The following is a 115343-nucleotide window of genomic DNA, read 5'->3' as shown; positions in this document are numbered from 1 at the left end:
GCTCCTCGTCCCTCGTGGCCCTGCACCTCGCCATGCAGGCCCTGCGCACCGGCGAGTGCTCCATGGCCGTCACCGGCGGCGCCACCGTCATGGCCACCACCCGCAACTTCGTCGAGTTCAGCCGCCAGCGCGGCCTCGCCACGGACGGCCGGTGCAAGCCGTTCGCGGAGGGCGCGGACGGTACGGGCTGGGGCGAGGGCGTGGGCGTCCTGCTGCTGGAGCGGCTCTCGGACGCGCGCCGCAACGGACACCAGGTCCTCGCGGTCGTCCGCGGTTCCGCGATCAACCAGGACGGCGCCTCCAACGGACTGACCGCCCCCAACGGCCCCTCCCAGCAGCGTGTCATCCGCGCCGCCCTCGCCAACGCGGACCTCACCGCCCAGGACATCGACGCCATCGAGGCGCACGGCACGGGCACCAAGCTCGGTGACCCCATCGAGGCACAGGCCCTGCTCGCCACCTACGGCAAGGACCGGCCCGCCGACCAGCCGCTGTGGCTCGGCTCGGTGAAGTCCAACATCGGCCACACCCAGGCCGCCTCCGGCGTCGCCGCCGTGATCAAGACGGTCGAGTCCCTCCGTCGGGGAGTCCTCCCCAAGAGCCTGCACGTCGACGAGCCGACCTCGCACGTCGACTGGTCCACCCGGACCCTGAAACTCCTGACGGAATCCGTCGACTGGCCCGAGACCGGCAGGCCCCGCCGCGCCGGCGTCTCCTCCTTCGGCGGCAGCGGCACCAACGCCCACGTCCTCCTCGAACAGGCACCGCAGGACGAGGAACCGCAGGACGAGGAAGCGCAGGAAACCGCGGCCGAGCCCGCCACCACCCCCACCGCCCTTCCCTGGCTGCTGTCCGCACGCTCGGACAAAGCACTCAAGGCCCAGGCGGAGCGGCTCGTGGCCGCCGTCGAAGCCGGTGACACCGACGCCGTCGACGTCGCCCACTCCCTGGTGACCGGCCGCGCCGCACTCGAAGAGCGCGCCGTCGTCGTCGGCGCCGACCGCGACGCACTCCTGACCGCCCTGCGCGCCGTCGCACGCGGCGAACAGCCCGCCACCGTGGCCCGCGGCCTCGCCGAGAACCCCGGCGAGGACGTCGACACCGTCTTCGTGTTCCCGGGTCAGGGTGCGCAGTGGGTGGGGATGGCGGTCGAACTCCTGGATTCCTCGCCGGTGTTCGCGGCTCGCTTTGGTGAGTGTGCGGCGGCGTTGGACGGGTTCGTGGACTTCGATCTGCTGGATGTCGTCCGTGAGGGCCGGTCGTTGGACCGGGTGGATGTGGTGCAGCCGGTGTTGTGGGCGGTGATGGTGTCGCTGGCGGCGTTGTGGGAGTCGTTCGGTGTGCGTCCGGCGGCGGTGGTGGGTCATTCGCAGGGTGAGATCGCGGCTGCGGTCGTCGCGGGTGCGCTGTCGTTGCAGGACGGTGCGCGGGTGGCGGCCTTGCGCAGCCGTGCGATCACCGCACTCGCGGGCCAGGGTGGGATGGTGTCGGTCGCGTTGTCGCGTGAGCGCGCCGAGGAACTGATCGCGGGCTGGGACGGTCGTATCTCGGTCGCGGCGGTCAACGGTCCGACGTCGGTCGTGGTCTCCGGTGACGCGGACGCGCTCGATGAGTTGGTGGAGCAGGCGGGCACCGAAGACATTCGGGTGCGGCGGGTGGAGGTGGACTACGCCTCCCACTCGGCGCATGTCGAGCTGATCCGTGAGGAGCTGCTGGAGGTTCTTGCTCCGGTCGTTGCACGTGAGCCGGAGGTGCCGTTCTTCTCGACGGTGACGGGTGGGTGGCTGGAGTCGGCGGTCACGGATGCCGGCTACTGGTACACGAACCTGCGTCAGACCGTTCAACTGGAGTCTGCGGTCCGTGAGTTGGTGGGTTCGGGGCATGGTGCGTTCCTGGAGATGAGTCCGCATCCCGTGCTGACCGTTCCGGTCGCGGAGACGGTGGAGGCGGCCGGTGGTGAGGCCGTGGTCACGGGTACTCTGCGTCGCGGTCAGGGCGGCCTGGCCCGTTTCTACACCTCTCTCGGTGAGGCGTGGACGCGCGGCGTCACCGTCGACTGGAGTCCGGTGTTCGCCGGGCGGCGTCCGCGGCGGGTGGAGTTGCCGACGTATGCCTTCCAGCACCAGCGGTTCTGGCTGGAGCTGCCGAAGGCCTCGGCGGTGGTGGCGGACCCGGTGGACGAGGCGTTCTGGAAGAGTGTCGAGGACGGTGACCTGGAAGGGTTCGCGCGCACTCTCGGTATCGAGGACCAGGAGTCCCTGGGTTCGGTGGTTCCGGCCCTGTCGTCGTGGCGCAAGGGACGCCAGGCCCGTTCCACCCTCGACAGCTGGCGCTACCGCATCGTCTGGCGGCCGAAACCCGAACCGGGCACACCCGCCCCGACCCTCGACGGCACCTGGCTCGTCGTCGTCCCCGAAACCCACCAGGACGCCACGATCGTCCAGACCGTGACCCGCCTCCTCGTCGAGGCCGGAGCCGCGACCGTTCCCCTGGTGATGAACGAGACGGAACTCGACCGGACCGCCGTCGCGGAACAACTCACCGACATCGTCGCCGCCGACGCCGCCACCCCCGTACGCGGAGTGGTGTCCCTGCTCGCCCTCGACGAGCGCCCCGCCCCGGGCCACGCCGGACCCACCGTCGGCCTGACCCAGTCGGTCGCCCTCCTCCAGGGACTCCTCGACGCCGGGACCGACACCCGGCTGTGGCTGCTGACCACCGAGTCGGCCACCACCGGCATCGCCGGCGACACGGTGGCACATCCCCTCCAGGCCGCCGTCTGGGGACTCGGCCGGGTCATCGCCCTCGAACAGCCCAAGCTGTGGGGCGCCCTGCTCGACCTGCCCGCCGAACTCGACGCGCGCACCGGAGCGGCACTCGTGGAAACCCTCGCCGCCGCCGGCGACGAGGACCAGATCGCACTGCGCCCCTCCGGCACCTACATCCGCCGCCTGGTCCGCGCCCCGCTGTCCGGCCGCCGGTCCGCCCGGACCTGGACCACCAGCGGCAGCGCCCTGGTCACCGGCGGCACCGGAGGCCTCGGCGGCCACGCCGCGCGCCTCCTCGCCCGCAGCGGCGCCGAGCACCTGGTGCTCACCAGCCGGCACGGCCTCGACGCCCCCGGCGCCAGGGACCTGTGCGACGAGCTCACCGCTCTCGGCTGCCGCGTGACCATCGCGGCCTGCGACGTCGCCGACCGCGAGGCCCTGACCCGGCTCGTGGAACAGGTCGAGGCCGAAGGCCCCGCCATCCGCTCCGTCATCCACACCGCGGGCGTCGGCCTGCTGGCACCCCTCGCCGGGACGGACCTCGACTTCTTCTCCGAAGGACTGCGCGCCAAGGTCCTCGGAGCGGCCAACCTCGACGCCGTCTTCGACCACGACCGCCTCGACGCGTTCGTGCTGTACTCCTCCGTCGCGGGCACCTGGGGCAGCGGCGACCACGGCGCCTACTCCGCGGGCAACTCCTACGTCGACGCGCTCGCCGACCACCGGCGCGCCCGCGGCCTGACCGGTACGTCCATCGCGTGGGGCATCTGGAGCCCCGAGGGCGGCGGCATGGCCGTCAACATCGTCCGGGAACAGCTGCGCTGGCGCGGTATCCCCTTCATGGACGCGAAGCTGGCCGTCGAGGGACTGCAGCAGGCACTCGACCACGACGACACCTTCCTCGCCGTCGCCGACATCGACTGGGAACGGTTCGTCCCGGTCTTCACCGCCGCGCACCCGCGACCGCTCCTGCACGAGGTGCCCGAGGTCGCCGAGGCGATGAAGGCCGACGAGGCCGTCGTCGCGAGCGCGGTCAGCCGCGCCGACACCCTCCGCGCGGAACTGGCCGAGATGTCCGCCGCCGAGCGGGACCGGGTGCTGTTCGAGCTGGTCCGCACCGAGGTGGCCGGAGTCCTCGGCCACGCGGACAGCGCCGAGGTCGCCGTCACCCGCGCCTTCCGCGAGATGGGCTTCGACTCCCTCACCGCGGTCGAACTGCGCAACCGCCTCAACTCCGCCACCGGCCTCGGCCTTCCGGCGACGATCGTCTTCGACCATCCCAACGTCCGCGACCTCGTCCGCTTCCTGCGCACGAGCCTCGTCCCCGACACGCAGGCCGATGCCGCCCCGCCGGCCACCGTCACCCCCGTGGCCGCCGCCCACGACGACGAGCCCATCGCCATCGTCTCCATGAGCTGCCGCTTCCCCGGCGGCGTCACCTCGCCCGACGAACTGTGGAGCCTCGTCCTGGACGAGACCGACGCGGTGTCCACCCTGCCCACCGACCGCGGCTGGGACGTCGAGAACCTCTACGATCCCGATCCGGACCGGGCCGGTACGACCTACGCCCGCGAGGGCGGATTCCTGCACGACGCCGCCGAGTTCGACGCCGCGTTCTTCGGGATCTCGCCCCGTGAGGCGACCGCCATGGACCCGCAGCAGCGCCTCCTGCTGGAGACCGCCTGGGAGGCCCTGGAGCGGGCCGGCATCGCCCCCGACAGCCTCCACGGCAGCCCCACCGGCGTCTTCGTCGGCGCCTCCCACCAGGGATACGGGTCACGCTCCGAGGTACCGGAAGGCCTCGAGGGCCACCTCATCACCGGGACCGTCACCAGCATCGCCTCCGGCCGCATCTCCTACACCCTCGGCCTGGAGGGCCCGGCCGTCACCATGGACACCGGCTGCTCCTCCGCCCTGGTCGCCCTGCACCTCGCCCTGCAGGCGCTGCGCTCCGGAGAATGCTCCCTCGCGCTCACCGGCGGCGCCGCCGTCATGGGCGAGCCCATCGGCCTCGTCGGCTTCAGCCGGCAGCGGGGGCTCGCCGTGGACGGCCGCTGCAAGCCCTTCTCCGCCGAAGCCGACGGCATGGGCATGGCCGAAGGCGTCGGCATGGTGCTGCTGGAGCGGCTCTCGGACGCGCGCCGCAACGGACACGAGGTCCTAGCGGTCGTCCGGGGTTCGGCGATCAACCAGGACGGCGCCTCCAACGGCCTGACGGCCCCCAACGGCCTGTCCCAGCAGCGTGTCATCCGCGCCGCCCTGGCCAACGCCGGTCTGTCGGCGGTCGACGTCGACGTGGTCGAGGCGCACGGCACGGGCACCAAGCTCGGTGACCCCATCGAGGCGCAGGCTCTGCTCGCCACCTACGGCAAGGACCGGCCCGCCGACCGACCGTTGTGGCTCGGCTCGGTGAAGTCCAACATCGGCCACACCCAGGCCGCCTCCGGCATGGCCGGGGTCATCAAGATGGTGCAGGCGATGCGGCACGGTGTGCTGCCCAAGTCGCTGCACGCCGACGAGGTGTCGTCGTTCGTGGACTGGTCGGCCGGCGCGGTCGAGGTCCTCTCCGAGGCACGGCCCTGGGAGGAGAACGGCCACCCCCGACGGGCCGGTGTCTCCTCCTTCGGCGTGAGCGGCACGAACGCGCACATCATCATCGAACAGCCCGCGTCCGAGCAGTCCGCGTCCGAGCAGCAGTCCGCATCCGAGCAGTCCGGACCGGCAGCCGCCGAGCCCGCTCCCGAGACGGACGGCCCGGTCGTCCCGTGGCTCGTCACGGCCCGCTCGGAGAAGGCACTCAGGGCCCAGGCGGAGCGGCTCGTGGCCGCCGTCGCCGCCGGGGACGCCGACGCCGTCGACGTCGCCCACTCCCTGGTGACCGGCCGTGCCGCACTCGAGGAACGCGCCGTCGTCGTCGGCGCCGACCGCGACGCACTCCTGACCGCCCTCACCTCGCTCACCGACGGCGAGGCGACCCCCGCACTCGTCCGCGGAACCACCCAGCGCGTCGGCGAGGACATCGACACCGTCTTCGTGTTCCCGGGTCAGGGTGCGCAGTGGGTGGGGATGGCGGTCGAACTCCTGGATACCTCGCCGGTGTTCGCGGCTCGTTTCGGTGAGTGTGCGGCGGCGTTGGACGGGTTCGTGGAGTGGTCGTTGATGGATGTGGTGCGGGGCGTGGAGGGTGCTCCGGGGCTGGACCGGGTGGATGTGGTGCAGCCGGTGTTGTGGGCGGTGATGGTGTCGCTGGCGGCGTTGTGGGAGTCGTTCGGTGTGCGTCCGGCGGCGGTGGTGGGTCATTCGCAGGGTGAGATCGCGGCTGCGGTCGTCGCGGGTGCGCTGAGTCTTCAGGATGGTGCGCGGGTGGTGGCCTTGCGCAGCCGTGCGATCACCGCACTGGCGGGGCAGGGTGGGATGGTGTCGGTCGCGTTGTCGCGTGAGCGCGCCGAGGAACTGATCTCCGCGTGGGGCGGTCGTGTGTCGGTCGCGGCGGTGAACGGTCCGACGTCGGTCGTGGTCTCGGGTGACGCGGACGCGCTCGATGAACTCGTGGAGCAGGCGGGCACCGAAGACATTCGGGTGCGGCGGGTGGAGGTGGACTACGCCTCCCACTCCGCGCATGTCGAGCTGATCCGTGAGGAGCTGCTGGAGATACTCGCTCCGGTCGTTGCACGTGAGCCGGAGGTGCCGTTCTTCTCGACGGTGACGGGTGGGTGGCTGGAGTCGGCGGTCACGGATGCCGGTTACTGGTACACGAATCTGCGTCAGACCGTTCAACTGGAGTCTGCGGTCCGTGAGTTGGTGGGTTCGGGGCATGGTGCGTTCCTGGAGATGAGTCCGCATCCCGTGCTGACCGTTCCCGTCGCGGAGACGGTGGAGGCGGCCGGTGGTGAGGCCGTGGTCACCGGCACCCTGCGCCGCGGTCAGGGCGGCCTGGCCCGCTTCTACACGTCACTGGGTGAGGCGTGGACGCGCGGCGTCACCGTCGACTGGAGCCAGGCCTACGCCGAACAGCACCCGCGCCGGGTGGAGCTGCCCACCTACGCCTTCCAGCGGCAGCGCTACTGGCTCGACGCGCCCGAGCCGGCCGGACCCTTCACCGGCCCGGTCATGTTCGGCGGGGTCGACCTGGCCGACGACGGCTTCTGGGAGTCGGTCGAGGACGGTGACGTCGAAAGCCTCGCCCGGACCCTCGGCCTCGACGACCAGGAGTCACTGGGCGCGATCGTGCCCGCCCTGTCGTCCTGGCGCCGCAGCCGGCGCGAGCGTTCCACCCTCGACAGCTGGCGCTACCGCATCGCCTGGCGGCCCAAGCCCGAACAGGGCGCACCCGTCACCCTCGACGGCACCTGGCTCCTCGTCGTCCCCGAGGGCCAGGAGGACAGCGACTTCGTACGCGGCGTGACGTCATCGGTGGCCGAGCGGGCGGACGGCCTGCGCACCCTCGTCATCGGATCCCGGGAGGCCGAACGCGACCGGCTCGCCGACCTGCTGCGGCAGGAGGCCGCCCACGGCCCCGTGCACGGCATCGTCTCCCTGCTGGCCCTCGACGAACGGCCCTGGGCCGACGAGTGCGCCCTGCCCACCGGGCTCGTCCTGATGACCACCCTGATCCAGGCGCTCGGCGACGCGTCCTTCGACGCGCCCCTGTGGTGCGCCACCAGCGGCGCGGTCTCCGTGCACCGCAACGACACCCTGGACCACCCGCTGCAGGCCATGGCCTGGGGCCTCGGCCGGATCGCCTCCATGGAGTACCCGCAGCGCTGGGGCGGCCTGATCGACCTGCCGGAGACCGTGGACGAGCGGGCCGGCCGACGGCTCGTCGCCGCCCTGTCCGGACTCCTCGACGAGGACCACCTCGCCCTGCGCCCCTCGGGCCTCTTCGCCCGCCGCCTCGTACGCGCCGGCGACGGCCCGCGCCCGGCCGGACCGGCCTGGTCGCCCAGCGGCACCGTCCTGGTCACCGGAGGCACCGGCGGCCTCGGCCGCCACGTCTCCCACTGGCTGGCCCGCAGCGGCGCCGAACACCTGGTACTGGTCAGCAGGCACGGCCCCGACGCCCCCGGAGCCGCCGAACTCGTCGCCGAACTGGCCGCGTTGGGCACCCCGGCGAGTGTCGTCGCCTGCGACGTCGCCGACCGTGACGCCGTCCGCCGACTCGTCGACGACCTGCCCGGCGGCGGCACCCTGACAGCCGTCGTGCACACCGCCGGTGTCATCGACGACGGTGTCATCGACGCACTCACCCCGCAGCGCGCCCACGGCGTCCTGCGGCCGAAGGTGGACGCCGCGCTGGCCCTGCACGAGGCGACCCGCCACCTCGACCTCACCGCGTTCGTCCTGTTCTCCTCCATGGCCGGCACACTCGGCCGCTCCGGCCAGGGCAGCTACGCCGCCGCCAACGCCTTCCTCGACGCGTTCGCCGCCAAGCGACGCGCCGACGGCCTGCCCGCCACGTCCATGGCCTGGGGAACCTGGGCCGGCGGCGGCATGGTCAGCGAAGAGGTCGCCCAGCGACTGCGCCGCGACGGCGTGCCACCCATGGAGCCCGAACTCGCCGTGTCCGCCCTCCAGCAGGCCCTCGACCAGGACGAGGAGTTCCTCGTCGTCGCCGACGTCGACTGGAAACTGGTCACCGCCCGCGCCTTCGCCGCACTGCGCGACTTCCCCGAGGCCCGCGCCGCCACGCCCGAGGGCGAACGCACCGAGAAGGACACCGCGGCACAGGACGGCCCGCCGCTGCCCGCGCGGCTGCGCGGCCTCGCGCCCGCCGAGCGCCGCGCGGCGCTCCTCACGGAGGTCCGCCGCCAGGCCGCGGCGGTGCTCGGACACACCGACACCGACGCCGTGCCCGAGGGCAGGGCCTTCCGCGACCTCGGCTTCGACTCGCTGACCGCCGTCGAACTGCGCAACCGCCTCGCCGAGGCGACCGGGCTGCGCCTGCCCGTCACCATGGCCTTCGACCACCCCTCGGCCGCGGCGCTCGCCGCCCACCTCGACACCGAACTGTTCACCGACGACCACGGCGCCACCACGGACGCCACCACGGCGGACCGGCTCCCGCCCCGGGCACCGGCCGACGACCCGATCGTCATCGTCGGCATGGGCTGCCGCTTCCCCGGCGGCGTCACCTCGCCCGAGGAACTGTGGAGCCTCGTCGCCGACGGCACCGACGCCATCAGCCCGTTCCCCGACAACCGCGGCTGGGACGTGGACAACCTCTACGACCCCGACCCCGACAAGCCCGGCCACTCCTACGCCCGGCACGGCGGATTCCTCTACGACGCCGACCAGTTCGACCCCGCCTTCTTCGGGATCTCGCCCCGTGAGGCGGTAGCCGTCGACCCGCAGCACCGGCTCCTGCTGGAGACCTCGTGGGAAGCCCTCGAGCGGGCCGGGATCGACCCCGAACGCGTCCGGGGCACCCAGACCGGCGTCTTCATCGGCTCCAACTACAACGACTACGGCACCCGGGCCCGCCAGGCACCCGAAGGACTGGAGGGCTACCTGGCCACGGGCAGCGCGAGCAGCGTCGCCTCCGGCCGCATCGCCTACACCTTCGGCCTGGAAGGCCCGGCGGTCACCGTCGACACCGCCTGCTCCTCCTCCCTCGTCGCCCTGCACCTCGCCGTGCAGGCACTGCGGTCGGGGGAGTGCGGCCTCGCCCTCGCGGGCGGCGTCACCGTGATCTCCACACCGGACACCTTCATCGAGTTCAGCCGGCAGCGCGCCCTGTCGCCCGACGGCCGCTGCAAGGCCTTCTCCGCCGACGCCGACGGCGCGGGCTGGGCCGAGGGCGTCGGCCTGCTGCTCCTGGAACGACTCTCCGACGCCCGCAGCAACGGCCACACCGTCCTCGCGACCGTGGCCGGCACGGCCGTCAACCAGGACGGCGCCTCCAACGGGCTCACCGCCCCCAACGGTCCCGCACAGCAGCGGGTCATCCGCCAGGCCCTCGGCTCCGCCGGCCTCGCCCCGGCCGACGTCGACGTCGTCGAGGCACACGGCACCGGCACCAAGCTGGGCGACCCGATCGAGGCCCAGGCCCTGCTCGCGGCGTACGGCCAGGACCGGCCCGCCGACCGGCCGCTGTGGCTCGGCGCGCTGAAGTCCAACATCGGCCACACCCAGGCCGCTTCGGGCGTCGCCGGCATCATCAAGATGGTGATGGCGATGCGGCACGGCGTGCTGCCCCGCACGCTGCACGCCGAGAACCCCTCCCCGCACATCGACTGGTCCTCGGGCGCGGTACGCCTGCTCGACCAGGAACGCGACTGGGCCCGGGGCGACGCCCCGCGCCGTGCCGGTGTCTCCTCCTTCGGCGTCAGCGGAACCAACGCCCACGTCATCCTCCAGGAACCCGAGCCCACCGACGACGCCCTCCCCGAGACCGCCCAGCCGCCCGCCGGCCACCCCACCGACACCACCGACCGCACCGACACCACCGGCGGCACCGAACACGTTGACGGCACTGACGGCACCGGCAACGCGACGGACACCACCGCAACGGCAACGGATCCGGCACCGATCGTGCCGTGGCTGCTGTCGGCCCGCGGCACGGCCGCCCTGCGCGAACAGGCCCGCCGCCTGCTCGACCACCTCGCCCCGCCCCACGACGCACGCCCGGCCGACATCGCCCTGTCCCTGGCCCGCGGACGGACCGCCTTCGAGGACCGGGCCGCGGTCGTCGCCGGCGACCCGGCCTCCTTCACCGAGGCCCTGACCGCACTCGCCGAGGGCCGCGAACACCCGCTCCTCAGCGTGGACCGGGCACGCACCGGCAAGGTCGCGTTCCTCTTCTCCGGACAGGGCGCGCAGCAGCCCGGCACCGGACGCGCCCTCTACGCCGAGTACGACGTCTTCGCCGACGCCCTGGACGCGGTCTGCGCACACATGGACCGCCACCTCGAACACCCCCTGCGCGACATCCTGTTCGCACCGGCCGGGACACCCGAGGCCGCACTCCTCGACCAGACCGCCTACACCCAGGCAGGCCTGTTCGCCGTGGAGGTCGCCCTGTACCGGCTCGTGGAGAGCACCGGTCTCAAGCCCGACGCCGTCCTCGGTCACTCCGTCGGCGAGATCGCCGCCGCGCACGTCGCCGGAGTACTCGCCCTGGAGGACGCCTGCCTGCTGGTCGCCACCCGCGGCCGGCTCATGCAGGCCCTGCCGCAGGGCGGCGCCATGATCTCCGTACAGGCGTCCGAACAGGAGGTACTGCCGCTGCTCGCCGGCCACGAGGGCAGGGCCGCCATCGCCGCCCTCAACAGCCCCCTGGCCACCGTCGTCTCCGGAGACGAGGACGCGGTGACCGCCGTCGCCGACGCACTCGCCGCCCAGGGCCGCAAGACCCGGCGCCTGAACGTCAGCCACGCCTTCCACTCGCCCCGCATGGACGCCATGCTCGACGAGTTCGCCGCCCTCACCGCCCACCTCCCGCACCACACCCCCGCCCTGCCCGTGGTCTCCGCCGTCACCGGCGCCCCCTACGGAGCACAGGAGATCGCCGACCCCGCCCACTGGGGGCGCCAGGTCCGCGAGGCCGTCCGGTTCAGCGACGGCGTGCGCACCCTGGAGGAACAGGGCATCACCACCTACGTCGAGATCGGCCCCGGCGGCGTACTGACCGCCCTGGCCGGCGACTGCGTCACCGGCGACGCCACCCTCGTACCGCTGCTGCGCCGCGACACCGACGAGCGCGAGTCCTTCACCACCGCACTCGCCCGGCTGCACGTCCGCGGCCACGCACCCGACTGGGCCACCCTGCTCGCCCCGCTGGGCGCGCACCGGGTCGACCTGCCGACCTACCCCTTCCAGCGCAGCAGCTACTGGCTCCAGGCCACCCCCAGCACCCGCGACGTCGCCCACACCGGAGTGGAGGCCGCCGGACACCCGCTGCTCGACATCTCCGTACCACTGGCCGGCTCGGACGGCGTACTGCTCACCGGCACCGTGTCCGTGGAACGCCAGCCCTGGCTGCGCGACCACGCGCTCGGCGACAGCGTCCTCTTCCCGGGCACCGCGTTCCTCGAACTCGCCCTCCAGGCCTGCGAACGGGCCGGCGCCGCCCAGGTCACCGACCTCACCCTGGAGACACCCCTCGTCCTGCCCCTCACCGGAGCCCTCCAGCTCCAGGTCACCGTCGCCCCCTCCGACGGCTCCGCGACCCGCGCCCTGACCGTGCACGCACGGCCCCTGAGCACCCACGACGACACGGCCCCGCCCTGGGTCCGGCACGCCGCGGGCACACTCGGCGACGAACCGGCCGACCCGCCCGAGCACCTCGGCACGGCCGCCTGGCCGCCCGCCGGCGCCGAACCCCTCGACGTGTCCGGGCTGTACACCCGCATCGCCGAGAACGGCTTCCACTACGGGCCCGCCTTCCGCGGCCTGCGCGCCGCCTGGCGCCTGGGCGACGAGGTGTACGCGGAGATCGCCCCGCAGGACGGCACCGCCCCCGAACGCGCCGGGGACTTCACCGTCCACCCCGCACTCCTGGACGCCGCCCTGCACACCGTGGCACTCGTCGCCGACGCCGACGGACCCACCGTCGTACCGTTCACCTTCACCGGAGTGACGGTGACCGCCGCCGGACCGGCCGCACTGCGCGTACGCCTCACCCCGCGCGGAGACCACCAGTACGCCGTCCAGGTCGCCGACGCCACCGGCACACCCGTCGCCGGCATCACCGGACTCGTCCTGCGCCCCGTCGACAGCACCCGGCCGGCCCACCCCACCGGCGCCGCCGGCCTCTACCGCGTGCGGTGGGTGCCCGCCGGCACGCACGACGGCACCGCCCCGGCACCGGCCCTTCTCGACGCCGACGCCACCCTGACCGACTGGGCCGCCCGGCACACCGGCGCGCTGACCCGCCACGACAGCCTCGACGCCCTGCGCGCCGAGGTCGCCGCCGGCGCCCCGCTGCCGCCTACGGTGCTGGTCGCCCTGCCCGCGACCGCCGGTGCCCCGGACCCCGCCGACGCCGTCCGCCGGACCACGCACCGCGCCCTCGAACTGGCCGGCGCCTGGCTGCGGGAGGAGACGTTCGCGCCGGCACGACTGGTGTTCGCCACCCGCCACGCCGTGACGACCGCTGCCGGCGACGCCGCGGCCACCGACCCGGCGCAGGCCGCCGTATGGGGCCTGATCCGCGCGGCCAAGGCCGAGAACCCGGGCCGCTTCGGCCTCCTCGACCACGACGGCGCCGCCGCCTCCCTGGACCTGCTGCCCGCCGTCCTGGCCGGCGGCGAAGCGGAGACGGCCCTGCGCAACGGCAGCGCACTCGCCCCGCGCCTGACCCGCGCCCAGGACCTCACGGACCGCCGGGACCCCACGGACACCGGAGACCCCACGGACACCGGAGACCTCACGGACACCGGAGACCTGACGGACACCGGAGGCCTCACCGGCTTCGACCCCTCCGGCACGGTCCTGGTCACCGGAGCGTCCGGAGTGCTCGCCCGGCAGGTGGCCCGCCACCTCGTCACCACGCACGCGGTCGACTCCCTGATCCTGGCCAGCCGGCGAGGCGCCGAGGCCGAAGGCATGGCCGCACTGTCCGAGGAACTGCGCGGCCACGGCGCCCGGGTGACCCTCGCCGCCTGCGACGTCGCCGACCGCGACGCCCTCGCCGCACTCCTGGCCGGCATCCCCGCCGACCGCCCGCTGACCGCCGTCGTGCACACCGCCGGCGTCCTCGACGACGGTGTCGTCGAGGCCCTCACCCCCGAACGGGTGGACACCGCCCTGCGGGCCAAGGCCGACGCCGCGGCACACCTCGACGAACTCACCCGCGACGCCCGCCCCGTCACCCTCGTCCTGTTCTCCTCGCTCGCCGGCACCTTCGGCGGCGTCGGCCAGGGCAACTACTCGGCCGCCAACGCCTTCCTCGACGCCCTCGCCGCCCGGCGCAGCGCCGCGGGACACCCGGCGCTCTCCCTGGCCTGGGGACTGTGGGCCGAACGCAGCGGCATGACCGGCAAACTCGGCGAGGCCGACCTGCGCCGGGTGCAACGCGGCGGCGTCCAGCCCATGGACACCGCCGAAGCCCTCGCCCTGCTCGATACCGCACTCGGCGCGCCCGACGTCTTCCTCGCGCCCGCCGCACTCGACCCGGCCGCCCTGCGCGCCTCCGACGGATCCGTGCCGCACCTGCTGCGCGACCTCGTCCAGGCCCGCAACCCACGACTGGCCCGCGCGAGCGGCCCGGCCGCCGACCACACGGCACCGGAGAGCGCCGACGGCCTGAAAGAACGCCTCGCGGCCCTGCCGGCGCACGAGCGCCACGGCGCCCTGCTGCAGGCGGTGCTCGCCCAGGCGGCCCTCGTCCTGGGCTACGACACGGCCGACCTCATCGACCCCGAACGGGGCTTCCTGCAGGTCGGCTTCGACTCCCTGACCGCCGTCGAACTGCGCAACCGGCTCGGCGCCGTCACCGGCGTCCGACTCCCGGCCACCCTGCTGTTCGACTACCCGACCCCCGCGGGACTCGCCGACCACCTGCTGACCCGGATGGCCCCCGCACCCGCCCCCGCGGCACCGGGCACGGCCCCCGCCTCCGGCGGCTCCGTGCTGGCACAACTCGACCACATGGAAGGAGAGTTCCAACAGGTGCTGGCCGAGGCCGGACCGTACGACGAACTGCACGACGGACTCCGCAGCCGGCTCCAGCGGCTGCTCGCCCAGCTCGACGCCGCCGCGCCCGCGACGCACCAGGCGGCCGGCACCGGCCACCCGGACGAGGTGTCGGACGACGAACTGCGCCGGTTCCTGGAGACCGAACTCGGCGGTGCATGACCCACGGGGGCGGCCGTCCGGCAGGGCGGCCGCCCCACCCCACCCGGCCGCGTGGACGCCCCGGCGCCCACCGGCCGACCAGCTACTCGTCACCTGGATGGAACTGTGAAGGCTCTCGTGCTCGCGGGGGGATCCGGTACGCGACTGCGGCCGATCACCCACACGTCCAGCAAGCAACTGGTCCCGGTCGCCAACAAACCGATCCTCTTCTACGGCCTCGAAGCCATCGCCGAAGCCGGCATCACCGACGTCGGCATCATCGTCGGGAACACCGCCGAGGAGATCGAGGCCGCCGTCGGCGACGGCTCCGCCTTCGGCCTGGACATCACCTACATACCGCAGGGCGAACCCCTCGGACTCGCCCACGCCGTCCTCATCGCCCGCCCCTTCCTCGGCGACGACGACTTCGTCATGTACCTCGGCGACAACTTCGTCCTCGACGGCATCACCGACGTCGTCGACGAGTTCCGCAAGGACCGCTGCGACGCGCAGATCCTGCTCACCCGCGTCCCCGACCCCACCGCCTTCGGCGTCGCCGTCATCGACGACAGCGGCAACGTCGTCGACCTGGAGGAGAAGCCCCGGCACCCCAGGAGCGACCTCGCCGTCGCCGGCGTCTACCTCTTCACCCCCCACATCCACGACGCCGTACGCGCCATCACCCCCTCCCCGCGCGGCGAACTGGAGATCACCGACGCCCTCCGCTGGCTGATCGAGCAGCAGCTCGCCGTGCGCTCCACCGTGATCACCGGGTACTGGAAGGACACCGGCAACGTCAACGACATGCTGGAGGTCAACCGCACCCTCCTGGAACGCCTGGAGACCCGCATCGACGGTTACGTCGACGAGGCCAGCGAGATCATCGGACGCGTCCACATCGAGGCCGGCACCGTGGTCCGCAACTCGCGCATCGTGGGCCCCGCCATCATCGGCGCCGGCAGCGTCATCACCGACTCCTACATAGGCCCCTCCACCTCCGTCGCCGAGAACTGCCGCATCACCGCCAGCGAGATCGAGTTCTCCATCGTGCTGCGGGACTCCTCCTTCGACCGCATCCGCCGCGTCGAGGCCTCCCTCATCGGCCGCAACGTCCAGGTCACCCTCGCCCCACGCCTGCCCGCCGCCCACCGGTTCGTGATCGGTGACCACGGCCGCGTGCAGATCCCGTCATGACGCCCGTACGGCTGCTCGTGGTGACCGCCGTCACCGCGGAACGCGAAGCCGCCGCCCGGGGTCTGGAGCCCGCCGCGCCCCCCGCCGAACACGCCCTGCCCGGCTACGTCCTCAGACGCACCGGCGACGGCACCGCCCCCGGCCCGCTGCGCGCCGACCTGCTCGCCGGCGGCGTCGGCCCGGCCTCCGCCGCGGCCGCCACCGGCGCCGCCCTCACCGCCGCGGCCCTGCGAGACGAGCCCTACCACCTCGTCATCGCCGCCGGCATCGGCGGCGGCTTCGCCCCCCACGCAGCCGTCGGCGCCGCCGTCGTCGCCGACCGCATCGTCGCCGCCGACCTAGGCGCCGACTCCCCGGGCGGCTTCCTCCCCGTCGACACCCTCGGTTTCGGCAGGACCACCCACGCCTGCCCACCCGGTCTCGCCACCGCCGTGGCCCGCGCCCTCGGCGCCACCCACGCCCCCGTCCTGACCGTCTCCACCGCCACCGGCACCGCCGAACGCGCCCGCGCCCTCGCCCACGCCCACCCCGACGCCGGCGCGGAGGCCATGGAGGGATTCGGCGTCGCCGAAGCAGCCGCCGCGCACGGCACACCCGTACTGGAGATCCGCACCGTCTCCAACGCCGTGGGCCCCCGCGACCGTTCGGCCTGGCGCATCGGCGAGGCCCTCGCCGCCCTTCAGGAGGCCTTCTCCGTCCTGCGCACCGTCCTGGAGAAGGGCGCCCCGCCCCCGTACACCTGAGCCGCCCCGACCGGCGCGAAGCGGCGGTGCCCGGCGACCACGTCGCCCGGCACCGCCGCTTCGCCGTGTCCGCGGCCACGTCCCCGGCCTGCGGTGATGATTTCCAAGGGTTTCCCCAGACAACCCGGCCAGGGCCACGGAAACGGTCCGCCCCCGGGACATGCTGTCCAAGCCGCACGAGGCGCGACCCTTTCTCACCACAACAGCATGGGGGCAGTCCATGACAACTGAAGCGCGGCTTCGGGACTACCTCAAACGACTCACCGTCGATCTTCATGAGACCCGGCTCAAACTCCGCCAGCTGGAGTCCAAGGACGACGAACCCGTCGCCATCGTCGGTATGAGCTGCCGACTGCCCGGCGGTGTCCGCTCGCCCGAGGACTTCTGGGACCTGCTCGTGTCCGGAACCGACGCGGTGACCGACTGGCCCGCCGACCGCGGCTGGGACCTCGGCACCGACGCCACCGGCGGCGCCCGACGCCAGGGCGGCTTCGTCTTCGACGCCGACCGCTTCGACCCCGCCTTCTTCGGCATCAGCCCCCGCGAAGCCCTCGCCATGGACCCGCAGCAGCGCGTGCTGCTCGAAGCGACCTGGGAGGCCTTCGAACGCGCGGGCATCGACCCCGCCGCGCTGCGCGGCAGCCGCTGCGGAGTCTTCGTCGGATGCAGCGACCAGGGCTACAGCAGCGGACTGCGGGAAGTCCCCGACGACGTCCGCGGCCACCTGCTGACCGGCACCTCCATGTCCGTCGTCTCCGGCCGCGTCGCCTACACCCTCGGCCTCGAAGGCCCCGCGATCACCGTCGACACCGCCTGCTCCTCCTCCCTGGTCGCCCTCCACCTGGCCGCACAGTCCCTGCGCTCCGGCGAGTGCTCACTCGCCGCCGTCGGCGGCGTGACGGTCATGTCGAGCCCCGGCGCCTTCATCGAGTTCGGCCAGCAGGGCGGCCTCGCCTCCGACGGCCGCTGCAAGGCGTTCGCCGAGGACGCGGACGGCACCGGCTGGGCCGAGGGCGTCGGCGTCGTCGTCGTCGAGCGCCTGTCGGACGCCCGCCGCAACGGCCACCACATCCTCGCCGTCGTCCGCGGCTCCGCCGTCAACCAGGACGGCGCCTCCAACGGACTGACCGCCCCCAACGGCCCTTCCCAGCAGCGCGTCATCCTCGCCGCCCTCGCCAACGCGGGCGTACCCGCCACCGAGATCGACACCGTCGAGGCCCACGGCACCGGCACCGCGCTCGGCGACCCCATCGAGGCCCAGGCCCTGCTCTCCACCTACGGCCAGGGCCGCGAGGCCGACCGCCCCCTCTGGCTCGGCTCGGTGAAGTCCAACATCGGCCACACCCAGGCCGCCGCGGGCGTCGTCGGCGTCATCAAGACGGTCCTGGCGATCCGCCACGGCGTCCTGCCGCCCACCCTCCACGTCGAGCACCCCTCCTCCCACGTCGACTGGAACGCCGGCAACGTCAGGCTCCTGGCCGAGTCCGTCGACTGGCCGCGGGCCGACCGGCCCCGCCGCGGCGCCGTATCCGCCTTCGGAGTCTCCGGAACCAACGCCCACGCCGTCATCGAGCAGGCCCCCACCACCGAACCGGCCACCGAGGCTCCCGCCCGCGCCGGCCTGCCCCTGCTGCCCTGGGTGCTCTCGGCCCGCGACGAACACACCCTGCGCGAACAGGCCGCACGCCTGAGCGCCCACCTCACCGACCACCCCGACACCGACCCCTACGACCTCGCCTGGTCCCTCGCCGCCACCCGCGCCGCACTCCCCGAGCGCGCCGCACTCCTCGGCACCGGCCTCGCCGACCTGCTCAGCGGCCTCGCCGCCCTCACCGAGGGCCGCCCCACCGACCGCGTCCTCACCGGCTCGACGAAGGGCGACGGCAAACTCGCCTTCCTCTTCTCCGGGCAGGGCGCGCAACGCCTGGGTATGGGCCGGGAGTTGTACGAGGCGTATCCCGTGTTCGCGGAGGCTTTCGACGCGGTGTGCGCCCAGCTGGACGAGGGTCTGCGGGAGGTCGTGTTCGGTGAGGACGCGGATCTGCTGAACGAGACGGGCTGGACTCAGCCCGCGCTGTTCGCGATCGAGGTCGCGCTGTTCCGGCTGGTGGAGTCGTGGGGGATGAGCCCTGACTTCCTGGTGGGTCATTCGGTGGGTGAGCTGGCTGCCGCGCATGTGGCCGGGGTGTTCTCGCTGGAGGACGCCTGCCGGCTGGTGTCGGCACGCGGCCGTCTGATGCAGCAACTCCCGGCCGGTGGAGCGATGTTCGCGCTGGAGGCGGCGGAGGACGAAGTGCTCCCGCTGCTGGAGGGCCGGGACGCGGAGGTGTCGATCGCGGCGGTCAACGGCCCGCGTTCGGTGGTGGTCTCGGGTGTCGAGGCGGCGGCGGAGGCGGTCGCGCAGGAGATATCCGCCCTGGGCCGCCGTACCTCCCGTCTGCGCGTCTCCCACGCCTTCCACTCGCCGCTGATGGAACCGATGCTCGCCGAGTTCCGCACGGTCGCCGAGAGCGTGACGTATGCGCCGGCCCGCATCGCGGTCGTCTCGAACGTGACCGGACAGGCCGTCGGCGTGGGGGAGTTGGAGTCGGCCGACTACTGGGTGCGCCACGTGCGTGAGGCCGTACGGTTCGCCGACGGCATCGAGTGGCTGGCCGCGAACGGGGTCACCCGGTTCGTGGAGCTCGGCCCCGACGGCACCCTCACCACCCTCGCCCAGACCGTCCTGCCCGACAGCCAGGACACGCTCTTCGCGCCCACACTCCGCAAGGACCGGGACGAGCCCGAGACCCTGACGTCCGCCGTCGGCCTCCTGCACGTGCACGGCCGCACACCCGAGTGGGCCTCCCTCCTCCCCGGCGCCGGACGCGTCGACCTGCCCACCTACGCCTTCCGCCGGGACCGCTACTGGCTCGAACGCTCCTACCGGGCCGACGGCTCCGCCGCGCCCACCGCGGACGGCGACCACCGCCACCAGGTGACCTGGCGTCCCGTCACCGGCCTGCCCGCCGAGGCACGACTGACCGGCCGCTGGCTGCTCGTCACTCCGGCCGCCCTCGGAGACGACGGCTGGAACGGCGCCCTCACCGAAGCCCTGGCCGCACGCGCCGCCGGCCTCGTCACCGTGCCGTGCCCCGCCGACGCCGACCGTGCGACGCTCGCCGCCCTGCTCACCTCGGCAGCCGCCGGCACTCCGGTCAACGGCGTCGTCTCGGCCCTCGCCCTGACCCCGGGAGAACACACCGGAACCCCGGACGGCGTCCTGGCCACCGCCCTCCTCGTCCAGGCACTCGGCGACACCGACCTCACCGCACCCCTGTGGACCCTCACCCGGGAAGCGGTCACCACCGGCCGCGGCGACGTCCCCCCGCGCCTCGACCAGGCCGCCGTCTGGGGACTGGGCCGCGTGGCGGCGCTCGAACACCCCGACCGCTGGGGTGGTCTCATCGACCTCCCGCACGTACTCGACCGCCGCACCGCCTCCCGCCTGGCCGCCCTGCTCTCCGGCGGCGGCGGCGACGAGGACCAGGTCGCCGTCCGCGCCGCGGGCGTCCTCGCCCGCCGCCTGGTCGCGGTCACGGAGGAACCCGGCACCCCCTGGACCCCCACCGGTACGGTCCTGGTCACCGGCGGCACCGGCGCGCTCGGCACCAGGGTGGCCCGCTGGGCCGCCGAACAGGGCGCCGCCCGTCTCGTCCTCACGAGCAGGCGCGGAGCGCAGGCCCCCGGCGCCGCCGAACTGGAGGCCGAACTCTCGGCCCTGGGCGCCGAAGTCTCCCTGGTCGCCTGCGACATGACGGACCGTGAGGCCGTACGGAAGCTACTGGACGACCACCCGGTGGACGCCGTCGTCCACACCGCCGGAGTCCTCGACGACGGGGTCCTCGACCGGCTCACCCCCGAGCAGTTCGACACGGTCGTACGCTCCAAGGTCGCCGCCGCCCTCCACCTGGACGAACTGACCCGCGAGCGCGACCTCTCGGCGTTCGTCCTCTTCTCGTCCTTCGCCGGCACCGTCGGCTCCGCGGGCCAGGCCAACTACGCGGCGGCCAACGCCATGCTGGACGCACTCGCCGAACGCCGCCGTGCGCAGGGTCTGTCCGCCACGTCCATCGCCTGGGGCCCCTGGGCCGGCGGTGGCATGGCCGCCGACACCTCCGCCGAGGACCGCCAGCGCCGCGGAGGCGTCAACCTCCTGGACCCCGCGACAGGCCTCGACGCCCTCGCCGTCTGCACCGCCTCGCCGGCCCCCGTCACGTTCGTCGCCGACCTCGACTGGACCCTGTTCGGCCCCGCCTTCACCGCCGTCCGCCCCAGCCCGCTCCTCGGCGAACTGTATGCCGCCCCCAAGAACACGGCAGGCCGGTCCGCCCCCGCGACCGCCCTGCGCGAACGCCTCACCGGCCTGACCGTGCAGGCCCAGCGCGCCGAACTCCTCGACACGGTCCGTGCCCGCGCGGCCGCCGTGCTCGGTCACGCCGGTCCGGAAGCGGTTCCGGCCGACCGTGCGTTCCGCGACCTGGGCGTGGACTCGCTCATCGCGGTGGAACTGCGCAACGTACTGGGCACGGAGTGCGGGGTACGGCTGCCCGCCACCGTGGTCTTCGACTACCCGACCCCGTCGGCCCTGGCGGACTTCCTCCACGGCGAGCTGAGCGGTGTCGTCGCGGAGACACCGGGCACGCCCACCGCGACCGGGGCCGCGCTGTCCGCCGACCCGATCGTGATCGTCGCGATGGCCTGCCGCTTCCCGGGCGGCGTCGACTCGCCCGAAACCCTGTGGAACCTGCTGTCCGAAGAACGCGACGGCATCGCCGACTTCCCCCGCAACCGCGGCTGGGACCTCGACGCCCTCAACGCACCCGACGGCCCCTACGCCAGCCACACCCGCCGCGGCGGATTCCTGGGCGACGTCGGATCGTTCGACGCCGCCTTCTTCGGGATCTCGCCCCGTGAGGCCCTCGCCATGGACCCGCAGCAGCGCCTGCTGCTGGAGACGTCGTGGGAGGCCGTCGAACGGGCCGGCATCGACCCCCGCCGGCTGCGCGGCTCGCGGACCGGGGTGTTCGCGGGCACCAACGGCCAGGACTACCCGGCACTCCTCGCGTCCTCGGGCGGTGACTTCGGCGGCTACGTGGGCACCGGCAACGCGGCGAGCGTCTTCTCGGGCCGGGTCTCCTACGTCCTGGGTCTCGAAGGGCCCGCGGTCACTGTCGACACGGCCTGCTCGTCGTCGCTGGTCGCCCTGCACCTGGCCGCGCAGGCGCTGCGGTCGGGGGAGTGCGACCTCGCGCTCGCCGGCGGCGTGACCGTGATGTCCACACCCGGTGCGTTCATCGAGTTCAGCCGCCAGGGCGGCCTCGCCGCCGACGGCCTGTGCAAGGCGTTCGCGGAGGGTGCGGACGGTACGGGGTGGGGTGAGGGTGTGGGTGTGCTGCTCGTGGAGCGGTTGTCGGACGCGCGCGCCAACGGTCACCCGGTCCTCGCGGTGGTGCGTGGTTCGGCGGTGAATCAGGACGGTGCGTCGAACGGTCTGACGGCGCCGAACGGTCCGTCGCAGCAGCGGGTGATCCGGGCTGCTCTGGCGAGTGCGGGTCTGTCGGCGGCGGACGTGGACGCGGTGGAGGCGCATGGTACGGGTACGTCTTTGGGTGACCCGATCGAGGCGCAGGCGCTGCTGGCGACGTACGGCAGGGACCGTGACGGCGAGCGGCCGTTGTGGCTGGGGTCGGTGAAGTCGAACATCGGTCACACGCAGGCTGCCGCGGGTGTGGCGGGCGTGATCAAGATGGTGGAGGCGATGCGCCACGGCGTGCTGCCCGCCACCCTGCACGTCGACGAACCGTCGTCGCATGTCGACTGGGAGGCCGGTGACGTACGGCTGCTGGCCGGGGCGGTGGACTGGCCGGAGACGGACCGTCCGCGTCGGGCGGGAGTGTCCTCGTTCGGACTGAGCGGCACGAACGCGCACGTCGTGCTGGAACAGGCGGAGACCACCGCCGACGGCACGGACACCCCGATCCCCCCGGCGCCGCCCGTCACCCCGTGGGTGGTGTCCGGACAGGGCGCCGCCGCTCTACGGGACCAGGCGGCCAGACTCCTGACCCACCTCGGGACACACCCCGACCTGGACCCCGCCGACGTGGGTCTGTCGCTGGTCAGGACCCGGTCGGCGTTCGAGCACCGTGCGGTGATCCGGGGCGGCGACCGTGAGGAACTCCTCGCGGGTCTTGCCGCCGTCGCCCGCGACGAGAGCGTCCCGGGTGTGGTCCAGGGCGTCGTGAGCGAGGGCAAGCTCGCCTTCCTCTTCTCCGGACAGGGTGCACAACGCCTCGGTATGGGGCGGGAGTTGTACGACTCCTTCCCGGTGTTCGCCGAGGCCTTCGACGCGGTGTGCGCTCACCTGGACGACGGCCTGCGCGAGGTCGTGTTCGGTGAGGACGTCGACCTGCTGAACGAGACGGGCTGGACTCAGCCCGCGCTGTTCGCGATCGAGGTCGCCCTGTTCCGGCTGGTGGAGTCGTGGGGTGTGCGTCCCGACTTCCTGGTGGGCCACTCGGTGGGTGAGCTCGCCGCCGCGCATGTGGCGGGGGTGTTCTCCCTCGAAGACGCCTGCCGGCTGGTGTCGGCGCGCGGTCGTCTGATGCAGCAACTGCCATCCGGTGGTGCGATGTTCGCGCTGGAGGCGTCCGAGTCCGAGGTCCTGCCGCTGCTGGAGGGCTGGGAGAGCGAGGTGTCGATCGCCGCGGTCAACGGCCCCCTCTCGGTGGTCGTCTCCGGCGTCGATGCGGTGGCGGAGGCCATCGCTCAGGAGATATCCGCCCTGGGTCGCCGCACCTCCCGCCTGCGCGTCTCCCACGCCTTCCACTCGCCGCTGATGGAACCGATGCTCGCCGAGTTCCGCACGGTCGCCGAGAGCGTCACCTACGCGCCGGCCCGTATCGCGGTCGTCTCGAACCTGTCCGGACAGGTCGCCGGAGCAGGGGAGTTGGAGTCGGCCGAGTACTGGGTGCGCCACGTCCGCGAGGCGGTGCGGTTCGCGGACGGGGTGCGCACGCTGGCGGAGCGGGGTGTCACCCGGTTCCTGGAACTCGGCCCGGACGGCACCCTCACCGCCCTCGCGCAGACCAGCGTGTCCAGCGGCGAGGACGTGCTGTTCGCGTCCGTCCTGCGCAAGGACCGCTCCGAGACGGACACCGTCATGGCAGCCGTGTCGCGGGCGTTCACGCACGGTGCCCCCGTCGACTGGGCCGCCCTCCTCACCGGCGCACGGCCGGTCGAACTGCCCACCTACGCCTTCCAGCACGAGTGGTTCTGGCCCGAGCCCGCCGCTGCCGCCGCACCCGTGGCGGCCGACCCGCTGGACGCGAGCTTCTGGGCGGCCGTGGAACGCGGCGACGCCCACGACCTCGCCGAGGTCCTGGGCGTGGACGAGGCCGAACTCGACACGATCGTACCGGCGTTGTCCGCCTGGCGGCGTGGCGCGGCCGAGCGCTCACGCGTGGACGGCTGGCGCTACCGCGTCGTCTGGCAGCCGCTCACCGCTCCCACCGCGACGGACACCGGCCGCCGGCTCCTGCTCCAGTCCGCCGGCGAGGACTCGCTCGCGGGGATCGAGGAGTTCCTGCCCGGCACCGAGCGGGTGACCTATGCCCCGGACGCGGACCGCACCACCCTGGCCGCCGTCCTGTCCGGCCTGTCCGACCCGGCCGGCACCGAACCGATCACGGGCATCCTGGCCTTCCCGTCCGGCCCGGCCGCCCTGCTGACCCTCGTCCAGGCGCTGGGTGACGCGGGAGTGACCGCGCCGCTGTGGCAGCTCACGCGGGGCGCCGTCGCCGTCGGCACCCCGTCCGAAGGTGTCGTCGATCCGGCGCAGGCCGCCCTGTGGGGCTTCGGCCGGGTCGCCGCCCTGGAACACCCCGACCGGTGGGGCGGCCTCGTCGACCTGCCGGCCCGCCCCGACCGCCGCGCCCTGGCCGCACTGGCCGCCGTCGTCGCCGACGGCGCCGAGGACCAGGTCGCCGTCCGCGGCACCGCCGCCTTCGCCCGGCGCCTCACCCACGCCGCCGCCCCCGCCGACGCGGGCAGCGGATGGAACGCACCCGGCAGGGTGCTGCTCACCGGCGGCACCGGAGCGCTCGGCACACGTCTGGCGCACTGGCTGGTGGGGCGCGGTGCGAGCGAACTCGTCCTGACCGGCCGTCGCGGGATGGACGCCCCTGGTGCGGCCGAACTGGTGGCGGGGCTGGAGGAGTTGGGTGCGCGGGTGGTGGTGGAGGCGTGTGACACGGCGGATGCGGAGGCGGTCGCAGGTCTGCTGTCCCGGCACCGGGTCGACGCGGTGTTCCATGCGGCGGGTGTGCTGGACGACGATCTGATCGACCGGCTGACTCCGGAGCGGGTCGCCGCCGTCCTGGCGGCGAAGGCGGTGGGTGCCGATCATCTCGACGCCCTCACCCGGGAGTGGGACCTGTCGGCGTTCGTGGTGTTCTCCTCGATCGCCGGGGTGTGGGGCAGCGGTGGCCAGTCCGCGTACGCCGCGGCCAACGCGCATCTCGACGCGCTCGTGGAGCGGCGCCGGGCCAGGGGGCTCGCCGGTACCGCCGTCGCCTGGGGTCCCTGGGGCGAGAGCGGCATGGCCGCCGACGCCGAGGCCCAGGATCTGCTGCGCCGCCGCGGACTGCGGCCACTGGAGCCCGACGCGGGCCTGCGCGCCCTCTCCCGCGCCCTCGAACTCGGCGACACCACCGTGGTCGTGGCCGACGTCGACTGGGACCGCTTCGCCCCCGCGTTCACGACCGGCCGCCCCAGCCCCCTGCTGTCCGCACTGCCGGAGGCCTCCGACGCGCTGCGCGGCACCGGCCCGGCGGCGGACACCACGAGCGCGGGCGCCGCCCTGCGCGAACGGCTCGGCCCGCTGCCCGCCGAGGACCGCGACACGGCCCTCCTCGACCTGGTCCGCGAGCGCGCCGCCGTCGTACTCGCCCACACCGACACCGCGGCCGTCGCCCCCGCGCGGACCTTCCGCGAACTGGGCTTCGACTCCCTGACCGCGGTCGAACTGCGCAACGAACTCACCGGCGCCACCGGGGTACCGCTGCCCTCCACCCTCGTCTTCGACCACCCGACCCCGCTGGCCGTCGCCGCCCGGCTGCGCGACGAACTCTTCGGCACCGACACCGGCGACGACCCCACGGCGCGTCCCCCGGCGGCCACCGCCACCGACACCGACCCCGTCGTCATCGTCGGCATGGGCTGCCGCCTGCCGGGCGGCGTGGCGGGTCCCGAGGCGCTGTGGCGGATCGTCTCCGGCGGCCTCGACACGGTCGCCGGATTCCCCGAGGACCGCGGCTGGGACCTGGAGACCCTGCTCGCGGCCAGCGACACCCGCTCGGGCGGCTTCCTGCGGGAGGCCGCCGGCTTCGACGCCCCGTTCTTCGGCATCAGCCCCCGCGAGGCCCTCGCGATCGACCCCCAGCAGCGTCTGATCCTGGAGACGTCCTGGGAGGCGCTGGAGCGCGGCGGCATCGACCCGACCGGCCTCAAGGGCAGCCGGACCGGCGTCTTCGTCGGCGCCGGAAGCTCCGGCTACGGCTCGGGCCTGACCGAGGTCCCCGAAGGCCTCGGCGGACACCTGCTGACCGGCGGCGCGGGAAGCGTCGTCTCCGGCCGCGTCGCGTACACGCTCGGCCTCGAAGGCCCCGCGGTCACCGTCGACACCGCCTGCTCCTCCTCCCTCGTCGCCCTGCACCTCGCCGTGCAGTCCCTGCGCACCGGCGAGTGCGACCTCGCGCTGGCCGGCGGCGTCACCGTCATGGCGAACCCCGGCGCCTTCGTCGAGTTCAGCCTCCAAGGAGGCCTCGCACCCGACGGCCGCTGCAAGGCGTTCGCCGACGGCGCCGACGGAACGGGCTGGTCCGAGGGCGTCGGCGTCCTCGTCGTCGAGCGACTGTCCGACGCCCGCCGTAACGGCCACCGGGTCCTCGCCGTCGTCCGCGGCACCGCCGTCAACCAGGACGGCGCCTCCAACGGACTGACCGCGCCGAACGGTCCCGCCCAGCAGCGGGTCATCCGCGCCGCCCTCGCCTCCGCGGGCCTGACCCCGGCCGACGTCGACGCCGTCGAGGCGCACGGCACCGGCACCGTCCTCGGCGACCCCATCGAGGCACAGGCACTGCTCGCCACGTACGGGCAGAACCGCCCCGCCGACCAGCCGCTGTGGCTGGGCTCGGTCAAGTCGAACATCGGCCACACCCAGGCCGCCGCCGGTGCCGCCGGCATCATCAAGATGGTCCTCGCCCTCGACAAGGGCGTCCTCCCGCAGACCCTGCACGCCGACGCGCCCTCCTCACGCGTCGACTGGAGCGCGGGCGACGTCCGGCTGCTGACCGAACAGCGGCAGTGGCCCGACACCGGCCGCCCGCGCCGCGCCGGTGTCTCCGCCTTCGGCGTGTCCGGCACCAACGCCCACGTCGTGATCGAGCAGGCCCCGCGGACGCCGACCGTCCCCGCCGCACCCGCCCGCCGGCCGGCCGCCGGCGCGGTGACCCCGTGGATCGTGTCGGCCCGCAGCGCCGCCGCCCTGCGCGAACAGGCCGCACGCCTGCTGGCCCACGTCGAGGAGCACCCCGCACTCGACACCGCCGACATCGCCCACGCACTGGTGACGACCCGTCCCGGCTTCGAGCACCGGGCCGTGGTCCACGGCACCGGACGTACCGAACTCCTGCGCGGCCTCGCCGCCGTCGCCGCGGGCGAACCCTCCCCGGACGCCGTCACCGGCGACACCCTGACCGAGGGAACCACCGCGTTCCTGTTCGCCGGCCAGGGCACCCAGCGGCCGGGCATGGGCCGCGAGCTCCACGCCGCCTTCCCCGTCTACGCGGACGCCTTCGACGCCGTGTGCGGTCACTTCGAGGGCCAGCTGGAGCGACCGCTGCGCGAGGTCGTGTTCGGCGACGACGCCGCCCTCCTCGACCGCACCGAGTACGCGCAGCCCGCACTGTTCGCCGTCGAGGTCGCGCTGTACCGCCTGGTCGAGTCCTGGGGCGTACGGCCCCACCACCTCCTGGGCCACTCCGTCGGTGAACTGGCCGCCGCCCACGTCGCGGGCGTCCTCACCCTGCCCGACGCGTGCCGGCTGGTCGCCGCCCGGGGCCGGCTCATGCAGGCCCTGCCGGAGGGCGGCGCCATGACCGCGCTCCAGGCCACCGAGGAGGAGGTACTGCCCCTGCTGGCCGGCCGGGAGCACGAGATCGGCCTCGCCGCCCTCAACGGCCCCCGGTCCGTGGTGGTCGCCGGCGACGAGCCGGCCGTACTCGCCGTGGCCGCGCACTTCGCGGGCGAAGGACGCAGGACCACCCGGCTGCGCGTCAGCCACGCCTTCCACTCACCCCGCATGGAACCGATGCTGGCCGACTTCCGGGCCGTCGCCGAAAGCATCGGCTACGCCGAGCCGCGCATCCCGGTCGTCTCCGACCTCACCGGCCGCCCCGCCCAGGCCGGGGAACTCACCTCGCCCGAGTACTGGGTACGCCACGTCCGCCAGGCGGTCCGCTTCGCCGACGGGATCGCCTGGCTGGAACACCACGGCGTCGAGCACTGCCTCGAACTCGGCCCCGACGCCACCCTCACCACCCTTGCCCAGGGCTGCTGGGAGTCCCACGGTCACCTCACCGTGCCCGCGCTGCGCGAGGACCGCCCCGAACCGGCCGTCCTCATCGCCGCCCTGGGCGCCCTGTTCACCCGCGGGGTCCCGGTCGACTGGCAGTCCTGCCTGGACGCGGTCGCGCCCGGCGGCCGGCCCGTACCCCTGCCCACCTACGCCTTCCAGCACCGCACGTTCTGGCTCGACGTACCCACCGGATCCCACGACCCGTCCGCGGCCGGACTCCTCGACGCGGACCACCCGCTCCTGACCGCCGTCGTCCCGCCCGCCGAGGGCGCCACCGTCGTCCTGACCGGACGCCTGTCGGCCCACGCGCAGCCCTGGCTCGCCGCGCACCGCGTCAACGGCTCCGTCGTGGTGCCGAGCACCGCCTTCCTCGAACTCGCCCTGCGCGCCGGCGCCCACACCGACTGCGGGCACGTGCGCGAACTCGTCCTGGAATCCCCGCTCGTCCTGCCCGACCAGGGCCGCGTCCACCTCCAGATCCGGGTCGCCGACCCCGACGCGCTGGGCTCCCGCGTCTTCAGCGTGTACGGCCGGCCGGAGAATCCCGGCACGGACGGCCCCTGGATCCGGCACGCCGGCGGCCTGTTGAGTGCCCGGGAACCCGAACGCGGCGCCGGCACACCGGAGTTCGACTTCACCGCCTGGCCGCCCCCCGGCGCCGAACCCCTCGACGTCGACGGCGTCTACGAACGCCTCGCCGCGGCGGGACTCGACTACGGGACCGTCTTCCAGGGCCTGCGGGCCGCCTGGCGCCACGGCGAGGACGTGTACGCCGAAGTCGCCCTGCCCGAAGGCACCGCGCAGGAGGCCGGACGCTTCGACCTGCACCCCGCGCTCCTCGACGCCGCCCTGCACCCGCTCGGCCTGGGCACCTTCGACGGCTTCGGCGACGGCCGCGTCCTGTTCTCCCTCGCCGACGCCTCACTCCAGGCCACCGGCGCCACCACCCTGCGCGTCCGCCTCTCCCGCCGCGGCCCCGACACCCTGACCCTGGAAGCCGCCGACGCGATCGGCGAACCCGTCCTCGCCATCGCCTCCCTGCTGATGCGGCCCGTCGACCCGCACCACACGAGCGCCCCCGCCGCCCCGGCCACCACCGGCCGGCCCGCCGCCGCCCGCACCCGGGCCGTCGCCCGCCGCACCGCGGCCCGCACCCAGCAGCCCGGCAGCCTGCTGGAGAGGCTGTCGAACCGGCCCCCGGCCGAACGCGCCCGCGTCCTGCTCACCACCGTGCGCACCCAGGTCGCCGACGTCCTCGGCTACGAGGGACCCACCGACATCGAACCGGCCCACTCCTTCTCCACCCTCGGATTCACCTCACTCACCTCCGTCGAACTGCGCGACGCGCTCAGCACCGCGCTCGGCGTGGCCCTCCCGGCCACCCTGGTCTTCGACCACCCCACCCCCCACGCACTCGCCCGGCACCTCGACGCCGACCTGTTCGGCACCACCGACAACGACGACGGCCACACCCGCCGCCCGGTGTCCGCCGACGACGACCCGATCGTCATCGTCGGCATGGCCTGCCGCTACCCCGGCGGCGTCCGCAGCCCCGAGGACCTGTGGGACCTCGTCGTGGCCGGCGCCGACGGCATCTCCCCGCTGCCCGGCGACCGCAACTGGAGCCCGGAGACCCTCTACCACCCCGACCCCGACCACCCGGGCACCGTCTACACCCGCGAGGGCGGATTCCTCCACGACGCCAGCCAGTTCGACCCCGCGTTCTTCGGCATCAGCCCCCGCGAGGCCCTCGCCATGGACCCCCAGCAGCGCCTGCTGCTGGAGACGTCCTGGGAGGCCCTGGAACGCGCCGGCATCGACCCGACCACCGCACGCGGCAGCCGCACCGGCGTCTTCGCCGGCGTCACCTACCAGGACTACGTCACGATCCTGGCCGCCGCCGACGACAACGTCGAGGGCTACGTCGGCACCGGCAACTCACCCAGCGTGCTGTCCGGCCGCATCGCCTACACCCTCGGCCTGGAAGGCCCCGCGGTGTCCGTCGACACCGCCTGCTCCTCCAGCCTCGTCGCCCTCCACCTCGCCTCCCAGGCACTGCGCCAGGGCGAATGCTCCCTCACGCTCGCCGGCGGCGTGACCGTGATGTCCACACCCGGCTCCCTCATCGAGTTCAGCCGCCAGCGCGCCCTCGCCCCCGACGGCCGCTGCAAGCCGTTCTCCGCGGACGCCGACGGCGCCAGCTGGGCCGAGGGCGTCGGCATGATCGTCCTCGAACGGCTCTCCGACGCCCGCCGCAACAACCACCCCGTCCTGTCCGTGCTGCGCGGCAGCGCCCTCAACCAGGACGGCGCCTCCAACGGACTGACCGCACCCAGCGGACCCTCCCAGCAGCGTGTCATCCGCCAGGCGCTCGCCGGCGCCGGACTGACCCCCGGCGAGGTCGACGCGGTCGAGGCGCACGGCACCGGCACCACCCTCGGCGACCCGATCGAGGCCCAGGCGCTCATCGCGGTCTACGGCCAGGACCGGCCCGAGGACCGGCCCCTGTGGCTGGGCTCCCTGAAGTCCAACATCGGCCACAGCCAGGCCGCCGCGGGCGTCGGCGGCATCATCAAGATGGTCATGGCGATCCGCGAGGGCGTCCTGCCGCGCACCCTGTACGCCGACAACCCCACCCCGCACGTCGACTGGAGTGCCGGCGACGTCCGCCTGCTCGACCAACAGCTGGACTGGCCCGAGACCGGGCGACCGCGCCGCGCCGGTGTCTCCTCGTTCGGCATGAGCGGCACCAACGCCCACGTCATCGTCGAACAGGCACCCGCCACCGAAACGGCCACCGCCCCGCCCGCGACCCCGGACACCGCGGCCTTCACCGGCGCCCTGCCCGTCGTACCGACCCTGCTGTCCGGCCGCACGGAGGCCGCCCTGCGCAGCCAGGCCGCACGCCTGCGCACCCACCTGCTCGCCCGGCCCGACACCCCGCTCACCGACCTCGCCTACTCCCAGGCCACCACCCGCTCGGCCTTCGAACACCGGGCGGCCGTCCTCGCCACCGGCCGCGACACCCTCGACGAGGCGCTCGCCGCCCTCGCCGCCGGCGCCCCCGTCACCGGGCCCGGCGTGGTCTGCGGCACCGCGCCCACCGCCGCCGATCCCGTCCTGGTCTTCCCCGGACAGGGCGCGCAGTGGACCGGCATGGCACGCGAACTCCTCACCGACTCACCCCTGTTCGCCGCACTCGTCGCCGACTGCGAACGCGCTCTCGCCCCCTACGTCGACTGGTCCCTGACCGCGGTCCTGCGCGGCGACGAGGACGCGGCCGACATCGGCCGGGTCGACGTCGTCCAGCCCGCCCTGTGGGCCGTCATGGTCGGACTCGCCGGCCTGTGGCGCTCCCTCGGCATCACCCCCGCGGCCGTCGTCGGCCACTCGCAGGGCGAGATCGCCGCCGCCTGCGTCGCCGGGGCCCTGTCCCTCGACGACGGCGCCCGGATCGTCGCCCTGCGCAGCCGGGCCATCGTCGCCATCGCCGGCACCGGCGGCATGATGTCCGTACCGCTGAGCGCCGACGAGACCCGCGCCCGCATGAGCCCGTGGGCCGACCGCCTCGCCGTCGCCGCCGTCAACGGACCGGCCTCGGTGGTGGTGTCCGGCGAAGCCGCCGCGCTCGACGAACTGTTCACCGCCCTCACCGAGGACGGCGTACGCGCCCGCAAGGTCGCCGTCGACTACGGCTCCCACTCCCCGCAGGTCGAATCCATCCGCGCGACCGTGCTCGACGCCCTCGCCGGCATCGAGCCGCAGGACGCCGGGATCCCCTTCCGCTCGTCCCTCACCGGCCAGTGGCAGGACACCACCACCCTCGACCCCGAGTACTGGTACACCAACCTGCGCGAGACCGTCCGCTTCGAGGAGGCCGTCCGCGGCCTCATCGCCGAAGGACACCGCACCTTCATCGAGGTCAGCCCGCACCCCGTGCTCGCCGTCGGCCTGCGCGAGACCCTGGAGGACGCCGGCGTCGACGGCGCCGCGCTCGGCTCCCTGCGCCGCGACAAGGGCGGCCTCGGCCAGTTCCTCACCTCGGTCGCCGAGGCCCACGTCAACGGCGTCGCCCTCGACTGGACGGCCGTCTTCACCGCCACCGGCGCCCACCGCGTCGACGTACCCACCTACCCCTTCCAACAGCAGCGGTACTGGCCCCACGTACCGGAACAGGACACCTCCGCCTCCTTCGACACCGCCGCCACGGACACGGTGGAGTCCCGCTTCTGGGAGACCGTCGACCAGGGAGACCCGCAAGCCCTCGCCGACGCCCTCGACCTGCCCGCCGACGCACCGCTGAGCACCCTCCTGCCGGCCCTGTCCAGCTGGCGCCGCACCAGCCGCGAACGCTCCACCACCGACTCCTGGCGCTACGGCGTCGGATGGTCCCCGCTGACCGACAACGCCGCGGGCGCCCTGTCCGGCACCTGGCTCGTCGTCGCCCCCGCGGACCCGGACGGCACCCACGCCGCCCTCGTCGCCGACGCCCACCGCGCCCTGACCGCCGGCGGCGCCCGCGACACCCGCCTGGTCACCGTCCCCGACGGCGGCACCGACCGCACCGGACTCGCCACCCTCCTGACGGCCGCCCTCACCGGGGACGCCACCCCCGCCGTGGCGGGCGTCCTGTCCCTGCTCGCCCTCGACGAACGCCCCCACCCCGACCACCCGGCGCTCCCGCACGGCCTCGCCGGCACCGTCACCCTCCTCCAGGCCCTCGGCGACACCACCACCGACGCCCCGCTGTGGTGCGCCACCCGCGGCGCCGTCGCCGTCGGCCCCTCCGAGACCGTCACCAGCCCCGCCCAGGCGCTCGTCTGGGGCCTCGGCAGGGTCGCCGCCCTGGAACACTCCGAACGCTGGGGCGGCCTCGTCGACCTGCCCGCCGTACTCGACGGCCGGGCCGGCACCCGCCTGTGCGCCGTCCTCGCCGCCCCCGGCGACGAGGACCAGATCGCCATCCGGCCCTCCGGCTCCTTCGGACGCCGCCTGGTCCACGCCGCCGCCCCCCTCGCCGACACCCCGGCCTGGCACCCCCGCGGCACCGTCCTGGTCACCGGCGGCACCGGCGCCCTCGGCGGCCACCTCGCCCGCTGGCTCGTCGGGCGCGGCGCCACCCACCTGATCCTGGCCGGCCGGCGCGGCGCCGACGCCCCCGGCGCCGCCGGACTGCGCGACGAACTCACCGCACTCGGCGCCGACATCACCTTTGCCGCCTGCGACGTCGCCGACCGCAGCGCCCTGGAGGACCTGCTCCGCTCGATCCCCGCGGACCGCCCGCTGGACGCCGTGTTCCACGCCGCCGGCTCCCTCGACGACACCGTCGTCGACTCCCTGACAGCCGACCGCATGGACCCCGTCCTGCGCGGCAAGGCCACCGCCGCCCTGCACCTCCACGAACTCACCCAGGACCTGGACCTGTCGGCCTTCGTCCTGTTCTCCTCCTCCGCCGGCGTCCTCGGCGGCGCGGGCCTGGGCAACTACGCCCCCGGCAACGCCTACCTCGACGCCCTCGCCCAGTACCGGCGCTCCCAGGGCCTGCCCGCCACCGCCATCGCCTGGGGCCTGTGGGCCGACGGCGGCATGGTCGGCGACGCCGCCGGCGACCGCATGCGCCGCTACGGCGTCCACCCCATGGACACCAAGTCCGCCTGCGACGCACTGGGCCGGGCCCTGGACGCCGACGACACCGCCGTCGTCGTCACCGACCTGCGCTGGGACACCTACGCGCTCGCCTTCACCGGACCGCGCCCCAGCCACCTCCTGGACGAACTGCCCGCGGCCCGCCGCGCCCTGGACGCCGCCCGCACCCAGCAGGCCGACAGCCCCGCCGCGGACGCCTCCTCCCTCCAGGCCCACCTGGCCCAACTGCCCGCCTACGACCGGGCCGGCGCCGTCCTCGACGTCGTCCGCTCCTACGTCGCCAACGTGCTCGGCTACCCGTCCGCCGAGGCCGTCGAACCCGGCCGCCCCTTCACCGACCTGGGCATCGACTCCCTCAGCGCCGTCGAACTGCGCAACGGCATGAACCGCATCACCGGCCTGCGCCTGCCGGCCACCCTCGTCTTCGACCACCCCAACTGCGACGCCCTCGCCACCCACCTCCTCACCGAGCTGGCCGGCACGCAACAGCCGGACACCCCGGCCCCCGCACCCGCCATGCCCCCGCGGGACGACGAACCGATCGCGGTCGTCGCCATGGGCTGCCGCTTCCCGGGCGACGTCAGCACCCCCGAACAGCTGTGGACCATGCTGCTCGACGGCGAGGAGGGGCTCGTGCCCTTCCCCGAGGACCGGGGCTGGGACCTCGACGCGCTGTACGACCCCGAGCCCGGAAAGCCCGGCAGCGTCTACACCCGCACCGGTGGCTTCCTGAACGACGCCAGCGGCTTCGACCCGGCGTTCTTCAACATCTCCCCGCGTGAGGCCGTCGCCATGGACCCGCAGCAGCGCCTGCTGCTGGAGATGACGTGGGAGACGTTCGAGCGGGCCGGCATCGACCCCAGGACCCTCAAGGGCAGCCGCACCGGCGTCTTCGCCGGCACCAACGGCCAGGACTACACCGGCATGCTGGCCGCCTCCCGGGAGGACTTCGAGGGCTACATGCTGACCGGCAACGCCGCCAGCGTCGTCTCCGGCCGGCTCTCCTACACCTTCGGACTGGAGGGCCCGGCGGTCACCGTCGACACCGCCTGCTCGGCGTCCCTGGTCGCCCTGCACCTGGCCGTGCGCTCCCTGCGCTCCGGCGAGTGCGACCTCGCCCTCGCGGGCGGCGTCACCGTGATGGCCTCACCCGGCCTGTTCGTCGACTTCAGCCGGCAGCGGGGCCTGGCGGCCGACGGCCGGTGCAAGTCCTTCGCGGACGCCGCCGACGGCACCGGCTTCTCCGAGGGCGGCGGCATGCTCCTGGTGGAGCGCCTGTCCGACGCCCGCCGCAACAACCACCCCGTCCTCGCCGTCGTCCGCGGCTCCGCCGTCAACCAGGACGGCGCCTCCAACGGTCTGAGCGCCCCCAACGGCCCCGCCCAGCAGCGGGTGATCCGCGCGGCACTGGCCGACGCGGGGGTCACGGCCACCGAGGTCGACGCGGTCGAGGCGCACGGCACCGGCACCACCCTCGGCGACCCCATCGAGGCCCAGGCCGTCCTCGCCACCTACGGCCAGGACCGGCAGCCCGGACAGCCGCTGTGGCTCGGCTCGGTGAAGTCCAACATCGGCCACACCCAGGCCGGCGCCGGCGTCGCGGGCATCATCAAGATGGTCCTGGCGCTGAACAACGCCGTGCTGCCGGCCACCCTCCACGTCGACCGCCCCTCGACCCACGTCGACTGGACGGAGGGCGACGTCCGGCTGCTCACCGAGGCCGTCGCATGGCCCGAGGCGGACCGTCCCCGCCGCGCCGGCGTCTCCTCCTTCGGCATCAGCGGCACCAACGCCCACGTCATCCTCGAAGCCGCCACCGAGGAGGAGCCCGCCCCCGCCGCCACCGAACCGGCCCCCGCCGGCACGGTGCCGTGGATCGTGACCGCCCGCAGCCGCACCGCCCTGCGGGCACAGGCGGACCGCCTCCTCACCCACCTCACCGACCGGCCGCAGACGGACCCCGCCGACGTGGGCCTGTCCCTGGCGGCGCACCGCTCGGTCTTCGAACACCGCGCGGTCCTCCTCGGCGGGGACCACGACACCCTCGTCCAGGGCCTGCGCGCACTGGCCGACGACGAGCCGAACCCCTCCACCGTGACCGGCTCCGCCCGGGGCGAGGGCAAACTCGCCCTCCTCTTCTCCGGCCAGGGTGCACAACGCTTGGGTATGGGACGGGAGTTGTACGACGCCTTCCCGGTGTTCGCCGATGCCTTCGACGCGGTGTGCGCGCACCTGGACGAGGGTCTGCGGGAGGTCGTGTTCGGTGAGGACGCCGACCTGCTGAACGAGACGGGCTGGACACAGCCCGCGCTGTTCGCGATCGAGGTCGCCCTGTTCCGGCTGGTGGAATCGTGGGGGATCACCCCTGACTTCCTCGTGGGCCACTCGGTGGGGGAGCTCGCCGCAGCGCATGTGGCGGGGGTGTTCTCGCTGGAGGATGCGTGCCGGCTGGTGTCGGCGCGTGGCCGTCTGATGCAGCAACTCCCTGCCGGTGGGGCGATGTTCGCGTTGGAGGCGTCCGAGGACGAGGTGCTCCCGCTGCTGGAGGGCCGGGACGCGGAGGTGTCGATCGCCGCCGTCAACGGCCCGCGTTCGGTGGTGGTCTCCGGTACTGAGACCGCAGCGTCGGCGGTCGCGCAGGAGATAGCGGCCCTGGGTCGCCGTACCTCCCGTCTGCGCGTCTCGCACGCTTTCCATTCGCCGTTGATGGAGCCGATGCTGGCCGAGTTCCGCACGGTCGCCGAGAGCGTGACGTATGCGCCGGCCCGTATGGCGGTCGTCTCGAACGTGACCGGACAGGCCGCCGGAGCAGGGGAGTTGGAGTCGGCCGACTACTGGGTGCGCCACGTGCGTGAGGCCGTACGGTTCGTCGACGGGATCGCCTGGCTCGAAGGGCGCGGCGTACGCCGGTTCGTGGAGCTCGGCCCCGACGGCACCCTCACCGCCCTCGCCCAGACCGGCGTCACCGGCGACGACGAGATGCTCTTCGTCCCCGTCCTGCGCAAGGACCGCGACGAACGCGAAGCACTGCTCTCCGGCCTGGCCCAGGCGTTCGTCAAGGGCGTCGACCTCGAATGGGCCCACGTCTTCGACGGCACCGGCGCACAGACCACGACCCTGCCGACGTACGCCTTCCAGCGGCAGCGGTTCTGGCCCGGACCGCCCGTCCTGCTGGGTGACGTCGGCTCGGCGGGACTGGACTCCGCCGCACACCCGCTGCTCGGTGCCGCGGTCGAACTGGCCGGAGGCGACGCCCGCCTCTTCACCGGACGCCTGTCGCTGCGCGGCCAGACCTGGCTCGCGGACCACGCCCTCACCAGCACGGCCCTGTTCCCGGCCACCGGCTTCCTCGACCTGGCCCTGCACGCCGCCGAACACGTCGGCTGCGACCGGGTGGAGGAACTGACCATCCTCACCCCGCTCACCCTCCCGGACAGCGGCGCCCTGCACGTACAGCTGCACGTGGAGGCCGCTGACGCGAACGGCGCCCGCACCCTCACCGTCCACTCCCGGACCGAGGACGCCGGCCCCGAGACACCGTGGACGCTGCACGCCTCCGGCCTGCTCACCGACGACGCCGCGACGACGCCGGAAACCCCCTACGACTTCGCCGCATGGCCGCCGCGGGACGCCGACGAAGTACCCCTCGACGGCTTCTACGAGCGGTTCGCCGAGCGAGGCCACCTGTACGGACCGCTCTTCCAGGGCCTGAAGTCGGTGTGGACGCGCGGCGAGGAGGTGTTCGCGGAGGTCGCGCTGCCCGAGGGCGCCGACCCGTCCGCCGACGCGTTCGACCTGCACCCGGCACTGCTCGACGCCGCCCTGCACGCCGTGATGTTCGTGCCCATGAAGGACGCGGGCCGGCTGCCGTTCTCCTGGAACGACGTCCGCCTGGAAGCCGCAGGCGCCGACGCCCTGCGGGTCCGCATGGTGCAGACGGGCCCGGAGTCCATCGGCCTGGCCCTCGCCGACACCACCGGCCGCCCCGTCGCCACCATCGGCTCGCTCACCCTGCGCGAACTCACCGGAGACCTCGCCGGCGCCACCATCGGCGCACCGCGCCAGGAAGGCCTGTACGAACTGGACTGGACGCCGGTGCCCGCCGGCGCCCAGACACCCGGCACGGACTGGACCCTGGTCGGCGGCGCCGAAGCCCGGCCGCTGGCCGCGGAGCTGGAACGGACCGGCGCACGGGTACGGACCTTCCCCGACCTGACCGCGCTCGCCGCCTCGGACCTGGAGATCCCCGAGACCGTCCTGCTGGCCCTGCCCGACACCGACACCGACGCTCACGCCGGCGGTCTGGCCGGCGCCGCACGCGCCACCGCGCACACGACACTGCGGCTCGTGCAGCAGTGGCTCGACGAACCCCGCTTCGCCCACGCCCGGCTCGCCGTCGTCACCCGCGACGCCATGCGCGTCGGAACCCGGCACGCCGACCCGGCCCGCGCCACCGCCTGGGGCCTGGTCCGCTCGGCCCGCTCCGAGAACCCCGGCCGCTTCGTCCTCGCCGACCTCGACACCGCCCCCGCCTCGGCGGCCGCGCTGCCCGCCGCCCTCGCCTCCGGCCACCTCGAACTGGCCGTCAGGGAAGGCACGGTGACCACACCGAAGATCATCCCCCTCGCCGCGCAGCGCGCGCTCACCGAGCCCGCCGACACGGCCGCCTGGCGGCTCGCCGTCGAGGAACGCGGAACCCTGGAGAGCCTGAAGCTCACCCCGTGCCCCGAAGTGACAGGACCCCTCGCACCGCGCGAGGTCCGCATCTCGATGCGCGCCGCGGGCGTCAACTTCCGCGACGTCCTCACCGCGCTGGGCATGTATCCCGGCGACGCCACGGCGATCGGCCTGGAAGGCGCCGGCGTGGTGACGGAGACCGGCGCCGACGTCACCTCGCTCGCCGTCGGCGACCGGGTGATGGGCATGTTCGCCGGAGCCTTCGGCCCCGTCGCCGTCGCCGACGAACGGATGGTCGCCCGCATCCCGCGCGGCTGGACCTTCGCCCAGGCCGCCACCGCGCCCATCGTCTACCTGACCGCCTACTACGGCCTCGTCGACCTCGGCGGACTGCGCCCGGGCCAGTCCGTGCTCGTGCACGCCGCCGCCGGGGGAGTGGGCACGGCCGCCGTACGGCTCGCCCGTCACCTGGGCGCCGAGGTGTTCGGCACCGCGAGCCCCGGCAAGTGGGACGCGCTGCGCGCCGCGGGCCTCGACGACGCCCACCTCGCCTCCTCCCGCGACCTCGGCTTCGAGAAACTGTTCCTGGAGACCACCGAGGGCCGCGGCGTGGACGTCGTACTCGACTCGCTGGCACGCGAGTTCGTGGACGCCTCCCTGCGGCTGCTGCCGCGCGGCGGACACTTCCTGGAGATGGGCAAGACCGACGTCCGTGACCCGCGGCAGGTCGCCGAGGACCACCCGGGCGTCGCCTACCAGGCCTTCGACCTCGTCGAGGCCGGCCCCGACCGCATCGGGCAGATGCTGCGCGAACTGGTCACCCTCTTCGAGGAAGGGGTGCTGCCGCCACTGCCGATGACCACGTTCGACGTACGCAGGGCCCCCGACGCGTTCCGCTTCCTCAGCCAGGCACGCCACATCGGCAAGGTCGTCCTGACCCTGCCGACCGCCCCCGACCCGGACGGCACCGTCCTGCTCACCGGCGGCACCGGCGGACTGGGCCGGATCACGGCCCGCCACCTGGTCGCCCACCACGGTCTGCGCCATCTCGTCCTGGCCGGCCGGCAGGGACCCGACGCGCCCGGCGCGGCCGAACTGCGCGAGGAACTGACCGCCCTGGGAGCCGACGTCGCCATCGTCGCCTGCGACACCGGCGACCGCGCCGCCCTCGCCGACCTCCTCGCCTCACTGCCCCCCGCCCACCCGCTGACCGCGGTGATCCACACCGCGGGCGTCCTGGCCGACGGCGTCATCTCCTCGATGACACCGGAGCGCATCGACGAGTCGATGCGGCCCAAGGCCGACGCCGTGACCAACCTGCACGAACTGACCCGCGACCTGGACCTGGCGCGGTTCGTGGTCTTCTCGTCCGTGGCCGGCACGTTCGGCGGCGCCGGACAGGCCAACTACTCGGCCGCCAACGCCTTCCTGGACGCCCTCGCCCACCACCGCCGCGACCTGGGCCTGCCGGGCACCTCCCTCGCCTGGGGCACCTGGCTGCCCGACGCGGGCATGACCGGCGAACTCGGCCAGGCCGACCGCGAACGCCACGCCAGGACCGGCATGGTCCCGCTCGGCGCCGAACTGGGCATGCGCCTGCTCGACGCCGGCCCCGCCACCGACCGCGCGGTGCTCCTGCCCATGGACCTCGACCACGGCTCCCTGCGCGAACACGCCGAGGTACTGCCCCCGCTGCTGCGCGCCATGGTCAAGGCACCCGCCCGGCGCCGGGCCGAGACGTCCGCCACGGCGGCCGGCAACACCCAGACCCTCGCGGAGCGGCTGGCCCCGCTGCCGGCCGCCGACCGGGAACAGCTGCTGCTCGACGCGGTCGCCGAGCAGGCCGCGGCCGTCCTCGGCCACTCCTCGGCCGCCGAGATCGAACCCGACCAGTCCTTCAAGGAACTCGGCTTCGACTCACTGACCGCGGTCGAACTGCGCAACCGCCTCAACGCCGTCACCGGCCTGCGGCTGTCGGCGACCCTCGTCTTCGACTACCCGACCCCCGCCGTCCAGGTCCGCCACCTGCTGACCCAGCTCGACCTGCCCGACCCGACCGGTGGCGCGCAGGCCCTGCTGGGCGAACTCGACCGCCTGGACGCCGCGTTGAACGGCACCGACGTGGACGACACCGAGGTCCGCTCCCGCGTCACCGACCGGCTGCGGGACCTGCTGGCCCGCTGGTCGGGCGCGCCGGTGACGGTCACCGGGACCGAGGAGCCGGACGCCGCGGACGGCGAACTCGAATCGGTCGAGACCGCCGACGATTTGTTCGACCTCATCGACAGGGAGTTGGGAACGACGTGACCACGGCAGCGGACGCCCGCACAGCGGCGGCACCCGCCGCCGCGGATCACCCCCCGACGGGAGCCGATCCCTCCCCTGCGGCACTGGACCTCCCCACTCCGGCACTGGCTCCCGCACAGCGGACACTGTCCGGCTCGGGTCAAGGAAGTGAGACACGTGGCTGACGACGGCAAGTACGTCGAGTACCTCAAGCGGGTGACGGCAGAGCTGCGGCAGACCCGCCGGCAGCTTCACGAGGTGGAGGAGAAGCAGCGCGAGCCCATCGCCATCGTGTCGATGAGCTGCCGCTTCCCCGGCGCGGTGGCCACCCCCGAGGACCTGTGGCGGCTCGTAGACGAGGACGGCGACGCCATCGGCCCGCTGCCCGCCGACCGCGGCTGGGACATCGAGGACCGCTTCGACCCCGACCCCGACAAGCCGGGCACCTTCTCCACCCGCGAGGGCGGCTTCCTCGGCGACGCCGCCGCGTTCGACGCCGGATTCTTCGGCATGAGCCCCCGCGAGGCCCTCGCCACCGACCCCCAGCAGCGGCTGCTCCTGCAGGCGTCCTGGGAACTCCTCGAACGGGCCGGGATCCCTCCCGCCACCCTCCGCTCCAGCGCCACCGGCGTCTTCATCGGCGCCGCCACCTCCGGCTACGGCCAGGGCCCCGTGGAGGTCCCCGAGGACGTCCACGGACTGATGCTCGCCGGCAACGCCACCTCCGTCGCCTCCGGCCGCATCTCCTACGTCCTGGGCCTGGAGGGCCCCACCGTCACCGTCGACACCGCCTGCTCCTCCTCCCTGGTCGCCCTCCACTGGGCGGTGCAGGCCCTGCGATCGGGGGAGTGCGACCTCGCCATGGCCGGCGGGGTCGCCGTCATGGCGACCCCCGGACTGCTCTTCGAGTTCAGCCGGCAGCGCGGCCTCGCCGCCGACGGCCGCTGCAAGGCGTTCTCCGACGACGCCGACGGCACCGGATGGTCCGAAGGCGTCGGCCTGCTCCTGGTGGAGCGCCTCTCCGACGCCCGCCGCAACGGCCACCCCGTCCTCGCCGTCGTCCGCGGCTCGGCCGTCAACTCCGACGGCGCCTCCAACGGCCTCACCGCGCCCAACGGGCCCGCCCAGCAGCGCGTCATCGAACAGGCCCTGGCCAACGCCGGCCTGAACGCCGCCGACATCGACGCCGTCGACGCCCACGGCACCGGCACCTCACTGGGCGACCCGATCGAGGCACAGGCCCTGCTGGCCACCTACGGCGGCGCCAAGGACGCCGAGCGTCCGCTGCTGCTCGGCTCCCTGAAGTCCAACCTCGGCCACACCCAGGCCGCCGCCGGCGTGGCCAGCATCATCAAGATGGTCATGGCGCTGCGCCACGGCCGCCTCCCGCGCACCCTGCACGTCAGCGAGCCCTCGACCCACGTCGACTGGGCGGCCGGCCACGTCCGCCTGCTCACCGAGCCCGCCGAGTGGCCCGACACCGGGGACCGGCCGCGCCGCGCCGCCGTGTCGTCGTTCGGCATCAGCGGCACCAACGCCCACACCATCCTGGAGGCCGCGCCCGCCGAACCCGAACCCCCGGCCGACCCCCTGGCCGAGGACCCCACCGCCGCGGAGCCCGCGTCCGGCACGGTCCCGGCAGCGCGGGCGGACGAGGACGCCGCGGCACACACCGCGCCCACCGGCACCCCGGCCGTGGTGCCGGTGGTGCCGTGGATCGTCTCCGCGCGCAGCGCCGCCGCCCTGCGCGGCCAGGCCGCCCGGCTCCTCGACCGCGTCACCACCGAGGACGACCTCGCGTCCCCCGGCATCGCGCACGCCCTCCTCACCACCCGCCAGCTCTTCGAACACCGCGCCGTCGTCCTCGCCGAGGACCACGCCGCCGCGCTGCGCGGCCTGGCCCGGCTCGCCGACGAGGACCCCGACGCGCCCGACGCGCCGCACCTCGTCACCGGCCGCGTCCTGCGCGGCGCCACCGCCTTCCTCTTCTCGGGACAGGGATCCCAGCGCATCGGCATGGGACGTGAGCTGTACGCGGCGTTCCCCGCGTTCGCCGCGGCCTTCGACGCGGTCTGCGCCCACCTCGACACCGCCCTGGGCCGGTCCCTGAAGAGCATCGTCCTCGACGGCAGCGAGGGCCCCGAGGCCCTGGACGGCACCGACCTCACCCAGCCCGCCCTGTTCGCCGTCGAAGTGGCCCTGTTCCGGCTGCTGGAGTCGTGGGGCGTCAAGCCCAAGTACCTCGTCGGACACTCCCTGGGCGAACTGTCCGCCGCCCACGCCGCGGGCGTCTGGTCGCTGGCCGACGCCTGCCGGCTGGTCGCGGCCCGCGGCCGCATCATGCAGGCGCTCCCGCCGGGCGGCGCCATGATCTCCGTAGAGGCGACCGAGGACGAGGTCACCCCGCTGCTCACCGCACACGGCGGCGCCGTGAGCATCGCCGCCGTCAACGGCCCCCGCTCCACCGTGATCTCCGGTGACGAGAACGCCGTCGAGGAGGTCGCCGCACACCTGGGCACCCGGCAACGCCGCACCCGGCGTCTGCGCGTCGGCCACGCCTTCCACAGCGCCCGCATGGACGCCGCCCTCGACGAGTTCCGCGCCGTCGCCGAGAGCGTCACCTACCACGCGCCGCGGATCACTGTCGTCTCCAACCTGACCGGCCGGCCGGCCTCCGCCGAGGAACTGCGCTCGCCCGACTACTGGGTGCGCCACCTGCGCCGGCCCGTGCGCTTCGCCGACGGCATCGACTGGCTCGCCGGACACGGCGTCAGCCGGTTCGTCGAACTCGGACCCGACGCCACCCTGACCGCGCTCGCCCGCACCTGCCTGCCCGACGACACCACCGAACGGGTCTGCTTCGCCTCCCTGCGCAAGGACCGGCCCGAGGCCCCCGCACTGCTGGCGGCCGTGGCCGGACTCTTCGCGCACGGCGCCGCCGTGGACTGGGAGCGCCTCCTGCCCCCGCGCGCCGCCGCCCGTATCGACCTGCCCACCTACGCCTTCCAGCGCGACGACTACTGGCTGCGCATGAGCGCCCGCGGCGCCGGCGACCTCTCCGGCGCGGGACTCGGCAGCGCCGGACACCCACTGCTGAGCGCCGTCGTCCGCGTCGCCGACGACGGCCGGGTCCTGCTCACCGGCCTGCTCTCGGTGCGCTCCCAGCCCTGGCTCGCCGACCACCAGGTCTCCGGCGCCGTCCTGCTGCCCGGCACCGCCTTCGCCGAGCTCGCCCTGCGCGCGGGCGACGAGGTCGGCTGCGACCTGCTGGAGGAACTGACCCTCGAGGCCCCGCTCGTCCTGGCGCAGAAGGACACCGCGCAGCTCCAGCTCGTCCTCGGCGCCCCCGACGACACCGGCCGCCGCCAACTGGCCGTGTACGCGCGCCCCGAGGCCGCCGCGGGCGACGACACCGACACCGGGTGGACCCGCCACGCCTCCGCGGTCCTGGCCACCCGGGCCGCCGGGAGCACCGAGGCGGCCTTCGACCTGACGGCCTGGCCGCCGCCCGGCGCCCGGCCCGTCCCCCTCGACGGCTTCTACGCCGCCCTCGCCGACACCGGCTACCAGTACGGCCCCGTCTTCCAGGGCCTCAAGGCCGCCTGGCGCGCGGACGGGGCGTGGTACGCCGAGGTCGCCCTGCCCGAGGACCAGCACAAGGAGGCGGCCCGTTACGGACTGCATCCCGCGCTGCTGGACGCCGCCCTGCACGCCCAGCTCACCGCCCCCGCGGGGGAGGGGGAGGGGAGTCCCGCCGGGGTCGGCCTGCCGTTCTCGTGGAGCGGGGTGCGCCTGCACGCGGCCGGAGCCACGCGCCTGCGGGTACGGATCGAACCGTCGGGCGCGAGCGGTGTCGCCCTGCGCATCGCCGACGCCGAGGGCCGCCCCGTCGCCACCGTCGACACCCTCGTCTCCCGGCCCGTCTCCGCCGACAGCCTGCGCGGTGCCGCGGCCCCGGCCGCCGTCGCCGGTGCCCTGCACCGGGTCACCTGGAGCCCCGTCGAGAGCGCCCCGGCCGCACCCCCGGCCGGCCGCTGGTACGTGGCGGCGGACGACGAAGGACCCGACACCGGCCTCGACGCCGCCTGGCCCCCCGTGGCCGGCCCCGACGACGTCCCCGAGGACGCCGAAGCGGTGCTGCTGCCCTGCCCCGCAGGCGACGACGCCGGCACCGTCGCCGCGCACGTCCTGCGGACCCTGCAGACCTGGCTCGCCGACGACCGCACCGCCGGTGCCCGCCTGGTCGTCCTCACCCGCGGGGCCGTCGCCGCCCGCGACGGCGAGGACGTGCCGGCCGTGGCCGCCGCCGCTGCCTGGGGCCTGGTCCGCTCCGCCCAGACGGAGAACCCGGGACGGCTCGTCCTGCTGGACACCGGCACCGGTGAGACGCCCGCCGCCGCCCTGGCCGCCGCCCTCGCCACCGGCGAACCCCAACTCGCCCTGCGCGACGGCCGGCTGCTCGCCCCCCGGCTCACCCGCGTGAACACCGCCCGCCCCACGATGGACCCTGCCCCCGGCCCCGAGGCTCCCTGGGACCCCGAAGGCACCGTCCTGATCACCGGCGGCACCGGCTTCCTGGGCGCCCTCGTCGCCCGCCACCTCGTCACCCGCCACGCCGTACGCGGCCTCGTCCTCGCCTCCCGGCGGGGCACCGACGCCCCGGGCGCGAGCCGTCTGGTGGCCGAACTCGCCGCCCTGGGCGCGGAGGTGAGCGTCGAGGCCTGCGACACCGCCGACCCCGCCGCGCTCGCCGCCCTCCTCGCCCGGATCCCCGCCGACCGGCCGCTGCGCGGCGTCGTGCACACCGCCGGCGTCCTCGACGACGGCGTCCTCGCCTCGCTCACCCCCGAGCGCCTCGACACCGTCCTGCGCGCCAAGGCGGCCTCCGCGCTCGCCCTGCACCACGCCACCCGGGACGCGGGCCTCACCGCGTTCGTCCTGTTCTCCTCCGCCGCCGGACTGCTCGGCGGCGCCGGACAGGCCAACTACGCGGCCGCCAACACCGTCCTCGACGCCCTCGCCCAGCACCGGCACGCCCAGGGCCTGCCCGCCACCTCCCTCGCCTGGACACTGTGGGCCGGCGACGACGGCATGACGGGCGGCCTCAGCGAGGACGACATCCGGCGCATCGCCGCCTCCGGCCTGCCCGCGATCACCGCCGAGCAGGGCCTCGCCCTCCTCGACGCCGCACTGACGACCGACGAGCCGCTGCTCGCCCCGCTGCGGCTGGACACCGCCGCGCTGCGCACCGCCGCCGGCGCGGACCGGCTGCCCGTGCTGCTGCGCGGCCTGGTCCGGGCCCCGGCCCGGCGCACCGTCGAGGCGGGCACCGGCGGCGCACCCCGGCTCAGCGCACGGCTGGCCGGCCTGGAACCGACCGAACAGGAACGGCTGCTCCTGGACCTGGTCCGCCGGCACGCGGCCACCGCCCTCGGCCACGACACGGCCGGCGCGGTCGGCGCCGACCAGTCCTTCCGCGACCTCGGCTTCGACTCCCTCACCTCCGTCGAACTGCGCAACCGCCTCAACACCGAGACCGGGCTGCGCCTGCCCCCCACGCTCGTCTTCGACCACCCCCGGCCCGCCGCGCTCGCCCGCCACCTGCGCGAGGAACTCGGCGGAACCACCGCACGGACGGAGACCGCCGCCGTGGCCGCCGCCGACGACGACCCCGTCGTCATCATCGGCATGGCCTGCCAGTACCCCGGCGGCGTCACCTCCCCCGAAGAGCTGTGGCGCTTCGTCGCCGAGGGCGGCGACGCCATCTCCGCGTTCCCCTCCGACCGCGGCTGGGACCTGGAACGCCTGCCCGGACTCCAGGCCGGATTCCTCTACGGAGCCACCCACTTCGACGCCTCCCTGTTCGGCATCTCGCCCCGCGAGGCGCTGGCCATGGACCCGCAGCAGCGACTGCTGCTGGAGTCCTCCTGGGAGGTCTTCGAGCGGGCCGGCATCGACCCGCTGTCCCTGCGCGGCAGCCGCACCGGCGTGTTCGTGGGCGCGATGGGCTCCGGCTACGCCTCCGGGCTCGCCGACATCCCCGAGGGCATGGAGGGCTACATCGGCCTCGGCGTCTCCGGCAGCGTCATCTCCGGCCGCGTCGCCTACACCTTCGGCCTCGAAGGCCCCACCATGACCATCGACACGGCCTGCTCCTCGGCGCTGGTCTCCCTGCACCTGGCCGCGCACGCGCTGCGCACCGGCGAGTGCGGCATGGCCCTGGCCGGCGGTGTCACCGTGATGGCCACCCCCGGCACCTACACCGAGTTCACCGCGCAGAACGGACTCGCCGCGGACGGCCGCTGCAAGGCGTTCGCCGCGTCCGCCGACGGCACCAGCTTCTCCGAAGGCGTCGGCGTCCTGCTCCTCGAACGGCTCTCGGACGCCCGGCGCCTGGGCCACCCCGTCCTGGCCGTGGTCCGCGGCTCGGCGACCAACCAGGACGGCGCCTCCAACGGCCTCACCGCCCCCAACGGACCCTCCCAGGAACGCGTCATCCGCCAGGCCCTCGCCTCCGCGGGCCTGACCTCCCGCGACGTGGACGCCGTCGAGGCGCACGGCACCGGCACCAGCCTCGGCGACCCCATCGAGGCCCGCGCCCTGTTCGCCACCTACGGCCAGGACCGGGAGGACGGCCGGCCCCTGCTGCTCGGCTCCGCCAAGTCCAACTTCGGCCACACCCAGGCCGCCGCCGGCGCCGCCGGAGTCATCAAGATGGTCATGGCCATGCGCCACGGCGAACTGCCCCGCACCCTCCACGTCGACGAGCCCTCCGCGCACATCGACTGGTCCAGCGGCGCCATCGAACTGCTCACCGAGCCCCGCACCTGGCCGGCCGACACCGCACGCCCCCGCCGGGCCGGCGTCTCCTCCTTCGGCATCAGCGGCAGCAACGCGCACGTCATCCTGGAGGAACCGCCCGCACCCCGGCCCGCCCCCGCCCGCCCCGAACCGGCCGCCCGGCCACGCGCGTTCACCGTCTCCGGGCACACCCCGGACGCCCTGCGCGCCCAGGCCGCCCGGCTGCGCACCCACCTCCTCGCCCACCCCGACACCGACCTGCGCGACCTCGCGCACTCCCTGTCCGCCGCCCGGCACACCCTCGACCACCGCGCCGTCGCCGTCGCCGTCGACCGCACGGAACTGCTCACCGCACTCGCCGCCGTCGCGCAGGGCACCGGCACCCCGGACGTCGCCACCGGCGTCGCCGGCACCGGCGCCGGGACCGCGTTCCTCTTCAGCGGCCAGGGCGCCCAGCGGCCCGGCATGGGCCAGGACCTGTACCGGGCCCACCCCGTGTACGCCGAGACGTTCGACACCGTCTGCGCCGAACTCGACCGCCACCTCGACGGACCGCCGCTGCGCTCGGTGGTCTTCTGCGAGGATGGCTCGCCCGAGGCCGACCTGCTCGGCCGGACCGCCTACACCCAGGCCGCGCTGTTCGCCGTCGGCACCGCCGCCCACGCCCTGGTCCACTCCTGGGGCGCCCGCCCCGACGCCCTCATGGGCCACTCCATCGGCGAACTGACGGCCGCGCACGCCGCGGGCGTCCTCACCCTCCCCGACGCCTGCGCCCTCGTGGCCGCCCGCGGCCGGCTGATGCAGGCACTGCCCGAGGGCGGCGCGATGACCGCCGTCGAGGCCACCGAGGAGGAGGTACGCGCACTCCTCGCCGAGAGCGACGGGAGCGACGGGAGCGACGGGAGCGACGGGAGCGGGGGCCGCGCCCACATCGCCGCCCTCAACGGCCCCGCGTCGGTCGTGCTCTCCGGGGACAGCGACGAAGTGGAGCGGATCGCCGCCGTCCTCGCCGGGCGCGGCCGGCGCACCAGGCGTCTGCGGGTCAGCCACGCCTTCCACTCCGCCCGCATGGACGCGATGCTCGACGAGTTCGAACAGGTCGCGGCACGCGTCACCTACGCGCCGCCCGCCCTGCCCGTCGTCTCCAACGTGACCGGACGCCTCGCCGAAGGCGACGACCTGCGCACGGCCGCCTACTGGAGGCGGCACGTGCGCGACGCGGTCCGCTTCTGCGACGGCGCCCGCGCCCTGGAAGTCCTCGGCGTCACCACGTACCTCGAACTGGGCCCCGACGCCACGCTGACGGCGATGGCCCTCGACAGCGTCACCGATCCCACGACGGCCGCCGCCGCACCGCTGATGCGGCGCGAGGGCGACGAACGCCGCTCCGCCCTGCTCGCCGCGGGCCTGCTGCACGCCCGCGGCGCCGAGCTGGACCCGGCCGCGCTGCACGACGACGACGCGCTGCGCGGTGCACTGCCCACCTACGCCTTCCAGCGCGAGCGCTACTGGCTCCAGTCCTCCGCGCAGCCCGCCGGGGCGGCCCCTGGGGCCGACTCCGCCGAGGAGGCGCGGTTCTGGGACTTCGTCGAGCAGGCCGGCCCGCAGGACCTCGCCGACCGCCTCGGCCTCGACACCGACGCGCCGCTCAGCGCGGTCCTGCCCGCGATCTCCTCCCTGCGCCGGGAGCGCAGGCAGACCTCCGAGGCGGAGGGCTGGGAGCACCGCGTCGTGTGGAAGCCGGCCGTCGAAGAGGCCGCCGCCCTCACCGGGACCTGGCTGCTGCCCGTCCCCGCCGCCGACGCGGACGGCCCCTGGGCCGCCTCGGTGGCCGCCGCCCTCGGCGCGCACGGCGCCCACGTGGTGCGCGTGCCCGTCGACTGCGCGTCGGCCGACCGTGTCACCCTGGCCGCCCAGGTGACCGCCGCCCTCGCGAAGGCGGACGGCGGCCGCCTCGGCGGCGTCCTGTCCCTGCTCGCCGCCGACACCCGGCCGCTGCCGGAGCACGCCTCCACCCCGAGCGGCCTCGCCGCCACCGCCGCACTCGTCCAGGCACTCTCCGACAGCCTCGACAGCCTCGACAGCCCGGACGGTCTGAACGGCCCTGACGCAGCGCCGGGTTCGGCGCCCGCGCCCCTGTGGTGCCTGACCGCCGGCGCCGTCGGCGTCCACGCCCAGGAGGCACCCACCGCACCCGAACAGGCCGCCGTCTGGGGCTTCGGCCGTACCGCGGCCCTGGAGTACCCGCAGAGCTGGGGCGGACTGGTCGACCTCCCCGGCACCACCGGCACCCCGATCGCCGAGGACATCGGCCGCCGGCTGAGCGCGGTCCTGGCCGGCCGCGACGGGGAGGACCAGGTCGCGGTACGCGGCTCCGGAACCTTCCTGCGCCGCCTGGAGCGGATACCGGCCGCCACCGCTCCCGCCACCGCTCCCGCCTGGCACGGCACCGTCCTGCTGACCGGCGCCACCGGCGCCCTCGGCGTGCACACCGCCGCCTGGCTCGCCGCACACGGCGCCGAACGGGTCCTCGCCGTCAGCCGCTCCGGCGCCGGCGCCGAGGGCGCGGCCCGGCTGAGGACGGCACTGGAGGGCACCGGCACCGCACTCGAGATCGCCGCCTGCGACGTCGCCGACCGCGACGCGCTCGCCGCCCTCCTGGCCCGGCACCCGGTGGACGCCGTGGTGCACACCGCGGGCGTCCTCGACGACCGGCTCATCGACACCCTCTCGCCCGAGAGCCTGGAGACCGTGCTGCGACCGAAACTGGCCGCGGCCCGCAACCTCCACGACCTCACCCGCGACCGCGACCTGTCCGCCTTCGTACTGTTCTCCTCCGTCTCCGGCACCCTCGGCACCCTCGGCCAGGCCAACTACGCCGCCGCCAACGCCTATCTGGACACCCTCGCGCAGCAGCGCCGCGCCGCGGGACTGCCCGCCACCTCCCTGGCCTGGGGGCCGTGGGCCGGCGGCGGCATGGCCGCGCAGAACACCGGGGCCGAGGAGCGCATGCGGCGCAGCGGTATGAACCCGCTGGACCCGCGGCGCGCCCCGGGCGCCCTCGGCCGGGCCGTGGCCCGCCCGGACGCGGCCGTGACCGTCGCCGACGTCGACTGGGCACGCTTCGCGCCCGGCTTCGCCTCGGCCCGCCGCAGCCCGCTCCTGTCCGACCTGCCGGAGGTCCGCGACCTGGCGGCCGCCCGCCCGGCGGCCCCGGGCGAGGACAACGCCGCCGAGACGCTGCGCTCCCGGCTGGCCGAGCAGTCCGCGGCCGAGCAGGAGCGCACGCTCCTGGCCCTGGTGCGCGGCCAGGCCGCCGGGGTCCTCGGCCACGCCTCCACCGACAAGGTCGGCGCCGCCCAGGCGTTCAACGCCCTCGGCTTCGACTCCCTGACCGCCGTCGAGCTGCGCAACCGGCTCGGCACCGCCACCGGCCTGGCGCTGCCCGCCACGCTGCTGTTCGACCAGCCCAACGCGGCGGCCCTCGCCGGATACCTGCGCGGCCGGCTCACCGAGGGCATCGACGGCGCGAGCCGGGCGCTCGCCGAACTCGACCGTCTGGAGTCCGCGTTGACGGACCTGGCGGACGACGACGCGCGGCGGGACCGGATCGGCGCCCGGCTGCGCTCCCTGCTGGCCCGCTGGGACGGCCCGGACCGCGGCGCCGTCCTCACGGCGACGGCGACGGACGACGTCAGCGACCGGATCAACTCCGCAGCGGCGGACGAGATCTTCGACTTCATCGAGAACGATCTTGGAATCTCCTGAGGCCGCCGCTGCGGCGACGGCGAACGGACACAGGACCGGGGAACGGGTGAACACGCATGAGCGATGAACAGAAGCTCCTCGGCTACCTGAGGAAGGTCACGGCCGATCTCCACCAGACGCGGCAACGGCTGAGCGAGGCCGAGGCCCGCAACCGCGAACCCGTCGCGATCGTCGCCATGGGCTGCCGGTTCCCCGGCGGCGTGAGCGACCCCGAGGGCCTGTGGCGGCTGCTGGGCTCGGGCGACGACGCCATGACCGAGTGGCCCGTGGACCGCGGCTGGGACACCGACTCGCTGTACGACCCCGAGCCCGGCACCCCCGGCCGCAGCTACACACGCACCGGCGGATTCATCGACCGCGTCGCGGACTTCGACGCCGGCTTCTTCGGCGTCTCGCCCCGCGAGGCCGTCGGCACCGACCCGCAGCAGCGCCTCCTGCTGGAGATCTGCTGGGAGGCCCTGGAACGGGCCGGCATCGACCCGGCCGGGCTGCGCGGCAGCCGCACCGGCGTGTTCGCGGGCACCAACCTTCAGGACTACACCACCCTGCTCAGCCTCTCGGACAACGCGGGCGACGACGGTGTCGGCAACTCCGCGAGCGTCCTGTCCGGCCGCGTCTCCTACACCCTCGGCCTGGAGGGCCCCGCGGTGTCCCTCGACACCGCCTGCTCGTCCTCCCTGGTGACCCTGCACCTGGCCGTCCAGGCCCTGCGCAACGGCGAGTGCGACCTCGCGCTGGCCGGCGGCGTCACCGTCATGTCGACGCCCACCGTCTTCCTGGAGTTCAGCCGGCAGCGCGGCCTCGCCGCCGACGGCCGCTGCAAGGCCTTCGCGGACGCCGCCGACGGCACCGCCTGGGGCGAGGGCGCCGGCGTCCTCGTCGTCGAGCGCCTGTCCGACGCCCGCCGCAACAACCACCCCGTCCTCGCCGTCGTCCGCGGCTCCGCCGTCAACCAGGACGGCGCCTCCAACGGCCTCACCGCCCCCAACGGACCCTCCCAGGAACGCGTCATCTGGCAGGCGCTCACCTCCGCCGGCCTGGCCCCGGCCGACGTGGACGCCGTCGAGGCGCACGGCACCGGCACCAGCCTCGGCGACCCCATCGAGGCACAGGCCCTGCTCGCCACGTACGGCCAGGACCGGCCCGCCGACCGGCCCCTGCTGCTCGGCTCGGTCAAGTCCCACATCGGCCACACCCAGGCCGCCGCCGGAGTCGCCGGCGTCATCAAGATGGTCCTCGCGCTGCGCGAGCGGCACCTGCCCGCCACCCTGCACGTCGACCGGCCCTCCACCCACGTCGACTGGTCCGCCGGACACGTCGAACTGCTCACCGACGCCCGGCCCTGGCCCGCCGCCGACCGGCCGCTGCGCTGCGGCATCTCCTCGTTCGGCGTCAGCGGCACCAACGCCCACGTCATCCTCGAGCAGCCCCCGGCACCGCAGGAGACCGCACAGCCCGCCACCGGCACCGACACGCCGCCGGCCACCGCGGCCACCGGCCCCTTCGCCTTCCCGGTGTCCGCACGCACGAACACCGCACTGCGCGCCCAGGCCCGGCGCCTGCACGACCACCTGACCTCCGGGGAGCACCCCGCCCCGCACCCCGCCGACCTCGCCCGCGCACTGACCCGCACCCGCTCCGCCCTGGAACACCGCGCCGTCGTCGTCGCCCGGGACACCCCCGAACTCCTCGCCGGCCTCACCGCCGTCGCCGAGGACACGCCCGCACCCACCGTGGTCAAGGGCGTCGCCGACACCGAGGGCGGACCCGTCTTCGTCTTCCCCGGACACGGCCCGCAGTGGCCCGGCATGGCCACCGAACTCCTCGACACCGACGAGGTGTTCCGCACCCACTTCACCGAAGTCGCCTCCGCCGTCGAGGAGTACACCGACTGGAAGGTGCTGGACGTGCTGCGCGGCGTCGACGGCGCCCCGCCGCTGGACCGCGTCGACATCGTCCAGCCCGCCCTGTTCGTGGTCTGCGTGGCGCTCGCCCGCCTGTGGCGGTCCCACGGGGTGCGGCCCGTCGCCGTCGCCGGCCAGAGCCAGGGCGAGATCGCCGCCGCGCACGTCGCCGGCGCCCTCACCCTGGCCGACGCCGCCCGCATCGTCGTCACCCGGGGCCGCGCGCTCGCCCCGCTCGCCGGCCGCGGCGGCATGCTCTCCGTACCGCTGCCGCTCGCCGAGGTGGAACGCCGCCTGGCCCGCTGGGAGGGGCGGATCTCCGTGGGCTCGCTCAGCGGCCCCCGCGCGGTCGTCGTCTCCGGCGAGACGCAGGCGCTCGACGCCCTGCGGGCCGAACTCACCGACGAGGGCGTACCGGCCCGCCGCGTCGCCATCGGCTACGCCTCGCACTCCGCGCAGATCGAGGAGGTGCGCGACGACCTGCTCGCCGCGTTCGCGCCCGTCGCCGCGCGCCCGGCCGACGTGCCGTTCCACTCCACGGTCACCGGCGGCCGGATCGAGGACACCACCACGCTGGACGCGGACTACTGGTACCGCAACGTCCGGCAGACCGTCCGCCTCGGGGACACCGTCGAGGCGCTCGCCGCCGCGGGCCACCGCGTCTTCGTGGAGGTCGGCCCCCACCCCGTGGTGACCACCGTCCTCGGCGACGTCCTGGACGAGGCCGGCGCCGCCGACAGCGTGGTCGTCGGCACCCTGCGCCGCGGCGACGGCGGCCCCGCCCGCTTCCTGCTCTCGCTCGCCGAACTCCACGTCCAGGGCTGCGCCGAGCTCCGCGCCACCGACGACACCCCGGCGCGCCGCGTCGACCTGCCCACCTACGCCTTCCAACGCCGGCGCTACTGGCCCGAGTTCACCCGGGCCGCGGCCGCCGGCACCGCACGGGGCACCACCGACGGACCGTTCTGGGACGCCGTCGAGCAGGGCGACGTCACGGCCCTGACCGCCGCTCTCGACCTCGACGAGAACGCCGTCTCCCGGCTCGTCCCGGCGCTGGCGCACTACCGCCGCCACAGTGCCGAGACCGCCGTCGCCGACTCCTGGCGCTACCGCATCGCCTGGCAGCCCGTCGAGGACGGACCCGCCCCCGCCCTCACCGGCCGCTGGCTCGTCGTCGTCCCCACGGGCCGCGAGGACGGCCCCGAGGCCACCGCGCTGACCGCCGCCCTGCGGCGCGCCGGCGCCACCCCGGTGACCGTCCCCGTCGACTGCGCGGCCGACCGGACCGCCGTCGCCGCCGCCCTCACCGGGAGCGCCGGTCCCGCGGCGGAGCCCGCCGCGCCCACCGCGCCCGCCGCCACGAACCGTGCCGCCGACGCCGCCGGAGTCGTCTCGCTGCTCGCCCTCGACGAGGACCCGCTGCCCGCACTGCCCGCCGTACCGAGGGGGTCCGCCGGGACCGTCGCCCTCGTCCAGGCGCTGCAGGACCTCGGCGCCGACGTCCCCGTGTGGTTCACCACCCGCGGCGCCGTCGCGACCGACGCGCGCAGCGCCCCGCAGGCGCCCGTCCAGTCGATGGTCTGGGGGTTCGGACGGGTCGTCGCCCTCGAACAGGCCGATCTCTGGGGCGGTCTCGTCGACCTGCCCGCCGTCCTCGACGAGCGCGCCGCCGACCGGTTCACCGCCGTGCTGGCCGGCCGCGACCACGAGGACCAGGTCGCGATCCGCGCCACCGGCGTCCTCGGCCGCCGACTGCTGCGCGCGGCCACCGGCGCCCTGCCGACCGGCCGCCGCTGGCAGCCCGACGGCACCGTACTGGTCACCGGCGGCACCGGCGCACTCGGCCGGCACGTCGCCCGCTGGCTCGCCCGCTCCGGCGCCCGCGACCTGCTGCTGGTCAGCCGCTCCGGCCCGGACGCGCCCGGCGCCGCCGAGTTCGCCGCCGAACTCGCCGCCCTCGGCGCCCGCGCCGCCATCGCCCGCTGCGACATCGCCGACCCCGGCGACCTCGCCCGCCTGGTCGCCGCGATACCCGACGAGCGGCCCCTGACCGCCGTCTTCCACACCGCCGCCGTCCTCGACGACGGCGTCATCGGCTCCCTCACCCCCGAACGCCTCGCCGACGTGCTGCGCGTCAAGGTGGGCGGCGCCCTCAACCTCGACTCCGCCACCGCCGGCCTCGACCTGTCGGCCTTCGTCCTGTTCTCCTCGTCCTCCGGCGTCTTCGGCAGCCCCGGACACGGCAACTACGCCCCCGGCAACGCCTTCCTCGACGCCCTCGCCGAGGACCGCCGCGCCCGCGGACTGCCCGCGACCGCCGTCGCCTGGAGCGGCTGGGCCGACGGCGGCATGGCCGCCGGCACCGTCGGCGAACGCCTGGAGCGCCACGGCGTGCGCCTCATGGACCCCGAGACGGCCGTCACCGCCCTCCAGCACGCCCTCGACCACGACGACACCACCCTCGTCGTCACCGACATCGACTGGGAGGCGTTCGGCGCCGAACTCGCCAAGGGCCGCCCGCGCCGCCTCTACGCCGCCCTGCCCGAAGCACGGCAGGCCCTGGCCGGCACCCGCGGCACCGCACCGGAGCCCGCGCCGGGGGAGGGGACCGGCCTCGCCGAACAGCTCGCCCCACTCGGCGACAGCGACCGCCGCAGCGCCCTGCTCGCCCTCGTCCGCGCCCACATCGCCTACGTGCTCAACCACCCCAGCCCCGACGAGGTCGAACCCACCCGGGCCTTCCGGGAACTCGGCTTCGACTCGCTGACCGCCGTCGAACTGCGCAACGCCCTCAACGCGGCCACCGGCCTGCGCCTGCCGACCAGCCTCGTCTACGACTACCCGACGCCCGCCGCGCTCGCCGACCACCTCGGCGCCGCGTTCGCCCCCGCGAGCCCCCCGGCGCCCACCGCGTCCGCGGCCCTGGACGTACGGCGCGCGGACGACGACGACCCGATCGCCGTCATCGGCATGGCCTGCCGGTTCCCCGGCGACGTCAGCACCCCCGAGGAGTTCTGGCGGCTGCTGACCGCCGGCACCGACGCGATCACCCCCTTCCCCGACGACCGCGACTGGGACCTCGACGCGCTCCACGACCCCGAGCCGGGACGCGGCGGCGTCTCCACCCGGGCCGGCGGCTTCCTCACCGGGTTCGCCGACTTCGACCCGGCGTTCTTCACCATCTCCCCGCGCGAGGCCGCCGCGATGGACCCGCAGCAGCGACACCTGCTGGAGATGTCCTGGGAGGCGTTCGAGCGGGCCGGCATCGAACCGGGGACACTGCGCGGCAGCCGTACCGGTGTCTTCGCCGGCACCAACTACCAGGACTACTCCTCCCGGCCGCTCGCCCTCGACGAGGACGCCGGCGCCCACCTCGGCACCGGCAACTCGGCGAGCGTCCTGTCCGGCCGCATCTCCTACACCTTCGGCCTGGAAGGGCCCGCGGTCACCGTCGACACCGCCTGCTCCTCCTCACTGGTGGCCCTGCACCTGGCCGTGCGGTCGCTGCGCTCCGGCGAGAGCGACCTCGCGCTCGCCGGCGGCGTCACCGTGATGTCCACCCCCGGACTGTTCCTCGACTTCAGCCGGCAGCGGGGCCTGGCGGCCGACGGCCGGTGCAAGTCCTTCGCGGACGCCGCCGACGGCACCGGCTTCTCCGAGGGCGGCGGCATGCTCCTGGTGGAGCGCCTGTCCGACGCCCGCCGCAACAACCACCGGGTCCTCGCCGTCGTCCGCGGCTCCGCCGTCAACCAGGACGGCGCCTCCAACGGGCTCACCGCCCCCAACGGGCCCTCCCAGCAGCGCGTCATCCGCGCCGCGCTCGCCGACGCGGGCCTCGGCACCGCGGACGTCGACGTCCTGGAGGCGCACGGCACGGGAACCATGCTCGGCGACCCCATCGAGGCCCAGGCCGTCCTCGCCACCTACGGCCAGGACCGGCCCGCGGAGCGGCCGTTGTGGCTCGGCTCGGTGAAGTCCAACATCGGCCACACCCAGGCCGGCGCCGGCGTCGCCGGGATCATCAAGATGGTCCTGGCCCTGAACAACGGAGTCCTGCCGGCCACCCTGCACGTCGACCGGCCCTCCACGCACGTCGACTGGGACGCCGGCGACGTCCGGCTGCTGACCGAGGCCGTCGCATGGCCCGAGAACGGCCGCCCCGGCCGCGCCGGCGTCTCCTCCTTCGGCATCAGCGGCACCAACGCCCACGTCATCCTCGAAGCCGCCACCGAACACGAACCCGACGGGCCCGCCGACACCGGACCCGCCGCACCCGCGGCCACCGGCACCCCCGCCCCCGTCACCCCCTGGGTGCTCACCGCCCGCAGCGCCACCGCCCTGCGGGACCAGGCGAGCCGCCTGCTCACCCACCTCGCCGACCGGCCGGAGGCCGACCCCCGCGACGTGGGACTGTCCCTCGCCACCACCCGCACCGCCTTCGAACACCGGGCCGTCGTCCTCGGCGCCGACCGGGCGGAACTCACCGACGCCCTCACCGCGCTGGCCGAGGGACGGTCCGAGCCCCGCACCCCGGCCGGCGTGGCGCGCGGCGCCGGCCGCACCGCGTTCCTGTTCACCGGCCAGGGCGCCCAGCGACCCGGCATGGGCCGCGAACTCCACCGGACCCACCCCGTGTTCGCCGAGGCCTTCGACGCGGCCTGCGCCCACCTCCCCGGACTGCGCGAGATCGTCCTCGGCGGCGACGACGGCTCCGACGCCGCGGCCGCCGAGGTCCTGAACCGCACCGAGCACGCCCAGCCCGCCCTGTTCGCCTTCGAGGTCGCCCTCTACCGCCTGCTGGAGTCCTGGGGCATCGTGCCCGACCAGGTCACCGGCCACTCCGTCGGTGAACTCGCCGCGGCCCACGTCGCCGGAGTCCTCTCCCTCCAGGACGCCTGCACCCTCGTCGCCGCCCGCGGCCGCCTCATGCAGCAACTGCCCCCGGGCGGCGCGATGGCCTCCCTGCAGGCCTCCGAGGCGGAGGTGCTGCCGCTGCTCGCCGGGCGGGAGGCCGCGCTCGGCATCGCCGCCCTCAACGGCCCCGCGGCCACGGTCGTCTCCGGCACCGAGGACGCCGTCACCGCCGTCGTCGACCAGCTGGCGGCGCAGGGCCGCAAGACCTCCCGGCTGCGCGTCAGCCACGCCTTCCACTCGCCGCTCATGGACCCCGTCCTCGACGCCTTCCGGTCCGTCGCCGCACGCCTCACCTACTCCGCGCCGACGCTGCCCTTCGTCTCCGGCACGACCGGCGAGCCCGTCGACGCGACACAGCTGACCGACCCCGAGTACTGGGTGCGCCACGTCCGCGAACCGGTCCGCTTCCACGACGCCGTCCGCCACCTCCGCGACGACCTCGCCGTCACCCGCTTCCTGGAGATCGGCCCGGACGCCACCCTGACCACCCTGGCCGCGGCGGCCCTGGACGACCCCGACCGCCCCGAGGCCCACCTCGTCCCGGCCGTCCGCAAGGACGTCCCCGAGACCCGCGGCCTCCTCACCGCGCTCGGCCGGCTGTTCACCACCGGCACCGAACCCGACTGGCCCGCCCTGTTCACCGGCGCCCGGCCCGTACCGCTGCCCACCTACGCCTTCCAGCACGAGCGCTACTGGCTGCCCAGCGCCCCCTGGACCGGCGACCTCCAGGGCGCCGGCCTGGAACCGGCGGCCCACCCCTTCCTGGGCGCCGCCCTCAGCCCCGCCGGCTCCGACACCGTCCTGTTCACCGGACGCCTGTCCCTGCGCACCCACCCCTGGCTCGCCGACCACACCGTGCTCGGCCAGGTCATCCTGCCCGCGACCGGCTACCTCGACCTCGCCGTCCACGCGGGCGACCGCACCGGCTGCGGCCACCTGGCCGAACTCACCCTGCACAGCCCGCTGGTGATCCCCCGCGAGGGCGCCGTCCAGCTCCAGGTCACCGTGGAGGCACCCGACGAGCGGGGCCGGCGCGCCCTCGGCGTGTACGCGCGCCCCGCCGACACCGACACCGACACGCCGTGGGAACAGCACGCCCGGGGCACCCTCGCCCCCGAGACCCGGGCCCCGGCCGCGCCGGCCGACCTGAGCGTCTGGCCCCCGCACGGCGCCGAGACCGTCGCCGCCGGCGGCCACTACGAAGGGTTCGCCGAGGCCGGCTTCGACTACGGGCCCGGCTTCCAGGGACTGGGCCGGGTGTGGCGGCGCGGCGACGAGGTGTTCGCCGAGGCCGCGCTGCCCGAGGAGCACCGCGCCGACGCCCCGCGCTTCGGCCTCCACCCCGCCCTGCTGGACGCGGCGACCCAGGCACTGCTCGTCGCACTCCCGGGCGGCGCCGGGAAGTCGCCGGAGCCGATGCTGCCCTTCGCGTGGAGCGGCCTGACCCTGCACGCGGAGGGCGCCACCGCCCTCAGGGTGCGGCTGGCACCGGCCGGACACGACCACGGGTTCTCCGTGCTCGTCGCCGACACCGACGGCCACCCCGTCGCCACCGCCGAGTCCCTCACCCTGCGCGCCGTGGCCGCCGCCCGGCCGCACGAACACGACGACCGGGCACCCGGACTGCTGCGCCTGGCCTGGAACGCCGCCCGGCCCGCCCCGGCCGCACCCCACCCGGAATCGGCCCGCTGGATCATCCTCGGCGAGGGCGACGACCGGATGGCCCGGGCCGTCGACGCCGCGGGCGTCCACCTGGAGGCGTACGCCGACCTCGAAGCGCTCGGCAAGGCCGTGGACACCGGCATGACCCTGCCGGACGTCGTGCTCGTCGCCCCCGACGGCCACCGCCCCGACGACGGACGCGACGTCCCCGGCACCGTCCGCTCCGCGCTCACCCCGGCCCACGACCTGATCCGCGGCTGGCTCGGCGACGAACGCTTCGCCGCCTCCCGCCTGGTGTTCGTCACCCGGTCCTGCGTGGCCACCGACGACGACGGCGGCATCCAGGACCTGGCGGGCGCGGCCCTGTGGGGCATGGTCCGCTCCACCCAGGCCGAACACCCCGGCCGCTTCCAGCTCGTGGACCTTCCCGGCACCCCCGACGAGACGGACGAACACGCCCTCCTCGCCGCCGTCGCCGCCGTCCACCCGCAGAGCGCGGTCCGCGCCGGCCGGGTCCTGCTGCCCGAACTCGCCCCGGCCGAGCCCGGCACCGAGGCGCCCGCCCTGGCGTCCGGCACCGTCCTGGTCACCGGGGCCACCGGCGCCCTCGGCAGCACCCTCGCCCGGCACCTCGTCACCGCCCACGGCGTACGCGGCCTGCTGCTCACCAGCCGCCGCGGCCCCGACGCCCCCGGCGCCGGCGCGCTGCGCGACGAACTCACCGCACTCGGCGCGGACGTCACCCTCGTCGCCTGCGACACCGCCGACCGCGCCCAGGTCGAACGCCTCCTCGCCGCCGTCCCCGCCGACCGGCCCCTGACCGGCGTGGTGCACGCCGCCGGCGTCGTCGACGACAAACCGGTCACCGCCCTGGACCCCGAACGCTTCGAGCGGGTCCTGCGCCCCAAGGCCGACGGCGGCTGGCTGCTGCACGAACTCACCGCGGACCACGACCTGTCCGCGTTCGTCCTGTTCTCCTCCGCCGCGGGCACCTTCGGCTCCCCGGGCCAGGCCAACTACGCCGCCGCCAACGCGTTCCTCGACGCCCTCGCCTCCCACCGGCACTCGCACGGCCTGCCCGCCTCCTCCCTCGCCTGGGGACTGTGGGAGAGCGACAGCGCCCTGACCTCCGGCCTCTCCGACACCGACCGCCGCCGCATGACCCGCGGCGGCATGCGGCCGCTGTCCACCAAGGACGGACTCCTCCTGCTCGACAGCGCGCTGACCACCGACCGCCCCGCCCTCATCGCCATGGACACCACCGCCGGCACCGGCGCCCTGCAAGCCCTGCTGCGGCCCGCGGACCGCCCGGCCGGCCGCCGCAGCGCGGCGGGCGCCCGGCCGGCACCGACCACCTCCGCCCGGCTCGCCGGACTCGACCCGGCCGAGCGCCGCACCACACTGCTCGCCCTGGTCCGCGATCTGGCCGCGGCGGTCCTCGGACACGCGTCCGCCGACGCGGTGGAGGCCGACCAGCTCTTCACCGAGCAGGGCTTCGACTCCCTGACCGCCGTCGAACTGCGCAACCACCTCGCCACCGCGACGGCCCTGCCCCTGCCGCCGACCCTCCTGTTCGACCACGCCACCCCGGAACTGCTCGCCGCCCACCTCGACCAGCGGCTGCTGGACGCGCCCACCGGCGGCGACCCGGCCGCGCCGGCCGCCCGGCCCGCCGCGCACACCGGGGACACCCTCAGCGGCCTGTTCAAGCAGGCCTGCGAGAGCGGCCGCGTCGACGAGGGCTTCGCCCTGCTCCAGGCCGCCGCCGCACTGCGGCCGACCTTCGCCTCCCCGCGGGAACTGACCACGGTGCCCGAGCCGATCAGGCTCTCCAAGGGCGAGACCGGCACACCGTTCGTCTGCTTCAGCTCCTACGTGGCGCTGGCCGGCGTGCACCAGTACGCGCGGTTCGCCTCGGCCTTCCGCGGCGAGCGCGACGTATGGGCCCTGCCCACCCAGGGGTTCGGCACCGGTGAGGCACTGCCCGCCTCGTTCGACGCCGTCGCCGCGCTCCAGGCCGAGGCGGTCACCAGGACCGTCGGCGACGGCCCCGTCGTCCTCGTCGGCTCCTCGTCGGGCGGCATCCTCGCCCTGGCCGCCGCCCGGCACCTCCAGGAGCAGGGCAGGCCCCCGGCCGCCGTGGTCCTGCTCGACACCTACATGCCGCGCGCCGACTCACCGTTCCTGAAGTTCTCCCAGCAGATGCTGGGCGGCATGTTCGACCGCGAGTCGATGTTCGCCCACATGGACACCGACCGGCTGACCGCCATGAGCTGGTACATCAGCCTCATCGGCGAATGGGAGCCGGGGCCGCTGGACAGCCCGGTCGTCCTGGTGCGCTCCAGCGAGCCCCCGGTGCCCGCCGACCCGAACGGCCCCCTGGAGCGGGAGGAGTGGCAGTCGTCGTGGGAGCGGGCGCACACCACGATCGACGTCCCCGGCAACCACTTCACGATGATGGAGACCCACGCCCGCAGCACCGCCGGCGCCACCGACGCATGGCTGGAGAGCCTGGACCAGGACGGCTGACCCACCACGCGCGACACGATGCCCCCTGCGTCCGGACCGGACACAGGGGGCAACGTGCGCAGCGGAAGAGCGGAAGAGCGGAAGAGCGGAAGAGCGGAAGAGACGGAGGGGCGGTGTTCAGACCGCCCAGTGCGGCGTGTCGGTGATGGTGAGCACGGCCGCGCTGCACAGCCATCCCGGCCCCTGGGAGAACAGCAGGACGTTGTCGCCCGGCACCACCTCGCGCGTGCGCACCAGGTGCTCCAGGGAGATGAACACGTCGGCGCCGCCCACGTGCCCGACCGTCCTGCCGAAGTCCCAGCTGCACTCCGCCATGGTCAGCCCGAGCGGCAGCATGATCGAGTACTCGATCATCCGGCCGTCCATGTTGATCGGCACCACCTTGGTCAGGTCGGACGCGTTCAGGCCGGCGTCGACCAGCGACCGGTGGATCATGTCCAGGCCGAACAGGGTCAGCTTCTCCATCGTCTCCGACAGGGGCATCCGCTCACTGAACTGCTCGGCCCGCTCGACCATGCCGGCCACCGTTCCGGTGTCCTCGCGAAGCAGCAGCGGCCCGTCCCCGCGGTGCCACGACTCCAGCTCGTGCAGCACCCCCGAGTTGAGGGAGCGCACCTCGGCGAAGCCCTCCTCGTCGCTCACCAGCACCGCGGCCGCGCCGTCGCCGAGGATGTACGCCTGGCCGAAGCCCTTCCACCGGTCCATCTGCGGCGAGGAGAAGTTCTCGCCCGTCGTCAGCAGCACCGAACCCGCCCCGGCGGCCCCGGTGAGCTTGCCGATCGCCACCTCCAGGGCGCTGAGCATGCCGTCGCAGCCCTGCTGGAGGTAGAGCGCGGGAATGTTGCCCAGGCCCAGCTCCCGAAGGATGTAGCCGGGCGGGTAGGCGCCGTCGGGGCCCTGGTAGTGGACGGCGCTGTGGATGTACGCCCCGAGGTCCTCGGGATCGGTCTTCGAGCGCTCCAGCGTGGTCCGCGCGGCCGCCACGACCAGGTCCATGGCCGGCACGTCACCGGCGACATGGGTGCCCGTCAGCCCGTTCGCCGCCTGGATCTCGCCGTCCAGCCTCCCTTCGGCCACGGCCTGCAGGGCGTCGGCCCACTCGGGCAGCACGACGCCCAGCGATTCGATGTGCACGTTCTCGACCCTCATCCGGCTTCTTCTCCTCTTCCGCCTTCGGGCGTTCTGTGTCGTGCGGCGTCATGACGGCGGACCTCCCGCGTCACGACGGCGCCGGGCGGTGCGGCACCACCGTCAGGTGCCGCACCGCCCGGCCGGGGAACCCGCCTCAACGGGCCTGTCGGACAGGCTGGTTCAGCGGGCGAGCAGCTCCTTCTTCAGATGGCGGGCGAGCCCGGCCGGCGTGGCGAAGTCGAACACCACGGCCGCCGACAGGGGCAGCCCGGTCGCCTCGACCAGCGCGTTGCGCGCGGTGAGCGCCGTCAGCGAGTCGAAGCCGAGCTCCCGGGTCTCGCCGTCCGGCGGCACCTGGGCGCCGCCGGGCAGCCCGAGGGAGGCGGCGAAGTGCGTGCGTACCAGGTCGATGAGGGAGTGTTCCTGCTCCGCGTCCGACAGGGCCGCCAGCCGGTGCCGCAGCCCGGACGGGTCCGCCACCGCGTCACGGGCCACCCGGCGGCCCGCACCGCGCACCAGCCCCCGCCGCAGCGCGGCCGAGCCGGTGAGCGGGCCCCGGGAGCCGGTGCCGCCCAGCGGGGTGCGCGCGGCGACGACCGCGGGCAGCCCCAGCGAGCGCGCCGCGTCGAAGAGGTCGAGGGCCTCCCGCGAGTCCAGGTCGCTCCCGCGCACCGACACGGCCGGCACACCGCCGGCCCGCAGCCGCACCGCCCACGCGTCCAGGAACGCGCCGGCGGCCTCGGCGACCAGCCCGGGGGCGGCCGCCGCGGGGGCCGGGGAGCTGAGCACGAACAGGTCCACGTCCCCGGGCGCGAGCCCGTCGCCGAGGGCGAGCGCGGTGTCGACGACCGGCCGCAGCACCGCGTCGACATCGCCGTCGGGTCCCTCGGAGGCGAGGTGCACGGCCGCCGCGAACAGCACGGCCGAAGGACCGGCCGCCCGCAGCGGGCGCACGGACGCCACCGGGTCCGCCGCGTCCCACCCGGCCACGGACGTGCCCGGCACCCCTGCCTCCGCCGCGGTGTCCGGGTCCGGCCCCGCGGTGTCGGCCAACAGCACCTCACGCGAGCCGAGTCCGGCCTGCAGACGCCCGACCGGTGCGGTCGCCCCGGCCCGCACCACCAGCAGCGGGCCCGTGCCGCGCGGGGCCGGCACCGGTGCGCCGGCGCCGGGCCCGACGCGTTCGATTCGCGGCGCGCGCGCCGCACGGCCGCGCAGCGCCAGCCGGGGTTCGCCGGAGGCCACCGCGTCGGGCAGGACGCGCCAGGACCGCTTGGAGGCGTCCGTGTCGACCAGCAGGAAACGGCCCGGTGCCCGGTCCTGCGCCGCGCCGACCAGCCCCCACAGCGCGGCGGCCGGCAGGTCCGGCACCGTCGAACCGTCCCAGGCGGGCACGGCGTCCCGGGTCAGCACGACCAGCCGGCTGTCCGCGAACAGCGGATCGCCCCACCGGCGCGCCCACTCCAGTCCCTCGCGCACGGCGCCGCGCACCGCGTCCGCGACGTCCGCCCCGCTTCCGGCGGCGGCCGACGCGGGGGAGACGACCACCACGTGCGGCGGCGCGCCGCCGTCCGCGACGGCCTTCGCGAGGGCGCCGAGGTCCGGATACGTCTCCGAGTAGCGCCCGGCGGCCATCAGACCGGCGCGGACCCGCAGCGGGTCGTCGCCGACCACCGCCCACCGCTCGTCGCCGTGCCGCGCGGCCGGCGTGAGCCGCACGTCGTCCCACACCTGGGCGAACAGGCCGTCCTGCTGGACGGCCGACGCCCGGGCCAGCGCGGAGCGGGTCAGTCCGCCGGAGGTCACGGACTCCACGCTCAGTACGGGATCGCCGGCCGCGTCGGCGGCCTCGATGCCGAATCCGCCGTCGGGCCGCGGCCGTACCCGCACGCGCAGCACGGACGCCCCGGAGGCGTGCAGCGTCACCCCGTGCCAGGCGTCCGGCCACCACAGGCCGTCTGCGTAGCCGTCCGGCGCGGGCGCCTGGACCGCCGGATCCACCCGGGTGTGCAGGAGCAGGGGCCGCAGCACCGCGTCCAGCAGCGCCGGGTGCAGTCCGAACAGGGCTCCCTGCTCACGGTTGTCGTCGGGCAGCGCGACCTCGGCGAACAGCTCGCCGTCGCGCCGCCACACCGTCCGCAGCTCGCGCGGCACGCCGTCGCCGGACGGCAGCTCCTCGAAGGGGACGCGCCGGGAACCCGCGGGCGGCCACACGGCCGGTTCACCCGGGTCGTCGGGGTCGGGGAGGCCGGGCGCGAGGGTGCCGGACGCGTGGCGGGTCCAGGGCCGCCCGGCCGCGCCCCCGCCGTCCCGCCGGGCGTGCACGGTCACGGGACGTACGCCCTCGTCACCGGCGGCCCCGACGCTCACCCGCAGCTGGACACCGTCCCGCTCGGGCAGCACCAGCGGTTCGCCGGTGCTCAGTTCCACCAGGTGTCCGCAGCCGACGTGGTCCCCGGCGTGCAGCACCAGCTCGGCGAGCACCGCGGGCGCCACGACGGCCCTACCGGCCACCGTGCGCGACGGCAGCGGAGCGTGCCCGCCGCCCCGCAGCCGGCCCGTGAACAGCACGCCGTCCCCGCCGGGCAGCTCGACCGCGGCCTGCAGCAGCGGGTGCGCGCCGTCCACCAGGCCCAGTTCCAGGGCCCCTTCGTAGACCCGCGAGGACTGCTCCGCCGCCCGGGCCCTGCGCCACAGCAGCCGGCCGGGCAGCCCGGCCAGACGCTTGCGGGCGATCTTCCCGGCGGGGTTGCGCGGGATCTCGTCGACCTCGTACAGCTCCTCGGGCAGCTTGAACGCCGACAGCTCCGCGCGGCACGCGGCCCGGACCGCGTCCGGGTCGATGCCGCCGGGCCCGCGCACCAGGTAGGCCACCGGCACCTCGCCGAGCGTGTCGTGCGGCTTCGCGCCCACGGCCGCGTCCGCGACCCCCTCCACCCGGCCCAGCACCTTCTCGATCTCGCCGGGATGGATGTTCTCGCCGCCGCGGATGATGAGTTCCTTCAGGCGGCCGCTGATCGTGACGTACCCGGCCTCGTCCTGCCAGGCGATGTCCCCGGTGCGGTACCAGCCGTCGCTCAGCACGGACGCCGTCGCCTCGTCCTGGCGGTGGTAGCCCAGCATCAGCGCCGGGCTGGAGACCCACACCTCGCCCTCCGCCCCGCCGGGCACCTCCTCCCCGGTGCGGGGGTCCGTCAGACGGAGCGTCAGTCCCGGTACGGGCAGCCCGCAGGAGCCCGGCACGTACGGGCCCTCGGGGAGGTTGGTGGTGATCGCGCCGCCGGTCTCGGTGCTGCCGTAACTGTCCAGCAGCGGCAGTCCGAACGCGGCACGGAAGGACTCGTGCAGCGACACCGGGCAGGAGGAGCCGGCGACCATGCACAGCCTGAGGTCCGCCAGGGCGTCGAAGCCGTCGGACCGGGCCCGCTCGACCATGTGGTGGTACATCGTCGGCACCCCGACGAGGAAGGTGGAGCGCTCCTCGCGGGCCGCGCGCAGGATCTCGTCCGCCGCCAGCCCGTCGGTGATCCGGGCCGTCGCGCCGACCGCCACCACCCCGAGCACGCACACGTTGTGCGCGACGGCGTGGAACAGCGGCATCGGCCACAGCACCCGGTCCCGCGGCGACAGCCCGAGGACCGGGGCGGTGCAGGCGCCGGTCGCCCACAGCGACGACCGCTGGGTGGAGACCACGCCCTTGGGACGGCCCGTGGTGCCGGACGTGTAGAGCATCCACGCCGGCTCGTCCAGGCCCAGGTCGTCGCGCGGCGGATGACGTATCGACCAGGTCGTCGCCAGCGTCTCGTAGCGCGGCAGACCGTGCTCCTCCCCGGGCCCGGAGGGGTCCGGCACCACGACGACCGCGACCCCCGGCCGGTCGACCAGGACCCGGCGCACCTGGGGCAGTTGGGCCACCCCGGTGATCACCATCCGGGCCCCGCAGTCGTCCAGCAGGAAGGACAGCTCGGCGTCGGTCGACTGCGGGTTGAGCGGGACACCGACCGCGCTCGCCCGCGTGACGGCCAGGTAACTCTCCACCGTCTCCACCCGGTTGGGCAGGTAGATCACGGCCCGCGTGCCGCGTTCCAGGCCCAGTTCGGCGAGATGGCCGGCCACCCGGGCGGTACGCAGGGCGAGTTCGGCGTACGTCACCGAGCGGTGAGCGTCGCGGAACGCGGGCTGCCGCGGCCGCTGCTCGGCGTGCTCGGCGAGCAGTTCGTGCAGCGGCCGGACGAGATCGGCACGGAACATGTCACTCACGCTCCTCGGACTCCCTGCGGTCAGGCGGCGGACGAGCGGTAGCGGCGCACCGCCAGCGTCCGGCACACCAGGGCGATGACGACCGACCACGTCACGGACACCGCCACGGCGTGCTCGGCGGGCCAGCCGGTCGTCGCGTGCAGCCCGGGGTTGCCGAACAGGTCACGGGCCGCCTGGACGGTGGCCGTGAGCGGATTCCACTCCGCCGCGAAACGCAGCGGGGCCGGGAGCGTGGACGGTGCGACGAACGCGTTGGACAGGAAGGTCAGCGGGAACAGCCACAGGAAGTTGCCGGTCGCGGCGGCCTCCGGCGCGCGGACCGACAGACCGATGAGCACACCCACCCACGACAGGGCGTAGCCCAGCAGGAGCAGCAGCCCGAACGCCGCGCCCGCGTGCAGGAATCCGTGGTGGATGCGCCAGCCGACGATCAGGGCGCAGCCCACCATCACCACGATCACGGCGGAGTTCTGCACCAGGTCGGCGAGCGCGCGGCCGGTCAGCAGCGCCCCGCGGGACATGGGCAGCGAGCGGAACCGGTCGACCATGCCGCTCTTGAGGTCGTTGGCCATGCCCACGCTGCTGTTGCTGGCGGTCGCGAAGGCGATGGTCTGCGCGAAGAAGCCGGGCATCATGTACTCGCGGTAGGCCTCAGGGCCGCCCGCGCCGGGCAGCGCAAAGGAGCCCGCGAAGAGGTAGGCGAAGAGCAGGACGAACACGATCGGCTGCACGAGGCTGAGGACCAGCACCTCGGGGATGCGGACCATCCTGATGATGTTGCGCCGCGTGATCACGACCACGTCGTGGATCGCCTTCGCCGCGGACGCGGGGCGCAGGGCGTCCCCGCCGCGGGACTGTACCGCCCATGCCACGGTCATCACTCCTTCTCGTTCGACGCGCCGGCCGACACCATCGCGGGTGCGGGCCGGTCACCGCGGGGCGGGTCCGTCAGGGCCAGGAACACCTCGTCGAGGGTCGGCTGGCGCAGGCTGATGTCGCTGATCTCGATCCCGGCGCCGGCCAGGGCGCCGATGACCTCGGTCAGCAGGTGCACGCCGCCGTCCACCGGCGCGGAGACCAGGGACCTGGCCCGGTCCACGTCCGGTGCGCGGGTGCTGAAGCGGCCCAGCAGCGTGGCGGCGCCCGCGATCTGGTCGGCGCGCTCCACCACGATCTCGATCTGCTGCCGGCTGGTCCGTGTCTTGAGTTCGCGCGGTGTGCCCTGGGCGATGATCCGGCCCTGGTCGACGACGGCGATGTCCCGGGCGAGGCGGTCCGCCTCCTCCAGGTACTGCGTGGTCAGCAGCAGGGTGGTGCCCGCGTCGACCAGCCGGTCGATGGCTTCCCACAGCAGCAGGCGGCTGGTGGGGTCGAGGCCCACCGACGGCTCGTCGAGGAACATCACCGACGGCCGCACCACCAGCGCGCACGCGAGGTCGAGCCGCCGGCGCATGCCGCCCGAGTACGTGCTGGACACCCGTCCGGCCGCCCCGGTCAGCTCGAACTGCGCGAGCAGCTCCTCCGCCCGCCGCCGGGCCGCGCCGGCCCGCATGCCGTACAACTCGCCGATTATGCGCAGGTTCTCACGGCCCGTCAGCCGGTCGTCGACGGCGGCGAACTGCCCCGACAGCCCGATCGACCGGCGCACCAGGTCCGGGTCGCGGACCACGTCGTGGCCCGCGACCGTGGCGGTGCCCGCGTCGGGGCGCAGCAAAGTGGTGAGCACCCGGACGGCGGTGGTCTTGCCCGCCCCGTTGGGGCCCAGCAGACCCAGCACGGTGCCCTCCGGGACCGTGAGACTGACTCCGTCGAGAGCCCGGATCTTCCCGAAGGTCTTGACGAGGCCCTCAGCGTGGATGGCGCCCGGCATGGCTTCTCCGTCCTGTTTCTGCGTTCGGTGGGACTTCTCAGTTCGCGGAGATCAGCTTCAGCTCGGGGTGGGCGGTGCCGCCCGCGATCGCGGTGGAGGAGATGTGGGAGACGACCCGCTCGTCGACCGGGTCGTTCGCCGGGTCGTCGTTGACCTTGAGGTGCTCGTAGGTCGTCGAGCGCTGCGCGGGCACCCGCCCGGCACCGCGGATCAGCGTGAGCAGTTCCACCAGGTTGGAGCGGTGCTTGGCACCGGCCGAGGAGACGACGTTCTCCTCCAGCATCACGGAACCGAGGTCGTCCGCGCCGTAGTGCAGGGTCAGCTGGCCGGCCTCCTTGCCGGTGGTCAGCCAGGAGCCCTGGATGTGGCGGACGTTGTCGAGGAACAGACGCGCGACGGCGATCATCCGCACGTACTCGAAGAGCGTGGCCTGCGTGCGGCCCTTGAGGTGGTTGTTCTCGGGCTGGTAGGTGTACGGGATGAAGGCGCGGAAACCGCCGGTCCGGTCCTGCACGTCGCGGATCATCCGCAGGTGCTCGATGCGCTCGGCGTTGGTCTCACCGGTGCCCATGAGCATCGTCGAGGTCGACTCGACACCCAGCCCGTGCGCGACCTCCATGATCTCCAGCCAGCGCTCACCGGACTCCTTGAGCGGGGCGATCGCCTTGCGGGGGCGGGCCGGGAGGAGTTCGGCGCCGGCGCCCGCGAAGGAGTCCAGACCCGCGGAGTGGATGCGGGTGATGGCCTCCTCCACGCCGACCTTGGAGATCCGGGCCATGTGCTCGACCTCGGACGCGCCGAGGGAGTGGATGACCAGCTGGGGGAAGTTCTCCTTGATCGCGGAGAAGTGCTTCTCGTAGTACTCCACGCCGTAGTCGGGGTGGTGTCCGCCCTGGAACATGATCTGGGTGCCGCCGAGTTCGACGGTCTCCGCGCAGCGGCGCAGGATGTCGTCGAGGTCGCGGGTCCAGCCCTTGGCGGTGTCCTTGGGCGCGGCGTAGAAGGCGCAGAACTTGCACGCCGTGACGCACACGTTCGTGTAGTTGATGTTCCGCTCGATGATGTACGTCGCGATGTGCTCGGTGCCGGAGTACTTGCGGCGGCGTACGGCGTCGGCGGCGGCGCCCAGCGCGTGCAGCGGGGCGTCACGGTAGAGGTCGAGCGCCTCTTCCGGGGTGATGCGCTCACCCTCGGCGGCACGGTCGAGGACGGACTGCAACGGGGACGGGGTAGGTCGGGGCATGGTGCCGGCCTTTCCGGGGCTGTGGATGGTGTTCCTGGTCATGGCGGGGGTCTCACTCGGGGGCGGTGTCCAGCAGGCGTACGGCCACGTCGGGCGGGAAGCCCTCGGCCGCACCGCCGACCCGGCGGGCGAACTCCTCGATGCCGGCCAACTGCTCCGCGCCGAGCCGGAAGTCGAGCGCCTCCGTGTAGTACCGCTCCAGCGTTCCGGCGTCGAACTCCTCCCACTGGGAGGCCTGTTCGCTCACCTCGGTCACCTCGCGCAGCGACAGGTCCCGGGAGGCCAGCAGGTCGGCGTGGACCTGGTGGACCAGAGCGGGCTCGCGGGCGAGGAAGTCGCGGCGCGCCGCGAACACGGCGAACACGAACGGGAGTCCGGTCCACTCCTTCCACATCCGGCCCAGGTCATGGACCTGGAGGCCGAGTCCGGGGGCCTCGTGCAGCGCGGCACTCAGCGCCACGTCACCGATGATGACCGCCGCGCGTGCCTCGGTCATCATCGTGCGCAGGTCGGGCGGCCGCACCACGTACTCGGGCCGCACACCCACCTTCTCCTCCAGGAGCAGCTGGGCCAGCCGCACCGAGGTCCGGCTGGTCGAGCCCAGCGCGACGCGCTCGCCGTCCAGCTGTTCCAGCGGCACCTGACTGAGGATCAGGCACGACATGACGTCGCCGTCGCTGCCCACCGCGATGTCCGGCAGGGCCACCAGGTCGTCGGCGTGCCGCAGGAACTCGACCAGGCTGATGGGCCCGATGTCGAGATCACCGGCGGCCAGCGCCCTGTTGAGGCCGTCCGGGCTGTCCGTGCGCAGATCCAGGTCGAGCAGGCTGCCGGTACGGGCCAGCCCCCAGAACAGCGGCAGGCAGTTGAGGAACTCGATGTGCCCGACTCGGGGGCGGCGACGTTTGGTGCGCAGCGCCGACGACGGTTCTGCGACGAGTGGTTCGGTCATCTCTGGACGCTCCCGGAGCGGGTCGAAGAGGGGCGGCGGGGCGTACTCGGTGCCCGGCGCACGGAACGAGGAGGGACAAAGGGGGGGTGTGCGACGCGCCGGGAGAGGAGCATCCCGGCGCCCGCCTGAACGTGTGCGGCCCTGCCCGGCAGCCCGCGCCGGTCCTACGCCCCGCGGGAGACCGTCGCGGTGAAGTGCTCGGTGAGGACGGCGAGGACGTCCGCCGCCCGGTCGGTGAGGTAGAAGTGACCGCCGGGGAACACCTGCAGCGTGCTGCCGCCGAGCGTGTGGCCCTCCCAGGCGCGCGCCTCGTCCAGCGAGGTCTTCGGGTCGTCGTCGCCGACCAGCACCGTCACCGGGCAGCGCACGGTGTCCTGCGGCGCGGCCAGATAGGTCTCGACGGCCGTGTAGTCGTTACGGATCGCGGGCAGCACCATGCGCAGCAGCTCCTCGTCGTCGAGAAGCCGGCTGTCGGTACCGCTGAGCGCCCGGATCTCGGCGATCAGCCGGTCGTCACCGAGGGTGTGCACCCTCTCGTCCCGGGTCCGGGACGGCGCCCGCCGCCCCGACGCGAACAGCCGCACCGGTCCGCTCCCGGACCGCTCCAGACGCCGGGCCACCTCGAAGGCGACCACCGCCCCCATGCTGTGCCCGAAGAACGTCAGCGGCCGGTCCTGCCAGGCCCGCAGCGCCTCGGCCACCCGGTCGGCGAGTTCGGCCACCGAGGTCAGCCCCGGCTCATGACGCCGGTCCTGCCGGCCCGGGTACTGCACCGCGACCACGTCGACGCCGGGACTGAGGGCCGCGGCGACCGGCAGGTAGAAACTGGCGGAACCCCCCGCGTGCGGAAAGCACACCAGACGCTCGGCCGCTTCGGGAGCGGGACGGAAACTGCGGATCCACAGATCGTCCGCGGGACTTGGACTCATGGGACGCGGATGTCCTTCCAGGGGATCGGCGCACCGGGCACAGGGGCCCGGTGAACGGTGCGGAACTGGCTGCGGGGGCGGCGGAGCCTCAGGCGCTCTCCGCCTCCGGACCCCAGACCTCGACGTCGTCGGCGACACGGCGCACGTGGATGCACTCGCCGGGGCACTCCTTGGCGGAGTCGGCGACATCCGGCAGAAGCTCCAGCGGGATCCGGGTGGCCGCGCGGGGTTCCTGGAGGAGCTCGTCGTCCTCGTCTTTCACATAGGCGATGCCGTCCACGTCCAGTTCGAACACCTCGGGCGCGTACTGGGCACAGATACCGTCGCCGGTGCACAGCTCATGGTCGATCCAGACCTCGAAGGCCTGCTCGCCGCTCGTCTGCTGGGACATGTCCACCTGCCTGTCTGCCGATCGTGTCGTGAGAGCGCGCACCGCGGTGCGCGGGAGTGAAGGGGGAGAAGGAAGGCCGCGGCAGGACACACCGTCCGCCGCGGCCCGGCGCGTCAGACACGCATCGGCTGCGGCTCGTCGCGGCGGGCGAGGTCCGGGCCGTCGTACTCGCGGATGATCTCGTAGCGGGTGTTTCGCTCGACGGGGCGGAAGCCGGCGTCGCGGATCAGGTCGAGAAGATCCTCGCGGGTCAGCTTGTTCGGGGTGCCGTAGTTGTCCGCGTCATGGGTGATCTTGTACTCGACGACCGAGCCGTCCATGTCGTCCGCGCCGTGCTGGAGGGCGAGCTGCGCGGTGTGCAGGCCGTGCATGACCCAGAACACCTTCACGTGCGGCACGTTGTCGAACAGCAGCCGGGAGACCGCGAAGATCTTCAGCGCCTCGGTACCGGTCGCCATCTGGGTGCGCGCCTGGAGCTTGTTGCGGACCTTGCCGTCCTTCATGTCCACGAAGTCGTGCTGGTAGCGCAGCGGGATGAACACCTGGAAGCCGCCGGTCTCGTCCTGCAGCTCACGGAGCCTGAGGACGTGGTCGACACGGTGGCGGGGCTCCTCGATGTGCCCGTACAGCATGGTGCACGGCGTCTTGAGACCCTTGGAGTGCGCGAGGCGGTGGATGCGCGACCAGTCCTCCCAGTGGGTGCGGTGGTCGACGATGTGCTGACGCACCTCCCAGTCGAAGATCTCCGCGCCACCACCGGTCAGCGACTCCAGGCCGGCGTCGATCAGCTCGTCCAGGACCTCCGACGCGGGCAGCCCGGAGATGGTCTCGAAGTGGTGGATCTCCGTCGCCGTGAACGCCTTGATCGACACGTTCGGCAGCGCCTTCTTCAGCTCCCGCAGCGAACGCGGGTAGTAGCGCCAAGGAAGCGTCGGGTGCAGGCCGTTGACGATGTGCAGCTCCGAGAGGTGCTCGCTCTCCATCGTCTTGGCGAGGCGGACCGCCTCCTCGATGCGCATCGTGTACGCGTCCATCTCGCCCGGCTTGCGCTGGAACGAGCAGTAGGCGCACGACGCGGTGCACACGTTCGTCATGTTGAGGTGGCGGTTGACGTTGAAGTGGACCACGTCGCCGTTCTTGACCGTGCGCGCATGGTGCGCGAGCTCGCCCAGCCAGGCCAGCTCGTCCGACTCGTACAACGCGATGCCGTCCTCGCGGGACAGCCGTTCACCGGAGTAGACCTTCTCCTCCAGCTCACGCTTGAGCCCTGCGTCCATTACCGGGGAACCTCCTCGGTCAGTGCCTGGCGGCACACGTAGTGAGTGCGAGTACGCGGGTGGCACGTAACTCGTCTGCGGGCCCCGGCCGAGCCACCCGTCTTCGCGGACGACTCGCGCCGCCGTGGATCCGGCAGGGCGGAACTGGTGCGGAGCCGCGCCACCCGACCCGGGCCGGCCGGTCCGCCCGCTTCCGGACGAGCCCGAACCCTCCTGGAAACAGCGGCACTTGGACCGCTCCCTGACCGGAACACAGGGGTTCCGGCCACGTCGGATGAGGCTCCCTCATCTTCGCGGAGGACAGTCTGGGGAAAACCCCACACCCACTGCGGCTTTCCTGGAGGGGGCGCGCGAGCGCCGTCACCGGATCACTCACGGCAGAGATTGAGGCGGGCCGCATGACGTCACCACTGACCCTGGCGCACTCCCCGTGCCCGAACGACACGTTCGTCTTCCACGCCCTGACCCACGGCCTGATCCCCGGGGCTCCCGGGACCGACGTGCGCCTGGCCGACATCGACGTCACCAACGGCCTCGCCGAACGCGGCGAACTGGACGTCCTCAAGGTGTCCTACGGCGTCCTGCCGCACGTACTCGACACCTACGCCCTGCTGCCGTGCGGCGGCGCCGTCGGCCGCGGCTGCGGACCGCTCGTCCTGCGCCGGCAGACCGGCCCGGCCGGCAGCCTCACCGGCGCCCGCGTCGCCGTACCCAGCACGAGCTCCACCGCCTATCTCCTCTTCCGACTCTGGGCGGCCCGCGCCGTCCCCGGCGGCGTCGGCGAGATCGTCGTCCTGCCCTTCCACGAGATCATGCCCGCCGTGCGCGACGGCCTCGTCGACGCCGGCCTCGTCATCCACGAGGCCCGCTTCACCTACCGCCACTACGGCCTGCACAGCGTCGCCGACCTGGGCGAGGAATGGGAGAAGGAGACGACCCTGCCCGTCCCGCTCGGCGCCATCATCGCCCGCCGCAGCCTCGGCGCCACCCGTCTCACCGCCCTCGCCGACGCCGTCCGCGCCTCCGTCCGCGCCGCCTGGGACACCCCCGCCGCCTCCCGCCCCTACGTCCTCAAGCACGCCCAGGAACTCGCCACGGACGTCGTCGACCAGCACATCGAGCTCTACGTCAACTCCTTCACCGCGGAACTCGGCGACGAAGGCCACGCCGCCGTACGCGAACTCCTCGGCCGCAGCGCCGACCTCGGCCTGCTGCCCGCCGTACCCGACGGCGCCCTGGACTTCCCCCCGAGCCTCTAGAGTCCAGCGCCCGCCAACGCTAGGGGATCTCTTAGAGCCGGTCACCGCAGGTCCGGAAGCCACCCCCGGCCGTCCGCATAATCGGCCCCAGGCCGCCCGCACCCGTCCGGGACCGCCACCGCCCGCGCCACCGACGTACCACCGGCGACACCACGGGCCCCGCAGTCGAAGGGAACCGATCCGTGACCGAGGACAGGCTCCGCGAACTTCACGAGTTCCTGAAGCGCGTCACCGCAGACCTCCAACGCACGCGCAACCGCCTGCACCAGGTCGAGTCGAGGGCCACGGAACCCATCGCCATCGTCTCCATGAGCTGCCGCTACCCGGGCGGCGTACGCACCCCGGAAGACCTGTGGCACCTCGTGGACAGCGGCACCGACGGCATCTCGGACTTCCCCGAGGACCGCGGCTGGTCCGTCGACACCCTCTACGACCCCGACCCCGACCACCCCGGGACCTGCTACACCCGCCACGGCGGCTTCCTGCACGACGCCGTCGACTTCGACGCCGACTTCTTCGGCATGTCACCCCGCGAGGCCCTCGCCACCGACCCCCAGCAGCGCCTGCTCCTCGAGGTCACCTGGGAGGCCATGGAGCGCGCCGGAATACGGCCCGCCGACCTGAAGGGCACCGCCACCGGCGTCTTCGCGGGCGTCATGTACAACGACTACGGCTCGCGCTTCCCCGAACCGCCCGAGGGACTCGACGGCTACATCGGCAACGGCAGCGCGGCCAGCATCGCCTCCGGACGCATCGCCTACACCTTCGGCTTCGAAGGCCCCGCCATCACGGTGGACACCGCCTGCTCCTCCTCACTGGTCGCCCTGCACCTGGCCGTCCAGGCCCTGCGCGCGGGCGAGTGCGACCTCGCGCTCGCCGGCGGTGTCGCCGTGATGTCCACCCCGGTCACCTTCATGGAGTTCAGCCGCCAGCGCGGACTGTCCGCCGACGGCCGCTGCAAGTCCTACGCGGACGCCGCCGACGGCACCGGCTGGGGCGAGGGCGTCGGCATGCTCCTCCTGGAGCGCCTCTCGGACGCCCGGCGGGCCGGCCACGACGTCCTCGCGGTCATCCGCGGCTCCGCCGTCAACCAGGACGGCGCGAGCAGCGGCCTCACCGCTCCGAACGGCCCCTCGCAGCAACGGGTCATCCGCGCCGCGCTCGCCGCCGCCGACCTCCGGCCCGGTGACGTCGACGCCGTCGAGGGCCACGGCACCGGCACCACCCTCGGCGACCCCATCGAGGCCCAGGCCCTGCTGGCCACCTACGGCCAGGACCGGCCCGCCGGCCGCCCCCTCTGGCTCGGCTCGCTCAAGTCGAACATCGGCCACACCCAGGCCGCCGCGGGCGTCGGCGGCGTCATCAAGATGGTGCAGGCCCTGCGCCACCGGCGACTGCCCCGCACCCTCCACGTCGACCAGCCGTCCACCACCGTCGACTGGACGGAAGGCGACGTCCGCCTGCTGACGTCACCGGTCGAGTGGACCGACCCGGGCAGGCCGCGCCGGGCGGGCGTCTCCGCCTTCGGCGTCAGCGGCACCAACGCCCACGTCATCGTGGAACAGGCACCGGAACAGGCACCGCCCGCCGAACCGACGGACGACCGGGGCGACGACGCACCGGCCGACGCATCCCGGACACGAACCGCCGCCACCCCGCCGGTCGTGCCCTGGCTGCTGTCCGCACAGACCCCGCAGGCCCTCCAGGCCCAGGCCCGCAGTCTGCTCACCCACCTCGACACCCACCCCGACGACGGCGACCACGCCGTGGCACACGTCCTGGCCACCACACGCTCCGTGTTCGACCACCGCGCAGTCGTCCTCGGCGACGACCACGACGCCCTGATCCGCGGCCTCGACGCCGTGGCGGACGCCGCCCCCGCCCCCGAGGCCGTCGTCGGCACGGCCCGCCGCGGCGGAGGCAAGCTCGCCTTCCTCTTCTCCGGCCAGGGCGCGCAACGCCTGGGTATGGGGCGGGAGTTGTACGAGGCGTATCCCGTGTTCGCGGAGGCTTTCGACGCGGTGTGCGCGCACGTGGACGAGGGTCTGCGGGGTGTGGTGTTCGGTGAGGACGCGGATCTGCTGAACGAGACGGGCTGGACTCAGCCGGCGCTGTTCGCGATCGAGGTGGCGTTGTTCCGGCTGGTGGAGTCGTGGGGTGTGCGTCCCGACTTCCTGGTGGGTCATTCGGTGGGGGAGCTGGCTGCCGCGCACGTGGCGGGGGTGTTCTCCCTCGAAGACGCCTGCCGGCTGGTGTCGGCACGCGGCCGTCTGATGCAGCAACTCCCTGCCGGTGGAGCGATGTTCGCGCTGGAGGCGTCCGAGGACGAGGTCCTCCCGCTGCTGGAGGGCCGGGATGCGGAGGTGTCGATCGCGGCGGTCAACGGTCCGCGTTCGGTGGTGGTCTCCGGTGCTGAGACCGCAGCGTCGGCGGTCACGCAGGAGATATCCGCCCTGGGCCGCCGTACCTCCCGTCTGCGCGTCTCCCACGCTTTCCATTCGCCGTTGATGGAGCCGATGCTGGCCGAGTTCCGCACGGTCGCCGAGAGCGTGACGTATGCGCCGGCCCGTATGGCGGTCGTCTCGAACGTGACCGGACAGGCCGCCGGAGCAGGGGAGTTGGAGTCGGCCGACTACTGGGTGCGCCACGTCCGTGAGGCCGTACGGTTCGCCGACGGGGTGCGCACGCTGGCGGAGGGGGGCGTGACCCGGTTCGTGGAACTCGGCCCCGACGGCACCCTCACCGCCCTCGCCCAGACCGGCGTCACCGGCGACGAGGACATGCTCTTCGCCTCCGTCCTGCGCAAGGACCGCCCCGAGCCGCTCACGGCGCTCGGCACGATCGCCACCCTCCACACCCGCGGCATCCCCGTCGACTGGGCCGCCGTGATCCAGGGCGACGACTGCCCGCCGGTCACCCTGCCCACCTACGCCTTCCAGCGCCGGCGCTACTGGCTCGACCCCGTCGCCAAGGGCACCGCCCGGACGACGGGACACCCGCTGCTCAGCACGTCCGTCGCGCTCGCCGGCTCGCACACCGTCGTCTCCACCGGACGCGTCTCGCGCCGGACCCAGCCCTGGCTCGCCGACCACACCGCTTTCGGCACACCGCTCGTGCCCGCCGCGGTCTTCACGGACCTCGCCCTGCACGCCGGTTCCCGGTTCGGCAGCCCGCACCTGGCCGAACTCACCGTGGACCTGCCCCTCGTCCTGCCCGAGACCGGCGAGACCGAGATCCAGACCGTGGTCGAGGGCACCGAGGAGGAAGGCCGGTGGACGTTCACCGCGCACTCCCGCCCCGCCGACCCCAGCGACCCCACAGGGGACGGCCCCTGGCAGCAGCACGCACGAGGCGTCCTGCTCCGGCTGCCGGACCACGCGACGGCCGCCGAGCACCAGGACCCCGCCGCCTGGCCGCCCGCCGGTGCCACCCCCCTCGACATCGACGAGCTGTACCGCACCCTCGAGGACCGCGACACCGTACCCGGCGCCGCCCTGCGCACCCTGACAGCCGCCTGGCGACTCGGCGACGAGGTGTACGCCGACGCCGTGCTGCCCGAGCCGCAGCGCGCCGAGGCCGGCCACTTCGCCCTGCACCCGGCCCTCGTCGAGGGCGCCCTCCTCGCCCTCTCCGCGACCGGACACCCCGCACCGCACACCCTGTCGTGGTCCGGCCTCACCCTGCACGCCACAGCCGCCGAGTCCGTACGCGTCCGTGTCCGCCCCCGCCCGGACGGCACCGTCGCGCTCGGCCTCTTCGACACCACCGGCGCCCCCGTCCTCAGCGCGGACGGCCTGAGGACGCGCACCCTCACCGCGTCGGACCTGCCGCTCTCCACGGCCGCGCGGAACGACGACATCTTCGGCGTCGTATGGACCGCCTCGCCCGGACCGGTGCTGCCGAACGCCCCCCGACTCGCCGTCCACGCCTCCCTCGACGACCTCCTCGCCGCCGCCGGCACCGGCCCCCTGCCCGAGGTCGTCGCCCTCCCCTTCCACACCCTCCTCGACGACCGCACAGCGACCGCCGAAGCCGTCCGCACCGCCACCACCACCGCACTCACCCTGCTGCAGACCTGGCTGACGGACGACCGCTTCACCGGCTCCCGCCTGCTCCTGCTCACCTCGGGCGCCGTCGCCGCGGCCGACGGCGAGACGGCCGCCGACCTGCCCGCCGCGGCCGTCCGCGGACTCGTGCGCTCCGCCCAGGCGGAGCACCCCGGCCGCTTCCTGCTCATGGACACCGACACCCCCCGGCCCGACCCGCGGGCCGTCGCCGAGGCTTTGCGCCACGACGAGCCCGACGTCACCCTGCGCGACGGCCGGGTCCTGCTGCCCCGCCTCACCCGCACCGGTGCCGGGCAGCCTTCGCGGACACCGGTCTTCGACCCCGAGCGCACGGTCCTGGTGACCGGAGGCACCGGCACCGTCGGCGCCGCCACCGTCCGCCACCTGGTGACCGAGCACGGCGTACGCCACCTCGTCCTCGCCGGACGCAGGGGCGCGGACGCGCCCGGCGCCCGCGAACTCGTCTCCGAAATGGCCGAGGCGGGCGCCGACATCACCGCGGCCGCCTGTGACACCACCGACCGCGACGCCCTGGCCGCACTGCTGGCGGCCATTCCGCGCGACCACCCGCTGGGCGCCGTCGTGCACGCCGCCGGCGTGGTGGACGACGGCCTCATCACCTCCCTCACCCCCGAACGCCTCGACGCCGTACTGCGCCCCAAGGTCGACGCCACGGTCCACCTCCACGAGCTGACCCGCACCCTCGACCTGACGGCGTTCGTCGTGTTCTCCTCGGCCGCCGCCACCCTCGGCAACCCCGGCCAGGGCAACTACGTCGCGGCCAACTCCTTCCTGGACGCCTTCGCCGGACACCTCCGCGCCGAAGGACGCCCCGCCCTCTCCATCGGCTGGGGACTGTGGGCCGCGGACAGCGGCATCACCGGCCACCTGGACACCGCACAGCGCGGCCGCATCGACCGCAGCGGCATCGGCGCCCTGCCCACCCGGGAAGCACTGGCGCTCTTCGACCGCTGCCTGTCCCACACCGACGGCACCCCCCTGCCCCTGCGCGTCGACCTGCCCGCCCTGCGCCGGAACGCGGCCGGGCTTCCCCCCGTCCTGCGTTCCCTGGCCGGCCGCACCCCGCTACGACGGGCCGCGGGCGCCGGCGCGAGCGGCACGGCACCCGCGGGCGGCACGCTCGCCGCGCTCCCCGAGGAACAGCGGCGGGCGGCTGTCCGGTCGCTGGTCCGTACGACGGTCGCCGGTGTCCTCGGCCACGGCAGCGACGCGTCGATCGCCCTCGACCGCCCCTTCGCGGAGATGGGCTTCGACTCCCTCACCGCCATGGAACTGCGCAACGCCTTCACCCGCGAGACCGGCCTCGCCCTGCCCGCGACCCTGGTCTTCGACCACCCCACCCCGAACGCCGTCGCCGACCTCCTCCTCGCCGAACTCGCCCCCACCACCGCACAGTCCGCACAGTCCGCACGGCGGAACCCCGGCACACCCACCGACCTCGCCGACGACCCGGTCGCGATCGTCGGCATGGGCTGCCGCTTCCCCGGCGGGGTCGAGAACCCCGAGCAACTGTGGGACATGCTCCTCAAGGGCGGCGACGGAATCACCGACTTCCCCGCCGACCGCGGCTGGGACCTGGCCGCCCTCCACGACCCGGACCCCGAGTCCCGGCGCCGCGGCACGACGTACACCAACCGCGGCGGCTTCCTGGAGAACGTCGCATCGTTCGACGCGGACTTCTTCGGCGTCTCGCCCCGCGAGGCCCTCGCCATGGACCCGCAGCAGCGCCTGCTGCTGGAGACGTCGTGGGAGGCCGTCGAACGGGCCGGCATCGACCCCCGCTCCCTGCGCGGCAGCCGCACCGGAGTCTTCACCGGCACCAACGGCCAGGACTACGCACACGTGCTCAGCACGGCGGACGCCGACACCGAGGGCTACCTCGGCACCGGCAACGCCGCGAGCGTCATCTCGGGCCGGGTCTCCTACGTCCTGGGCCTCGAAGGCCCCGCGGTCACCGTCGACACGGCCTGCTCGGCCTCCCTCGTCGCCCTGCACTGGGCGATCCGCGCGCTCACCTCGGGGGAGTGCTCGATGGCACTCGTCGGCGGTGTGACGGTGATGTCGACCCCGGCGGCGTTCGTCGAATTCAGCCGTCAGCGCGGCCTGGCCGCCGACGGCCTGTGCAAGGCGTTCGCGGAGGGTGCGGACGGTACGGGGTGGGGTGAGGGTGTGGGTGTGCTGCTCGTGGAGCGGTTGTCGGACGCGCGCGCCAACGGTCACCCGGTGCTGGCCGTCGTGCGTGGTTCGGCGGTGAATCAGGACGGTGCGTCGAACGGTCTGACGGCGCCCAACGGTCCGTCCCAGCAGCGGGTGATCCGGGCTGCTCTGGCGAGTGCGGGTCTGTCGGCGTCGGAGGTGGACGCGGTGGAGGCGCACGGTACGGGTACGTCTTTGGGTGACCCGATCGAGGCGCAGGCGCTGCTGGCGACGTACGGCAGGGACCGTGACGGTGGACGGCCGTTGTGGCTGGGGTCGGTGAAGTCGAACATCGGTCACACGCAGGCCGCCGCGGGTGTGGCGGGTGTGATCAAGATGGTGGAGGCGATGCGCCACGGCGTGCTGCCCGCCACCCTCCATGTCGACGAACCCTCGACCCACGTCGACTGGTCCGCGGGCGAGGTCAGGCTCCTGACGGAGTCCGTGGACTGGCCGGACACCGCACGGCCCCGCCGGGCCGCGGTCTCGGCCTTCGGGTTCAGCGGGACGAACGCGCACGTGGTGCTGGAACAGGCACCGGAGACGGCCACCGAGGACACCATGACAACGGTTCCCCGACCCGTCCCCGTGACCCACTGGGTCGTCTCCGGCCGCGGCACCGAGGCACTGCACGCCCAGGCCGCCAGGCTGCTGGCTCACGCCCAGGCCCACCCCGACCTGGACCCCGCCGACGTGGGTCTGTCGCTGGTCAGGACCCGGTCGGCGTTCGAGCACCGCGCCGTAATCCGGGGCGGCGACCGCGAGGAACTCCTCGCGGGCCTCGCCGCCGTCGCCCGCGACGAGAGCGTCTCAGGTGTGGTCCAGGGCGTCGCGAGCGAGGGCAAGCTCGCCTTCCTCTTCTCCGGACAGGGTGCACAACGCCTGGGTATGGGGCGGGAGTTGTACGAGGCGTATCCCGTGTTCGCGGAGGCTTTCGACGCGGTGTGCGCTCACCTGGACGAGGGTCTGCGGGGTGTGGTGTTCGGTGAGGACGCGGATCTGCTGAACGAGACGGGCTGGACTCAGCCCGCGCTGTTCGCGATCGAGGTCGCCCTGTTCCGGCTGGTGGAGTCGTGGGGGATGAGCCCTGACTTCCTGGTGGGCCACTCGGTGGGGGAGCTCGCCGCTGCGCATGTGGCGGGGGTGTTCTCCCTCGAAGACGCCTGCCGGCTGGTGTCGGCACGCGGCCGTCTGATGCAGCAACTGCCGTCCGGTGGAGCGATGTTCGCGCTGGAGGCGTCCGAGGACGAGGTGCTCCCGCTGCTGACGGACGAGGTGTCGATCGCCGCCGTCAACGGCCCGCGTTCGGTGGTGGTCTCCGGTACCGAGACCGCAGCGTCGGCGGTCACGCAGGAGATAGCGGCCCTGGGCCGCCGTACCTCCCGTCTGCGCGTCTCCCACGCCTTCCACTCGCCGCTGATGGAACCGATGCTCGCCGAGTTCCGCACGGTCGCCGAGAGCGTCACCTACGCGCCGGCCCGCATCGCGGTCGTCTCGAACGTGACCGGACAGGCCGCCGGAGCAGGGGAGTTGGAGTCGGCCGACTACTGGGTCCGCCACGTCCGTGAGGCCGTACGGTTCGCCGACGGCATCGAGTGGCTCGAAGAGCAGGGTGTGACCCGGTTCGTGGAGCTGGGCCCCGACGGGACCCTCACCGCCCTCGCCCAGTCCGGCGTCTCCGGCGGCGAGGAGATGCTCTTCGCGCCCACGCTGCGCAAGGACCGCCCGGAGACGGACACCGCCCTGGCCGCCCTGTCGGCGGCGTTCACCCACGGGGTCACCGTCGACTGGCCCGCGCTCTTCACCGGCGCGCGGACCATCACCCTGCCCACGTACGCCTTCCAGCGCGAGCGGTTCTGGCCCGAACCCGCACAGGACGCGGTCGAGCGACGCGTGGACGGCTGGCGCTACCGCGTCGACTGGGAGCCGGCGGCCGTACCGCTTCCTCCCGCACCCGTACCGGGCCGCTGGATCCTGCTCCAGCCCCCGGACGAGGACGCGCTGGCGGGCATCGAGGAGTTCGTCCCCGGTGCCGACCGCTTCACCTGCCCCCCTCGGACGGATCGTGCCGCGCTCGCACGGATCCTCGTACAGGCCGCCGAAGGCGGCGCCGTCGCGGGCGTGCTGTCGTGCCTCGCCCCCGCCGGCGGCGTGGAGGCGACCCTCGCGCTCGTCCAGGCCCTCGGCGACGCGAGCCTCACGGTCCCGCTCTGGACGGTGACGCACGGCGCGGTGTCGACCGACGGACCGGCCGAGGAACCGGCCGATCCCGCACAGGCCGCCGTATGGGGCCTCGGCCGGGTCGCCGCCCTGGAACACCCCGACCGCTGGGGCGGCCTGGTGGACGTCCCGGACCGGCAGCCCGACCGGCACACCCTCGCCGGCATCGCCGCCGCCCTCGTGTCCGGCGAGGACCAGATCGCCGTACGCGGCCCCGAACTCCTCGCCCGCCGTCTGGTGCACGCCCCGGTCTCCGCCACCTCGGCCCCGGCCACCGCCTGGACCCCGCGCGGCCCCGTCCTGGTGACCGGCGGAACAGGCGCCCTCGGCGCGCGCCTCGCCCACTGGCTCGTACAGCGCGGCGCACGGGACCTCGTCCTGACGAGCCGCCGCGGAGCGGCAGCGCCCGGTGCCGTCGAACTCGCCGACGCACTGCGCGACCTGGGCGCCCAGGTCGCCCTGGAGGCCTGCGACATGGCGGACCGCGACGAGGTCCGCGCCCTGCTGGACCGGCACGCCGTCGACGCGGTGTTCCACGCCGCGGGCCGGGGCGACGCCGCACCGATCGACACCGCCGATGCCCAGCACCTCGCCGACGTATGGGGAGCCAAGGCCGCCGGCGCCACCCACCTGGACACCCTCCTGAAAGACCGGGACCTGTCGGCGTTCGTGGTGTTCTCCTCGATCGCCGGGGTGTGGGGCAGCGGCGGCCAGTCGGCCTACGCCGCCGCCAACGCCCACCTCGACGCGCTGGTCGAGCGCCGCCGGGTCCGAGGGCTCGTCGGTACGGCGGTGGCCTGGGGTCCCTGGGGCGGCGGGGGAATGGTGACGGACGACGGAGCCGTCGAGCTGGCGCGACGGGGTCTGCGGGCGATGGACCCCGACCGTGCGCTGACCGGGCTCGGACGCGCGCTGGACGTCGGGGATGCCACGGTGGTGGTCGCCGACGTGGACTGGGAGAGGTTCCTCCCCACGTTCACCAGCAGCCGTCCCAGCCCGCTCCTGTCCGTGCTCCCGGAAGCGGCGGCGGCGCCGGCGGCCGGCCCGGACGACACCGCGGCACAGGCCGCGGACCTCAGGCACCGGCTCTCCGAACTCTCCACCACCGACCGCAAGCTCGCCCTGCGCAACCTCGTGCGCGACCGGGCCGCCTCGGTCCTCGGCCGCGCCGACGGCCAGAGCATCGAACCCGGCCAGGCGTTCCGCACCATCGGCTTCGACTCCCTGACCGCCGTCGAACTGCGCAACCAGCTCAACCACGACACCGGTCTGCGCCTGCCCACCACCCTCGTCTTCGACTACCCCACCCCCGGCCACCTGGCCGAGCACCTCTACACCGAGCTCTTCCCCGACACCGCAGGACCCGCGGACGCCGACGAGGACACGCTGCGCAAGAAGCTGTCCACCATCCCGCTGGCCCGCCTTCAGGACAGCGGCCTGCTGACCGCGCTGCTGGCGCTCGCCGAGCCGGAAGGCCCGGTGGAAGCCGACACCGCCGCCGGCCCCGACGACAGCGAGCTGATCCACACGATGGACATCGACGACCTCGTACAACTGGCCCTCGGCGACTCGGCCCCCTGACCGGCCCGCCTCACCCGCCCCGTCCGCCGAAGCCCGAAGCAGAACAGTGGAGCTGAGTATGGCCACCTCCGAGGAACGCGTCGTCGCGGCCCTGCGCGCGTCGCTGGTCGAGAACGAGCGGCTGCGCAAGCAGAACGACCGCATCGCGCGCGCGGCGACCGAGCCCATCGCCATCGTCGGCATGGCCTGCCGCTACCCGGGAGACGTCCACTCGCCCGACGACCTGTGGCAGCTGCTGGCCGACGGCCGGGACGCGATGACCGGGTTCCCGCAGGACCGCGGCTGGGACCTGAGCGGAGCCACCACCGACACGGCGGCCCTGCGCGGCGGATTCGTCGCCTCCGCCGCGGAGTTCGACGCCGGGTTCTTCGGGATCTCGCCCCGCGAGGCCCTCGCCATGGACCCGCAGCAGCGCCTGATCCTCGAAGCGTCCTGGGAGGCGCTGGAACGGGCGGGCATCGACGCCGCCGCCGTACGCGGCAGCCGGACCGGGGTCTTCGTCGGATGCAGCAACCAGAACTACGGCTCCGCGACCGGACGTGAGCTGCCCGCGGGCATCGAGGGCCACCTGCTCACCGGCAACGCGGCGAGCGTCGTCTCCGGCCGGGTGTCGTACGTGCTGGGTCTGGAAGGGCCCGCGGTGACCGTGGACACGGCCTGCTCGTCGTCCCTGGTCGCCCTGCACCTGGCGGTGCAGGCGCTGCGGTCGGGGGAGTGCGACCTCGCGCTCGCCGGCGGAGTGACGGTGATGTCCACCCCGGACGTCTTCGCCGAGTTCGACCGGCAGGGCGGCCTGGCGGGCGACGGGCGCTGCAAGGCGTTCGCCGAGGGCGCGGACGGCACGGGCTGGGGTGAGGGGGCCGGCGTGCTCCTCGTGGAGCGGCTGTCCGACGCCCGCACCCACGGCCACCCCGTCCTGGCCGTCGTGCGGGGCTCGGCCGTCAACCAGGACGGCGCCTCGAACGGCCTGACCGCGCCGAACGGCCCCTCCCAGCAGCGGGTGATCCGCGCCGCCCTCGCGAGCGCCGGTCTGTCCGCCTCGGACGTGGACGCGGTCGAGGCCCACGGCACCGGCACGGCACTGGGCGACCCGATCGAGGCCCACGCCCTGCTGGCCACGTACGGCAGGGACCGTGACGCCGAACAGCCGCTGTGGCTGGGGTCGGTGAAGTCGAACATCGGTCACACGCAGGCCGCCGCGGGTGTGGCGGGCGTGATCAAGATGGTGGAGGCGATCCGCCACGGCGTGCTGCCCGCCACCCTCCACGTCGACGAGCCCTCGACCCACATCGACTGGGAGGCGGGCGAGGTCCGCCTCCTCACCGCACCCCGCGCCTGGCCCGAGACCGGCCGGCCCCGCACCGCGGCGGTCTCCGCCTTCGGTGTCAGCGGGACCAACGCGCACGTCGTCCTGGAACAGGAGACCCCGCCACCGGCCCCCGAGAAGGCTCCCGAGAGGGCCCCCGCCGACGCCGTGCCGCCCGTGGTCCCGTGGCTTCTCTCCGCCCGGACCCCCGAAGCCCTGCGCGCACAGGCCCGCGCAATGTCCGCCTCCCTGGCCCGGCACCCTGACCACAGCCCGGTCGACGTCGGCTGGTCCCTGCTGACCACCCGGTCGACGTTCGACCACCGCGCCGTCGTGCTCGGAGGCAACCGCGCGGACCTCCTCGACGGCCTGCGGAGCCTCGCCGAGAACGAGACCACCCCCCGGGCCGTGACCGGCTCCGCCCGGAGCGACGGCAAGCTCGCCTTCCTCTTCTCCGGGCAGGGCGCGCAACGCCTCGGTATGGGGCGGGAGTTGTACGACTCCTTCCCGGTGTTCGCCGATGCCTTCGACGCGGTGTGCGCGGGGTTGGACAACGGGTTGCGGGAGGTGGTGTTCGGTGAGGATGCCGAGCTGCTGAACCGGACCGGGTGGGCGCAGCCCGCGCTGTTCGCGATCGAGGTCGCGTTGTTCCGGCTGGTGGAGTCGTGGGGGATCACCCCTGACTTCCTGGTGGGTCACTCGGTCGGTGAACTGGCCGCAGCGCACGTGGCCGGGGTGTTCTCGCTGGAGGACGCGTGCCGGCTGGTGTCGGCGCGTGGCCGTCTGATGCAGGAACTGCCGTCCGGTGGTGCGATGTTCGCGCTGGAGGCGGCGGAGGCCGAGGTGCTCCCGCTGCTGACGGACGAGGTGTCGATCGCCGCCGTCAACGGCCCGCGTTCGGTAGTGGTCTCGGGTGTCGAGGCAGCGGCGGAGGCGGTCGCTCAGGAGATATCCGCCCTGGGTCGCCGTACCTCCCGTCTGCGCGTCTCCCACGCTTTCCATTCGCCGTTGATGGAGCCGATGCTGGCCGAGTTCCGCACGGTCGCTGAGAGCGTGACGTATGCGCCGGCCCGTATCGCGGTCGTCTCGAACGTGACCGGACAGGCCGCCGGAGCAGGGGAGTTGGAGTCGGCCGAGTACTGGGTCCGCCACGTCCGTGAGGCCGTACGGTTCGCGGACGGGGTGCGCACGCTGGCGGAGCGGGGCGTGACCCGGTTCGTGGAACTCGGCCCCGACGGGACGCTCACCGCACTGGCCCAGCCCTGCGTCCCCTCCGACGACGGGATGCTCTTCACCCCCACACTGCACAAGACCGCCTCCGAACCGTCGGCCGTCCTGCGTGCACTGGGCCGGCTGCACGCGCACGGTGCGCCGGTCGGCTGGGAGACGCTCTTCGCGGGAACCGGTGCGGCGGCCGTGGAACTGCCCACGTACGCCTTCCAGCGGGAGCGCTACTGGCTCGACCCGTCCGCCCCGAGGCCGAGGCCCGGCGCCGACTCCTGGCGTTACGCCGTCACCTGGAAGTCCCTGGCCCGGTTCTCCGACACCGCGCCCGCACCCTCCCCGGGCCCACGGCTGGTGCTCGTCCCGCAGGTGCGCGACGAGCGGGCCGACGCCACGATCCGCGCCGTACTCGAAGGGCTCGCGGGGCACGGGTTCGAACTGCGGCAGATCGAGGTACCGCACCCCGCGTCCGAGACCGGCCGAGCCGACCTGGCGGCCCGACTCACCGACGCCCACGACGAGTTCGGACCCGTCACGGCCGTCCTGTCACTGCTCCCGCTGGCCGAGGACCGGGCCGGGGTGGCGGCGGCCACGGCCACGCTGGTCCAGGCGCTCACGGACAGCGGACTGCGCGGTCCGGTGTGGTCGCTGACGCGCGGCGCCGTCTCCGTCGGACGTTCCGACGCGCTCACGGCACCCGAGCAGGCGGCGGTGTGGGGGCTCGGCCGGGTCGCGGCCCTCGAGCACCCCGATCTCTGGGGCGGACTCGTGGACCTCCCCGAGGACCTCGACGAGCGGGCGGTCGCACGGCTCGCGGCGGTCCTCACCGAACTGCCGGGCCGGGACGGCGAGTCCGGCGAGTCCGCCGAGTCCGTCGATTTCGGCGAGGACCAGGTGGCGGTCCGTGACTCCGGCGTCTTCGGCCGCAGGCTGTCGAGGCCCCTTCCCACCCCCCTGGACGCATGGCGGCCGCGCGGAACGGTCCTCATCACCGGGGGCACGGGCGCCATCGGCGCCCGGGTCGCGCGCTGGGCTGTCGAGCGTGGTGCCGAGGACATCGTCCTGGTGAGCCGGCGCGGCTCCGACGCGCCCGGCGCCCCGGAACTCGAAACCGCCCTCCGGGCGCTGGGCGCCCGCGTCACGGTCACCGCGGCCGACGTGTCCGTCAGGGAAGAGGTCGCCGCGCTCCTCGCACGACACCCCGTCGACGCCGTGCTGCACACCGCGGGCGTCCTCGACGACGCCGTCATCGGCGGCACCGATCCCCAGCGCATCCGGCACGTCATGCGCGCCAAGGCCGAGGCGGCCCTGCACCTCGACGAACTGACACGCGACCGGGAGCTGTCCGCCTTCGTCCTCTTCTCGTCGCTCGCCGGTGTCATGGGCAACGCCGGACAGGGCGCGTACGCCGCCGCCAACGCGGTCCTCGACGCGCTCGCCGAGCGCCGTCGCGCCGAGGGGCTGCCCGCCACCTCCGTCGCCTGGGGCCCGTGGGCCGGTGGCGGCATGGCCGCCGAGGCCACGGGCGGCCGCAGGCGCAGTCGTGGCGCGGTGGCGTCGCTCGACCCGGACCTGGCCGTCGCCGCCCTCGCGACGGCCCTGGACTCGGGTGTGACCACCGAGTTCGTGGCCGACATCGACTGGCCCCGGTTCGCACCGGCCTTCACGTCGATCCGGCCGAGCGCACTCCTGCGGGAACTTCCCGAGGCCTCCTCCCCGGCCGCCGACCGGTCGTCGCCGGACGCCGCGGACAGCCCCGGCGCCCGCATCGGAGCCCTCCCGCGCGAGGCGGGCGTCCGGGCCGCCGTGGACCTGGTCCGTGCCCGTGCGGCGGCGGTGCTGGGCCATGCCGACGCGGAGGCGGTTCCGGCCGACCGTGCGTTCCGCGACCTGGGCGTGGACTCACTGATCGCGGTCGAGCTGCGGAACGTACTGGGCGCGGAGTGCGGGGTACGGCTGCCCGCGACGGTGGTGTTCGACCATCCGACCCCGACGGCCCTGGCGGAGTTCCTGTACGGCGAGTTGGGCGGCGCCGCCGACGAGACGCCCGGCACGTCCGTGAGCGTGGCGGTGGCCGGCGACCCGGTGGTGATCGTGGGGATGGCGTGCCGGTTCCCCGGCGGGGTCGACTCCCCGGAGACCTTGTGGAGCCTCCTGTCGGAGGGCCGCGACGGCATGGCCGGCTTCCCCGACGACCGCGGCTGGGAAGAGCTCGGCGCGGTCTACGGCTATGACGCCGCGGACTTCGCCCGGGTGGGCGGGTTCCTGTCGGGCGTGGGTTCGTTCGACGCGGGCTTCTTCGGGATCTCGCCCCGTGAGGCCCTCGCCATGGACCCGCAGCAGCGCCTGCTGCTGGAGTCGTCGTGGGAGGCGGTGGAACGGGCGGGCATCGACCCGCGGTCGTTGCGCGGTTCGCGGACCGGCGTGTTCGCGGGAACGAACGGCCAGGACTACCCGGCGCTGCTGTCGCTGTCGGAGGGCGACTTCGGCGGCTACGTGGGCACCGGTAACGCGGCGAGCGTGTTCTCCGGGCGGGTGTCGTACGTGCTGGGTCTCGAAGGGCCCGCGGTCACTGTCGACACGGCCTGCTCGTCGTCGCTGGTCGCCCTGCACCTGGCCGCGCAGGCGCTGCGGTCGGGGGAGTGCGACCTCGCGCTCGCCGGCGGCGTGACCGTGATGTCCACGCCCGGTGCGTTCGTGGAGTTCAGCCGCCAGGGCGGTCTGGCGGGTGATGGGCGGTGCAAGGCGTTCGCGGAGGGTGCGGACGGTACGGGGTGGGGTGAGGGTGTGGGTGTGCTGCTCGTGGAGCGGTTGTCGGACGCGCGCGCCAACGGTCACCCGGTCCTCGCGGTGGTGCGTGGTTCGGCGGTGAATCAGGACGGTGCGTCGAACGGTCTGACGGCGCCGAACGGTCCGTCCCAGCAGCGGGTGATCCGCGCCGCCCTCGCGAGCGCCGGTCTGTCCGCCTCGGACGTGGACGCGGTCGAGGCCCATGGCACCGGCACGGCACTGGGTGACCCGATCGAAGCGCAGGCCCTGCTGGCGACGTACGGCAGGGACCGTGAGGGCGAGCGGCCGTTGTGGCTGGGGTCGGTGAAGTCGAACATCGGTCACACGCAGGCCGCCGCGGGTGTGGCGGGTGTGATCAAGATGGTGGAGGCGATGCGCCACGGCGTGCTGCCCGCCACCCTCCACGTCGACGAGCCCTCGTCGCACGTCGACTGGGAGGCCGGTGACGTACGGCTGCTGGCCGAGTCGACGCAGTGGCCGGAGACCGACCGTCCGCGCCGCGCGGGAGTCTCCTCGTTCGGACTGAGTGGCACGAACGCGCACGTCGTGCTGGAACAGGCACCGGACCCCGCCGTCGAGGCGACGGACGCCGGGCGGCCGCTGCCCGTCACCCCGTGGGTGGTGTCCGGACAGGGCCCCGCCGCGCTGCGGGCCCAGGCGGACCGCCTGCTGCACCATCTGCGGACTCACCCGGAGCCGGCCCCTGCCGATGTGGCCCTGTCGCTCGTCGGGTCACGGTCCGCCTTCGACAACCGTGCGGTGGTGCGCGGCACTGATCGTGAGGAACTCCTTGCGGGTCTTGCCGCCGTCGCCCGCGGCGAGACGCTGCCGGGTGTGGCACACGGAGCCGCGACCGCGGGCAAACTCGTCTTCCTCTTCTCCGGTCAGGGTGCACAACGCCTGGGTATGGGCCGGGAGTTGTACGACTCCTTCCCGGTGTTCGCGGAGGCCTTCGACGCGGTGTGCGCGCACGTGGACGAGGGTCTGCGCGAGGTCGTGTTCGGTGAGGACGTCGACCTGCTGAACGAGACGGGCTGGACTCAGCCCGCGCTGTTCGCGATCGAGGTCGCCCTGTTCCGGCTGGTGGAGTCGTGGGGTGTGCGCCCTGACTTCCTGGTGGGCCACTCGGTGGGTGAGCTGGCCGCAGCGCACGTGGCCGGGGTGTTCTCCCTCGAAGACGCCTGTCGGCTGGTGTCGGCGCGCGGTCGTCTGATGCGGCAACTCCCGCCCGGTGGTGCGATGTTCGCGCTGGAGGCGGCGGAGGACGAGGTGCTCCCGCTGCTGACGGACGAGGTGTCGATCGCCGCCGTCAACGGCCCGCGTTCGGTGGTGGTCTCGGGTGTGGAGGCGGCGGTGGCCGCCGTGGCCGAGGAGATCGCCGGATCGGGCCGCCGCACCTCCCGCCTGCGCGTCTCCCACGCCTTCCACTCGCCGCTGATGGAACCGATGCTCGCCGAGTTCCGCACGGTCGCGGAGAGCGTGACCTACGGCGAGCCGCGTATCCCGGTGGTGTCGAACGTGACTGGACAGGCCGCCGACGTGGGGGAGTTGGAGTCCGCCGACTACTGGGTGCGCCACGTCCGGGAGGCTGTGCGGTTCGCCGACGGGATCGCCTGGCTCGAAGAGCGTGGTGTCACCCGGTTCGTGGAGCTCGGCCCCGACGGCACCCTCACCGCCCTCGCCCGGACCGGCGTCTCCGGCGGCGACGGGACGCTGTTCGTGTCCGTCCTGCGCAAGGACCGCTCCGAGGCGGACACCGTCGTGGCCGCCGTGTCGCGGGCGTTCGCACACGGTGCCGCCGTCGACTGGCCCGCACTGCTGGACGGTTGCGGCGCGCGACGGGTGGAGCTGCCGACGTACGCCTTCCAGCGTGAGCGTTTCTGGCCCGAGCCCGCCGCACACCGGGTGTCCGAGACCAGCGCGAATCCGCTGGACGCGAGCTTCTGGGCGGCTGTGGAACGCGGCGACGCCCACGACCTCGCCGAGGTCCTGGGCGTCGACGAGGCCGAACTCGACACGGTCGTACCGGCGTTGTCCGCCTGGCGGCAGGGTGCGACCGAGCGGACCCGGGTCGACGGCTGGCGCTACCGCGTCGGCTGGCAGCCCTTCACCCCACCACCGCCCACCGCCCCGGACACCGGCCGCCGGCTGCTGCTCCAGCCGCCCACCGAAGGCCCGGTGCTCGATGGCGTCGAGGAGTTCCTCCCCGGTGTGGAGCGGATCGCCTACGACCCCGCCGCCGGGCGTGCCGAACTGGGCCGTGTCCTGTCCGACGCGGCAGCGGCGGGCGACCCGGTCGTCGGAGTCCTGTTCCGGCCGGCGGACGTGCCGACCTCCCTGACCCTCGTCCAGGCGCTGGGCGACGCGGGAGTGACCGCGCCGCTGTGGCAGCTCACGCGGGGCGCCGTCGCCGTCGGCACCCCGTCCGAAGGTGTCGTCGATCCGGCGCAGGCCGCCCTGTGGGGCTTCGGCCGGGTCGCCGCCCTGGAACACCCCGACCGGTGGGGCGGCCTCGTCGACCTGCCGGAATCCGTGGACCGGAGTGACCTCGCGAGCCTGGCCGCGGCCGTCACCGACGGCGGCGAGGACCAGGTGGCCGTACGCGCGGCGGCCCTGTTCGCCCGCCGGCTCTCCCCTGCCCCGCTGCCCGGCGGCGCACCGGCCTGGGGGCCCTCGGCCGACGGCTGGCGCGCTCCGGAGCGGGTGCTGGTGACGGGGGGCACGGGCGGAGTCGGTGCGCGTCTGGCGCACTGGCTGGTGGGGCGCGGTGCGAGCGAACTCGTCCTCACCAGCCGTCGCGGAATGGACGCCCCTGGTGCGGCCGAACTGGTGGCGGGGCTGGAGGAGTTGGGTGCGCGGGTGGTGGTGGAGGCGTGTGACACGGCGGACGCGGAGGCGGTCGCGGGTCTGCTGTCCCGGCATCCGGTCGACGGGGTGTTCCATGCGGCGGGTGTGCTGGACGACGATCTGATCGACCGGCTGACTCCGGAGCGGGTCGCCGCCGTCCTGGCGGCGAAGGCGGTGGGTGCCGATCATCTCGACGCCTTCACCCGGGAGTGGGACCTGTCGGCGTTCGTGGTGTTCTCCTCGATCGCCGGGGTGTGGGGCAGCGGTGGCCAGTCCGCGTACGCCGCCGCCAACGCCCACCTCGACGCGCTCGTGGAGCGGCGCCGGGCCAGGGGGCTCGCCGGTACCGCCGTCGCCTGGGGGCCCTGGGACGGGGGCGGGATGGTGACGGACGAGGGCGCCGCGGAGTTGATGCGCCGGGGTCTGCGGGTGATGGACCCCGACCGGGCGCTGACCGGGCTCGGACGCGCGCTGGACGTCGGGGACGCCACCGTGGTGGTGGCCGACGTCGACTGGGAGAAGTTCCTCGCACCGTTCACCGCCCGCCGTCCCAGCCCGCTGCTGTCCGCCCTCCCGGAGGCGCGGGCCGCCGCGGCGGCGCCCGGTGACGCGGAGACCGCACCCGGCGCCCCGCGCCCCCTGGTCGAGAAACTGACCGCGGCGCCCGCCGAGGCACGGCTCCAGCTGGTGCAGGACCACGTGCGAAGCGTCGCCGCCACGGCACTCGGCTTCGACGGGGTGTCGGGCGTCGAACCCACCAAGGCGTTCCGGGAGATGGGCTTCGACTCGCTGACCGCCGTGGAACTGCGCGACCGGCTCGACGCCGACACCGGTCTGCGGCTGCCGACCACCCTCGTGTTCGACCACCCCACACCCGCCGACCTCGCCCGCCACCTGGCGGACGAGCTCTTCGGGGGCGGGCGGACGAACGCCGCGGCGCTGCTGGCGGAGGTGGAGAACGCGGTCGGGCAGATCATCGCCTCCGACCCCGGACAGGACCTGAGGGTCCTGCTCAAGACACGGCTCAGGGCGTTCCTCACCGAGGTCGAGGATCTGGAGTCCGGCCCGAACGGCCCGGACGACGGCACGCGGCCCGGGATGTCCATGGCCGACCAGCTCGACGACGCCACCGACGAGGAACTCTTCGACCTGATCAGCCGGGAACTCGACCAGTCGTAGGAGCGCGGACCGCCCGAGGCGGCGCGAGCCGTGCTGACGAGTCCGTTCACGGGTGTTTCTCGAAACGCCCGTGAATCGGCCGACTGCCGACCAGGGAAGCTGGCCGGCCCCGAGGACGCACAGGAAGAGGTGACGGCACGCCGGAAGGAAGGCGCGCACCGCATCAAGATGATGCTCGACGACGACGACGGCGACGGCGACGACGACGGCGCCGACCTGCCGACGTGGGACGGGCCGACCGGCAGCCGCACGATGTTCGCCACCGGCACCACGAAGGCACCGACACCACGAAGCCGGCCCTGGACCCACGAATCACCGTGGCGGGGGAGCGGACACGGGCGGGCCGGTGGCCCCGGCCTCGCCGGGGCCACCGGCCCGCCCGTGCTCACATCCCCTCGGGAACGCCACCCCCGCCGGTGCGCCCGTGGACGTGCAGGCGCTCCAGCCAGGCCGGTTCCCGCACCACGGCCGCGTGCTCCTGGGCCAGACACAGATAGACGTCCCGGCCCCCGTCCTCGGCGGGCGTCGGCGCGATGTGCACCGTCGGCACCGGGAGGTCCGGGAACTCGTACCAGAACGGTTTTCCGGCGCCCAGGTCGATGCGGTACAGCGGGAACTGCGACCAGTTGTTGACGGTCAGCGCCGTCTCGAAGACGTCCGGCGCCCGGACCGACATGACGTGCCGTGACACGCCCGCCCTGCGGTAGGAGTTGAGGAAGGCGATCTCGTCGCGGATCTTGTCGGCGGTGTTGGAGTCCAGGCAGGCCCGGACGTCCTGGGCGACCCGGCCCAGCGGGCCCTCGCGCAGCGCCGCCGCCGAGGTGCCGGTCCAGCTGTTGCTGACGCAGTTGCCCCAGTACCCGGCGGGCAGCGCGTCACCGAGCCGGGACTGCGCGCTGACGATCATGCCGAGCCACTCGGCCGCCTCGTCGTCCCGGCCCCGCAGCTCGCCGAGCACCTGCCAGATGTGCGCGGTCAGCACGTCGTTGGTGGAGACCCAGGAGCCCTCGCCGGTCAGCTGCCGCTGCGCGGCCCGCTTCATCGCGACGAGTTCGGCGGCTTCGAAGCGGGTGGCGACGGTCGCGAGCTTGTGCAGGCCGACCTTGATGTTCGTGGCCAGCAGCCGTGCGCGGGAGACACCGGTGAACGCGCGTCGGGCCACCGTCGCGGGATCCGTGGACGCCCGGCCCAGCGCGTCGAGGACGGTCCGGTCGTGGAACGGCTCCTCGGGGGAGTCCAGCCCGTGGTGCTCGCGCGACCAGCTCTCCAGGAACGCGAGGGTGTTCCCGCCGTCCGCGAGACTGTGATTGATCATCACGCCCAGGACCGAACCGCCGCCGCGCATCTGCGTCAGCCGGATCTTCAGCAGCGGGGTGTCCCGGTCGACGACACGGAACGCGCTGACCTCGCGCAGCAGGCTGCCGATCACCGGCTCGGTGCGCAGCGAGGGCCCGTACTCCCGCATGGGCTCCGGCGACACCGCCTCGGTGAACCGGACCCCCGCGTCGTTGCAGAGCACGCTCAGCCCGCCGTCCCGGTCCCGGGTGAGACGGCCCGCCAGCAGCGGGTAGCGGCGCAGCGTGCGCGCCAGGGACGCGCGCAGCTCCGCGCCGTCCAGCGTCTCGCGGTAGAAGAACGTCAGCGGTGTGTACCAGGGGCCGGTCAGCAGGTCGTAACCGCTCAGCCGGACCCGGGCGTCGCCGGCGTCGCCGGCGGCGCCGGTGCGGACCAGGAACGACCGCTCCTCCCGGCTCTCCACGGCGTGACGGAAGACCGGCCCGGGCGTCCTGCCCTTCCCGCCCTTCGCCCTGCCTCTCTTCCCCACGACACGCGTCCTGCCCGTCCTGCCCGTCGTACTCGTCGTGTCCGTCGTGCTGGTCGTGCTGGTCGTGCCCATCGTGCTCGTGGTGCTCGTCCTCGCCGTCTTCTCCGTGCCGGGCGTGCCGGTCGGGTCGGGCGTGTCCGTCGGGTTGGTCGTGTTCGCTGTCACGGCGGTCCTCCTCGCGGGCCGATCAGTCCCAGGCGACGAGCAGGCTGTCGACCCCGTAGTGCACGGCACGGTCGCGCAGCGGTACTTCGTCCGCGGGCGTGGCCAGCCGCAGCTTCGGGAAGCGCTCGAACAGCGTGCGCAGACCGATCCTGAGGGTGGCGCGGGCCAGGTGCTGGCCCAGGCACTGGTGCGCCCCGAACCCGAGCGCCAGATGCTTGCGCGGGATACGCGTGACGTCGAGGGCGTCGGGGTCGGTGAAGACCGAGGGGTCGCGGTTGGCGGCGGGCAGCGAGAGGACGACGGTCTGCCCGGCCTTGATGGTGACGCCCTCGAGCTCGACGTCCTCCAGCGCGCAACGGCTGGACCCCATCTGCGAGATGGTCAGGTACCGCATCAACTCGTCGACGGCACCGGCCTCGTACAGCTCCGGACGGCTGCGCAGCAGGGCCAGCTGCTCCGGCTGCTCCAGCAGCGCGAACGTGCTCAGGGCCAGCATGTTGGGCGTCGTGTCGAGGGAGCCGCCCAGGGTGAGGACCGCGAGGTTGACCATCTCCTCCTCGGTCAGCTCCCCGGTGGAGGCCAGCTGTCCGAAGAAGTCGTCGCCCCGCTCCTCCATCCGCTCGCGGACCATGGGCCGCAGCGCCGCGTCCATGGACTCGACGTGGTGGATGAACTCCTCCAGCGTGTACGTCAGCGTCATCATCGCCGAGAAGTGCTTCGAGATGACCGCCATCAGCTCGGCGGAGGCCCCCATCAGGGACTGCACCGTGCGCACGCTCACCACCTCGGCGAACGACGTCAGCAGGTCGGCCTGCGAGCCCTGCGCCGCCATCTCGTCGAGGGTCTCGCCGATGATGCGGGTCAGCTCCGGCTCGAACTGCTGGATCCGGCGGACCGTGAAGTGCCCGGCCAGCAGACGGCGGTACTTGGAGTGCTCGGGCGCGTCCGTCTTCGCGAACGAACCGGGCGGGGAGGGCTGGGGGTTGTACTCGTCCATCGGGAACGGCGGCGCGACCACGTGGGCCAGCAGCTCGTTGCGGTGGCTGAAGCGGTTGTCGGCCAGGATCTGCCGCACCAGGTCGTGCCGGGTGACCAGCCAGCCCGAGGTGTCCGCCGGGGCCACCTGGAAGGTGATGGGGCTGATCGGGTTCTCCGCGCGCAGGCGGGCGTACGCCGCCGGCGGATCGAACGGGCATTTACCCCGGTCCGCCGGGATGACGGGTGCGTCGGGCCGTGTCTTCATGGTCACTCCGTTGGTGTGCCGGCTACGCCGTCGGGTGTCGTGGGGCGAGAGCTGGTGGGGTGTCAGGCACGCTTGACGGCCAGCGGCAGGTGCCGGGCGCCGAAGACGTTGGTGCCGTGATAGGTCAGCCGCGCGTCGGGGTCGACCTCGATCCGGGCGAACCGGTCCAGGAGCGCGTTCAGGGCGACCCGCCCCTCCAGCCGGGCCAGCGGCGCCCCGATGCAGTAGTGGATGCCGTGACCGAATGCGGCCTGGCGGGAGTTGGAGCGCTCCGGGCGGAAGGCGGCCGCGTCCTCGAAGACCTCCTCGTCCAGGTTGGCCGACAACAGCCACAGGTGCACCAGGGTGTTGGGGGCGAGGCTCGTCCCGTGGAACTCGGTCACGGCCGTGGTGACCCGCTCGATCCGCGTGAACGGCGGACGCAGCCGCAGGGTCTCCTCGATCACGGCCGGCACCAGTGACCGGTCCTCACGGACCCGTTCGAACAGTTCCGGCTCCCCGTCCAGGCACATCAGCGTGTTGCCCAGCAACACCGAGGTGGTGACATGCCCCGCGAGCAGCAGCAGGGTCGCGAAACTCGCGATGTCCTCGTCGTCGAGGCGCTCGCCGTCGAGCTCCGCGTGCACCAGGGTGCCCAGCAGGTCGTCCTGCCGCTCCCGGCGCCGCTCGTCGATGAAGCCCTGCAGGTACGCCGAGATCGTGGCGCCGGTCTCCTCCATCCGCCGCACGCTCGCGGGATCCTCCGGATCCGTCGACAGCAGCTGGTCCGCCCACCCCTGGAACAGGTCCCGGTCGGCCGTCGGCACGCCGAGCATCCGCGCGATCACCGTCACCGGCAGCGGGTTGGCGAGCACGTCCACCAGGTCGAAGCGGTCCGAGCCGGCCGCGGCCAGCAGCTCGGCGGTCAGGTCGGTGATCCACGGTTCGAGGCCGGAGATCAGCCCCGGGGTGAAGGCGCGGCTGACCAGACGGCGCATCTTGCCGTGCAGCGGCGGGTCCAGCAGCAGGAGGGTGCCGCGCGGGGCCTGGCGTTCACCGCCCGACAGACGGCCCACGGTGTCGGACGAGAAGGTCGCCGGGTCGGCGAGGACACGCTGGACGTCCTCGTACCGGAACAGGTGCACATGGCCTGCCTCGTCCCGCCAGACCGGGCTCTGCGCACGCATCCGCGCCAGCCAGGCCAGCAGCGTCGTCCCGCCGTCCGGCTCCACCGAGGGAGCCCTGCCGATGCCGGGTCCCGGCGCCGCGCCGTGCGCCGGATCCGCCACTTCCCGCGTCACACCGACGTCCGAGGTGCCTTCCTCCGCCACCAGTGGTTCCCCCTCTCGTGCGGCCCGGTCGCGATCGCGGCCCGCGACGCGCCGAATTCGACCGGCGCCCCGACGGGCCCGGCTCTCGCGTCACTCCAGCACGCGGCGCCGGACCGGGGCCAGGAACGGCCGCGCAGTCTAGGGATTCACCGAGTACCGCCCGCCCGGCCCCCGCGCGAGGGCACGGCGGCGGGCGCAATCTCTGGAGGAAATCCCAGACAGTGACGGCCCACGGCCGCAACGGGCCCGCCCGCGGCCCAAGATGGGCACCGCCCCGGGCAGCGGGGCGCCACCCCCGTACCGCCCGACGCGGAAGGCCGGCATGGACATCGCGATCGACCCCGACAAGTGCATGGGAGCGGGTCAGTGCGTACTGATCGCACCCGAGGTCTTCGACCAGGACGAGACCGACGGACGCGCCCTGCTCCTGATCGAACGGCCGGGAAGCGACCACCACGAGGCGATCCGAGAAGCGCACGAATCCTGCCCGCTGGGTGCCATCACCCTCCAGGAGGACTGAGCGGCTCCGGCAGCCGGTCCGGGCGACAGCGCCCGGCGCACCTTCCGCCGGGCGCTCCTCGATGTCCCGCGGCCCGGCCGCAGACCTTCTACGAACGAGAGGATGCCATGCGCGTTCTGTTCGCCGGCCTGTCGGAGAAGTCGCACCTGAACACCATGGTGCCGCTGGCCTGGGCCTTCGTCACGGCCGGGCACGATGTGCTGATGGCCAACTCTCCGTCGCTGACCCCCGCCATCACCGGGGCCGGCCTGGTGGCCGCCCCCGTGGGCACCGACGACCACACCCTGCTGCACGCGGACATGGCACTCGCCCGCGAGTCCCAGGACGCCGACGTCGCCAACTGGAGCCACCTCGGCCCCGGCCAGGTCGACTGGGCCACCCTGCGCGAACGCTACGAGATCAGCGTGCCCTGGGGCTTCGCCCGCTACAACGACCCCGTCATGGACGACATGGTGGCCCTCGCCCGCGACTGGCGGCCCGACCTCGTCATCCGCGACCCCATCGCCTACGCCGGCGCGGTCGCCGCACGCGCCAGCGGCGCGGCCCATGCCCGCCTGCTGTGGTGCGCCGACGTGTACGGGCAGGCCAGGCGCACCTTCGTCGACCTCGCCCGCGACGTCCCCGAGGCCGAGCGCACCGACCCGCTCGCCGAGTGGATCGACGAACGGGGCCGCGCCTACGGCGTGTCCTGCGACGAGGAACTCCTCAACGGCCAGTTCACGATCGACACCCTGCCCCCGAGCCTGCGGCCGCCGAGCGACCTGCACCGGCTGCCCATGCGCTACATCCCCTACAACGGCCCCGCCGTGCAGTGGGACTGGCTGCGCGAGCGGCCCAAGTCGCCCCGGGTGTGCCTCACGCTCGGCCGCACCAACAGCGAGGCCTACGGCGGTGACTACGTCCCCCTCTACGACATCCTCAGGTCCCTGGGCGCACTCGACGTTGACGTGGTCGCCGCGCTCATGCCCGAACAGGCCGAACAGCTCGGGGACCTGCCCCCCAACGTGCGCGCCGTCAGCGGGATCGCCCTGAACACGCTGCTGCCCACCTGCTCCGCCGTCATCCACCACGGCGGCTGGGGCACCTTCGCCACCGCCCTCGTCAACGGCGTCCCGCAGCTCGCCCTGTCGACCAACGTCGCCGACCAGGAACTGCGCGGGCGCGCGGTGGAGAAGGCCGGCGCCGGGATCTTCGTCCACCACAGCGACGTCGACGCCGGCCAGGTCCTCGTGCACACCCGCATGCTCGTGGAGGAACCGTCGTTCGCGGCCGCCGCGGGACGGCTGCGGGACGAGTCCGCGGCCCTGCCCAGCCCGCGCGCCCTGGTCGGCCAACTGGAACAACTGGTCGCCGGCCGCTGACACCGCCCCGAACGCACGCCCCGAACGCACGCCCCGAACGCACGCCCCGAACGCACGCCGCGCTCGCCCCGCCCGAACGCACCGCCCCGGGCACGCTGCCCCGAACAGACCGGCCCACCGGCCGGATTCGCGCACCACACCGCACACACGAGGAAGGAGGACGGCGTCGACCGCGACCCCGACCGGGGTACCTGGCGCCGCAATCCCGATGAGTCAGACACGCATCCTGGTGACCGGCGGTGCCGGCTTCATCGGTTCCCACTACGTCCGCACCCTCCTCGGCCCCCTCGGCCCCGACGACGTCTCGGTGACCGTCCTGGACGCCTTCACCTACGCGGCCAAGCGGGCCAGCCTCGACGAAGTCCTGGACTCCGACCGGTTCCGGCTGGTCGTCGGCGACATCTGCGACCCGGCGGTCGTCGGCCCCCTCATGGCCGAGCACGACCAGGTCGTGCACTTCGCGGCCGAGTCGCACGTCGACCGGTCACTGTCCAGCTCCGCCGAGTTCGTCCGCACCAACGTCATGGGCACCCAGGTGCTCCTGGACGCCGCACTGCAGCACGGCATCGGGACCTTCGTGCACGTCTCCACCGACGAGGTCTACGGCTCCATCCCGGCCGGCTCCTGCTCCGAGGAGCAGTCCGTGAACCCCAACTCGCCCTACGCCGCCTCCAAGGCGGCCAGCGACCTGCTCGCCCTGGTCTACCACCGCTCCCACGACCTGGACGTGCGGGTGACCCGCTGCTCCAACAACTACGGCCACCACCAGTACCCCGAGAAGATCATCCCGCTCTTCGTCAGCCTCCTCCTGCAGGGCAGGAAGGTCCCGCTGTACGGCGACGGGATGAACGTGCGCGACTGGCTGCACATCGACGACCACGTCCGCGGCATCGAACTGGTCCGCACCCGGGGACGGGCCGGCGAGATCTACAACATCGGCGGCGGCACCGAGCTCGACAACCGCCGGCTCACCGAACGCCTCCTGGAGGCGTGCGGCGCGTCCTGGGACCAGGTCGAGTACGTCACCGACCGCAAGGGCCACGACCGCCGCTACTCGGTCGACTGGAGCAAGGCCCACACCGAGCTGGGCTACAAGCCGCAGAAGGACTTCACGGAGGGCCTCGCCGAGACCGTCGCCTGGTACCGCGACAACCGCGACTGGTGGGAGCCCGCCGCCACCGAGGCCGACGGGCCCGCGACCGGGACCCCCGCATGCTGACCTTCCGCACCCTGGGACTGCTCGAGGTGACCCGGGACGGACGGCCCGTGACACCCACCGCCCCGAAGGTCCGCCAGATGCTGGCCCTGCTGCTGGCACGCCGCAACACCCTGGTGTCGATCTCCGCAATCGCCGGCGAACTGTGGGAGCGCACCCCGCCGCGCAGCGCCACCGCCACCGTCCAGACCTACGTCTACCAGCTGCGCAAACTCCTGCAGAGCGACAGCGAGACGGCCGCCGGAACGGGACCGCTCGTCACCCGGGCCACCGGCTACATCCTGCGGGTGGCCCCCGGCGACTACGACGCCGAGGAGTTCGAACGGCTCACCGTCCAGGCACGGTCCGCGATCGAGGCCGGTGACGCCCACACCGCCACCGAACGCCTCCAGGCCGCACTGGCCTGGTGGTCCGGCCAGCCGTTCGCCGACATCGGCCAGGGCCCCTGCCTCCAGGCGTACGCGCTGCGTCTGGAGGAGCTCCACATGCACGCCCTGGAGCTGCGCATCACCGCGGGGCTCGGACTCGGCCAGCACCGCGAACTCGTCGCGGAACTCAAGGAACTGGCCAGCACCTACCCGCTCCACGAGTGGTTCCAGGGCGGTCTCATCATCGCGCTCCAGCGCTGCGGCCGCAGCAGCGAGGCCCTCCAGGTCTACCAGCGGCTGCGCCGGCTGCTCCGTGACGAACTGGGCCTGGAACCCTCCGCCGGGCTGCAGCAGATCCGCCAGCACGTCCTCATGGACCGGGTCACCACCGCCGACCTCAGCCTGCTGCCGGGCTGAACAGGGAGCCGCCGGACGGGCCCCGTACACCCGCTGTCCGCCGGCCGGGCCACCGGTTTCCGCCGTGCCCACGCCTCTGTGCCCGCGCCCGTGTGCCCGTACGTCAGTGCCCCTGTGCCCGTGTCCCATGCCGTCCGTGCCCGTGTGCCCGTATGCCCGTGCGTCCGTGCCCGCGCCCCTTGCCGTTCGCGCCCACGCGCCCACGCGCCCACGCCCCCACGCCCACGCGCCCACGCCCACGCGCCCACGCCCACGCGCCCACGCGCCCACGTCCGCGCGTCCGCACACCGCCGGCCGGCACGAGGCCCGGCAGCGCGCGCACGCCCACGCGTCCGTACGCGGCCCGGCAGCGCGCCCACGCCCGCTCAGACGGAGCGCTCCGCCGCCTTCCACAGGTCCCGTACGGCCTCCTCGGGCCCGCGGCGGGGCGACCACCCCAGCAGCTCGCGCGCCGCGGTGACGTCCACGCACATCCAGTCCGCGTCCGCGGCGGGCCGCACCGTACCGCCGGTGTCCTCGACCAGCCGCACCGCCCGCCCGCTCGCCGCGATCAGCCGGTTGACCACGGTGCGCACATGCAGCGAGGTACCGCTGCCGATGTTCACCACCCGGCCCCGCGCCCGCGGCGTCCGCGTCGCGGCCACGACCGCCTCGGACGCGTCCTTCGCGTCGACGAAGTCCCGGCTGCTGCGCAGCGGGGACAGCTGCACCGTGACGGGGCCGTCCGGCGCCGGCCGGGCGAGCAGCTGCTGCGCCACCCGGCCCAGCAGGCTGCCGGGCGGGATCCCGGCGCCGATGACGTTCGACAGCCGCAGCACCACCGCGTTCGTCCGGCCCTCCCGGGCGGAGCGCAGGACGGCCTGGCTGCCGAGCAGTTTCGACTGCCCGTAGTCCGTCGCCGGGCGGGTGGGGGAGTCCTCGGCGAGCAGGACGCCCGCGGGCTGCGGCGTGTACTCGTGCACCGAGCCCAGGTGCACCAGCCGCGGCTGCCACGAGGCGGCGTCCAGCGCCGCCAGCAGCTGCTCCACGAGCAGTTGGTTGCCCTGCCGCATGACGCCCACCGACGACGACCAGGCCACGCCGGCCGCGTTGACGACGGCCACCGGACGCTCCGCGTCGATCAGCCTCGTCAGCGCGGCCGGCCCGTCCTTGACCAGGTCCATCGGGCAGAACTGCCACGAGGCCGGTGTCTTCGCGGCCTGCCGCGCGACGGCGAGGACCTCGTGACCGGCTGCCTCCAGGGCCGCGCCCGCGTGCCGGCCGACGAAGCCGGTCGCGCCGAGGACGACCACCCGGCCGGACGATCCGTCCGGCGCTTCGGGCACTCCCTGTCTACCGACCAGCGTCATGCCGCTCCCCCTTTTGGGCCGGGTCGCCCCGCACCCGTACGTCGTCCCGGTGCGCCACGGCGGCGGACGTCGGTTTTGTGCGGTCACTGTCGCACCCGGCGATCGAGGACCCCTCCAGGACCGTTCGACTCGACCGTGCCCTGGGCGGCGCTTCAACGGTCCTCTACCGGCCCGCCCTATGGTGCTGCCACCATGAAGGTTCGAGAGATGGCTGTGCCGGACGCTTTCCACATCACACCGCACAAGATCGGCGATGTGCGCGGGAACTTCTACGAGTCGTTCCGCCACGACAGGCTGGCCGAGGAGATCGGCAGACCCGTGCCCCTGGTGCAGGTGAACTACTCGGTCTCCCGCAGGAGCACCCTGCGCGGGCTCCACGGCACCCTGCTGCCACCCGGCCAGGCGAAGGTCGTGTGCGTCGTACGCGGCGCGATCCTCGACATCGTCGTGGACGTGCGCCTCGGCTCGCCCACCTTCGGCGCGCACGAGGCGAACTGGATGAGCGCCGAGTCCGGCGACAGCGTCTTCGTCTCCGAAGGGCTCGTGCACGGCTTCCTCGCCCTCACCGACGACACCTGCGTCTCCTACCTGTGCTCCACCGAGTTCGTCCCCGGCACCCAGGTCGACATCGACCCCCTCGACGCCGAGCTGGACTTACCGTGGCAGCTGTCGGAGACCCCGCTGATGTCGGCCAAGGACTCCCGGGCCGTGTCCGTCGCCACCGCCCGCCGGACCGGCCTGCTGCCGCGCTACGAGGACTGCCTCGCGCACTACGCGGCGCTGCGCGGCACGTGACCGGTTCCCCGGAGACGGGCCCGCCTCCCTCCCCGGCGGCCGCGGGCGCACCGTCCCAGGCCGCCGCCGTACCGAAGGAACAGCCGATGCCGCACCGCACCGACCCCCGCCCGCTCCACTGCGCCGTCCTGCCCTTCGCGGACTTCGGGCACGTCGCTCCGAGCCTCGGCGTCGCCCGCGAGCTCATCGCCGGCGGCCACCGGGTGACCTACGTCGTGGACGAGCGGTACGCCGGCCTGGTCGAGGAGGCGGGCGCCCGCGCCGTCACCTACACCTCCGCGCGCGGCGAGTTCTATCGCGCCGCCGACCCGGCCCCCGGCCAACTGGCCGCGGAGGGTTACGCGTTGCTGGTGGACACCATCGAGACCGTGTTCCCCGCCGCCCTGACCGCGCTCGCCCAGGACCCCCCGGACGCCGTCCTCTACGACTTCGAGAACGTGGCCGCCGGACGGGTCGCCGCCCGGCTCCTCGACGCCCTGCCGGTGCAGATGTTCCCCAGCCACGCGGCGAACGAGACCTTCTCCCTGCGCGCCCAGATGTGGGACCGGGCCGACCCGGTGATGGCCAAGGGCGCCGGCGTCCTCATCGGGTTCATGGGCGAACACGGCATCGGCCTGGACGAGATGAGCCGCTACGGCACCGAGTGGGACGAGCACAACCTCGTCTTCCTGCCGCGCGACTTCCAGATCGAGGGCGACACCTTCGACGACCGCTTCGCGTTCGTGGGCCCCATGGTCACCGAGGCCCCGGCCGGCCTCTGGTCGCCGCCGGCGGACGGCCGGCGCACCGCGCTGGTGTCCCTGGGCACCGAGTCGGGCGACCGCGGCGACTTCTTCCGCACCTGCGCCCAGGCCTTCGACCCGGCCTCCTGGCACGTCGTGATGACGCTCGGCCACGGCGCCGACCGCGCACAGCTGGGGCCGCTGCCCCCGCACGTCGAGGTCCACGAGTGGCTGCCGCACCCGGCCGTGCTGCCGCACGCGGACGTCCTGGTCTGCCACGCCGGCATGGGCAGCCTCATGGAGGCCCTGTACTTCGCCACGCCCGTGGTGGCCATCCCGCGCGCCCACGAACTCGGTCTCAGCGCCGAGCGGCTGGAGCAGTGCGGGGTCGGCCGCACCCTGTCACGGACCGGCCTCGACGCCGACCTCCTCGCCCACACCGTGAACGGGCTGCTGGCCGACCCGCGCACCCCCGCCGCCCTGCGGCGGATGCGCGCCGCGGTCCGCGACGCCGGCGGTGCCCCCCGCGCCGCCGACACCCTTCAGGGCTGGGCGGCGCGGCACCGCCGGCACCGCACGGGCCGGCCGGCCGGCATCAGTGGGGCAGCGTGACGAACTCGCTCACCGTCGAGATGCTGTAGTCGATCATCTCGTCCGTCAGGCCGGGGAAGACACCGATCCAGAACGTGCTCTCGGTGGTGATGTCACTGTTGGTCAGCGGACCGCTGACCCTGAACTCCCGCCCCTCGTACGCCGGGTGGCGGGTGAGGTTGCCAGCGAAGAAGCGCCGGGTGGCCACCTTGCTGTACTCCAGGTGGTCGATGAGCGCCCCCGGCGCGAACGGGGCCCCGGGCACGACGGTGATGGCGAAACCGAACCAGCTCGGGTCGCTGCCCGGCGTCGCCTCCGGCAGGATCAGGTGCGGAAGACCGTCCAGGCCCTCCCGCAGCCGCGCCCAGTTGCGGCGCCTGGCCTTGCCGAACTCGTCGATGTGCGTCAGCTGCTGCAGCCCGAGGGCCGCCTGCACATCGGTCGACTTCAGGTTGTAGCCCACGTGCGAGAAGATGTACTTGTGGTCGTAGCCGGCCGGCAGCGTCCCCATCTGATGCTCGAACCGCTTGAAGCACCGGTTGTCCTCGGCCGGCTCGCACCAGCAGTCGCGACCCCAGTCGCGCATGGACTCCACGATGCGGGCCAGCGCCAGGTTGTCCGTCAGGACCACCCCGCCCTCGCCCATCGTGATGTGGTGCGCCGGGTAGAAGCTCTCGGTCGCCAGATCCCCGAACGTGCCGGTGAGACGGCCCTTGTAGGTGCTGCCCAGCGCGTCGCAGTTGTCCTCGATGAGGAACAGGCCGTGGTCGTCGGCGATCTGCGCGATCTCCTCGACGGCGTACGGGTTGCCGAGCGCGTGCGCCACCATGATCGCCCGCGTGCGCGGCCCGATCGCCTGCTCGATGCGCTCCGGCGTCGGGTTGTAGGTGCCGATCTCGATGTCGGTGAAGACCGGCACCAGACCGTTCTGGAGGATCGGGTTGACGGTCGTCGGGAACCCGGCGGCCACGGTGACCACCTCGTCGCCCGGCACCAGACGGCTGTCCTCCAGCTGGGGCGAGGTGAGCGAGCTGAGCGCCAGCAGGTTCGCCGACGAACCGGAGTTCGTCAGATGCGCCTTGCGCAGGCCGAAGTACTTGGCCAGCGCGCGTTCCAGCTTGCGCGAGCTCGGTCCGGCGGCGATCCGCATGTCCAGGGCCGCCTCGACCATCGCGACGCGGTCCTCCTCGTCGAGGACGGCACCGGAGGCCATGACGGACGTGATACCGGGCACGAATCCCGAGGACGCGTTGCTGCGGTGGTACTCGCGTACCAGGTCGAGGATCTCTGTCTTGTCGTTGCCCATCGGCTGGTGGCCTCCCTGTGGCTGCCGGCGGGGACGGAGCCGTGGCCGCGACGGCAGGAAGTGCGAGCGGGGTCCCCGGACCGGGATCTGTCGGCCGGGAAGCCCAGCCCAACACACCGCGCACCGGCGTGCCCAGCGCTGCCGGACAAGTCTAGGGATCCACCAAAACCGGCCCCGCGCACGGCCGTTGGACACCGCGCACCCCCCGGCGACGGCCCGCGGGCGAGGACTAGGGATTTCCTCGCCCGCTCCGCGGAACGCTGGAGTGCCAGGTCAACAGGCGCGCCCGCAGGCCGATTCCAGTGAGGCACAGTGAACAACTCTTCAGCCGCGTCCCGGACACGGCACCACACCGTCACCGTCCGCGCCGGCGAAGCGACCGGGGAACGCGTGCGCCTGAGTGTCTACGACCTCATGACCGGCACGTTCGCGACCCCGCGCACCTTCTACTACCGCCGGACACTGGACGCCGCGGCGCTGCGCGCCTCGCTCACCGCGACGCTGGCGCACTACCCGCTGCTGACCGGACGGCTGGTCCGCGACGACGACCGCGGGCTCAGCGTCGTCTGCAGCGACGCGGGCGTCCCGTTCACCGAGAGCCACAGCGACCGGCCCATGCCCGCGTACGGACTCGGCCGCTCGGCCAAGGACGACATCGGCTCCTACCTCCACAAGGCCAGCGCCTTCCGGATCGTCGGGCACGACACCCCGCTGCTGACCGTGCGCGTCACCCAGATGCGCGGCGGCGGTTCGGTCCTCGGCATCGCGATCAACCACAGCATCGTCGACGGCGCGGGGTACCTCGACTTCCTGCGGCACTGGTCGCGCGTCCACCACGGCGAGGAGCACCGCGCGGCGCCGTACGCCCGCACCCTCCTGGACGGCGTCGCCGAGGGCGCCGCCCCGGACGCCGCACGACACAGCACCCAGTACGCCCTGGTGTCCGGACCGCAGAAGGCCCGCTTCATCCTCCGGGTCAACGCCGGTGCGCGGCGCGTGCGCACCGTCACCCTGCGCTTCGCCGCCGACGAGATACGGGCACTGAAGGAGCACGCCCGCGCCTCGCTCGCCGGCAGCGGCCTGCGGGTCTCCAGCGGCGACGCCCTCAGCGCCCACCTGTGGAAGGTCCTCGCCGAGCTGCGGGCGCGCCCCGACGACAGCGTGGAGCGCCTCGGCATGGTCGTCGGCCTGCGCTCCGCCCTGCGCGCGGCCCTGCCCGACGGATACTGGGGCAACGCCGTCACCAACGTCACCCCGCAGCTGCCGGCCGCGGAACTGCGCGCCGCCTCCCTCGCCGACACCGTCGCGACCGTCCGCCGGGCCGTCGACGGCGTCACCGCCGGCCGGGTCCGCGACGAGGTCGCCTTCCTGCAGGCCCAGCGCGACGCCCGCCGCACCCACCTGGTCCTCAGCCGCATGGCCCTGGACGCCTTCGGGGGAACCGTCGCAATCAACAACGTCAGCCGGCTGCCCGTCTACGAGATCGACTTCGGCGCGGGACGGCCGTTCTGGTTCGAGTTCCCCTCCAGCCCCGTCCCCTGGACACTCCTGGTCACCCCCACACCGGCCGACGACGACAGCCGCGACGTGCACTTCAGCGTCCCGCGCGAGAGCGCGCGGGCACTGCTCGCACCGGAGTGGACCAAGCGGCTGCACGCGTACGCGCCCCACGGCTGAGCCGCTGCCCGGCGGCCCCGGCCGCCCGGTGGCGCCCCGCGGGAACACACACCAAGGGCCCGGCATCCCCGCGGATGCCGGGCCCTTGGTGTGTGCGGGAGGGCGCGGCCGGACGCCCTCCCTGACCCTGACAGGACGATGTGCGGCCTAGAGCCCGACGGCCGTGCGCAGGGCGTTGACGCGGTCGGTGCGCTCCCACGTGAAGGCGTCGCCCTCGCGGCCGAAGTGGCCGTACGCGGCGGTCTGCGCGTAGATCGGGCGCAGCAGGTCGAGATCGCGGATGATCGCGGCCGGGCGCAGGTCGAAGACCTCGTCGATGGCCTTCTCGATCCGGTCGACGTCGACCGTGTGGGTGCCGAAGGTCTCCACGAACAGGCCGACCGGCCGCGCCTTGCCGATGGCGTAGGCGACCTGGACCTCGCAGCGCGAGGCGAGACCCGCGGCGACGACGTTCTTGGCGACCCAGCGCATCGCGTACGCGGCGGAGCGGTCGACCTTGGAGGGGTCCTTGCCGGAGAAGGCGCCGCCGCCGTGGCGGGCCATGCCGCCGTACGTGTCGATGATGATCTTGCGGCCGGTCAGGCCGGCGTCGCCCATCGGGCCGCCGATCTCGAAGCGGCCGGTCGGGTTGACCAGCAGGCGGTAGCCCTCGGTGTCCAGCTTGATGCCGTTGTCCGCCAGCGCCCGCACCTCCGGCTCCACCACGAACTCGCGGATGTCCGGGGCGAGAAGGGAGTCCAGGTCGATGTCCGCGGAGTGCTGCGAGGACACCACGACGGTGTCCAGCCGGACCGCCCGGTCGCCGTCGTACTCGATGGTGACCTGCGTCTTGCCGTCGGGGCGCAGGTAGGGAACGGTCCCGTTCTTGCGGACCTGCGACAGCCGGTGCGACAGCCGGTGCGCCAGGTGGATCGGCAGCGGCATCAGCTCCGGCGTCTCGTCCGTCGCGTAGCCGAACATCAGGCCCTGGTCGCCGGCGCCCTGCTGGTCCAGGTCGTCGCTGTCCCCGTCCCCGGCGCGCTTCTCGTACGCGGAGTCGACGCCCTGGGCGATGTCGGGGGACTGCGTACCGATCGACGTGGACACCCCGCACGACAGGCCGTCGAAGCCCTTGACGGAGGAGTCGTAGCCGATCTCCAGGATCTTGTCCCGGACGAGCTGGGCGATGGGCACGTAGGCCGTGGTCGCGACCTCGCCGGCCACGTGCACCAGCCCGGTGGTGATCAGTGTCTCCACCGCCACGCGTGAGGTGGGGTCCTGGCGCAGCAGGGCGTCGAGAATGGTGTCGCTGATCTGGTCGGCGATCTTGTCGGGGTGTCCCTCTGTCACGGACTCCGAAGTGAACAGGCGGTGAGACACAGCGCTCCCTTGGGTGCGAGGGGCTGTCGGCGGTGCAGCCCTATGCGGCGTGGGGCGCTGACAGCGGGTGGACGGTGAAGGTGACGGACGTGCGGGTGCGGCGGGGCAGACGGCGGGGCGTGCGGGGCGAGGCGATGTGCTCCCCGACCCAGCCGGCCAGGATCCCGGCGGCGTGGTCGAGGGCCTCGGGCCAGGTGGTGTGCGCGTCGTCGTCGGCGCTGTCGCTGACGAACTTGACGAGGCGTACGGGGATGCCGAGGTGCTGTGCCACGGTCGCGACGGCGTAGCCCTCCATGTCGACGAGGTCGGCCTCGAGGGCGAGCCGGTCGCGGACGGCGGAGTCCGTGACGAAGGTGTCCCCGGTCGCCAGGGTGGGGCCGCGGCCCGCGTCCACGGTGAGGGGAGCACCGTGGACGCGGCCGCTGATCCTGTGCAGGAGGGCCGTGTCGAGGTCGTGCTGGACGACCCGGGAGATCTCGTGGACGCCCGCCAGGCCCTCCTTCAGCGCCCCGGCCGTGCCCAGGTTGACGATCTCGCGGGGACGCTCGCCCCGGCACAGGGTGAGTGCGAGGGCCGCCGCCGCGTTGACCTTTCCTATCCCGGTGACCAGGAGGGGGAACCGGTCGTCCAGGCGGGCCGCCTCCTCTTCCACGGCCGCGACGATCAGCGGACGGTCGGAGCGGATCTCACCGGTGAGGCGGGGGTGGAACGCGTGGTCGGTGACCGGGTGAAGCAACACGGCGCTTCCTGCCTTTCGCAGTCGTCAGCCCACCGGGCGCTCGGTGTCGAAGTCGTCGAGGTAGGCCCGCTTCGCGGCGGTGTCGCGCGCCGATCGCAGGTAGAGCGACCAGGCACGCCGCTCGTGCCCGGTCACATCCAGTTCGACGACGTCCTGGGCGGCGAGCTGCAGGCCGGGCTCCTGCTCGTAGGGCCGGAAGCCGCCGCCGGTGTCGGCGTAGATCGCCTGGACCAGCTCGTTGCGGTCCCGCCACACGCAGACCTGCATGAAGAAGTTGTCGCCGCAGCGGTGCAGCAGCACGTAGCCGAACTCCTTGCGGAACGCGAGCCGTCCGGCCGCCTCCTCGGCCCGCAGGAACACCCGGGCCCGGTCGCTCACCGCGGGCGTCGCGTCCTGCTCCGCGCCGCGGATGTCGTACCACTTCAGGTAGGCGCCCGGCAGCACCAGGTGTCCTCCGGGACGGCTGCGGTGCAGCGTGTGCGACCAGCCGGCGTACTCGGCGTATCCGGTGAGGTCGTCGACGATTCCTGCCGCTGCCGACACAGCGATCTCCGTTCCTGTGGGGGTGCGTGGTGCGTGCGTGCGGGTGCCTGCGGGTGCGGTGGGGCGGTCCGGTGCGGCCGCCCGGCGGGGGAGACCGGGTGGGGCCGCACCGGACGCCGTCTCAGACCGTCGCGGTCGCGGCCTCGTCGGCCAGCGATCCGGAGACGGTGGTGTGCGCGCTCGCGAACAGCTGCGGGTGCGCCTGCTGGATCCCGCCGACCACCAGGTCGTAGGGAACGTCGTCGAAGGAGCCGTGCTCGTGGATGAACTCCATGTGCCGGCGGCCGTCCTCGTCGAACGGGTGGTACAGGCTGTCGGTGCGGCCGTCGAAGTCCAGCGGCTTGATCTTGTAGAGCCGGCAGAGCAGCTTGTTGAAGACCGGGGTCGCCTTCACCCACCGGTCGTCGAGGTTGACCACGGTCAGGCTGTGGAAGCGGAAGACGTCCCCGCCGACCAGCTCCCGCAGCCGCGGCGAGGCGAGGTGGTTGCGTACGTCGCCGTAGTAGACCCGGCTCGGGATGCCCACGGCACGCAGCGCGGCCGCGTAGAGGATGGACTTGTGGACGCAGAACCCGAAGCCCTTCTCCAGCACGCCGGTCGCGCTCAGTCCGTGCCGGGTCAGGTCGGCGCCGTACACCTCGTAGGTGATGCCGTCCCGGACGGCGTAGTAGAGGGCTATCGCCTTCTGGGTGTCGCTCTCGCTCTCCTTCGCGCGGGCGAGGGCCTTGTCGACGAACGCGCGGACGGTGGGCGAGCGGTGGTCCAGGAACTCGGTCGCGGCCAGCGTGGCCGTCTCGGTGGCGGTGCCGGCCGCGGCGGCGGCACCGGTGTTCTCTGCCATGTCTCTCGGGATTCCTTCCGGGTCCTCAGGCCTGTGCGGGCCTGAGCGGGCGGTTCAGGCCCATGAGGGTGGCCAGGCGCTGGCGCTGGATCTCCGAGGTGCCGGAGTAGATCCGCCCGCCCACGGCGTCCCGCAGGTCCTTCTCGACTCCGTACTCGCTGACGTAGCCGTAACCGCCGAAGACCTGGATCGCGTTCAGCGCGGAGCGCACGTTCGCCTCGCTCACCACCAGCTTGGTCATCGCGACGTCACTGGCGGCGTCGGCCTTGGACTGCACCTTCTCTGCGGTGTCGTAGATCCACTTCTGCGAGGTCTCCAGGTCGATCCGCATCTCGACGATCATGTTGGCGACCGACTGGTTCGCGCCGATGACCGAGCCGAACTGGGTACGGGTACGGGCGTACTCCACGCACCGCTCCAGCCGCCGGCGCATCTCCCCGACGTTGATCCCGAAGCCGCACAGGATCTCCCACTTCATGACGTGGTCGAAGATGAGGAACCCGGCGCCCTTGCTGCCGACCACGTGATCGCGGGGCACCCGGACGTCGTCCAGGAAGACCTCGGCCAGCGGCGAGGTGCGCAGCCCCATCTTCGAGATGGGGTTGCCGACCGACAGCCCCGGCGAGTCCCGGCGCACCAGGAACGCGGTGATCCCGGCCAGATCCCCGGGCGCGCCGGTACGGGCGTAGACGACGATCACGTCCGCGATCGAGGCGTTGCTGATGAACGACTTGCTCCCGTTGAGGACGAAGTCGTCGCCGTCCAGGACGGCGGTGGTCTGCATCCCCATCACGTCCGAACCGCCGGAGGGCTCGGTGATGGCGTGCGCGCCGATCATCGTGCCGGCGCAGATCTCCGGCAGGTAGCGGGCCTTGAGCGCCGACGAACCGAACCGCTGGAGCGGGACACCGGTGCTGACCATGTGGGTGGAGACCGAGAAGTTCAGCCCGGAGTCCTGGCAGCCGTGGCCGAGCTGCTCCAGCACGTGGACGGTGGTCAGCAGGTCCTTGCCCAGCCCCCCGTGCCGGGGGTCGAACGGCAGCCCGAACAGGCCGACGTCCTTGAGTCGTTGCCAGCCGTCCCGGTCGAACGTGCCGGCCTGGTCGCGTTCGAGATGGTCGGCGCCGAGCTTCGCGGCCACGGCGCCGATCGCCTCACGCAGTTCCTGCTGTTCCTCGCTCCAGCGCATCATGACGGGGGAGTGTCCGATCCTCAGTACTGGGAGAAGGCTTCGTCGCTGAGCGCGTGGCTCTCGTCGCCCTTCAGCGGCGGGTTGAAGACACTGACCAGTTCCATGTCCTGGTCGGGGGAGGCGATCAGGAAGTGGGCGTCGTGCTCGTCGAGGACGTACAGCACACCGGGGGTCAGGTCCTGCGCGACGCTGCCGTCGGCGGCCTCGACACGGCCCGAGCCGGAGATGCAGTAGCACGCCTCGAGGTGACGCCGGTACTGCAGCCGTGACTTCGTGCCCGCGCGGACGACCGTGTGGCAGATGCCGAAGCCCATGTTGTCCGCTTCGACCAGGAGGCGGTGACTCGGACCGCTTCCCCACTCGACCGGTGTGACCTGCGACTTCTCGCGAATGAACATGGTTTCCTTTCTTTCTCCTGGGGAGTGGAGGTGCGAGGGGGCGGGGGGTTACTCGGGGGCGGCGGCGCCCGCGTAACGGCGGACGACCTTCTCGACGGCGGCGACGGACCGGAAGTCGTCCGGGGAGATCTCCAGGTCGGCGAACGGGATGTCGAAGCGGTCACCCAGCCACTCGATGAGCCGCAGCAGATCGAGGCTGCTGATCACCCCGTTCTCCAGCAGGTCGTAGGACGGGTCCAGTTCCGAGACGGGCGTGCCGGGCAGGTACTCCGCCACGATGTGCGCGGTGATGTCGCGTTGGATGGTCATTCGATCTTCT

Annotated in this window: 38 protein-coding genes (2 of these 38 cut by a window edge); 16 read left to right on the top strand and 22 right to left on the bottom strand. The window is 73.9% G+C overall.

Features of this window, described 5'->3' with window-relative positions:
• From OG199_RS00450 to OG199_RS00425, 6 genes are all read left to right on the top strand, one after another.
• Positions 1–14564, top strand: partial view of a type I polyketide synthase gene (locus tag OG199_RS00450; RefSeq protein ID WP_405827194.1) — the 3' portion only. The gene continues 619 nt to the left of window position 1, outside the view; the window shows 14564 of its 15183 coding nt (coding positions 620–15183); its start codon lies beyond the left edge, outside the window; it ends in the stop codon at positions 14562–14564.
• Between the two features lie 105 nt (positions 14565–14669).
• Entirely contained in the window at positions 14670–15737 is a 1068-nt protein-coding gene (locus OG199_RS00445; protein ID WP_356807748.1) for a glucose-1-phosphate thymidylyltransferase, read from the top strand.
• On the top strand, positions 15734–16480 hold the full coding sequence (locus tag OG199_RS00440) for a futalosine hydrolase (RefSeq protein ID WP_356807749.1): 747 nt from the start codon (positions 15734–15736) through the stop codon (positions 16478–16480). Before OG199_RS00445 ends, OG199_RS00440 begins: the two co-directional genes overlap by 4 nt.
• Before the next feature lie 220 nt (positions 16481–16700).
• A complete protein-coding gene (locus tag OG199_RS00435) occupies positions 16701–40787 on the top strand; it encodes a type I polyketide synthase (protein WP_405827191.1) in 24087 nt (8028 codons plus the stop codon).
• 156 nt (positions 40788–40943) lie between these two features.
• On the top strand, positions 40944–51335 hold the full coding sequence (locus tag OG199_RS00430; protein ID WP_405827189.1) for a type I polyketide synthase: 10392 nt from the start codon (positions 40944–40946) through the stop codon (positions 51333–51335).
• Positions 51336–51391: 56 nt separating this feature from the next.
• Positions 51392–62344 (top strand): type I polyketide synthase, encoded by a 10953-nt coding sequence (locus tag OG199_RS00425; RefSeq protein WP_405827187.1) that lies wholly within the window; start codon positions 51392–51394, stop codon positions 62342–62344.
• A gap of 117 nt (positions 62345–62461) precedes the next feature.
• Here OG199_RS00425 and OG199_RS00420 read toward each other — a convergent pair whose 3' ends face one another.
• From OG199_RS00420 to mqnE, 9 genes are all read right to left on the bottom strand, one after another.
• On the bottom strand, positions 62462–63493 hold the full coding sequence (locus tag OG199_RS00420) for a ketoacyl-ACP synthase III family protein (RefSeq protein WP_168525164.1): 1032 nt from the start codon (positions 63491–63493) through the stop codon (positions 62462–62464).
• A 162-nt stretch (positions 63494–63655) separates the two neighbouring features.
• Positions 63656–67726 carry an AMP-binding protein gene (locus OG199_RS00415; RefSeq protein ID WP_405834371.1) on the bottom strand — a complete coding sequence of 1357 codons (4071 nt, stop codon included), beginning with the start codon at positions 67724–67726 and terminating at the stop codon, positions 63656–63658.
• Positions 67727–67755: 29 nt separating this feature from the next.
• Positions 67756–68613, bottom strand: coding sequence for an ABC transporter permease (locus tag OG199_RS00410; protein WP_401809973.1), 858 nt, complete (start codon positions 68611–68613; stop codon positions 67756–67758).
• A complete protein-coding gene (locus OG199_RS00405; protein WP_405827184.1) occupies positions 68613–69605 on the bottom strand; it encodes an ATP-binding cassette domain-containing protein in 993 nt (330 codons plus the stop codon). The genes OG199_RS00410 and OG199_RS00405 overlap by 1 nt, the downstream gene beginning before the upstream one ends.
• Positions 69606–69642: 37 nt before the next feature.
• On the bottom strand, positions 69643–70848 hold the full coding sequence (gene mqnC / locus OG199_RS00400; protein WP_405834369.1) for a cyclic dehypoxanthinyl futalosine synthase: 1206 nt from the start codon (positions 70846–70848) through the stop codon (positions 69643–69645).
• A gap of 52 nt (positions 70849–70900) precedes the next feature.
• The gene (locus OG199_RS00395) at positions 70901–71800 is read right to left on the bottom strand and encodes a menaquinone biosynthetic enzyme MqnA/MqnD family protein (RefSeq protein ID WP_405827182.1); all 900 of its coding nucleotides are present in this window, start codon (positions 71798–71800) and stop codon (positions 70901–70903) included.
• 164 nt (positions 71801–71964) lie between these two features.
• Entirely contained in the window at positions 71965–72729 is a 765-nt protein-coding gene (locus tag OG199_RS00390; RefSeq protein WP_401810113.1) for a thioesterase II family protein, read from the bottom strand.
• 88 nt (positions 72730–72817) lie between these two features.
• Positions 72818–73120 (bottom strand): ferredoxin, encoded by a 303-nt coding sequence (locus tag OG199_RS00385; protein ID WP_168525150.1) that lies wholly within the window; start codon positions 73118–73120, stop codon positions 72818–72820.
• A 113-nt stretch (positions 73121–73233) separates the two neighbouring features.
• Positions 73234–74397 (bottom strand): aminofutalosine synthase MqnE, encoded by a 1164-nt coding sequence (gene mqnE / locus OG199_RS00380; protein WP_401810111.1) that lies wholly within the window; start codon positions 74395–74397, stop codon positions 73234–73236.
• Positions 74398–74795: 398 nt separating this feature from the next.
• Between mqnE and OG199_RS00375 the strand changes: the two genes are divergently transcribed.
• The 3 genes from OG199_RS00375 to OG199_RS00365 all read left to right on the top strand — a co-directional run bounded on the left by OG199_RS00375 (position 74796) and on the right by OG199_RS00365 (position 95087).
• On the top strand, positions 74796–75656 hold the full coding sequence (locus tag OG199_RS00375) for a 1,4-dihydroxy-6-naphthoate synthase (protein ID WP_401810109.1): 861 nt from the start codon (positions 74796–74798) through the stop codon (positions 75654–75656).
• Between the two features lie 182 nt (positions 75657–75838).
• Positions 75839–85741, top strand: coding sequence for an SDR family NAD(P)-dependent oxidoreductase (locus OG199_RS00370; protein ID WP_405827178.1), 9903 nt, complete (start codon positions 75839–75841; stop codon positions 85739–85741).
• A gap of 58 nt (positions 85742–85799) precedes the next feature.
• Positions 85800–95087 carry a type I polyketide synthase gene (locus OG199_RS00365; RefSeq protein WP_405827176.1) on the top strand — a complete coding sequence of 3096 codons (9288 nt, stop codon included), beginning with the start codon at positions 85800–85802 and terminating at the stop codon, positions 95085–95087.
• A gap of 385 nt (positions 95088–95472) precedes the next feature.
• Here OG199_RS00365 and OG199_RS00360 read toward each other — a convergent pair whose 3' ends face one another.
• The 3 genes from OG199_RS00360 to OG199_RS00350 all read right to left on the bottom strand — a co-directional run bounded on the left by OG199_RS00360 (position 95473) and on the right by OG199_RS00350 (position 99630).
• Positions 95473–97077, bottom strand: a complete 1605-nt coding sequence (locus OG199_RS00360) for an acyltransferase (protein WP_405827174.1) — start codon at positions 97075–97077, stop codon at positions 95473–95475.
• A 22-nt stretch (positions 97078–97099) separates the two neighbouring features.
• Positions 97100–98320: a cytochrome P450 gene (locus OG199_RS00355; protein WP_356809305.1), complete on the bottom strand. Its 1221-nt coding sequence runs from the start codon at positions 98318–98320 to the stop codon at positions 97100–97102.
• 62 nt (positions 98321–98382) lie between these two features.
• Positions 98383–99630 carry a cytochrome P450 gene (locus tag OG199_RS00350; protein ID WP_405827172.1) on the bottom strand — a complete coding sequence of 416 codons (1248 nt, stop codon included), beginning with the start codon at positions 99628–99630 and terminating at the stop codon, positions 98383–98385.
• Positions 99631–99952: 322 nt separating this feature from the next.
• Here OG199_RS00350 and OG199_RS00345 point away from each other — a divergent pair, with 322 nt between their 5' ends.
• From OG199_RS00345 to OG199_RS00330, 4 genes are all read left to right on the top strand, one after another.
• Complete coding sequence (locus OG199_RS00345) at positions 99953–100150, top strand: ferredoxin (protein ID WP_351724635.1); 198 nt, start codon at positions 99953–99955, stop codon at positions 100148–100150.
• Positions 100151–100257: 107 nt separating this feature from the next.
• The gene (locus OG199_RS00340) at positions 100258–101511 is read left to right on the top strand and encodes an activator-dependent family glycosyltransferase (RefSeq protein ID WP_356807686.1); all 1254 of its coding nucleotides are present in this window, start codon (positions 100258–100260) and stop codon (positions 101509–101511) included.
• Positions 101512–101719: 208 nt separating this feature from the next.
• The gene (gene rfbB / locus OG199_RS00335) at positions 101720–102730 is read left to right on the top strand and encodes a dTDP-glucose 4,6-dehydratase (protein ID WP_356807687.1); all 1011 of its coding nucleotides are present in this window, start codon (positions 101720–101722) and stop codon (positions 102728–102730) included.
• Positions 102724–103512, top strand: coding sequence for an AfsR/SARP family transcriptional regulator (locus OG199_RS00330; protein WP_351724630.1), 789 nt, complete (start codon positions 102724–102726; stop codon positions 103510–103512). Before rfbB ends, OG199_RS00330 begins: the two co-directional genes overlap by 7 nt.
• A gap of 365 nt (positions 103513–103877) precedes the next feature.
• On the opposite strand, the gene OG199_RS00325 is transcribed toward OG199_RS00330, so the two are convergent.
• The gene (locus OG199_RS00325; RefSeq protein WP_405827168.1) at positions 103878–104861 is read right to left on the bottom strand and encodes an NAD-dependent epimerase/dehydratase family protein; all 984 of its coding nucleotides are present in this window, start codon (positions 104859–104861) and stop codon (positions 103878–103880) included.
• A 207-nt stretch (positions 104862–105068) separates the two neighbouring features.
• On the opposite strand from OG199_RS00325, the gene OG199_RS00320 reads away from it, so the two are divergent.
• Together OG199_RS00320 and OG199_RS00315 are read left to right on the top strand one after the other, a co-directional pair.
• Complete coding sequence (locus OG199_RS00320; RefSeq protein WP_351724626.1) at positions 105069–105656, top strand: dTDP-4-dehydrorhamnose 3,5-epimerase family protein; 588 nt, start codon at positions 105069–105071, stop codon at positions 105654–105656.
• Positions 105657–105742: 86 nt separating this feature from the next.
• Positions 105743–106990, top strand: a complete 1248-nt coding sequence (locus OG199_RS00315; protein WP_405827166.1) for a macrolide family glycosyltransferase — start codon at positions 105743–105745, stop codon at positions 106988–106990.
• Here the strand turns inward: OG199_RS00315 and rfbH are convergent.
• The gene (gene rfbH, locus OG199_RS00310; protein WP_351724623.1) at positions 106974–108275 is read right to left on the bottom strand and encodes a lipopolysaccharide biosynthesis protein RfbH; all 1302 of its coding nucleotides are present in this window, start codon (positions 108273–108275) and stop codon (positions 106974–106976) included. The genes OG199_RS00315 and rfbH overlap by 17 nt on opposite strands.
• 312 nt (positions 108276–108587) lie before the next feature.
• Here rfbH and OG199_RS00305 point away from each other — a divergent pair, with 312 nt between their 5' ends.
• Positions 108588–109952: an acyltransferase gene (locus OG199_RS00305; protein ID WP_405827164.1), complete on the top strand. Its 1365-nt coding sequence runs from the start codon at positions 108588–108590 to the stop codon at positions 109950–109952.
• A gap of 147 nt (positions 109953–110099) precedes the next feature.
• On the opposite strand, the gene metK is transcribed toward OG199_RS00305, so the two are convergent.
• The 8 genes from metK to OG199_RS00265 form a co-directional block, all read right to left on the bottom strand.
• Positions 110100–111311 (bottom strand): methionine adenosyltransferase, encoded by a 1212-nt coding sequence (gene metK, locus OG199_RS00300; RefSeq protein ID WP_351724618.1) that lies wholly within the window; start codon positions 111309–111311, stop codon positions 110100–110102.
• A gap of 40 nt (positions 111312–111351) precedes the next feature.
• Positions 111352–112050 (bottom strand): nucleosidase, encoded by a 699-nt coding sequence (locus OG199_RS00295; RefSeq protein ID WP_405827161.1) that lies wholly within the window; start codon positions 112048–112050, stop codon positions 111352–111354.
• A 24-nt stretch (positions 112051–112074) separates the two neighbouring features.
• Positions 112075–112593: a hypothetical protein gene (locus OG199_RS00290; protein WP_356806504.1), complete on the bottom strand. Its 519-nt coding sequence runs from the start codon at positions 112591–112593 to the stop codon at positions 112075–112077.
• Positions 112594–112714: 121 nt separating this feature from the next.
• On the bottom strand, positions 112715–113434 hold the full coding sequence (locus tag OG199_RS00285) for a transglutaminase-like domain-containing protein (protein WP_356806506.1): 720 nt from the start codon (positions 113432–113434) through the stop codon (positions 112715–112717).
• Between the two features lie 25 nt (positions 113435–113459).
• Positions 113460–114626, bottom strand: coding sequence for an acyl-CoA dehydrogenase family protein (locus tag OG199_RS00280; RefSeq protein WP_351724610.1), 1167 nt, complete (start codon positions 114624–114626; stop codon positions 113460–113462).
• A gap of 20 nt (positions 114627–114646) precedes the next feature.
• The gene (locus OG199_RS00275) at positions 114647–115024 is read right to left on the bottom strand and encodes an ectoine synthase (protein WP_168525108.1); all 378 of its coding nucleotides are present in this window, start codon (positions 115022–115024) and stop codon (positions 114647–114649) included.
• A gap of 48 nt (positions 115025–115072) precedes the next feature.
• Complete coding sequence (locus tag OG199_RS00270) at positions 115073–115333, bottom strand: acyl carrier protein (protein ID WP_356806509.1); 261 nt, start codon at positions 115331–115333, stop codon at positions 115073–115075.
• A protein-coding gene (locus tag OG199_RS00265) for an AMP-binding protein (RefSeq protein ID WP_405827157.1) crosses the window boundary here: on the bottom strand, positions 115330–115343 show its end. 1438 nt of this gene lie beyond the right edge of the window; the window shows 14 of its 1452 coding nt (coding positions 1439–1452); its start codon lies off the right edge, out of view; it ends in the stop codon at positions 115330–115332. Before OG199_RS00265 ends, OG199_RS00270 begins: the two co-directional genes overlap by 4 nt.

Origin of the sequence: Streptomyces sp. NBC_01176 (assembly GCF_045039825.1) — a bacterium.
In the GTDB taxonomy this organism is placed as follows: Bacteria; Actinomycetota; Actinomycetes; order Streptomycetales; family Streptomycetaceae; genus Streptomyces.
This window is presented reverse-complemented; position numbering and strand designations above follow the sequence as displayed.

What these genes read in the sequence shown, in the direction of transcription:
- OG199_RS00440 (WP_356807749.1), top strand. Translation starts at nt 15,734, where the DNA reads ATGACGCCCGTACGGCTGCTCGTGGTGACCGCCGTCACCGCGGAACGC.
- OG199_RS00435 (WP_405827191.1), top strand. Translation starts at nt 16,701, where the DNA reads ATGACAACTGAAGCGCGGCTTCGGGACTACCTCAAACGACTCACCGTC.
- OG199_RS00425 (WP_405827187.1), top strand. Translation starts at nt 51,392, where the DNA reads ATGAGCGATGAACAGAAGCTCCTCGGCTACCTGAGGAAGGTCACGGCC.
- OG199_RS00420 (WP_168525164.1), bottom strand. Translation starts at nt 63,493, where the DNA reads ATGAGGGTCGAGAACGTGCACATCGAATCGCTGGGCGTCGTGCTGCCC.
- OG199_RS00415 (WP_405834371.1), bottom strand. Translation starts at nt 67,726, where the DNA reads ATGTTCCGTGCCGATCTCGTCCGGCCGCTGCACGAACTGCTCGCCGAG.
- OG199_RS00410 (WP_401809973.1), bottom strand. Translation starts at nt 68,613, where the DNA reads ATGACCGTGGCATGGGCGGTACAGTCCCGCGGCGGGGACGCCCTGCGC.
- OG199_RS00405 (WP_405827184.1), bottom strand. Translation starts at nt 69,605, where the DNA reads ATGCCGGGCGCCATCCACGCTGAGGGCCTCGTCAAGACCTTCGGGAAG.
- mqnC (WP_405834369.1), bottom strand. Translation starts at nt 70,848, where the DNA reads ATGCCCCGACCTACCCCGTCCCCGTTGCAGTCCGTCCTCGACCGTGCC.
- OG199_RS00395 (WP_405827182.1), bottom strand. Translation starts at nt 71,800, where the DNA reads ATGACCGAACCACTCGTCGCAGAACCGTCGTCGGCGCTGCGCACCAAA.
- OG199_RS00390 (WP_401810113.1), bottom strand. Translation starts at nt 72,729, where the DNA reads ATGAGTCCAAGTCCCGCGGACGATCTGTGGATCCGCAGTTTCCGTCCC.
- OG199_RS00385 (WP_168525150.1), bottom strand. Translation starts at nt 73,120, where the DNA reads ATGTCCCAGCAGACGAGCGGCGAGCAGGCCTTCGAGGTCTGGATCGAC.
- mqnE (WP_401810111.1), bottom strand. Translation starts at nt 74,397, where the DNA reads ATGGACGCAGGGCTCAAGCGTGAGCTGGAGGAGAAGGTCTACTCCGGT.
- OG199_RS00375 (WP_401810109.1), top strand. Translation starts at nt 74,796, where the DNA reads ATGACGTCACCACTGACCCTGGCGCACTCCCCGTGCCCGAACGACACG.
- OG199_RS00365 (WP_405827176.1), top strand. Translation starts at nt 85,800, where the DNA reads ATGGCCACCTCCGAGGAACGCGTCGTCGCGGCCCTGCGCGCGTCGCTG.
- OG199_RS00355 (WP_356809305.1), bottom strand. Translation starts at nt 98,320, where the DNA reads ATGAAGACACGGCCCGACGCACCCGTCATCCCGGCGGACCGGGGTAAA.
- OG199_RS00345 (WP_351724635.1), top strand. Translation starts at nt 99,953, where the DNA reads ATGGACATCGCGATCGACCCCGACAAGTGCATGGGAGCGGGTCAGTGC.
- OG199_RS00340 (WP_356807686.1), top strand. Translation starts at nt 100,258, where the DNA reads ATGCGCGTTCTGTTCGCCGGCCTGTCGGAGAAGTCGCACCTGAACACC.
- rfbB (WP_356807687.1), top strand. Translation starts at nt 101,720, where the DNA reads ATGAGTCAGACACGCATCCTGGTGACCGGCGGTGCCGGCTTCATCGGT.
- OG199_RS00330 (WP_351724630.1), top strand. Translation starts at nt 102,724, where the DNA reads ATGCTGACCTTCCGCACCCTGGGACTGCTCGAGGTGACCCGGGACGGA.
- OG199_RS00325 (WP_405827168.1), bottom strand. Translation starts at nt 104,861, where the DNA reads ATGACGCTGGTCGGTAGACAGGGAGTGCCCGAAGCGCCGGACGGATCG.
- OG199_RS00320 (WP_351724626.1), top strand. Translation starts at nt 105,069, where the DNA reads ATGGCTGTGCCGGACGCTTTCCACATCACACCGCACAAGATCGGCGAT.
- OG199_RS00315 (WP_405827166.1), top strand. Translation starts at nt 105,743, where the DNA reads ATGCCGCACCGCACCGACCCCCGCCCGCTCCACTGCGCCGTCCTGCCC.
- rfbH (WP_351724623.1), bottom strand. Translation starts at nt 108,275, where the DNA reads ATGGGCAACGACAAGACAGAGATCCTCGACCTGGTACGCGAGTACCAC.
- OG199_RS00285 (WP_356806506.1), bottom strand. Translation starts at nt 113,434, where the DNA reads ATGGCAGAGAACACCGGTGCCGCCGCCGCGGCCGGCACCGCCACCGAG.
- OG199_RS00280 (WP_351724610.1), bottom strand. Translation starts at nt 114,626, where the DNA reads ATGATGCGCTGGAGCGAGGAACAGCAGGAACTGCGTGAGGCGATCGGC.
- OG199_RS00275 (WP_168525108.1), bottom strand. Translation starts at nt 115,024, where the DNA reads ATGTTCATTCGCGAGAAGTCGCAGGTCACACCGGTCGAGTGGGGAAGC.
- OG199_RS00270 (WP_356806509.1), bottom strand. Translation starts at nt 115,333, where the DNA reads ATGACCATCCAACGCGACATCACCGCGCACATCGTGGCGGAGTACCTG.